The following is a 115343-nucleotide window of genomic DNA, read 5'->3' as shown; positions in this document are numbered from 1 at the left end:
CGTGTTCTGGATGCTCGATCCAGCGACGGATCAACTGCTTTACGTCAGTCCTGCTTATCATCGTTTGTGGGGAGACCCGGCGACCTTGCCGCAGCCGGGACCGGCGCACTGGGCAGGCAGGATTCACCCGGAGGACGAAGCCATGGTCGAGGCGGCGTACCGTGAGCTCGTCAGCGGCACGCCGTACGAGATCGAATACCGGATAGTGCGCCCCAACGGCACGATGCGCTGGGTTGCCGAGCGTGCCTTTCCAGTGCGCGATTCGCGTGATTCGATCTATCGGCTAGCCGGCGTGGTCAACGATATCTCCGAGCGCAAGGCCAACGAAATGGTGTTGCGCGACGCGGATCGCCGCAAGGATGAGTTTCTCGCCATGCTTGCGCATGAGCTGCGCAATCCGCTTGCGCCGATCCGCAATGCGATCGAGTTGCTCGATCCGAGCCGAGCGCCCACCACGCAGAATTTCGAAACGATGCGCGAAGTGATCGGACGCCAGGTGAGGCACCTGAGCCGGCTCGTCGACGACCTGCTCGATGTGGCGCGTATCACGCAGGGCAAAATCACGCTGCGTCAGGAGAACGTCAGTCTCGCCGCAGCGATCGAGGCAGCCGTCGAAACCGTCGCACCCGCACTCGCCAAAAAGGCGCACACGGTGAAGACCGAGATGCCGGACGACTCGCTCTACATCGTCGGCGATGGCGTGCGGATTGCGCAGGTGCTCGGCAACATCCTCTCGAACGCGGTGAAATATACGCCGCAGGAAGGCGAAATTCTGATCGACGTGCGCGAGTCGGATGAAGACGTGCAAATCACCGTTCGCGACAACGGGGTTGGCATGAGCGCCGAGACGATTCCGCATATCTTCGACCTGTTCGTGCAATCGCAGAACTCGCTGGAGCGCTCTGAGGGTGGCCTCGGTATCGGGCTGCCGTTGGCGCGCACGCTGGTTGAATTGCATGGCGGCCAGATCCAGGCATTCTCGGCCGGCGCCGGGCAGGGCAGCGAGTTCGTGGTGCGCTTGCCGCTCACGCGCCGCGTGCAGCCGGGGCAGCCGGCGCTGCCGGCCGAGTCCGTCGCTGCACCGCCTGTAGCGCCGAGCGCAGGACCGGCTTTGCGCCTGCTGCTGGTGGACGACAGCGTGGACGCCGCGACTTTACTGTCGATGGTCCTGGAAGCGGACGGCTACGACGTGCGCATTGCACACGAGGCGACCCAGGCGCTGGAAATCGCGGCGCAGTTCAAGCCCGAGATCGTATTGCTGGATCTGGGCCTGCCAGGTATGGACGGCTTTCAGCTTGCCCAGGAGATGCGCAAGCTGGATAGCACCGCGGGTGCGCTGCTAGTCGCCGTCACCGGTTACGGCCAGGCGGGCGACCGTCAGCGATCCCACGACGCGGGTTTCGACTATCACCTGGTCAAACCGGTGGCGGTGGAGGAGATCCACCGGGTGATCGAGACTCGCTTCCCTAAGGCCTCGAGTCTGTCCGGAAGCGGAGTGCCGGAGGCCTAAGCGTTCGTTTTGTGTAGACGCTACTGGATCTTCGCGGGACGTCGCGCTGCGGCCGGCCGGTTATTGATCTGGGTCGGCTCGCGCCAGTTGGGCTCGAGTCCCATGAACTTGTCGAAGAACGCGATGGCAAGGCCCGGCTCTTCGATCATGTTCTCGCGAAACGATTGCCATACCGCCGGGTGAGAGATCGCGTCGGACGGTTGCACTTCCACCGCGCACTGTTCACGCAGGGTGGCTTTGAGCGTGCCGATGCAAAAGTGGGTCAGCACGTAACCGGCCGGCCACCAGTCGGCGATGTTTCCCGGCGACGGACGTAACTGCGTCGAGGCGTCTTTCTTCAGGTGAATCGCTTTCTCGCGCAGCAAGTCGCGCAGCAGCACGCCGAACACAAACTGGAAGTAGTCCTGCTCGTTCTGACGCCGATAGTCTGCACTGCGCTCGACGACGTCGATCCACGCAAAGAATGCCGTGGTGAAATTGCGGTCGTCGATTTCGACCGGCAACGCGTGCCGTTCCCGGTACTCGTCGCAGCACCGTTGCAAAAGCTGGCGGCATAGCGTGAGCTTTTGCACACGCTTCCACGTCGCTATTTCCTGTCCTTCGATGCTACAGATCGGTTGGCTCATTCGCACAACTCCTCGCAGACGTGCAGCGCCGGCCTCAGCAAAGATGGGCGATCGCGTACTCGATTTCGTGACTCAGCGCATGCAGCGGTTCGGGGCCCTTGAGTGCCTGCTTGAACGCTGTTTCGCGTGCACCCACCACGTCGGAGAAAAAGCGCACGGCAGCGTCCGGCTCGGTGGGAATGCCTGAAGTACAGGTGTCCTTCGCGAGCGACACCAACGACAGCATCAGGAACACGTAGGCGTTCGGTTCCGTGACGAGCCACCACGGTGCGTTCACATCCGGTAGGACTTCGAAACGGGTACTGCGGATCGGTTGCGTCTCGAGCAGCGACAACACGAGTTGCGCGCATGCGAGGCATAGCGCGCTGCGCGAGGACATCGCGCGGGCCGCTTGCGGCGCCGATAACGCCGCACCCATGCGTTCGAGGGTCGTGCAGATGCGGTGCTCGAAGATCAGCACGTCGGCTGCGCCGCTTTGCATGATCATCCGTTTCGCCGCCGCGTAATAAGACATCGAAAACTTGCGCAGCGTCTTTGCGGGCCCGGTGGCCATCTCGAGGTAAGTGGTGAGCGGTTCCAGCAGAACCGGTGATTTCCAGTGGTCCTGCAAGGTTGGTACAGCGTGACCCGCAAATGACTCGGCTGTTTCGATCAGATCGTCCGCCAGATGGGCGACCGATTCGAGCGACAGATAGGAGGGCGCCTTGAGCGGTGTTGCGGAAGACGCGAGCGGCGCCACGGGCCGGTCGCTTCTGAGCGGTCCGGGCACATTGCGTGCCGCGTAACGCAGTTGACGCGCACAATCGCGCAGCGCGAGCCCGAGCTGGTTGATGTCGCGGCTGAGATGCTGCGGCAAGGGCGATTTTGACTCCATGGGTGTCTCAATGTTGCAACATTTGAAGTTAAGATAGCACAAGTGTTCAGTGCATAGATTGCCTTTTTTCATCTTAGGAGCCGAGGTTGCAGAAAGCGAGTGTTGCCCCGGAAAGCGTCGAGAACGACGAACAGAATCCCGCGCGGCGTCTGCGTTTGCGGGCCGCGTGGATGTATTTCGTCGAGGAAATGACCCAGAACGAAATCGCCCTGAAGCTGGGCGTCGGGCGTGTGACCGTCGTGCGGTTGCTGGCCGCTGCGCGCGAGCGCAACGAAGTGAAGATCAGCATCGGCGATCGTCTGGCGGAGTGTGTCGAGGCAGAGCGTCTGCTCGAAAGCCGCTTCGGCATCGACGAGGCGATCGTCGTGCCGCTATCGGCGCGCGGCGCCGACGCAACCGGTCCGATCGCGGCGGCGACCGGCGCCTATGTATCGTCGCTGGTGCGTGCCGACATGCGCATTGGCGTGGCCTGGGGCCGGACCCTGGTCAGCTCGCTCGCCTTCATGAGCGAGCGCACGGTGGAGAACGTGTCGGTGGTGTCGCTGCTCGGCGGCATCATGAAAGCGCGCAAGTTCAACCCGGCTGAATTCGCCTGGCGTTTTGCATCGTTGTTTCAGGCGGATTGTTATCTGATGACCGCACCGCTGGTAGTGGATAGCGCGGCCACGCGTCAAACCCTGATCGAACGCTGTGGCCTTAGCGATATTTTCGAACTCGCCAAGTCGCTCGACGCAGTTGTGCTCGGTGCCGCAGGCATGGGCGCGGATGCGACGGCGCATGTGTCGAAATTCATCTCCAATGCCGACCGCGCGTCGTTGTTGAAGGCCGGCGCAGTGGGCGACGTGCTGTTCAATTTCTTCGATTCCAGCGGCAAGCTGGTCGATCATCCGATCAACGAACGCGTGATGTCGGTGCCGCTCGATATCGTCAAGAAGGTACCCGTACGCGTGATGGCCGCGGGCGGTGCCAGCAAGGTGCCGGCACTGGCTGCCGCGCTGAAGATAATCAGGCCGACTGTTCTCATCACGGACGAGTACACCGCGAAAGACGTCCTCAAGCTTGCCGGTCCTGGCTGAGCGGCACGCATCTTAAGGCCGGCGGGCTGGCGTGCGCTGATCCGCCTGCCTGTCGTGCCACCTGACGGGCATCCGCCCCATTTTCTCCGCCCTCCGCATCAAGCAGCGTTCGCCTGCGCATTCGTGCGCTCGTTCGTTCTCCTCTGAACTTCCACGCTCCAGATAAACCCTGGAAACGGCCATCGCCGCGTCGCATGCGCGCGTCCGCGTACGGGTAAATCCCAAGCCTGAAAACGCTGTCTGGACAAAACTCGACCTTGTCCCTGGCGTGAACAAAGTGCTATTGTGAAATACATAAGTTCTATTCTATCTCGGGGCGCACAGGCGCCTGCCGATACGTCTTCGTGCGCTCGTGCGCTGAATTTCAGGAGCTATGCCCATGCACAACATCACTCCCAGCGGCCTCGCGGCCGACCTCGAAAAGCGTGCCGCCTCCGGCCGTCCGATCCGCATTGGTCTGATTGGCAGCGGCGAGATGGGCACGGATATCGTGACGCAGGTGCGGCAGATGCACGGCCTGGAAATTGGCGCGATCGCCGATCTGCGGCCCGAGGCGGCGCGCGCCGCCGTGCGAGTCGCCAACGGTGCGGACACCGGGTACCGGATGGTGGATACGCGCAGCGCGCTCGAACAGGCAATCGAAGCCGGCGAGATTGCGATTACGCAGGACGTCGACGCGGTCTGCACGAGCGACCTGATCGACGTGGTGATCGATGCGACCGGCAAGCCCGCGGTCGGCGCCCAGATCGGCCTGCTTGCCATGGAGCACGGCAAGCACCTGGTCATGATGAATGTGGAAGCGGACGTGACCATCGGCGCTTATCTGCGCCGCGAGGCGGAGCGGCTTGGCGTGGTGTATTCGCTGGGCGCGGGCGACGAACCGAGCTCGACCATCGAGCTGATCCAGTTCGTTAGCGCGCTCGGCTATCCGATCGTCGCGGCGGGCAAGGGCAAGAACAACCCGCTCAATATCGACGCGACCCCCGACGTCTATATGGACGAGGCCAAACGCCGCAATATGAATCCTCGCATGCTGGTGGAGTTCGTCGACGGTTCGAAGACAGCTGTCGAGATGGCGGCAATCGGCAACGCCACCGGCCTCACGCCGGACGTGCCCGGCATGCACGGGCCGTCGGCGACGCTCGAGGAGCTGCACAAGGTGCTGTGCCCGGTGGCGAACGGCGGCATCCTGTCGCGCAAGGGCGTGGTCGATTACACCATTGGCAAGGGCGTAGCGCCCGGCGTGTTCGTGGTCGCGGAACTGGCGCATCCACGCCTGCGCGAACGCATGGAGGACCTGAAGCTCGGCGCGGGGCCGTACTACACGTTCTACCGCCCGTATCACCTGACCAGCCTCGAAGTGCCGCTCACCTGCGCGCGCTCGGTGCTGTACCGCCGCGCCGATATGGAGCCGTTGCCGGTGCCGGTCGTCGAGGTCTGCGCCGTCGCCAAGAAAGACCTGCAACCGGGCGAGCGGCTCGACGCGATCGGCGAATACAACTATCGCGCCTGGGCCATGACCGTGGGCGATGCGCGCACGCAGCATGCCGTGCCGTGCGGGCTGATCGAAAACGGTCGCGTCACGCAACCGATTCGTCGCGGCGAACTGCTGACCTATCGCAACTGCGCCGTGGACAGCGATTCGCAGATCGTCGCGCTGCGCCGTCTGCAGGACGAAATGGTCTACGGCAAGCCGCTCGCGGTCGCGTAACGAACGGGTGCACCGCCCCGTCAAGGAGGATGGACATGCAGGAGATTGTAGAGGCATTGCCCACCAGGCCGGCTACGGCACTGCGCGGGGTATTGTTCCGGCACGATGCCGCGGCGCTGCGCGAAGCCTTGCGCAAAATGATTCTCGTGCGGCGTTTCGAAGAGAGCGCCGAGCAGGCATACATGCGTGGTCTGATCCACGGCACCATGCATCTTTCCATCGGCCAGGAGGCGAGCGCGATTGGCGCCACGCTGCCGCTCACGGACAAGGACTACATTACCTCCACGCACCGCGGCCACGGCCATTGCATCGGCAAGGGCGCGGACCCGAAGCGCATGTTCGCGGAGTTCTTCGGCAAGGAGACCGGCTATTGCCGCGGCCGCGGCGGCTCGATGCATATCGCCGATGTGAGCCAGGGCAACCTGGGGGCGAACGGCATCGTGGGCGGCGGGATGCCGATTGCGGTGGGCGCAGCGCTGTCCATCAAACGGCAGCGCAAGGACAGCGTGGTGATGTGTTTCTTCGGCGATGGCGCCAATAACGAGGGCGCCTTCCACGAGTCGCTGAACTTCGCTTCGATCTGGAAGCTGCCGGTGATTTTCGTGTGCGAGAACAACCGCTACGGGATGTCGATGTCGGTGGAGCGTTCCACGGCGGTCACACACATCGCACAGCGCGCGCTCGCTTACGACATGCCGGGCGTGACCGTCGACGGCAACAGCTTTGTCGAGGTGCTGAACGCCAGCGAAGAAGCTGTTGCTCATGCGCGCAAGGGCAACGGCCCCACGCTGCTCGAATGCGAAACCTACCGCTTGCGCGGTCACTCGAAGAGCGACCGCAACCGCTACCGCACGCGCGAGGAAATCGACGCGTGGAGTGCGCGCGATCCGATCGTGCGATTCGAGAGCGAATTGTTGCAGTGCGGCTTGCTCGATGCCGCAAGTATCGCCACGCTGCGGGAAGAAGTCGAAGCGCAGATCGAGGCTGGCCTCGAGTTTGCACAGAACAGTCCTTCGCCGGCGCGGGCCGACCTGACCCGTTACGTGTATGCGTCGACCAGTGGGAGCGAGCAATGACAGCGGACGTGCTTGAACACACGCATGCGGTGCAAGAGACGGAGACGCACGACGCAGTGCGCGAACTGACCTACGCCCAGGCGATTCAGGAGGCGATGGCCATTGCGATGGAGCGAGACGAGCGCGTGTTCCTGATGGGCGAGGACATCGGCGTCTATGGCGGCGCATTTCAGGTCACGGGCGACCTCTATCAGCGCTTCGGCGCGGAACGGGTGATGGACACGCCCATTTCGGAACTGGGCGGCGCGGGCGTCGCGGTGGGCGCGGCCATGACAGGCTCGCGGCCGATCTACGAATTCCAGTTCTCCGATTTCGCCACGCTTGCGATGGAGCAGATCGTCAATCAGGCGGCCAAGATGCGCTTCATGCTCGGCGGCGAGGCTTCCGTGCCGCTAGTGATGCGCTTTCCAGCGGGCTCGGGAACCGGTGCGGCCGCGCAGCACAGCCAGAGTCTCGAAGCCTGGTTTGCTCACGTGCCTGGTCTCAAGGTGATACAGCCAAGCACACCGCACGATGCGAAGGGCCTGTTGCTGGCCGCGCTGGAAGACCCGGACCCGGTGATGATCTTCGAGCACAAGCTGCTGTACAAGAGCAAGGGGCCGGTGCCGGAGGGCTACTACACCGTGCCGATCGGCAAGGCGGCCGTGCGTCGCGCGGGACGCGACGTCACGATCGTGGCGACCTCGATCATGGCGATCCGCTCGCTGGAAGCCGCGGCGCAACTCGAGCAGGAAGGTCTGGATGCCGAAGTGATCGATCTGCGTAGTATCCGGCCGATCGACCGCGAGGCGATCATTGCCAGCATCCGCAAGACCTCGCGGCTGATCTGCGTGTACGAGGGTGTGCAGCAGCTTGGTATAGGTGCGGAGATCGCTGCAATCGCCTGCGAAAGCGAGGCCTTCGATTACCTGGACGCGCCCGTGATCCGGCTGGGTGGCGCCGATTGTCCGCTTCCGTACAACCCCGAGCTGGAAAAAGCCGCCGTTCCGCAGGTCGACGACATTGTCGCGGCGGCGCGGCGCATCGTCGGCGGGAGAGGGTGAGATGCCGACCGAAGTCATCTTGCCGCGCGTCGACATGGACATGACCGAGGGCATGATCGCCGCCTGGCATGTCAAGGAAGGCGACGAGGTACGCGAAGGAATGCTGATCTTCGAGATCGAGACCAGCAAGGCGACCATGGAGATCGATGCGCCGGCAAGCGGCATCATCCGTCAGATCAATACGCCGGTTGGCGAGTCGGTGGCGGTGGGTACGGCTGTAGCGTGGATCTATGCGGCGGGTGAGGCGTTAGTCGAGCACGGTGAGCATGGCGGTAGGGCCGCGGAGGACGACGTCGCTGCCGCTGGCACGCAAGCACCTTTGCGGGCAACCCCGGCGGCGCGGCGCCTTGCTCGCGAACGCGGGTTGCAGCTTGTGGGGATTGCGGGGTCCGGGCCACATGGACGTGTGGCTGCGCAAGATGTGCTGCGTGCGGCCATGCTAGAGGAGATGCCAGAGCCGGCAGTCACAGGAGCACCGCACACGCACCTTCTGCACAGCATCGCGTTACGCAAGGGAAGCGGCGATCCACTGGTGCTGTTGCACGGCTTCGCTGCGGAATCCAACAGCTGGCGACCGTTCTCGCAGGCGGTGGCGCGCCTGGGCGCGACGGAGGCCGGCATACTGGCGGTGGACTTGCCCGCGCACGGCAAATCGCCGGCAGAGGCGGCGGGGTCGCTGGAAGAGATGATTGCGGCGCTCGAGCACACCTTGCTCGACGCAGGCATCGAGCGTTGTCACCTGGTCAGCCATTCTTTCGGTGGCGCTTTGGCCCTGGCCACCTCGGCACAGGCTTCACGGCTTGAGGTGCGCTCACTGGCTCTGCTTGCTCCAGCGGGTCTGGGACCCGAGAGCAACGGTTCGTTCCTGCGCGGCCTCACTGACGCGACGCGGCGCGCAAGTCTCGTCCCATGGCTCAAGCAGTTATTTGCAGACCCGGCGCGGCTGGACGAAGGCTTTGTCGCCACTGCGTGGCAGCAACTGGAGAGCCCAGAGGTTCGTGAGCGGCTCGCGGTGGTGGCGGATGCGTTCTTTCCCGACGGCACCCAAATGCTGGATCTGCGGCATCTGCTCAACGATCTGACGATGCCCGTACGCGTGCTTTGGGGACAGCAGGACCGGATACTGCCGGTTAGGCATGCAGACGGCTTGCCCGGCCATATCGCGGTGCACCGGTTCGCGGGTGTGGGTCATTTACCGCACGTCGAAGCCGAGGCGCAGGTGGCCCGTATAGTCGTGCAAAACATGGCATCTGCAACGGCGGCGAACACGAGCGCGCGTGTCGCGATACGATAGCGCACCATGCGACTTGTGCAACCGTTCGGCAAAGCGCGTGATGAGAGAGTGAGAGGGGAATGGATGGCGTTTTCCCCAATGATATTCCAGATGAACAATTGTATTATCCAAAGTACAAGATGTTCACAGATAACTATGTTGCATGGGACATAGGAGACGACGATGGACTTTGTGCGCGGTGCCTTACTCGCCCTGGCGGTGTTCTGGGCGTTGCAGCTGGTCGGTTCATGGTTTCAGATGCGCCGCTATGGCGACGCGATCCGTGACTCTGCAAAGCGCTGGCAGAGCGGCTTTCTCGGCGTCGGCGCCTGCAAGGTCAAACTCGGACGCGGCGCGGTCGCTATCGTCGTGCTGTCCCCCGATCTGCGCGTCTGCCAGTTCCTCAGCATGTCCGGTCTCACGGTCTTCACGCGTTTCCGTCCTCATGAAGGGTTTGCCGGCCTGTCGACGAGCGAGTTCAACGCCCGTCTGAAGACTTCGAAGTTGCGCCGCAGCATTGCGCAGGCTGCCACCGATGCCCTCGAGCGCGCCCAACGCGCGGCGCAAGCGCCCACCTGATTTCCTGGTTAGATAGTTCAGCAAACTGTTGTTTCCGGTTCCGCCGGGTCACGCTGAATCACGCCTTGCGGAGCTTTTCGCGATCGTTTCGGTTTATCTGGGAGATTCGCCATGTTCATCCTCGATTGGCTCACGCATGTCGCAGAAGGGTTCATCGGCATCTTCAATGCCGGCGGTAAAACGTTTGTGGGCTTCGTAGTGGGCATCCTGCCCACGCTGATCGTGCTGTTGACCGCGGTGTACACGCTGATCGCCCTGATCGGCGAGCAGCGGGTGCAAGGCCTCGCGCGCTTCTTTTCGAAGAATGTCGTGACGCGTTATACGCTGTTGCCGCTGCTTGCGATGTTCTTCCTGACCAATCCGATGGCCTATACGTTTGGGGTTTTTCTCGAAGAGAAGCATAAGCCCGCGTTTTACGATTCCGCTGTTTCGCTGTGCCATCCGATTACCGGTCTCTTTCCACACTGCAATCCAGGCGAGCTGTTTGTCTGGCTCGGCGTGGCGGCTGGTCTCACCAAGCTGGCGGAAAGCCATGCATTGGCGTTTTCCATTCCTAAACTCGCGCTGTTCTACCTGATCGTCGGTCTCGTTGTGAATCTGCTGAAAGGCATCCTGACTGAAGCGTTGACCCGGATTCTGGCTCACCGGGAAAACATCGAACTGTGATGCACTGCCGTCGCCGGCAATCCAACATCGAGACTGAGGAGACCTGAAATGGACACGAGAGCATACAGAACGGTGAAGGTCGAGCGTGGACCCAACGGCTGGGGTGGCCCGCTCCTGATTCATCCCACCGCAGAACGCAACAAGATCGTCGCCGTGACTGGCGGCAGCATTCCTGAACTGGCGAGGGTTCTTGCCGAAATGACGGGCGGTGTGCTGGTCGATGGCTTCCGTACGCCGCCGCCCGAATCGGAGATGGCCGCGGTGGTGATCGATTGCGGCGGTACCGCACGCTGCGGTGTCTATCCGCGCAAGAAGATTCCGACCATCAATCTGACCTCAGTGGGTCAATCCGGCCCGCTGGCGCAATTCATTACCGAGGATACCTATGTATCGGGCGTCACGCCGGAAAACCTGACGGCGGTGGAAGACGATGCGCCAGGCGATGCGCGCGCGAGTGCCGCACGTAGCGCGAGTCACTCCACCTCGCCGTTTGCCGCGCCTGCTGGTGGCGGTGTCGTCGGTGCTGCCACGCGCGAAGCCGAAAGCTCGCGCGGCCTGATCGGCTTCATCACGCGGATCGGGCGCGGCATGGGCGGTGTCGTCAACGTGCTGTTCAATAGCGGGCGCAAGGCGATCGATACGGTGATCCGCAACGTGCTGCCGTTCATGGCCTTTGTGACGATGCTGATCGGTATCATCAACTCCACCGGGATCGGTACGGGCCTCGCCCATCTGCTGTCACCGCTCGCCGGCAACATCGTCGGCCTGATCGTGCTGTCCGCGATTTGCGGCTTGCCGTTCCTTTCTCCGATACTTGGACCAGGAGCGGTGATCGCTCAGGTGATCGGCGCGGCCATCATTGGGCCGGCCATCGGCAACGGCACGATTCCGCCGCAGATGGCGCTGCCGGCCCTGTTCGCTTACGACACCCAGGTGGGCTGCGACTTCGTGCCGGTCGGCATGGCGCTTGGCGAAGCCAAGCCGGAGACGATCCGGATCGGCGTGCCGGCGGTCCTGATCAGCCGGCAGATTATGGGCCCCATTTCGGTTCTGATCGCGTGGGCGGCGAGCTTCGCACTTTAACGGATGAGATGGAATGACTATGCATTACTACAAGACGGTGATCTCGGAGGTCGGTCCCGAAGTGCGGGACCTGCTGGAAGGCGGCGTGATGATTCTCTACGCGCATGGCGCGCCGCCTGAACTCGCCGAGGTGTCCGTGCTGCATCGGGCCGAACAGCTGCATCCGGAGGCGCCGCGTGCGGGGTCGCAGTTGCGCATTGGCGAAGTCAGTGCGTTTGTCACCGCAGTGGGGCCGACGGCATGGAATAAGGTGAACGAGATGGGTCACGTGGTGATCAATTTCAACGGTTCGAGCACCGCTGAGCGTCCCGGCGAAATCTGCGCGCAACCGGTCGACACGGATGCATTGCTCGCCTGGATCCGGAGCGGCACCGTGATCGAGATTGTCGATGTTTGATGTTGCAGGCGGTCATGCCGGAATGGCGCGGTCATGAGGCAGAGTGGTGCAATCGGCTGGATGTGTTCCGTGAATAAGAAGGTCCTGTCATGCTAGAAACCGCAATCGTCGTCAAGGTAAACGAAGGACTGCATGCGCGTCCCGCCACGCAGTTCGCCAAACTCGCGAAAGAGTTTTCCTGCTCGCTGCAGGTCTTTCGCGGCTCGACGTGCGCCGATGCAAAAAGCGCGGTGAAGCTCATGCTGCTTGGCGTCAAACAGGACGATCAGATTCTGCTGCGAGCCGATGGCTCTGACGAAAGCGATGCGGTGCGCCGGCTGCTGCAGTTTCTCTCGGAGCCTACCGCGGGGGTGGCGCTTGCGCGGCATGACGGGAATGGCGGCCTGGAGGAACCGGCTGGGGCAACCGGGCCTGGAGCGGCTGCGGGTCTGGCGGAAGCCGCTCAGACGCAGCAGCAGGAGCAGGAGCAGGAGCAGGAGCAGGAGCAGGAGCAGGAGCAGGAGCAGGAGCAGGAGCAGGAGCAGGAGCAGGAGCAGGAGCAGGAGCAGGAGCAGGAGCAGGAGCAGAAGCAGGCGCTGGTAGCGGAGGGGACCATCGTCAGCGAGCCGCCAGTGCGTGGCGTGGCGGCGAGCGAAGGTCTGGCATACGGCGAAGCATTCGTCTATTTGCCTGAAGAGTTGCGTGCGGCGCGGCAGTTTATCGAGCCGGATGAAGTGGAGGGGGAGCTGGCCCGCTTCGGCGTAGCGTTCCGCGAAGCGATCGCCGCACTTGATACGCAGTTCGAAACGATGAGCCAGCATGGCGATATCGTCGAGGCATTGACGGACGTCGCTCAAAGCGACGAGTTTTCCGGCGCCGTCAAGGATCGCATCACGTCAGGCTGGGATGCGGCTGCGGCGACGCTGCAGGTGGGCGAAGAACTCTCCGCCGCTTTCCTCGCGATGGACGATGAATATGTGCGCAGCCGTGCCGACGATATCCGCGGCATTGCGCGTCAGGTGGCGTTGCGACTGCTCGGTCGCGATGACGTGAGCCTTGCTTCATTGACCCAGCCCTGTATCGTGCTGGCCTCCGATCTGAGCGCCCTCGATTTCGCGCGCGCTTGTGTCGCTAACATCAAAGGTCTCGTGTGCATCAAGGGGAGCGCGACTTCGCATCTTGCCATCATGGCGCGTGCGCATGGCATCCCGGCAGTGTTGGGTTTACCGGTGTCGGAGGAGCGCCTGCGCGAAGCGGCATTCGTCGCGCTCGACGGCTCGCAGGGGCACGTATGGTTCGATCCGTCGTCCGGGCTGCAGGCGGACTTTGCCGAGCGTATTTCGCAGGACCGTAACCGGCGCGCCGCATTGAGCGTGTATCGCGACGTCGCTCCGGTGACGCGTGACGGCCGGCACATCGAGATTGCCGCGAACCTCGGTTCACTGACGGAGATCGACGCGGCACTCGAAGCCGGCGCGATGGGCGTGGGCCTGTTCCGCACGGAACTGCTGTTTATGGATCGCCGCAGCTTGCCCGACGAGGACGAGCAGTACGGTGTCTATAGCCGGCTTGCGCAGGCTTTTCATCCACGTCCGGTGGTGATCCGTACGCTCGATGTCGGCGGCGACAAGCCGGTGCCCGGCATCGTCTTTCCGCAGGAGGACAATCCGTTCCTCGGTTGGCGTGGCGTGCGCATGTGCCTCGATCGTCCTGATGTGTTCAAACCGCAATTGCGCGCGTTGCTGCGTGCAGCAGCGGTGGGCAATGTGCGCGTGATGTTGCCGATGATCGACGACCTCGATGAAATTCGCGCAGTGAAGACGCTGCTTGCAACCTGCGCACAGGAGCTGTCCCAGGAAGGTGCGACCTACGCGCAGCCAGAACTGGGCATTATGGTCGAGACGCCGGCCGCTGCGCTTACAGCCGACCTGCTGGCGCCCGAGGTGGACTTCTTCTCAATCGGCACGAACGACCTGACGCAGTATGTGATGGCCGTCGATCGCGTCAATCCGAATCTGGTGGCGTTGTACCGGACCGATCATCCGGCGGTGCTGCGTGCGATTGGCATGGTCTGCGAGGCGGCGAAGAAGGCGAACATCAGCGTGGCCGTGTGCGGTGAGGCGGCGGCGCGTCCGGAGATGATTCCGGTTCTGATCGGCCTGGGAGTCAATGAGCTCAGTATGAGTCCGTCGTCGGTGTTGAGGGCAAAGAAGATCGTGAGCGAACTGTAGGGCGCGTGAGCAAGGAAAGTCCATCGCATGTGACGGCGTAAAAATCCAATCGCTCTTTCGAGAGCCGTCAATGTCCAGGCCTGCTGTAAGGTGCCGTTCGTGCAGCCCCGCGAGCGCGGCGCAATTTGCCTGATGCACCTCCAGCTTCCATTACCGAGCGAATATTTTTTTCCGGTAGATGTCGATCCTGCCGTTGGTCGATCGTCGTTGCCTTGAAACCAACGTAACCCGGGAGAAAATACTGTGGACAAAGCCGACAATCCGATCCTGCAGGTTCTTGACGACTACAAAGCTGCGGTATTCGCGAAGAGCGTCGATTCGCTCGTTGCGCTGTACGACCAGGACGTGTCGGTCTTCGACATGTGGGGCGTATGGTCGTACACCGGCATTGCGTCCTGGCGGGAAATGGTGGTGACCTGGTTCGACTCGCTGGGTACGGAACGCGTTATCGTGGATTTCAGCGACACACAAACGACCGTCGTCCAGGACCTCGGCGTTGTCCACACCTTCGTGACATACCAAGCGGTTAATGCCGACGGCGTAGATTTGCGCTCGCTGGACAATCGGATGAGCTTGACGCTCAGGCGGAAGGGCGACGCGTGGAAAATCATCCACGAACACACATCCTCTCCGATCGACTTCGATACGACGAAGGCTATTTTCAAGCGCTGACAGCGCATGTTCGAGGGGCGGCGCCAGGTCGCGCGGGCGCTTCCTGCTCAAGCGTCTGACTTGACTCATGCATAACGGCCAGGAGAGGCATCATGAAATTTCTTCTCACGTCCGCTGGCATCAAAAACCCGAGCATCCACAACGCACTGGTCGGAGGCGGGGATTCCCTGTATCTGTCTTACTGCATGCAGCAGTCCGAACTAGCGGACTTGTTGCCGTCGCTGCACGACCTGGTCTACGTCGGATTGAGCGCCGGGAGCATGGGGATGGCCTCCAACATCGGCGAGGAATTCCCCCACTGGACTCCACCGTCCGGGGGCGATAGCACGCTCGGAGTGGTGGATTTTTAGCTCGTCTAGGGCGTCGTGACACAGCAAAGCGGCCCACGACAGGCACTCACGCATTCGGTTCTTCGACCCGTTGCGTCAAAGGTCGAGGTGGTGAGGGTCGTCGTCGGCACGCCGAGCGTCCGATTGAAGACATCGGATACGCTTTCCTGTGGCGTTGGCTTGTCGCCGTACACAAAGATCGCGTTCGGATGCAGACGCGCGAACTCGATGCGTCGCTGCAAGGCCTGCTCGGCGGCGATTTGATCGGCCTGCGCTTGCGCGCGTTGCGCCTGATCGCGCGCCGTAGCGGGATCGAGCAACTGGTGTTCGGGCGCAATGGGCCGCGACGGCGTATTGCAACTGAGTACTACCGAGGAACATCCCGGCTCGGCGGTAACTTCGGAGGCAGCAATCGGAGAGGCCACTTCGGGAGAGGCAACTTCGGGAGAGGCAACTTCGGGAGCGGCAACGTCGACACTTGCGGGCGCGGTATCCGGGGTATCGGCAGTATCGGAAGCCTGACCAAAACACGCGCAGCTCGCGCTGAGCAGCATCGCGACGGCTAGCTGTGCCACCGCAGCAGGAGCTTTAATTTGCCTTACAGAGAGCGCCATCCATTTATCCTGTAACGGGTCTATGCAATTCCGACAAGCGCGAGCCTCGACAGTTCGCGGATCGACGCACCGCGAGTGCACAAAAGACAGGAAATCGACTAGCGCAGCGTTGCCTGGAAAAACTGCACCACGTCGGCGTTGAACTGTTCATGGAACGCCGCTCGGTCGAAGCCCGGCAGGCTTTCGCAGATTTCCGGCCTCTTCTGCGACAGACGCGCATCGCACGGTGGCAGGAAGTCATAGTGGCCCGCGTCGGCGACCACGTGATATTCGGGCGGCCGGGGCAGGTCGGCGCGTACGGCTTCCTCGTAGTAAGGATGCGGCTGATGACGATCGTCGGCGGCTCGCCAGAGCTGGACGGGGATGTGCACGCTGCTTAACCCGGCGCGTCCGAAGGCAAAACCGAACGCGGGCGCGGCGATGACGGCGGCCTTGATCCGTGGATCGTGAACCCATGCGCCGGCCGGAATATCTGCCTGGAGACGAGGATCGACGCCGGCCCGCTTCAGCGTCGCGCAGAGGTCATGCTCGGGGTGGGCGTCGCAATACGGGGCGATCTGGGCAAGGTCCGGGGTCCCGCCTGCGGCCACGAGCACGGTGAAGCCGCCGTTGGAAAAGCCGAACGCGCCGACACGGGCCGCATTCAGCCGTCCATGCCCATGCCACTCGTCAAGCATGTAGTCGACCAGCAGGTGAAGCTGGGCGGGACGGCGCCACAATTGCAACACCCGGCTCTGGTCATTGAACGTGTCGCCGGCGTGACTGACCGAGGCCACCACGAAGCCCGCGTGAGCGAGAGCAAGTGCCGTATCGTAATGGCCGTCGTACCATCCGCCTCCGCCGTGCGACATCACCACCAGCGGCAGGCGATGACCCGCGATCGGAGCGCCCGGCGCCACAGTCTGGGTGACGTTGCCCAGGGCGTGCGGTGTCGCCGGGGTGCTGGTCGGATACCAGATCCCGGCCGTTAGCGGCGGCTCCGCGCCGTTCGCTATCTTGACCTCCTCGAAGCCGACATCGGCGGCGAAGGCAGGCGCGGCAGCCAGGGCAAAAAGAGCGGTGATCACGGCCATTAATCTCACGGCGGTCTCCTTTGTTGGCGTCGACGTCACCCCGACATGCAAAAGACCGCCGCCGGCCAAAGCGCCAGCAACCGTCGGCATTCAGGAAAGCGCCAACAGCGCGGATTGTACGTCGACCGGCAACGCTGTAGACTCGTTGAGCGCCGATCGCTTCGCTTTTCAGGAATCTGCTACTCATAGCCGACGAGCAAACTCTCCGACCCGAGCCGGCGCGGTTCCGGGCCATGCGGAACAACCACGCGCGAGGCGCGTATGCCTTCATGGCGGCCACTCCGGCGAGGTGCTGCTAGATGAAACTCCGGCAGTTGCGTTATTTCGTGACAATCGTCGATGCCGGCAGTTTCTCGCGCGCGGCACAGGTCGCCCATGTCGCCCAGCCTGCCTTGAGCCAGCAGATCGCCGACCTCGAAGATCAGCTCGGCGTATCGCTGCTGCAGCGCAGCGCTCGCGGCGTGAACGCGACGGCCGCAGGCGAGCGGCTTTACGTGGAGGCGAGTGCGATCCTGCGGCGCGTCGAGCGCTTGCCTGAGGTCGTACGTGGACACGGCGAAGAAGTGGAGGGGTGCGTTTCCATCGGCATGGCTTTTCCTCTCGCCGCGCAGTTGGCGGGGCCGATCATGGCGGCATGCCGCATCGCGTTACCCAAAGTGCGACTGAAGCTTTCGTCCGCCGGCAGCATTCAGTTGGCTACGAGCATTCGCGAACACGCCATCGACCTCGCTGTGCTCTTCGAAGGTGAGCCGTATGCGGGTTGTGTCCGTGTGCCGCTATTCGATCGACGGCTCTTTCTTCTGCGCCGGGCAAACGGTTCGGTCAGGCCTGGATCGATTACATTTCGCGAACTCGCGGATCTTCCACTCGTATTGCCGCATCAGCCGAACATCGTGCGGCTCGTACTCGATCGGCTGTTCGCAGAGGCAGGAATCGAACCGCATGTCGCGGCCGAAGCCGACGTGAGTGCCGATATGCTCGCCGCCGTACAAGCCGGTGTCGGCGATACCATCTTGCCGCTTGGCGGCACGGACGAACTGCCCGCCAATATTTCCGCGCAAGCCATCGAACCCGCAGTTTCGCTGACGGCCAGCATCGTTTCTTCTGCGGAGACGCCGCTCGCAGCCGCTGGGGAAGCGGTGCGCGATTTCATTGCTGGCTTTGTGAAACAGCACCTGTCTGAGCACCCGGTGCCGGGCGTCGAACCGGCCGGGGAATGATCCGTCGCGAGCTATCGTGGCCGCTTATACCCGCATCGCAAGACAGTATTTTTCCCGCTTTGAAAAAACGCTCAGACTCGAGCCTTGGCATCCTGGAGACGACATGAGGTCGTCCGATGCATGGCGTGAGGTTTGGTGTGGCGAAATTAATCTATCGGGTGGTCGCCACATGCGGCGCATTGGGCGCCGGATTCCCGCGGGAATCGCTGCAAAAGGCGCTGGCTGGTGGGCGTATGGACGCCGTGATCGCCGATGCCGGTTCGATGGACGCGAGCCCGTACTACCTTGCCGGCGGTGGCCAATACTTCGAGCGTGATGCGGTCAAAAACAACTTTCGCAAGATGGTCGAAGCCGCAGAACGTATCGCGGCCCCGGTGATTCTCGGTAGCTGCGGGATGGCTGGTGGCGATTGCAATCTCGACTGGATGCTCGGGGTCGCCAAAGAGGTATTCGAAGAACTCGACGTGCGTGGTGCGAAAGTGGCCGTCATCCGGTCTGAACTGGATCCGGCCATCGTGATCGACGAAGCGCGCGCCGGCGCATTGCGCCCGCTCGGCGCGGGTCCCGCGCCCGATGAAGCGTCGCTGCGCGAAAGTACGATTGTCGGCCAGATGGGTATCCATCCGCTACTTGCAGCGCTGCATGGCGGCGCGAAATATGTTTTCGCGGGCCGTTCGTGTGGCGCGGCGCTCTTCGCAGCCGATATGCTCCGCCACGGCATTGCGCCGGGGCTTGCGTATCACGTCGGGCACGTGCTCCAGTCCGGCGCGCTCGCTTGCGATCCCGGCTCGTCATCGGACTGTCTTGTAGCGGAGATTTACGACGACGGCAGCGCGGTCTTTATCGCACCCGACGAGAACCGTTCCTGTACGCCGTATTCGCTCGCCGCGCATTCGCTCCATGGGCAGGCTCATCCGCAGTTGCAGTTCTATCCTGAGGGCGTGCTCGCGATGGTTAGGACGGAGTTCTTCGCTGTCGGTGCGCGTAGCGCGGGCATTCGCAAGAGCCGCTTTTATCGCACCGGCAAGCCGTGGCCGTTGAGCATCAAGCTCGAGGGCGCGCGTCGCGTGGGTTTGAGAAAGGGGGCGCTGCGCGAGCTCGATGCGACCGATCCGCCCGATGCATATGAATGGACGCTTTATCACCTTCTTCAAAACGAGGACGTCATTCGCAACCGCATGTTTCCCGTTCACTACTACAGCGCAAACGGCCGCGAATGGAGCAGGACAGGGGAGGCTAGAGCAGCGTACTTCGACGTGGGCGAACCGGCCGGCACGCAAAATCTCGACGACAGGACTCTCTGCGCGATCGAGGACGTGCCGCCATTAGCGATGCCGTCCGGAAGCCGGCGTCTGCTCGACATCGCCCGTGTGATCCGGAGCAGGAACGCAGGGATCAACCGGATGACATTTGACTTGCTGTTCGTATCGAAGGACGCGTACGAGGCGGCGTTGCGCTCGAACTTCTTCTGCGCGCGCAAAGTGGCGGACGAACTCGGCGTCGAGCTGACCTCAATCGTGGGCACTTATTTCGTCGACAACTGCAACGCGATCAAGATTACCGTGGAGCGGCCGATTATTTCGGTCTCGCTCGGGCCCGGTGAACGCGACGAATTCGGCACTCGACAGCAATCCATGCTGGAGCGGCTGATCATTCCAACCTTTGCAGACAGCTAGCAGATCGCTTCACAACAGCGCAAGACTATTCGGCAATATCGTCGTTGCGCAGACTCAAGAAAATCAGCACCAGCGCAAATGTCGCGAAGAACCGGAACGCGCTTTCTTCGCCATTCCACGTGGTGGACATCCACATTCCGAACCGATGGACATGAACGCGACCTGCCACGTCAGGAACCCGAGCGTGAGTCCGGCAATCGCCCATCGCTTCGAGCGGTTGAATGTGCTGTGGTCCGCGCGGCGCGCACGCCACATGGTGAACGTGCCGATCCAGCAGCACACAGCAGTCACGGTCTCGAGCGCAATGATCAGCACATAACCAGCATTCTGGATGATGGGCGACGTTATCGCGCGATAACCGATCGCACTGCCAGGAAAGATTGTGTCCATGCGGAAGACGTGCTGCACGAACGCGAGGTTGCTGCCGTAATCGGTGAGATTGCCGAAGCTCACAAGCGACGCGAGCAGCGCCATCGACATCACGAGCAGCAGTTTGGAAACACGGATAGTCACGATGACCTCGCTTTGGCGAAAACGTCCTGTTGAGCCATAGCTTATAACGGCTGATGAACGCTCATAGACCTGCCGCAAGCCACGCGGCGGCATGCTGCATTTTTCACGTCGACACTTAGCGGCGAATTATCGGCACCCGGCCCCAGTCGTTCTAATTCCCACCTCATATTCGCGGCCTAGATTGTCTGCGTGATCAGACCGTCGAGCGACGGCTTGGTCAAGAACGCGTAGACGTGGCCGGGAAAATGCCGCCGTCGTCGGAGCGGCCGCCCCCATTTTCATTTGATTTTTTGCCAGGAGCTCACCATGCAGAGCCTTAACTGCGAACTTACCTACCAAAGCCGGTCACGAGCCGCGAGAAAAATATATCGCCGCGCTTCGCCGACGGAGATGGTCTACATGCAGACGCACACTAATGTGGTGAGCCGGAGCACGATCACCGGCGCGATCAACCGGGAGCAATTTGACGCTGCCGTAGCGTGTCTGGAAGCTCGCTACGGCATTCTCCGTGCGGTCGTCGAGGATGGGCAATTCGTGGAGCGGACGGACAACTGGCAGGCAGTCGAATCGTGGTTGTCTGCCGACAGGTGTTCCGCCGACGTCCTGTATGAGAAGTTACTGAATGCCGAGTTGGATACGCGAAAAAAAGTTTACTCTATCCACGCCATTGCCGGCGACGATACGCTCGACGTCTTCATGCTGAGCACCCATGCGGTGACAGACGCGACTTCGCTGGTCGAACTGCATGCCTGTCTTGCTTATATGTGCGATTGCATCGTGCGCGGCATAGCTCCGGCGTTTGAGACACAGCCCTTTCCGAGCCCACTCGACGCGGCCGTGAGTCAAAGCCTGGCCGCGCTTCCTGCAGACCGTATGTGCGACCCCATTGCGTATTCGGGGCGATTTGCGAAGATCCCGCCGCGGGCACGGGTGCGGCAAGATGGAGAGCCTCCGAGGCGACGCCTCGAGCGGACGGTGATCCAGTTCGACGCCATGCAAAGAATTCACGCCGCAGCCCATGCACACGGTTCCTCGGTGCACTCGCTTCTGCTCGCGGCGTTTGCCCTCGCGATTCGTGACGTGGCGGGGGAGCAGCCACGGCAGATGCTGCTGCGATCGAGCGTGGATATGCGCCGCAGGCTTGAACCGCACGCTTCACCGGAGCTCGTGTTTACGGCTATTACTGGACTCATCACACGGATCCCTGATCTGGATCGCCCATTTTTCGACATCGCGAAACTCGTATTTAACGATATCCACGAGGGTGCGGCCAACGGTTCAGTGTTTCATACTTACCTGAATTACCCGAAATTGTTTTGCGGAGTGCAACAACCGCCGGTTGCGCTCAATGTCTCCGATATGCAGGCGATCCGATTTCGTTGGCCAACGCAGCAGCTGAAAGTGACTGGCTTTGATTATGCGTGTGGCCTGAAGAATTTCCCCAATGTTTCGGTGGCGATTTTCGACGGATTGCTGGTCGCAAGTACCGTGTACTCGGACGAGTTCATCGACCCCGCGGTCATGCGGGCGATCTCGGAAAATGTCGTGAGGCGACTGGAATCCGCTTGCCAGTAGCGGCAGCCCGCGCTCCGCGGGCTGGAAATCGCCATGGGCAGTGCGAGCTATATGCGCTGCTTATATTGGCATCAGCAGTCGGTATTTTCGCCATTCCCCAAAATCCTGCACACTGCGCCCCGTAGTATCAAGACGACCACTTGTCGTGATTCGATCCAGGGCAAAACCAGGCGCGGGGATGCGCAAGACTCTTCACAAACGTGAATTCAAGGTGATTTAAGCCCAACACAATACGTTATGCGAATCAACAGGGGGATTTCCAGTTTCAATAGCGCGCGACCCAAATGGAGCGAACGCTATTCAGAACGGTGGGACATCATGCGAGTTTTACTGGTTGAAGAGGATATTCAGATTGGCGAAAGCCTGCTTCGCGCATTGAAGGATGCGGATTGCAGTGTCGACTGGGTTCGCGACGGCAAGGCCGGCAGCGTGGCCATCAATACGGCCTATTACGCCGTCGTATTGCTCGATCTCGACCTGTCGGGCGCAGGCAGTCTCGATCTGCTACGTTCGTTGCGTGCGGCGGGCAACGACGTCCCTGTGGTGATTCTCACCGCACTGGACGATCTGGAGACGCGTGTGCGCAGTCTTGATGTCGGTGCCGACGATTGTGTACTGAAGCTGATCGAAGTCCGCGAGCTTCTTGCGCGAATCCGGGCGGTATTGCGTCGCAAGGCCGGCTATGCGACCTCGCGGATCGGCGGCGAGTCGCTCAACCTCGATCTCAACAAACGCCTGTTGTGCTGCAACGGCGTAGCGTCGTCGCTCTCTGCGCGCGAATTCGCATTGATGCACGCATTTCTGGAGCGGCCGGGCATGGTCCTGTCGCGCGGCCAGCTCGAAGACCGGCTATACGGATGGGGCAAAGAGGTGGAAAGCAATGCCATCGACGTGCTGATCCACGCGATGCGCAAGAAGTTCGGCCAGTCCCTGATCCGCAACGTGCGCGGGATGGGTTGGACAGTAGTCCATTGAGATTCTTCGGACTGCGACCCATAGCGCGTTAATTCCGGGCTAATTCAGCGGCTTTAAAGTTTGTATCGGGCAATCAGCCGTATCCGGCAACGCCACGAGAAATGCCCATTCAACCCATATATGGAGTGTCCAATGAAATCCGCAAAAATCCTCTCAGTCGTGATCTGTTTAGCCATCCCTCTCGCAGCCAGTGCGCAAGAGTCCAAAGTGAGCCCGGCGAAAATGACCTGTGCGGACTTTACCGCCGTCGACGAGGCATACCGGCCCGCATTGATCTACTGGGTCGCCGGCGTCGACAAGCTCGGCGTCAGGGAAACCGACACCATGGTGATCGATACGGCGCATCCGGTGGGAGAGGCGGTACTCGAGGAGTGCACGAAGGACCCGCAGGCTCCGTTTATGTCGAAAGTCAGGTCCATGATCAAGGCCAAAAAGATTTCGCTGTTCGCGCATCGGTAAGTCGAGTGCCTTTGATCCCGAGCATCACCGCGGCCAACACCACAATCCCGATGACAATTCCCGATAGCCGCATGAGCGCGGGTATCGGATCGGACGACCAGTGGTGATCCTGGACAAACACCATGATGAACGCAATGGTGAATTGACGGCCTACATAGCTTGCTCCTTCGCGTCCCGTCTGCACGTGGCATCCGACCCACACGCCGATGGACAGCGCGAGCATGCACAACACCGCTTGCCCGTGCATCAGAGGGAGCAGCGCCACACCCAGCACACCGGCCAGCAGGCAGCCGGCTACACGTTGCACCATCTTTTCCATGACCGGCTGCTGTGTTCTGTCTGCCGCCAGACCCGGCGGCACGATCAGGACCGCGATCGCCGTGACCATGGCTTGCGCGAAACCCGGGAGGTGCAGAACATAAGTCAGGGACGCAAGGATGGTGATGGACACTGCAGCCTGCACGCTCAGCAGCATGCGGGCTGGGTGTGTCGATGCTAAAGGGGGTGTTGAAGCTGAAGCTGAAGCGGGAGCTTCGCCCGACGTGGACTCGGCCGCGGCACGCGCGGTTGACGTCTCCACTGGTTTCCTGTTCGTCCGGTACCACCTCGGCCCGAAATGGAACACGCTTGCTACCAGCAGGCAAGCCAGCGTCCCAACCGCGACCTCGGCGACGCGCAATGCCGCAAACAACGCGGTCGCCTGGAAGGACTCGAATTTGTGTGCTTCATACGTCACCATCAGGGCAGTCACTCCGCCCAGAATCCATGCGTAGGCCGCTTTGGACCCGTTGGCCCCATACACCGCGACACCGCCCATCAGTCCTAACGCGGGCACAAACAGCCACGGACGGTCCCCAATCCACGGTCCCATCAGGGTTCCAAGCGCAGCGCCGATCACCGTGCCCATGATGCGGTGGGCGGCACGTTGCACGGAACCGGCAAAGCTCGTTTGCATGACCGCGAAGCCGCTGATTGCGGCCCACCACGTGTCGGACAGACCCAACGCGTTGGCCAGCGCGACAGAAAGCGCGACGGACAGCACGGCTTCGGCCGCGAACGTCGCGCGCGCTCTGGAAGGCTTCCAGGCCGCCAGTTCACGCCCGAGCGCGAAGGCAGCCGTGCGGCAGAGTTGGACAAGGGTGCCGATGAGCCTCATCATCTTCCAATGAACAAGGGGTCACGTCAGGCGAAACGCCTCATTATCCTCCACCGGTTCTTGCACGGTATGAAGCGGAGCTACCTGGAACGGGACGCGGCCCGATCGCAGGTCGTCCTGCAGGATCATCCCGATTGCGGTGCGGTCTGCTTTGCCCTGTTCAGTCAGCGGCACGCGATCGGTTACAACGATACGAATCCGGTTTGCGACCAAAGCACCGAACTCGGTTTTGAGCCGATGCAGGCATCGCGCGACGTCGAGCTGCCCGGCAGCCCACGGTACGACCAGCGTGTTCCAGACGTATTTGCCGCCAGCGTTGCTTGCCGTCAGCGCTACGGCATAGCGAATGTCAGGGCAGCGGCATAGGACATCCTCGATGTGGGTTGGGGCAATCGTCAGTCCATCGATTTCCGCGACGTCGGCCGCGCGGCCGAGGACGTGCAGATTACCAGCCTCGTCGATAAATCCGACGTCGCCGGTCAGGCACCAGCCACCCTGAAACTTTTGTGCTTCCTCGACGGGTTGATGGTAGTAACCATCCGCCATACCGGCCGACCGGACTTCCATGGTGCCGCACTGTCCCGCACGCGCTAACGTTCCATCGCCGCGACGCAAACGCACCTCGACGCCAGGCCGGATACGCCCCGCGCAATCCAGCAGGTCCGGATTCTTTTCGTACGCGGACGGCGGCAGAATGCTGACGAGCCCGGTCTCGCTCGCCCCGTACATATGGGTGAGCACCGGACCGAGCCGCGCAATCGCACGTTGCCGCAATACCGCAGGCGCCGACCCGCCGATGTGCGCAATGGAGCGCAGCGACGACAGATCGCGCCGGGAGACGTCCGGGTGGTCCATTGTTTCGAACAGTTGAGGCTCGACCAGAAGCACATCGGTGATGCGCTCCGATTCGATCGTCGCGAGCGTCTCTGCGGGATCGTACCGAGGCTTCAGCACGACCGTACCGCCGCCGATGAGCGTGGTATCGACGAGCACTTGCGACAGGTAGGCGAGCGGGCCATTGACCAGTTGTCGCCGGTCTTTGTCGTTGGCCGTGCCGACCATCTTCGAATACGTGGCGAAGGACCGCCGGCTGCATTTGGGGACCCCCGTCGTGCCGCCCGAAGAGACGACTACCGCGAGGTCATCCGGCCTCGGTTGTCTGCGCAGCGGCAGATCTGATTGCACTCGCGCGAGTCGGTCCAGCGATGAAGACGCAAAGCCCACGCCGACGAAGACCACGTGGCCATCGACCGCATCGGGAATGAGGTGAGCGGTTTCCGGGAAGAGAACGAGGAGCGTGGGTCGTACGCGGGCTAGCATCGCTGTGCGCTTGCCGGCATTCACCGACGCCGGCAGGAACATCGTAGCCGCGCCCAGGAGGTTTGCTGCGTAGCGAATCGCCAGCGCGTCCGGGCAATTGGGTGCGAGCATTGCAATCAGGGCGCCGCGGTCGACGCCCAGCGCCGCGAGCGCCCGCGCATAGCGAAAGATGGCGCTTCGCAGCGTTCCGCCCGTGACGTCGTGATCGAGATAGCGCAACACCGCTCGATCAGATTGTTTTTCCAGTTGATCGAGCAAGACGTCAACATAGGAGAGAAAGGATAAATTCCGGCCGCTTTCCATGATCGCTCCGCTGGGTGAGGTGTGATTCGATACGCGAATCAGTCTGTGGAGTGACGCATTGTGGGTTCGGAAAATGAGAGGGGAATTAGCTCATGGGCGGCGGGATCGGTTGCAGCGCAGCTCGAGCTGTCGCAGACCGCCGTTTTGCGACCAGCGTTTCGAGCAGACGCGTTAGCGTGATGAAGCGCTCGTTTCGGCCCGCGGGCAACAACTGATTCGCCGTTGGCCCGCGTCCGTTATATTTTCTGATCAGGAGACCGCGCCGGAGCCGTACTTGCCCACCAGTAGCGCGCCGCTGGCGAAGCGGTCGAGAGCGTAGGGTGCGAGAGAGACGTCGGTGGGCTGACCGAGCGCATGCTGGGCGAGAATTTTGCCGATGCCTGGCGAGAGCTTGAAGCCGTGCCCGGAGAAGCCGAAGCCGACCACCAGCCCCTCGATATCGGCGACCTTGCCCAACACCGGATTCCAGTCGGGCGTCACGTCGTAGACGCCAGTCCACGACGAAGCGAGCCCCGCCGCTTCATAAGCGGGAAAGCGCTCGGCGACCTGAGCGCCGACTTCAGCGACATAGTCGAGCGAGATCTGCCCTTGTTCCGTCTCCGGCGAGTTTAGTGTTTCGCCGACCACCCCTTCGGACACGAGCATCTGGCTGCCGCCATAGCTGCGGTAATAGAGCATGCCGGTCGAGCCCAGGTCCTTGAACGCCGGCATCGTGAACGAGTATGCGGCACCCTCGCATTCGAGGGCGAGCACCGTGTGGCGCTCCGGCTTGACCGGTAACGGCATGCCGATCCAGGCGGCAAGCTCCGGTGTCCAGATGTTCTGCGTGCTGATGAGCGTGCCGCAACTGAAACTGCCTGCACTTGTCTCGACACCGGTGATCCGGCGTCCTTCGCGGACGAGCCCTGTCACCATGACGCCTTCCATGATCTTGACGCCGCGCCGGCGCGCCGAACGGGCAAAGCCGGTGGCGACCAGATAGGCGTCGGCAAAGCCCGCTTCCGGTTCGAAGCCGATCAGCGCGGCGTCGTCGAAGCTCGCAATCGGCAGGCGCTCGTGCGCCTCGCCCTTGTCGAGTAGCTGCACTTCGATGTCCATGTCCTGCTGCGCGGCGAGCGAGGCGCGCAACGGGTCGAGCTTGTCGCCCTCGGGCGCGCAGATCAGATAGCCGCATTTGACGAGGCCGCAGGACGCCTCGTCGTCGCCGACGTATTCGGCGAAATTGTTGAATGCCCACCACGACGAACGCGCAAGTTCCACGTTCTGGCGTACCGAATAGTGCGTGCGCAGCAGCCCGGACGACTGGGAGGTGGTGCCCGCGCCGATCGTGCCCCGCTCGATGACGAGCACGCTCTGCGCCCCGAGTGCCGCAAGATGATGGGCAACCGACGCGCCAATGACGCCAGCGCCGATCACGATGAAATCGTAGTGGCTCATGTGGATATCTGAATGGGCAATAAGGCGAATTCTAGGAAAACGCTGGCCGCGCCAATTTTGTATCAGGCAAACTTATGATGAGCTAATGCAATTGCTCATCCTGTCCTGAACAGCGGCCTGCGAAGATCGGCACCATGTTCTCGTGCCGTGCAGGGCCATCGTCAGTCACCCATGCGAGCGGAACAGGCCATGACACGAACCCCGCCCCCGATCGATCTGCGCGCGCTGCAGGCCTTTGTCGCCGTGTGCGAGAGCGGCTCCATGACGGGCGCCGCGAAGCAGCTCGGTGTGAGCCAGAGCGCCGTCAGCCAGGCGATTGCCGCGTTGGAGCGCGACCAGGGCCTGACGCTGTTCGACCGCGAGAGCCGGCCGCCGCGGCCGAACGTGGCGGGGCGCGCGCTGCTCGAACTGGCGGATCCCTTGCTCGAACATGCGAAGATGGTCGCCGCCCGCATCGGCGATGCGTCGCACACGGGAAAGATGCCGGTGCGGCTCGGATGTGTCGATTCGTTCGCGGCGACCGTCGGCCCGGAGTTGATCCGCGCGGTGTCGAATTCGGAGCGGCAGATTTCGATGTGGTCCGGCTTGACGCCGGGCCTCAGCAAGCAGTTGCACGACCGCGAACTGGATATCACGATCTGCACGCAGACCATGCTGAGCGATGCACGGATCGTCGAAGTGCCGCTGTTTTCCGAGGCGTTCGTGGTGGTGGTGGCGCGCAGCTATCTGAGCGCACACCGTAATATCGACTGGCGCACGCTGGCGCAGGAAATGCCGTTGATCCGCTACACGGCGCGCTCGGTGATCGGCCAGCAGATCGAGCGTTTCGCCCGGCACCTGGGTATCAACAGTCCACGACGTTACGAGTTCGACGCCACCGATCCGCTGCTGAGTCTGGTGGCGGCACGCGTGGGTTTCGCGATTTCGACACCCTTGTGTTTGTGGCAGGCCCGTCACTACCTGGACGATATCTCGGTGATGCCGTTGCCGGCTGGCCGCCTCGGTCGGCGCGATTTCTTTTTGCTGCACCGCCAGGGCGAGTGGGATCAGTTCGCGGGCGAAATCGTGATGCTGACCCGCGGCGTGCTGGATAACGCGATCCAGCCTTCATTGGCGCGTGCGCTGCCCGATCTTCCCGAGGACGCGTTGCGCTGAAGCCGGGGGCAATGCGAAGGCGGAGGCAAAACCCCGCTTTGTATAAGCATTGCTTTTGCTGCAGCTTAACCGCATACCTCGTTCTTGTGCAAAGTCGCACCAGCCGCAATAAAGCCGTGCACCGCAGACGAGCCAGCGAGTGTTTCGGCCTGAACGCCGACAAGGTCTAACTGCGCCCGAGGCGTTTATTCAAGGGAACTTTTGATTCACCCAGATAAACATGGCACAAACGTTGCATTGGTTTGCGCATCGGTCATGGCCGAACGCAGCGCGAGATCAGTCGGCGCTCGATTGCGGGTACACGAAGATGGACAGGAATTGGATAGGCGTCTTGATCAGACGCTCAGGACCGTGGGGTATTTCGCCCTGAAAAGTCAGGGTGTCACCGGGATGAAGGATGTAGGTTTGCTGGCCGTGGCGGTATTCGATCACGCCCTTGAGCATGTGGATGAATTCGGTGCCCGGATGTTCGAATACCGGAAAGCGCTCGGCTTCATCCTCCATCGTGATCAGGAAAGGTTCGAAGAGTTTGCGCGGCCCCTGGTCGTAAGCGAGCAGGTGATAGGTGTGACCGCGTTTGGTGCCTTTGCGGACCACCTCCATGCCGGCGCCTTTTTTGACGAGCTGCGCACCGCCTTGCGGCACGTCGAAATTGCGGAACAACATGGAGAGCGAAACACCGAGTGCCTGGGCGATGCGGTTGAGCACCTCGAGGCCGGCAGAGGTCTGTGCGTTCTCGATCTTCGAGAGCATGCCGCGGCTGATACCGGCCTGCGCGGAGACCTGGGCGATCGTCAGGCCGTGGCGCTGGCGTAGCTCGCGAATGGTGATACCGAGGTAGCGCTCAAGCGGCGTTTTGTTCTCTTCACCGGTTTGCATGTGGGCCTCATGAAAAGGGAAAGGGTAGCAGATTGCAGCGCCTGGCCGTGCGCGGAGAGTTTCACTACGGGAATCATAGTTGCTCACCAATAAAGTTGCTGTTTGCCTGAAGACAGGTTTGAAGCGCGTCGCAACCGGCGTTCGAAAGCGCGTCGCATAGCCTGGTCACATGCGTGGCGTGTGGCTTTTCCAATCGACGAACAATGTTGTTGCAAGGAGTGGCGATGAACCTGAACGATGCGACCACGCTGCCGGTCAACGAACTCGGATGCGTGCCCCGGTTCGGCTCGGCGGACGAGGCGCAAGCTTATTTGACGCAGCAGGGCGTGAAGTACGTGCTGGCGCAGTTTGTCGATATTCACGGCGTGGCCAAGGCGAAGTCGGTGCCGGTCAGTCATCTGAAGAGCGTGTTGACCGCGGGCGCCGGGTTCGCGGGGTTTGCGATCTGGGGCGTCGGCATCGAGCCGAACGGTCCCGACTACATGGCCGTCGGCGATCTCGCGACGCTCACGCCGGTGCCGTGGCAGCCGGGTCTGGCACGGATCGTCTGCGACGGTCACGTGAATGGTGACGCGTGGCAATACGATTCGCGCGTGACGCTGAAGAAGGCGGTTGCGCGGATGACCGAGCGCAACTGGACGCTCTTCACCGGTCTGGAGCCGGAATTTTCGCTGCTGCGCCGTTCGGCATCCGGCACGCTGGAGCCGTGCGATCCGAGCGATACGCTCGCCAAGCCGTGCTACGACTACAAAGGTCTCTCGCGCACGCGGGTCTTCCTGGAAAAGCTCACCGAATCGATGCGCGCAGTAGGCATCGACGTCTATCAGATCGATCACGAAGACGCCAACGGGCAGTTCGAAATCAACTACACGTACACCGATTGCCTGACGTCCTGCGATCACTACGTGTTCTTCAAGATGGCGGCCTCCGAGATCGCCAATGAACTCGGCATGATCTGCTCGTTCATGCCGAAGCCATTCGCGAACCTTCCGGGCAACGGCATGCATATGCATATGTCGATCGGCGACGGCGAGCGCAACCTGTTCGCCGATCCGGCGGACAAGCTCGGCATGGGACTTTCGTCGCTCGGCTACCAGTTCACCGCGGGCCTGCTCGCGCACGCACCGGCGCTGACCGCGCTGTGCAATCCAACGGTGAACTCGTACAAGCGCCTCGTGGTGGGCCGCTCGTTGACGGGCGCCACGTGGGCGCCGGCCTATATCAGCTACGGAAACAACAATCGCTCGACGATGGTGCGCATGCCTGGCGAGCGTATCGAACTGCGGCTGCCCGACGGCTCGTGCAATCCCTATCTCGCGACCACGGCGGTCATCGCGGCAGGGCTCGACGGCATCGACCGCGGCATGTCGGCGGGAGAGCCGGCTAACGAGAACCTCTACGGGTGGTCGCCCGCGCAGCTCTCGGAACACGGCATCGGCGTACTGCCGCAAAACCTCGAGCAGGCGCTCGACGCACTGGAATCCGACCGCGTGATCTGCGATGCGCTCGGCCCCGTCGCCGACGAATTTCTCAAGCTCAAAAGAATGGAGTGGCTCGAATACATGCGCCACGTGTCGGACTGGGAACTGAAGACCTACCTCGAATTCTTTTAAGGAGAACCAGGATGTGCGGAATTGTAGGCTTGCTGGTGAAGACGCCTGCACTGCGCGAGCGGCTGGGCGAACTGATGGTGCCGATGCTGATCGGTATGACCGAGCGCGGACCGGACTCGGCGGGCCTTGCAGTGTTCGGCAAGCCGGTCGACGCGAGCCAGCGCAAGCTGAGCCTCTACGCGGGCTTTACGAAAGAGGGCTCGGACTTCGCGTGGCAGCCGCTGGTGGAAGCGCTGAATGCGGCGATGGACGTTACGGCGCGCGTCGACTCGAAAGGCAATCACGCCGTGCTGACGGTGCAAGGCGATATCGAGGGCGTGAAGATCTGGCTGCGCGAACAGTATCCGAAGCTCTACCTGCTCTCGAGCGGCCGTTCGATCGATCTGTACAAGGATATCGGCTCGCCGTCGCAAGTGGCAGGGCGTTATGACTTTGCCAACCTGAAGGGCACGCATCTGGTCGGCCACACACGCATGGCGACCGAATCCGCCGTAACGCCCGACCGCGCCCATCCGTTTACGGCTGGCGACGACTTCTGTCTGGTTCACAACGGTTCGCTGTCGAACGCGCATGGCGTGCGCCGCAAGCTCGAACCGCAAGGCATTCACTTCGATACCGACAACGACACCGAAGCCGCCTGCCGCTTTCTCGAATGGCGGCTGCGCGAAGGCGACACGTTGCCGGCCGCGCTGCAGAAGGGCTTCGAAGAACTCGACGGCTTCTACACATTCCTGATGGGCACCTCGACCGAACTCGCACTGATTCGCGATCCGTTTGCGTGCAAGCCGGCGGTGGTCGCGGAAAACGACGACTACGTCGCGATCGCCTCCGAGTTCCGTTCGCTCGCGCATCTGCCGGATATCAGGAACGCGAGGGTCTTCGAACCTGCACCCGAGGAGATGTACGTATGGAAAGCCTGACTTTCGATCTGGAGCGCACGACGGTTCGTGAGTTGAACCAGTTCCTGCACAAACCGGCGAGCGAACTGGAAGGCCAGGCGGTGACCGTCGTCGCGCCGAACGGCGCGCATAACCTCGCGGTCGGGGTGGATGCGCCAGTGCGCGTGACCATCGCCGGTCACGCCGGCTATTACGCGGGCGGCATGAACAAACACGCGACGATCGAGATCGACGGCAGCGCAGGCACCGGCGTCGCCGAAAACATGATGAGCGGCAAGGTGCATGTGAAGGGTTTCGCGTCGAACGGCGCAGGTGCTTCGGCGCATGGCGGGCTGCTGGTGATCGACGGCGATGCAGGCCTGCGCTGCGGCATTTCGCTCAAGGGCGGTGACATCGTGGTGGGCGGATCGGTCGGCAGCTTTTCTGCATTCATGGCTCAGGCCGGGCGCATGGTGATCTGCGGCGATGCGGGCGACGCGCTCGGCGACTCGCTTTACGAAGCGGTGCTGTATGTGCGCGGCGAAGTGAAATCGCTCGGCGCGGACGCGCAATACGAACCGATGACGCAAGCCGATCTCGACGCCGTCCGCGCATTGCTTGCCGCCGCCGGCATGGACCACGACCCGGCCTCGTTCAAACGGATCGCCTCCGCTCGCACGCTTTATCACTGGAACGCCGACGCGAACCAGGAATATTGAACACACGTTCTCGACGAAGGTCCCCATGGAAGCCAAACCTGTTCACTTTGCCCGCTTGCAGCAAGAAGAGTCGCAAGGCTACGACCGCAAGACGATCGACTATATCCACTCCGCGGCGCAGCGCGGCCTCTATGAAATTCGCGGTCTGGGCGCGAAACGCCACGTGCCGCATTTCGACGATCTGCTGTTTCTCGGTGCGTCCCTGTCGCGCTATCCGCTCGAAGGGTATCGCGAGAAGTGTGCGACGCAGACCGTGCTCGGTACGCGCTTCGCCAAAAAGCCGGTGATCCTCGATATTCCGATCACGATTGCCGGCATGAGCTTTGGCGCGCTTTCCGCGAACGTGAAAGAAGCGCTCGGCCAGGCCGCGACCGCGATGGGCACCTCGACCACCACTGGCGACGGCGGCATGACGCAGGAAGAGCGCCGCTCGTCGAAGACGCTTGTCTATCAATGCCTGCCGTCGCGTTATGGCTTCAACCCGGACGACGTGCGCCGTGCCGACGCGATCGAAATCGTCATCGGTCAGGGCGCGAAACCGGGCGGCGGCGGCATGCTGCTCGGGCAGAAGGTGAACCCGCGCGTCGCTTCGATGCGTACGTTGCCGGCCGGTGTCGATCAACGTTCGGCGAGCCGTCATCCGGACTGGACCGGCCCGGACGATCTGACGATCAAGATTCAGGAACTGCGTGAAATCACCGATTGGGAAAAGCCGATCTACGTGAAGGTCGGCGCAACCCGCACGTTCAACGACGTCAAGCTCGCGGTGCATGCGGGCGCGGACGTAGTCGTGATCGACGGGATGCAGGGCGGCACGGCGGCGACGCAGACGTGTTTCATCGAGAACGTCGGCATTCCGACGCTGGCGGCGGTTCGCCAGGCGGTGGATGCGCTCGAAGATCTGAATATGAAAGGCCAGGTGCAACTGATCGTCTCGGGCGGCATCCGCACCGGCGCCGACGTGGCAAAGGCGCTCGCGCTCGGCGCGGACGCGGTGGCAATCGGGCAGGGCATGCTGATGGCGCTCGGTTGCAACAGCGACACGTACTTTCAGAACGGCGCGTTGCATTCGGCAGCGGCGGACTATGCGGCGTTGAACACGTCGCCGGGGTTCTGCCATCACTGCCACACGGGCAAGTGTCCGGTCGGCGTGACCACGCAGGATGCGGTGCTCGAACAGCGTGTGCAGCCGGAGGAAGGCTCGCGCCGGGTGCGTAACTATCTGAAGACGCTGAACATGGAACTGACGACGATCGCGCGTGCATGCGGCAAGCAGAACGTGCATCATCTGGAACCCGAGGATCTCGTCGCCCTGACCGTCGAAGCTGCGGCAATGGCGCGCATTCCGCTCGCGGGGACGTCGTGGATTCCCGGCTGGAACAAATGAATTGAGTTGTTTCGAGATTTTTGACTGTGCAAAAGTTGTAGCGCATTCAGCTTTGATTTACCCATCCATCAGGAGCACTACATGAGCACTCCGCAAAGCACTACGCAAGCAGCACCAGCACCTTCCGGAGGTCTCCGCGCGGGCACGTTGGGTTTTCCCGAGGTCATCGGCCAATCCATCGCAAATCTTTCTCCAACTTTCACGCCGTCGATCAATGTGACCGCAATCGCGGCGCTGGCCGGCGCGGGAACGTGGCTGATTTACGGTCTGTCGACGATCGGGCTGCTGCTGGTGAGCATGAGCATCATCGCACTCTCGAGCCGGATCGCGTCGGCTGGTTCGTTCTTCATCTATATTTCGCGTGCGCTTGGGCCGATGGCGGGTGGCATTGCCGGCTGGGGGTTGATCGCGGCTTACGTGGGTACTGCGATGGGGGTGGGTGCGGCAGGCGTGGTGTTCGTGCAGAACGCTTTTTCGGCCTGGAACATCGCTGTCCCGTCGTGGGCGATCTACACGATCTTTATCGGGCTGGCCTGGTTCTTCTCGGCGCGTGACGTGAAGCTTTCGTCGCGCCTGTCGCTGGCGATCGAAGGCGCTTCGGTAGTGATTGTGGGCGGTGTGCTGATCTATGTGCTCGCACTGCACCCCGACCATATCGTCGACCATGCGCAACTCGGGCTGCAGGGTGTAAGCGGTAAGGGCATGGCACAGGGTATGGTGCTCGGCATCTTCTCGTACGTGGGTTTCGAGAGCGCCGCTTCGCTCGGCCAGGAAACCAGGAACCCACTGCGCGTCATTCCGCGTGCGGTGATCTGGTGCGTGATCCTATCGGGCCTGTTCTTCATGTTCGTGGCCTATTCGATGACGATCGCCTACCACGACGACGTCGCCAAGCTCGGTGGCGATTCGGCCGTGCTCAGCACCTTGCTCACGAGCGTCGGCGCTTCGCCGCTCGGCCCGGTGTTCTATCTGATTGCCTCGATCAGCGCGTTCTCATGCGTGCTTGCGTGCATCAACTCGTCGAGCCGCCTGCTGTATTCGATGGGCCGTTATCAGTTCGTGCACCGCTCGATGGGCATGGTGCACCGCACGCACCAGACCCCGTACCTGGCGGTTGCATTTTCTTCGATCGTGACCCTGGTGGTATGCATCGCGATGCTCGGCACGGGTCCGCTCAACACGTTCGGCTATACGAGCACGTTTGCGACCTTCGGTTTCCTAGTCGTGTATTTCCTCGTCGCAATCTCGGCACCGGTTTATCTGAAGAAACAGGGTGAGCTCAAGTCGATCAACGTGCTGTGGGGCGTGCTCGGCGCACTGGCGATGATCGGCGCGGTGATTGGCAGCGTGTATCCGGTGCCCGATTATCCGTATAACATCCTTCCTTATCTGTTCGTTGCGTATATGCTGGTTGGCGCAGTCTGGTTGATGATGCTCAAGAAGCGCTCGCCGCAAGTGCTGGCGAAGATCGAGCACGATCTGGAAGTAAGCGACGTGATGACCCATGGCAAAAAGTAAATGAATGTACCCTTCTCCACGGATAGTTTGCCCGCGCCGAGCACGGGCCGGTTGACAGACGATCCGGAGGGAAGGCCTGCCAGCCGTCGCGGCATGGACGGCCAGGAAATCGACATTCAGTTGCGGCCGGAGCGCGGCGAGTGCGCCGCCATCGAAATCGGCTGTGTTTCTTGCCCTGCCCGCGGACGCGGGCAGGATCACATCAACGAGGATTACGTCGGCGTGATGCTCGGCGATCTGGCGGCGCGCGCGGCGCGTGGCAGCGTGATCGCCCTGGCCGACGGCGTGAGCGGCAGCAAGGGTGGCCGGGTGGCGGCCGAACTCTCGGTGCGGACCTTTATCGACGCCTACTACGGGCTCCCCGACACATTGCAGCCTGGCGTAGCTGCTGCGCGTGCGCTCGAGGCAATCCACGGCTGGCTGCATCAGATCGGCCGCGTCGATCCCGAACTGAAGCAGATGTCCGCTTCCTTTGCCGCGCTGATCGTGCGTCGCGCTACCGCGTATCTGGTGGCGGCCGGCGACGTGCGGCTTTATCTGCTGCGCGATGGTCAACTGACCCAGCTTGGCGACGATGACGTGGTGCCGGTCGCCTTCGGTTCCTATGTGATGCATGCGGTCGGCATGCTGCCGGCGCTGGTCACGCGCGTTGAAACCCTTGAGCTGCGCGAAGGCGACCGCCTGCTGATGTGCTCCGACGGGCTCTATCGCCGCGTGCCGATGCGCGAGTTGCAGACGGTGCTGGCGGCGCGCGGCGGTGCACTCGACACTGCACGCCGGCTTGGCGCCTTGGCGGTGACGCGAGGCTCGCATGACGACGTGACGAGCGCGGTGCTCGATGTGGGGGGCCTGCCTACGCTCGATGTCGGTTACCTTGAGCGTGTGCTTGGCGCTTTGCCGATTCCGGCCGTGCCGGATGCGGGCGAGGTGGTCGATGGATATCTGCTCACGAGCGTGTTGAACGATGGCTTCTACTCGAGGATTTTCGCCGGCTACGATCTGGCCGATCCGAACACGCCGCTGGCGCTGAAGTTTCCCAAGCCGCGCGTTGGGGAGGACGAGAACGTGCGCCAGTCGATCGTGCGCGAGCGCTGGCTGGCGGGCAAGATTGACGACGACGGTGTGCTCGCGCCGATGCCGGTGGACGCCGACCGGCAAACGCGGCTCTATGTGGTGATGCCGCTTGGCGCAGGCATCACGCTCGAAAAAATGCTGGCGGCACCTCAGCCCATGGCGCTGACGCGTGCGCTTGGGATCGCACACAAGCTGGGCCATTCAATCGATGCGCTGAACCGCCGCAATATTTTCCATCGCGATATCAAGCCCGAGAACGTGCTGGTGATGCGGGGCGATAGCACGCGCCTGCTCGATCTTGGCTTCGGTTATATGCCGGGCATGCAACTGCCGGGCCCCGACACCGCTCCGGGCTCGCCTGCCTACATGGCGCCCGAGTTGATGAAGGGCGCGCAGGGCGATGCACGCTCCGAAGTGTTCGCGTATGGCGTGACGCTGTACCGGCTATTCAGCGGCGGCAAGCTGCCGTATGGGTTCAATGGCCGGGTGCCGCTCTATCAGTACCGGGTCGACGCGCCGCAGTGGCTCGACCTGGTGCTCGAGAAAGCGCTACAGCCCGATCCGGCCCGAAGGTATCAGGACGTGCTCGAAGTCTGCGCCGATCTCGAACGTTTTTCGAGCGGTCGGGACGCCTTGGCGCCGGTTCGGCGCAAGCCTTTGCTCGAGAGCGATCCGGTGCTGTTCTGGCAGGTGGTCGTGGTGGTGCTGATGGCGCTGCTATTGTGGTCGTTGATGCGGCATTGAGGGCGGGCACGGTAGGGGCGGTTGCGTGGACACGTACCTCGTGCGACGGTGGCGTATCAGAGCAGGGTTTCATGAACCTGTAGCTGTGTGGCAACATCACGGTGATCTCTCAATCACGTCAGGCCTCGCGCGGGCCCACACACGCCAGGAGAACTCATGTTCGATCACGTCAAATTCGGAGTCAGCGATTATGCAGCGAGCAAATCGTTCTTCCTCAAGGCGCTCGAACCGCTCGGCGTAGCGGTTATCTCAGAGGGAGAGCCGACGTACGGTGTCGAGCTTAGCCCGCCGGGTAAAGCTTCATTGTGCCTGTACCAGACCACGGAGAAGCCGGCGCATCTTCACCTTGCGTTTACGGCCGAAAATCGCCAGCAAGTCGACGCCTTTTATCGTGCGGCTCTGGAGGCGGGCGGCAAAGACAATGGTGCGCCCGGCCTGCGCCCGCGCTACCACGCCAACTACTATGCGGCTTTTGTCATTGCTCCGGACGGGCACAATGTCGAAGTGGTTTGTCATCGCTGATCGAACAGACGCCCGTCAGCGATTTTTTCGATGCCACGTGTCCATCAGCATGCGGCCCGCGCGTCATTGTAGTGGCGGCCCGATGTAATTCAGCCGCCTCAACCCCATGACGGAGGCTCATATGCAATACCTGTTGATGATTTACGCAGAAGAAAGCGGTTGGAACGAGATGACCGACAGCGAGCGGCAGCAAGGCGTCGCCGCGTATCAGGCGTACACCGAGTCGTTGAAAAAGGCGGGGGCGCTGGTGGGCGCCAACCGGCTGCAACACACGAACGTGGCGACCACGGTGCGGCTCGTCGACGGCAAGCCGCAGGTGCTCGACGGTCCGTACTCCGATTCGAAGGAGCAGCTCGGCGGCTACTACCTGATCGACGTGCCCAACCTGGATGCGGCGATCACGTGGGCGTCACGCTGCCCAGCCGCGGCGTACGGCGTCATGGAAGTGCGCCCGGTCTGGACTGCACCCTACGACGCGCGATCGGCTGCATGAGTCCGTCCGGCCGCGGCCGTGACGCTGGCGGGGCCGCGCGTTCGATTGCCGAGGCGGTCGCCCGCCGCAGTTACGGCAAACTTGTCGCGCTGCTGGCGATGCGCACGCGCGACGTCGCCGCAGCCGAGGACGCGCTGGCCGACGCGTTTGCGGCCGCGCTCGCCGAGTGGCCGGAACGCGGCTGCCCTGCGAATCCCGAAGCGTGGCTGATGACGGTCGCACGCCGCCGGGCGATCGACGGCGCGCGTCATCGCCGCGTCGGCGACGAAGTGACAAACCAGCTCACCATCCTCGCCGACGAGATCGACGAGCGTGACGCAGGCGCGTTGCCCGACCGGCGACTGGCGCTGCTGTTCGCGTGCACGCACCCTGCGCTCGAGGCCGCGATTCACACGCCGCTGATGCTGCAGGTGGTGCTGGGACTCGAAGCGAAAACCATCGCGTCCGCGTTCCTGATGTCGCCCGCCGCGATGAGCAAGCGCCTCGTGCGGGCGAAGAACAAGATCCGCGAAGCGGGCATTCCGTTCAGCGTGCCCGAGCGCGAGGAGTTGCCCGAGCGGCTTGCTGCGGTGCTGGAGGCGGTCTATGCGGTGTATGCGGAAGGTTGGACCGACCCGGCCGGCGGCGATATAGGGAGGCGCGATCTCACCGGTGAGGCGCTGTTCCTTGCGCAACTGCTCGTCGAACTGCTGCCCGAGGAGCCAGAGACGATGGGGCTGCTCGCGCTGATGCTGTATGCGCAGGCGCGTTGTGACGCGCGACGCGATGCAGCCGGCGAGTATGTGCCGCTGTCGGCTCAGGATCCGGCGACATGGAACGAGCCGATGATCGACGCAGCAAACGCACTGCTACGGCGCGCGAGTGCTCTCAACGCAATCGGACGCTTTCAGCTGGAGGCTGCATTGCAGTCGGCGCACGTGTACCGCTGCCGCACGAATCTCCCGAACTGGGATGAGATCGTGCAACTCTATGATGCGCTGCTCGCGATTGCAGGCTCGCCGGTGGTCGCGGTGAACCACGCGATCGCGCTGGCGGAACGGGACGGCCCGCAGGCGGCGCTGGACGCGCTCGAGCCGTATGCGGACGATCCGCGATTGTCCGCCTACCAGCCGTACTGGGCCGCGCGTGCCGATCTGCTTGCGCGTGCCGGCGCGAGGGCTGAAGCGCTCGATGCGTACGATCTCGCGATCGGACTCGAACGCGATCCGGCCGTGCGCCGGTTCCTGCAGCGCAAGCGCATCGAGCTGTCATCGGCGAGAAGTTAGGTTGGCGGGCCGTGTTTGCCACGGGAGCTCTACGATCCCCTTGGGCGGCAGCTACCAGCGGGACGGAGTCGCAGCTGTGTCACGAATTCAGCGAGATCTTCCGCGACCTTCGGCGTTCAAGGCCGTTGCGCAATTGGCCGGCGACAAACGCGCTGACGATCAGAGACAAATAGAAGGTCACGAGATCGTGACGCCAGACATCCAGGGTGAGCCGATGCGCAATCAGTATCGGATCGGGGGCCGCGAGTACGACGCTCTTCGCCTCGACAGCCCGCATCATCCGGATAAAGCCTGCCGCGGACAGCAACGGCAATAGGGCGACCAAAGCCAACAGTGCGGGCTTCATGCGGCGCGCCCACGGAAGGTGACGCAACCGGAACCATAGTCCGAGACATCCGTGTATCCATCCAGGCGCGAGCAGTGCAAGCTGCAAACCCTGCGTACCACTCGTTAGCAGGAGGATCACGACGCGCTCATAGTCAGGCTCGAAGCCATAGAGCGAGGACGCGAGCCGGGTCGTCACTGCGTGGCGGATAAGCAGCAGCGGCAGGCTGAGTCCGGCCCACAGGCGGACCCACTCAGCGATCGGCAGCGTCCAGTGACGGCGCCCGTATATCGTGCGCACAGCCAGCGCAAAATGGAGCGTAGCTGCACCATACAACGCAATCGTTCCAGGTGTGCTGCGCCAGAGCCGTAGCGCTAAAACAAGGCCGCGTCCAGCAAGTTCGAGTGACCAGATCCCGAGCGCGTGATTGATCAGATGGAGAAAGAGATAGATCAGCAACACCACGCCAGACCCGAGTTGCAACCGACGCAGGACGGTTTGCATCTGCCCCGTCATGGCAGCATCCGGCGAACGTTGTGCGACGCGCGACGAGCAAGCGCCGCCCGGCCGCCAGATTTTCGCGCACCTCCAATAAAGCTGCGGCGTAGCCGTCCAGACAGATCGGCCGCCGGCGACTGCAGCGGCGCAGATTCGCAGTGGCTCGCTGCGTCCTGACGTACCGCTTCGGCGAATCGCTGTAATGCGGATACCGAACCGCATACGCTCTGGTATTCCTCGCGGCCGATTCTGCCGTCGAGGATGACGGTAAATCCCGATGCATGGGCCATGTCGACGACGTTCATTTGATCACCCGTTGTGAGTCTGTCTTACCTGCAAGACCGTGAGGATGCGTCGGTTATTCCCTGATTCGAGCGGATGCATGTGAGCGAAGTCGAACGCGCGTGATGCCGGTGGGTCGCGGCGGGGAAGGGACAGTCGACTCTGTGTCCCGAATTTTTGACGATGCGCCCAAGGGATTCACCTATCGCAGGAGTGCACGAAGTGCTTGTCTATATTTTCGTGGACCGGTCGGTGTCCGGCGTTACGGCAGACGCCACGGGGGTGAATCTGCCGGCAAGGGTCGCGCCTTGGGCTTCATTTAAGTCCGTGGAACTGAACCGGGACAAACGGAACCTGGGTGTTGGCCCGGGAGAGTGTCTGGACGACATCGAGAAGCATGGGTTCCACATCACCGATGCTCACGTTCGGATTGCGGACCAGGTAGTTTGATGCCGTCTTGCGCATATGGACTCTCTGGATGGGATACCCAGCAGACTGAAAGAACGCGTTCACTCTGGGACAATATTGATGGGCCGTAAGGGCCGAACTGGGCTGGTCGTCATTGGACTTGGTTCGACCATTTTCAGTCACTCGACTCTAGTCCCGGAATCGCTAACAATCGGCTGCACCGGGTTCAGATTCCATCCGCACCGCAATTGGCCCGGCCGGTAGCTGCTTCTACAAGGGAAAATATATGGCTAGAAGAGATGGTGTATCGCAGGCAGCTCGTTTGCTACCGGTCATAGTGGGTTTCGTGGTGATATGCGCAGCGATCGTGGCGATCCGCGGCGACGGATTCGAAAGAGTTTGTGGCACGGCAGTGGCGATAGGCTCCGCCCTTATGCTCAGCGGTTACCTGATGTCCCGCTTCGGAAGTGACAACCGTGGGCGAGACTGAAATTCGCCGCAGCGACAATACTCGATAAGCTGGAGCCCATTCAGGGCCGGTGCACACAGGTCGTCGTCCGGCTGGGTGCGGCCAAGAAGAAACCTTTGACCTTGCCATGCAGATCGTTGCCAATCGGTGGCGGAGGGAATGTGAGGCTGACAGCCACATGCCCGAGAGACTTAAGCAGTTACAGCATTCGATAGAAAAACACAAACAGGCAGATCGCCAGAGCAGTCCAGAACACAGCCGACGCATATAGTCCGAATGTGCTTGTACAGAACGTACGCTTCCACCAGGAATTCAACACCTCGAGCGCTCCGCCCCACAACAGGAATGCGACCAGTGTTGCGGCCAACGTGTAGACATTTATCTTGCCGGAATCATGATACTGAAGCGCCATGAATATCAACGCAGCGGGAATTGACCACATTAATGTGCGCTTTAAGAATACAGCAGGCATTAAATCTTCCTTCTATTGTGGAATCGGGTCAGATTGTAAGGACCTAAACCCGATGGTCAAATAGGTCAGGCTACTAGAAAGCTAAAGGTGGCAGCATCTGATTCAATCGAGCACGGCAACGCGGCTCGCTCAGAAGTCCTTGGAGAGATGGGCCACGAGCCAGGATTTTGAACGATGGGTACGTTTTCGTAAAGGCTCGGTCGCGCAGATCCTATTGTTGGTCCCGACGAAATCAGAGTGTAGCTCTGTCGCGTGCGTCGGCCCATGTGGTGTATAGCGTATAGGCCAGAGGTAGTACGGCAAGAAACTCGAAAATCCAAAGCACATCCCAGTGAGGGAATTTGATAACCCCGGCGGTACAGGCAATCAACGCCGCACTTTGAGTGACGGCCGACAATTTTTGGCGAATATTCATCTGGCCTCCAGAGGCATGAGCTGAAACCACTCACGTGCACACATTAATGATGCGGATCAGATTAGCACACCAATTTCGCACGCAATCACGTCGCGGGCGTGTGTGAATGATTTGCGTGCTGTCGTCCACCAGCATCCGAGATGTGAAGCAGATATCTGATTCGCATCGAACCACGACAGTCGGCCAACAGCGCCAGGTCGAGATAGACTCCAGTTTTTCAGTCGAATCGAGCAAAGAATGGATGCTTCTTCAATGGAATCCACAGTTACCTTGCGTCAAGCCTACATGGTCATGTTCGAGTTTCTGCGACGAGAGTGGCGACGGCGCGATAAGCCGGATGCATTGGGTGCACTCCTCGGCAATCTTGCTCTATGGGACGACTCAAATGGGAACGGAACGCCGATCGACGCGGCTGTATTTCCGGCATGGCTGGAATGCGCAAACAACGTCTTGGAGCACGAACGCGGGGCCCGGGCTATGCAGGGACCGACATAAGACTGACATAGCTCTTACCTCGAACGTCTCCTATCGAGAAAGCTGAAGGGCTCTGGTGGGTGGGTGCATGCCTCTCGCATACGTGTTGAGATCAGCCATCGGTCGAGGTCTGCGTCGGACCGGCTGCGGCCAGTCAGGGCCATTCGACATAAGCACCTAGATCGTTGACACCCACGTCGGGGTTACCCGTCACAACTACCGTGACAGTGGTAATAAAAAATTCTCAAGGGAACACTTTTTCATGAAGGTCAATAGGCTGGCCTTGGCAGCTTTGACTCTGTTGATTGCCAAATCTGCGTATCCACAGTTGCGTGAGGACTTCCCGCTTCCACCGTCGCCCTGCGATTCCGACTACTTGGAGGCAGCTAAAAATAAATACATCAAGCTGCTCGATGTAACCGATGAAGTCGTGCCGACGGTTTCTCCTGCTCAGATCGCCGAGTTTGAAGAGACGCGAAACCAGATCAATCAATACTGTCATCTAGCTCCGATGGGCTTGCCACTTGAAATAGGTTGCGATACGCACGAACACTTTGTGCAGTATCAACCACTGTGGCAAAAGCTGACCGACGATACGGGATATATGGCGTGGACAATCCACAAGGAGGTCGCATTCCAGCGTAGCGTTCCTGCAACGTTCGACAGGTTCACTCACACGGACAATATCGACGCGCTCTTCAACTACATCGAGGGCGATATATGGCTTCTCGATCAGCTCGGGGGATACTACGGCACCCTGAAGAGGTTGCAGGTAGGACAGCCGAAGCTTGCAGAGACGTTCTTGGCCGATATGAAACACGTCTCTGCAGCTCAGGACGCAAGACAAAGCCTGTTTGACGTCTTGAAGTGCACTGCGCTCAAGAATCACATGTCCTCAAAAAATAGTGGCTGACAGAGTGTAGCCACCGCCGCCCAGCACGCTGGAACGACGGCGACGCCTGATGGCGTCGGAGCATGGTCGCGTCTGTGGTCCTTTACCCACTGCGAGTAGAAAGCTCAAGCTTGCAGGGATACTCGAGAGATGAACGGCCGCCTTGGGGTAGCTTGAACGGCCGAAGTGGGTCGCGTGCTGCCGATCGCCACCGTGCGAGATTCGGGCGGGCTATGCGGTTTGCATGAGACGGTGATCGGCCAATAGCCGTCATTCAATCAAACTGTCTCCTAGTCATTCGAGTGGCGGCTTCGCGTTAGAATCTGAATTTTTGGCATGGGGGCTGGATGACGTGCATCTATTCGTTGGGAGCAACGGTTTCAATGCGTTATCCGAACAAGTTTAGGTACCTCTTGACCGCTGATCGGGGCCTTCACGAAACGTTTCGATCGCACTCACTATCCTTTGCGACCTGCAGTGTTCATATTGCTATGTTGCAGCAAACTATTTTCACGAGGCAACATGGGCCAGAAAATCTTGTTTGTATCGTCTAATCCGACGGACACGCAGCCGCTTCGACTAGATAAAGAGGTCCGCGAAATCGAAGAAGGTTTGAGAAGGTCGAACAAGCGCGACCAGTTCAACCTAATTAAGGTCTTTGCTGCGAGAATCGAAGACCTACGGCGAAGCCTACTTGACCATTCTCCCCAGATTGTCCATTTCTCCGGCCACGGAGACGGGGCAGACGGCATTGTTCTGGAGAACTCTGACGGACAGGCCCGACAAATACCGAATGATGCGCTTGCAGACCTATTTAGGCTTTGTTCCGATCACCTCGAATGTGTAATTCTGAATGCCTGTTACTCCGACATGCAGGCGACCCAGATCTGCGAGTACATCCCGTATGTTGTGGGTATGTCGGCGAGCGTCTCAGATGACGCAGCAACTGAATTTGCTGTCGCCTTCTATGACGCGCTGGGAGCTGGTAAGTCAATTGAGGTCGCGTATCAGTTTGGACGCAACGCCATCGCGTTGAAAGGTATTCCTGAGCATTTGACGCCGGTACTAAAGATCAAGGAGTTGAGTGTCGCTGACAAACTGCGCTTAAAACTCGGCCGTGGCCCAGCGGATAACATTGTTTCAGATGTATCAATTCTCGAAAGCGATTTCAGCTCTTGGCACCGAGGCGATGACACGGTCGTACGATATTCTGCCAGAAAAGAGGACGATGGAATCAGAATGTCATACCGATTGAGCTACCTCGACTTGTTTCATGCGGGAGGGCCCATTGCGCAACTGAGTTATCTTTCCCCGACGTTTTGCCCATTCCAGTGGGACTTCCCCACGCTGGATTTCAAGGTTCTCAACAATAGCCCGAAGACGCTCTTTCTGACCGAGGTCATTTTCGATATTGTAGAAAGTCGTCCTGATTATCAGCCATTATTCACGGTAAAGCGGGATGTCCAGCAGCGCTATGCCGGAGAGCTGCTTTTAGTCAACGAAGGCTGGTGCGATCTTGTTGATCTTACGATTTCATTCAACCTTCTACCCGGTGAAATCTCTGAATCTATTGTGCCTGATTCGCCTTACAGGCATTCAATTTTTTTACCTCAACTTTCAGATCAAGCGCAAATTGACATCACTCAGGCTTTCGAACAGGAGGGTGTTAACATTGCGGGCTTGATCTCGCTCTCTAACGGGCAGTGGGAGGACAAGGAAACGTTTGTAATCCAGAGCACTGACGGATCAAGCGAGAAAATAAGTTCGACAGCGCTTGAAGCGCGAGAAAAGCAATATCTGGATAGATTCAGTGACAACGTTGGGACATTGGGTGGAGAAATCAGCTTTGCTTCGGCGAGTGCTCCTCGCGAGTTTCGTAGCGTTAAATTTCTGCTGTTGTTTATTTAGAAAATGCGAATCGTGTGGGTATTCCCAGGCCACCTACGGCCACGTACAGTACCATTTTTGAAACTAAGGCAGACTCGTACCAGAGGAGAGTACAAATCGCCCATGAACTCCAGCCTGGAGAGACGGACCGATTTACCGTCAAGGTTGCTGTGAGACAGTCTTCGTTCCACAGTTTCCGCGCAAAAATCCTCGACATTACCGGGCAAAAACTACAGCTTCCGCTGGTCCAGTTGGGTTGTTTCGTACCCCGGTCCCGTGGAAAATCAATCGAGTCACGATTGAACGCTCCTTCGCAATAATCAGGTACCAGCGTATTGAAGGGGGCCAATAGACCTATGAATTTCAAGTCGATGACTCGTAGCGCACCCGTGGTCTCAAAAGATAGAAGAATCTGATAAGCGCCTTCAATGCCAGTTGCTGTCGTGACGATATGATCGAGTCTTCTCCGAGAGCCCGTTTGGATGACCGAAGCACTCTCTTTACCGCCGTTGAACGCCTATCAGCGCGGCTGGCCGCTCCGGGTCGGCCTATGCCTTTCGCATATTCGCTACACTCAACGATTGATCGAGGTCGGCATGGGACCGGGGTCGGCCTCAAGACGACATACACTGGTACCGCAAGTCAGTCACTTAAACGGCGGTTTCAACCCAGGAAGCGGCCCGACGGCTTACAAGTGGCCTCGCCTCCAGATGCTTCACTTACGTTTCCTACCGCACAGACACCTCGCTGTTATGATCAGACGCTAGATGCGGCGAAGGTTTTAATCGGCAGTGGTTTGTTATTTTGACTACCATGAAACTTGCGATCGAACGCGGATTTCTACAAACATAGAGTAACCCTGCCATTCGATCACCGGATCCACGCGCAGCCCAGAGCAAAACCGCCCGAGAAGGTCAAGTTCGAAGTCACCACAGATCTGAAAATTTCACGGATTAAGAGCCATGGCCAAAGAATATAAGCAAGAGGCGCTTAGCAATTTTCAAAGAATGGCCCGCGAGCGTGAGTGGTGGAGGGACATGCTCTGGAAAAGCCGCGGTTGGGATTCGAGTGATTTCATGATTTCAGAGCGACTTCGTGTTTTATACTCAATTAGCCGCAACGAATATCAATGGCAGTTGCTCATAGTTAGTGCCGCCTACGTCTCACTACGGCAGCCTCAAGTCATAAAAATAAGGCCTGGATCAGACTTGTACGTCATTGCGAGTACACTAGCGTCTGCATCTCGATATGATTGGCTTCCGGAATTCAAAGAAATGGCATCGACTGTTTCTAATTTGCCGCTCAGCGCTCTTGTCAAGCATGCGGCGCGTTTGGCCAATAATTTGCGGGACAATAAGTCGATTTCCGCAGAGGCCGTAGATTGCATTGGCTTATGCGCATACCTCCACCCTGAAAACGGCCCCGATTTTATACAGTGCGTCCGCGAATGTTAATCATGTTAAAACTTATTTTCGATCGAAATGGAAAAGCACGCGCGCTCCCAATTTTCGGGATTGTGCTTTTAGTCGCTATATGTTCTGCGATGCGAACCAAATTTGGCTTTTTGACTTATTCTGACAAAGACGCACTGGCGGTCGTGGTGCCAATTGCAGGGACCATTGTCGCCCTCGCGCTGCCTGCGGCGCAGTTGGCGCAGTCGGTAACAACGGATATTCTCGCAAATGCACAAGGCCTAATCAAAACGAATCGGCCGCTTAAGGATGTCCGTGGCTTTCTTGAATATCGAGCGAATATGCGGCGTGCAGATTTGGAGGCAATGAAATACGTCATCTATTATAGTCTAGCTTCTTTGCTTTCTGGGCTTGCAGGTCTGTTCGGCACTTTTTCGCAGTCTATGATTTTATTCGGAAATTTGCCAGTGCCAGATTTTTTCACCTGCTTTTCCGCTACATGCCTCATAACTTCTGTTCTGTGGTTTTTGCCAGTAATTCAATCGAGCTTCAATCTGGAAGCGATCAACAAAGTAATTGATCTCATAAAAAAATCAGAAACACCAGCGTCGCCGCCGGTTACCCCTGAATCTACAACGCCAGCGCCATCCGCAAAACATTCAGACGCTTGAAGTGTGAATTCCCAGAGTCGAACGTGAATGCGATCCCTACGGTGACGGATGCGGTCGCTAATTCGCGCAACGGGTTCAGTGCGTCCCATTTCGCGGACGACGCGCAGAAATGGCCAGCGATGCTCGCCAACGACAATCGAGGCGCTTGTTGCTGCACTTTATCCAACACGCTCGTCGTCAACAAATGCAAATCAACGTTCAAAAAGGGATCTGGATGAACGGATAGTGCAGGCGTAATTCGATAATTCGACGGCCGCTTTACTCCGAAAGCAGTCGCACTGGCTACGTCGGCTTGAAGGTCAGAAACGGGTCGATATGGTGCGGTCGCTGTCGGCCCGGGTTCGGCCAACAACGGTCATCGCGCTGATCAACGGCTTCGTCATTCTGACGCCTCTTCTTGCCTGGAAGCAGCACGCTTATTTTGACAACCCATGCGGCGCCCCCGCCGCTCCATAGCTTCACAAAGCACATCATTCGACTCTCGGGCGAGCCGTTTATCGGATCGCCGGTCGATGCTCCCGAAACGCGGCTGCAAGCGTACGCAAGGCCTCGCGCGACTTCGTATCCGAGAGACTGGAATGCAGCACAATTTCCGACGGAGGAAGCGCAGGCAGGCCCAGTAGCGCGCCGATTTCGATGAGACCGAGCGGCGCGACCCGATGCGCGAACGCTCCAACGGCCAGGCCGGCCGATACGGCAGCAGTAACGGCCGTTGTACCCCCACCGATGAACACGTCGGCCCAGGCAATCCCCGCTGCGTCCAACCTGCGCGTCGCTACGTTACGTATTCCACATGATGCCGAGAGCGACGCGAGCCGCAGCGGCCCCCCTTCCCGATGCACGAAGCCGGGCGATGCAAACCAGCCCAGCGGCTCCAGCGCGAGCATTTCCCCGTTGCGGCGGTCGTCCTCGCGACGCAGGATCGCAGCGTCGAGCTTGCCGAGTTCGAACGCGTCGAGCAGTTCGCGGGACGATTCGATCTGTACTTCGATCAGCAAGGTGGGATCGTAGGCGTGTAGCCGCGTGAGCAGGACCGGCAGGTCAGGACCCGCAATATGGTCGCTAATACCGAGCGCAAGGCGCCGCGTGGTACCGGATAGTTCCGCGAGTGCGCGCTCATGGGCCGCGACGAACTCGCGCGCAGCATCCAGAAACGAGGCCCCGCGCGCGGACAGCCGCACCAGCCGCGGCGTACGTTCGATGAGCTTGTGCCCGAGCCGGTCCTCCAGCCGCTTCAGCTTCATGCTGATCGCAGCCTGTGTCGTGTCCATTGCCTCTGCTGCGCGCGTGAAGCTCTGGAAGTCCGCGACGAGCGTGAAGGCACGCACCGCGTCGACATCGAGTGTTGTCATGTTTGCCATCTCTAAACGTTATCACTGATATATTCACTCATATCGTTGAGTTATGTCCAGTGGTGTCGCATAGTGCTCTTCACCGACCGCGGACCAGGCCAATCCTCGCGCCCGATCTCCATTCGACGAACGGTGACACCCATGAGCACACTCGACAAAGCGCGCGCGCATTCGTCGCACGACATGAACACAGTTGACCCACGGCGCTGGCTCGCGCTGCCTGTTCTGTTAACGGGGGCGTTCCTGCCGATCCTTGACTTCAACGTTGTCAACCTGGCACTTCCTTCAATCAGGCAGAGTCTCGGCGCCACGTCTGGCGAGATCGAATTCATCATCTCGGCGTATGCGGCAACCTACGCAGTTTTCCTCATCACCGGCGGGCGGCTCGGAGATCTGTTTGGCCGCAAGCGCATGTTCGTGACTGGCGTTGCCGGCTTCACACTCGCGTCGGCATTGTGCGGACTCGCGCCGTCCGCTGCCGCACTCGTCGCGGCGCGCATCCTGCAGGGCCTGACCGCGACCGTCATGGCGCCTCAGGTGCTCGCCTCCATCCGCGTATTGTTTCCCCCCGCGGAACAGGGGCGCGCGCTCGCACTCTATGGCGCCACGTTCGGCCTCGGGAACATCTGCGGCCAGGTGCTGGGCGGCGCGCTCGTATCGTTGCACCCCTTGGGATTCACCTGGCAGGCGATCTTCCTGATCAACGTGCCTATCGGTCTCGTGGCGTTTGTAGGCGGTCTGGCATTTCTGCGTGACTCGCGGGCGGAGCACGCGCAACGTCTCGACATTGGCGGCGTAGTGCTGCTCTCGGTTGCCCTGGGTCTGCTGGTCTACCCGCTCGTAGAAGGACGGGAAACCGGCTGGCCGATGTGGATCATCGCGATGCTCGTCGCAGCGCCGTTTGCTTTCGCGCTTTTCGTACGCTTCGAAACGCGCCTGGCTGCGAAGGGCGGTTCGCCCCTTGTCGAATTCGCGCTCTTCCGCGAAGCGGGCTTCGCGGTCGGCGTCGCCATGGCATTTGCGTTGTATACGCTCTCGTCGTTCTACCTGACCTTCTCCGTGTACCTGCAAGGAGGGCTGCATCTCTCGCCGCTGCAAGCAGGGTTGGCGACGTTGCCGTACGCCGTTGCCTATTTCCTCGCGTCCCTGGCCTCCGCTCAGGTCGTGGCGCGGCTCGGCAAGTTCGCACTGACGGTCGGTTTCGCCCTGCAGGTGGTCGGCTTCAGTGTTGCGCTCCTTGCGGTGGCGGGAACGCTGGCGGGCGGCCTTGCTATCGGCCTCGCGATTGCCGGGCTGGGGTTTGGCACCGTCATGCCGTCGGTCATCAAGGCGGTGATCGGCGGAGTCGCGCCGACGCATGCAGGCCTTGCTTCTGGAATTGTCATCTCGACATTTCAGATCGCCTCGGCGCTTGGTGTCGCGGTCATGGGCGGCGTGTTTTATGCCCAACTGGGTGCTGGCCGCGGAGCAGTTGCGTTCGGTCACGCATTTGCCGTCGCGCTCGGCTGCAACGTGGTGTTGCTGGCAGTCGGCGGAGTGCTTTCGTTATTCCTGCCCGATCAGCGGCACGCGCTCGCAAAAACGACTTCTACCGGAGCAAGCCGCGGCTAAGTTCGGCCGTTTTGGTTTTATCGGCTACGAACCCTCACCACGTTTTCCACATACCTACCATTTCCAAACAAAGATGAACGACCGCTGTATTTTGAAAGCGGTCTTGTTGCCGAGCTCGATTAAACGGCCGCTCAGGGTCATGTGCTGGCGAACCGCCAATTCACACTTCTGAATACCATGATCGGGAACCCCTAAAAACACCGTGAACGGCCATTACGGTTGACAACGCGATGCCAGTTTGTATCGGTTGTTCAACATGTTGTCTCACCTTGGGAATGAAGGTGACCTCATCAGGCGAAATCTGTGGCGCATAGATGAGTTCTCGTCCGTATCTTCTCATTTGACGCATGTTGCGAATGTGTCCTTTCGGACAATGCTAAGGTTTCCTGAGGGTCGATTACAGGCGTCGCCGCTCGGCCCAGAAGTAGCACAGCCACGATGACGCACGAAGCCGTGAATGTGTTTGTGGAGAAGATGGGGACCGCCACCCACTCTGAGAAGCCGGTATATTGCGATGCGAGACATCCCTCTCAGAGATAGATAAAGGCTTATATGCTCGACGGCGTATCCCTCGACCAGCTCAGAACATTCATCGCCGCGGTGGACGAAGGAAGCTTCTCCGCGGCGGCTCGACGCTTGAACCGCGTGCAGTCCGCAGTCAGCGGCTGGGTGAGTGCTTTGGAGGAGCAGATCGGCATCACACTATTCGACAGGTCAGGGCGTTTCCCAAAACTAACGCCTGAAGGCGTGCTCCTTCTTGCGGATGCGCGGGCCATCGTGTCGGGTGTTGACACCTTCAAAGCTCGGGCAAAGCTCATGGCCTCGGGGGTCGAGGCCGAGCTCTCCGTAGTGTTCGATGTCTTCTTTCCCACTGCCGTCATCAGCGAGGCAGCCAGAGCGTTCGCCAGACGCTTCCCGCTGACGCCGTTACGGATCTTCGTGGAGGGTTTGGGCGCTGGGTATCAGCCGGTACTGGAGGGGCGCTGCACGTTGGGAATCCTCGCTTCACTCCCAATGGACTTCCCGTCGCTGGCTGTCGACCGCCTCGGCACCGTCCCGTTGGTGATGGTTGCTGCGCGTGGCCACCCGCTTGCAAACTTCGAGGGCCATATCCCCAGGACGGAACTCTCCAGGCACGTGCAACTGGTCTTGACCGATCGTTCACAGCTGCTCGCTGGCCGCGACTACGGGGTCCTATCGTCTACGACCTGGCGCCTGGCCGATCTGTCCACGAAATATGCATTGCTCAAGGACTGTGTCGGCTGGGGAGGGATGCCTCTTCACATGGTGGAGAAAGACATTGCCTCCGGTGACCTGGTCGCCCTTGACGTCGATGGTGTCCCGCGCGCTGGAGCCATGCTGACCATTTCTGCCGTCTACCCAGCCGCGGCGCCTCCTGGTCCCGCCGGCCGCTGGCTCGTTGAGCATCTGAAAGACTGGTCGAGCGGAAAAGAGTCGCCTGAACCCGCAAAACTCTAGCGCCAGGCAGCGGCCTTAACCGAAAGTCATTCGACCTGGCGAGCCAGAAGGTAGACCACAAAGCCCGTCTTGCCGGGACTCGTTAGGGCTTCACAAACCTGTAGGCGAAGCGATCGGTCTCACCCTTGATCGCGGGGTCGAACACCTTGCTCGAGTGAGGATCGTCCTTGTTGGCGAGAACGGTGCTTTCCGCGTCCAGTATGAAGCCCGCCGCTTCGACCTCCTCGCGCACGGACGCAGGGTCAATCCGATGCAGCGACTGGGCGTTGCTCGTGCCCACCCCGGCGGCGGTGGCGTGATCGACGATGACATAGTACCCACCGGACTTCAGTCGCTCGTAGACGGCTCGGTTGAACTCCGCCGCCGTCGCGCCTTTGGCTTGCATAAGTGCAGTGTGGAGGTCGTGGTAGAACAGGTGCAGCCACAGGACATCAGCCGGTCGAGTGGCCTGCGGCATCGCCACGAGGTCCGTCGAAACGACCTCGACGTTCTCTCGGTCCGGCTCTTTCGCAAGCGTCCGCATGAGGCCGACCGGATCGTTCTTGAAGTGGGCAACTTCGGCCGGCACGAAGCTGTAGACCCGTCCTTCGGGTCCCACGACGTCTGAAAAGAGACGGGTCCAGTCGCCGTCGCCCGGGTAAACGTCGATGACGGTGGCGCCCGCATCGACGCGTGAGAAACGGATCAACTCCGCCAGCGTGGATTGGTCGTACATGGGATCTCCTTTACGGTAGAGTTCGACGAGCGTATGACGTGCAAGGCATCGGTCCACGGCTCATTCGCCATAGACCGCGAAGAATGCCGCCAAGGCCGGCGCCTGCGCGTCAATGTACTCCGGGATGTTCTTCCCGGCGCAGTCCAGCCACAGGACCGCGTCGGGTCAGCCCTGCGCCATGCCCCCATCGACGGGAAGATCGATACCGGTGATGTAAGAACTTTCATCAGAGGCGAGGAACGTGACTGCTGCAGCGATTTCCTCGGGCATGCCCCTGCGGCCCATTGGGATCTGCGTGGTGAACTGTGCGACTGCTTGCTCGGCCTGTTCAGCGGTAAGGCCCGTCGTAGTCGCCAGGGCCGGAGTGTCGATTGCTCCGGGGCTCATACAATTCACGCGGATCTTGCGGTCTTTCAATTCCAGGGCCCAGCCGCGCGCGAAGTTGCGCACAGCCGCCTTACTCGCGGCGTAAGCAGTAAATCCTGGAAGCCCGAGCACGTTCGAGACCGAAGAGTTCAGGATAATCGAACCGCCGTCTTTGAAGAGGGGAAGGGCCTTCTGCACCGTAAAGAACATTCCCTTCACGTTCACGTCGAAGGTCTGGTCAAAATGGGCCTCGCTAGCTACCGCGAGCGGTGCGATTGTCCCCGCGCCCGCGTTCGCAAAGAGAATGTCGATGTGACCATGCTTCTCTTTCACGACAGCAAAGAGGCGATCCAGATCTTCCAGGCGCGACACATCGCCCACGACCGTCGTAACGTTTTTCTTAATGAGCGTGGCGGCCTCTTTCAGCTCTTTCTCTCGACGCCCAGTGATTACGACATGCGCACCTTCATCCACGAAGCGCTTGGCTGTGGCCAAGCCAATCCCACTGCTTCCGCCCGTGACGACTGCAATCTTGCCTTCCAGGTTTTTCATGATCTTTTATCCTTTCGTAATTGAAAAGCGGGGTTCCGCGACTGGCGGAGCCGAAGTCCAGTAACGGGACGACGACCCAAGCTCCCCGCTAGAAGCGCGAGAGCTTGCAGATCGGCCCGCTGGCCGAACACGAATGGTAGGAGCGCACCGGCCTCGTGAGAAGACGACATATTGAGATGCAATCCATCTCTTCCGGAGATGGACGCCACTTACGGGCCCGATAAACTTCATGCGCTGACTGTGACGGCGGCTCTGCGGACGGGACCGCAACGAACGGCAAATGATCTCTCTCGCGTTGTCGACGGCAAGGATAGTTTGTTGGGAATAGTCCCATGGCCGTCTGCTTCAAGGACGTCCAACTGACCGGTTTGGTCCGCGGGCTGCCGATCGCAGTCAGGCAGTAGCCGGCCAGAGACGGAACTTTGCAACGGCCTCGGAAATGGCTTATAAGCGGGCGATTCCATTCATATGAGATCGATTGATCTGGTTAGCGATTGCGAGTAGTGTCGACAGAATCGGAGAACGCAAAGCCGGAGCCGGAATGCGGGAATGAGCGTCATCTAGGCGCTCGACTCAGTTTCAGGCCACGCGGCGTATTTGTGTTGGAAGGGTGGGCGCTATGACACAAGAGCGAAAGAACTGCACCGGTCCGCAGCTAGGAACGTGGAAGCTACAATCCTTCACGACTGAAGACCTGGACACAGGCGAGAAGACCGATTTGTTCGGCGCTCACCCAAGCGGTTATCTCAGCTATGGTCCCGACGGCCGGATGTACGCAATTCTGGTCAAGGAAGGGCGAAAGGCGCCAGCCGATTTGGTTCCGACCGACGCCGAGCGCGTCGATCTCTACGGCGGGTTTAGCTCATACGCGGGGACCTACAGTATAGAGGGCGACAGGATTAGTCATCATGTTGATGCATCATGGAATCAGTTCTGGACAGGGACGACCCAGGTGCGTCAGTTCAGCATCGACGGCAAGTACTTGTACATCAAAACGCTGCCCGCCAGGAATCCAGTAACTGGCAAGGGAAGCATTTCCGTGTTGGTATGGGTCAAGGTCGACTAGAGTTGATCTGCGGCGTGCGTTCTAAACGCACGCTCAACGCAGACGAGGGCAACTCCGAATCTGCTTTACTGTTCGCCTGCCTGAATGCTCGATACCCATCAGGGGGATGAGCAGGTGTACATGAATAGCAGATGCCGGTGTATCGGACTTGCGATTGGACGGGCGCAAGGCGGAAATCCTCGCGCCCGTATGGACATCAGTTGTGCGGAATACCCATCTTCTCCATCGTCAGGGTTTCGTCGGCGCGTCCCCAACCACCGTCGGCGACCTCGTCCACGAGAACCATCGAGTAAGGACGGACGCCCTCACCGAAGTATTCGACGAACATGGCCGTCGTGCGGTGGATGATTTCCTCTTTTTTCGCGGCATCGAGCGTGCCCTCGGGAAACTTGTAATTGGCAAATGGCATGAAAGACTCCTTTATTGAGGACTGAAAACGAGGTGCCGGCTTTCGGCACCTGGACATTGCGAAGGCGATTCGCAAAACTGGTGTTACCGGGCGCGACGCAGGGGCGCCCGGCTCTAGAGCAGCGGCTCGTCGCTGCGCCGAATCCGCCTGACGCGCCGGTGATAAGGATAACTGACGACATGCGACGCCTACCTCAGGAAAAGGTGGTGGGACGGCCTTCGCGCGGGGCTCAGGCGAATCCGCCATTGGCGCGCAGGACCTGACCGTTGATCCAGCCGCCCTCGGAGCCGACGAGATACGACACGGCGTATGCGATGTCTTCGGGCTGTCCGAGGCGTTCGAGCGGCGCCTGATTGGCGATCTGGGCGATCAACGCTTCAGACTTGCCGGCAAGGAAGAGCTCGGTGGCAACCGGGCCGGGCGCGACAGCGTTCACGGTGATGCCGCGTCCGCGCAACTCGTTGGCGAAGACGCGCACGAGGCCCTCGACGGCGGCCTTGCTGGCGATATACGGGCCGTAGCCGGGAAAATTCTTCGCAATGACACTCGACGACAGCGCGACGAAGCGGCCGCCATCGGGAAGCACTTGCGCGGCCTGGGACATCATAAGGAACGTGCCACGCAGATTCACGGCGATCATGGCGTCGAAGGCGGGCAAGTTGCCATCCGCGATCGTGCCGAGCGACATCACACCGGCACTGTTGACCACCACGTCGATGCGCCCGAACGCGTGTCGGGCGTCGGCAAAGATTCGCTCGACGTCCTGCGGGGTGCCGACGTCCCCGCGCGACGCGATGGCCGTGCCGCCGGCAGCGCGGATGATCTCCACCGCGTCCAGTGCGGCGGCTTCATTGCCGGCGTAATTGACGACGACGGCCAGGCCATCCTGTGCAAGGCGCAAGGCGATCGCGCGCCCGATACCGCGTGACCCGCCGGTCACGATGGCCACGCGTGAAGAACCAGTTTCCATTTTTGCTCCTTTGCAGAGTGACTCTCAGGTGGTCGACTGCCTTGAGAGCGATTATTCCCGCACAGAGTGCCTGGATAAATGGTGGTAAATTGCCATGACTATTCAATGGGAATAACTAATCGAGATCGGCGGATATGGATCGCTTTGACACGCTGCAGTTGTTCGTCCGGATTGTCGAGCAGGGCAGTTTCACTAAAGGCGCGAGCATGGTGGACATCCCGCGCGCGACCGCGACGTATGCCATCAAGGCACTCGAGGCGCGACTCGGGACGCGGTTACTCGAACGAACGACGCGGCACGTGCGGCCGACACTCGACGGCCAGGCTTTTTATGAGCGCTGCGTGCGCATCCTGAGCGAGGTCGACGATGCGGAGTCGTCGTTCTCGCATCAGACCAGCAACCCGCGTGGCGTGTTGAGGCTGGACCTGCATGGCACGCACGCCACACGCATCGTGTTGCCGCGCATCGACGAGTTTCGTGCGCGCTATCCGGGTATCGAACTGGTGGTGAGTAGCGGCGATCGCCTCGTCGATCTCGTGCGCGAAGGTGTCGATTGCGTGGTCCGTGGGGGGCGCCCGCGCGACTCGTCGCTGATCGCGCGGCCTGTGGCCGTCGTACCGCAGGTCATTTGCGCGAGCCCTGCCTATCTGGCGCGATTGGGTGCGCCCTCGACACCGGCTGACCTGGCCTCGCACGAAGCTGTTGGCTTCTTTTCCCAGACGAGTGAGTCCTCCTATGCGATCGAACTGCGCATCGAGCGGAAGATCACTGAATTCAAGCTGGGTAATTGGATCTCGGTGTGCGACGCTGAGAATTATGTTGTCTGTGCGTTGCGCGGAGCGGGTCTGATTCAGTTGCCCCGCTTCCACGTGGAGGACGAGCTTGCCGATGGCCGCCTCGTCGAGGTCCTGACGGAGTGGGAGAGTCCGGGCCTACCCATCAATATTCTCTATCCCCAGCACCGGCAGCTCGCTCCGAGGGTCCGTGCTTTCGTGGATTGGGCGAGTCAGGTGTACGCGGCGAAATTCGGCGGTGAGAGCGGGTTGGATGCAAGAGTGCTATAGACCTTCACGAAAGAGTGTGAATGGCCGCGAAGGCCGAGGATCGATGCGACCGGCATGACTGCCGCGAAACTTGCGGCCAAGCGTCCCCGCAAACCCCTTACGGAATCTAATGCTACTGCGGACAGCGTAAGAAACGCTGCTAGAGATTCCACTTTCGACTTAGCAACTGAGAGGCAAATCCGGTGGAAATTTCACGAATCCAGAACACTCCACATGCAGTCAAGACATACCTGCGTTAAGGCGGTGAAAGGGCCGAGTAAACGTGAATCCATGGTTTTGCCATACATTGGACGACCGTCTATTTCCAGAGTCCTTCATGGCTTTCGAAGCACCATTTACGCGTCGCCGGTTCCTGTCGGCGACGCTCGTCGTTGGCACCGCGTTGCCGTTGCAGAAGGCAGCATGGGGCGCGCAAACCGATCCCGCGCTATGCAAGCTGAGTCCCGAACAGGAGGTCGGACCGTACTATCTCGACGACGAGCTCCTGCGTAGCGACATCACGGAAGGCCGGCCCGGTGTCCCGCTGATTCTTGATATCGAGGTGATGGACGCGCGCCGCTGCGTGCCGCTGGTGGACGCGATCATCGACGTTTGGCAATGCGACGCGTTGGGCGTCTATTCGGGTTTCACGAAGAACGCCCCTCCGCCGGAACCGCCGCCGGGCACATGGCAGGGCGGCCCGGGAGGGCTCGGCGGTCCCGGTGGGCAGAGGCCCGACGGACCGCCGCCGGGCGGCCAACCGCCGGACCAGCCGCCCAGAGGACGGGGCCATCCGCCGGGGCCGCCGCCGAAAATGGAGCCGAGCGACCATCTGACCTTCCTGCGCGGCATCCAGCGCACCAGTCGCGATGGCCTCGTGACCTTCCAGACAATCGTGCCCGGTGTGTACGAAGGGCGCACGAACCACATTCATTTCAAGGTTCGCGGCACGGGCTCGACACATGCGGCCAGCCACGTGTCGCACGTTGGGCAAATCTTCTTTCCCGAGAAGTTGATGGTACAACTAATGGATCTTGCACCGTACCGCGATCACCGCACTCTCCGCACGACGCAGAACGACGATCCCGTGTTCTCGAGGCAGCAGGGCCTGACGTCGATTGCGCGCGTCGCGCCGCTATATGGCAATGACCCCGCGAAGGGACTGCGCGCACGGATCGTCGCAGCGGTCGATCCTGATGCCACGCCCGTGCCCGTCGACAACAAAGTCGACTTCAAGACGATGCCTGCCGGGTCGGTCCGCGAGTGATCGAATGTGGACCAAACGATGCCGAGTTGAGGCGCACGCTTTTCCGTGCCCGCTAGCACGCCGCCATATTCACAGCGCCGCAACGCAATCAATTTCGATGTCGAAATGTCCGGGCCACGCCGGCACGTTAACGAAAATCCGTGCCGGCGGCTGCGCGCCGAAGAACTGCGCATAGATTTCGTTGACGACCGGAAACATCGCCACGGAAGTGCAGTAGACGTTGCACTTCAGCACCTGATCGAGCGACGATCCCGCCGTCTCTACACACAGCTTCAGTTGCTCCAGCACGCGCCGGGTTTGCTCCTCGATTGGTGCGTCCAGCACTTCGCCGGTTTGCGGATCGAACGGCGGGAAACCGGACACGTAGATCGTGTCGCCGTGCCGCGTGACGGCCGATGTCGGTGCCTTCCAGCGCTCGAGCCAACTGGACAGCGGTTCCACGCGGACGATTTCGCGGGCCATGATGTTCTCCTTGAAAAATGGATTGATGTTGAGCGAATCTCAAGCACCGTCGCGAAACTGCGCGTTGAGCTGCGCGCCTGACGCGGCATCGGTGAATCCGTCGAAGCGTCCGTTCGCGAGCGACTGCGCGGCGCGCATGAAGCCGCCCCACGCAGCCCGCGCCAGCGCGCCGCCGACGCTGACGCGCCGCACGCCGAGTGCGCCCAGCTCCTGCAACGTAAATGCGGATTGCGAGCCAATCAGCACATTCACCGGCTTGGGCGCCACCGCGGCAACGACGGCTTCGATCTGTTCACGCGTCTGGATGCCGGGCGCGTACAGACAATCAGCGCCGGCTGCCGCGTAGGCCTTGAGCCGTGTCAGCGTATCGTCCATATCCGGCACACCGACGAAGAAATTTTCCGCGCGGCCGATCAGCAACGTGTCGCCGCCGTTCTCGTCGATTGCCTGGCGTGCCGCTTTGAGCCGCGCAACTGCGATATCGACCGGAAACAGCGGGCTTGCGGCATCGCCGGTGGAGTCTTCGATCGACAGACCCGCGACCCCTGTTTCAACCGCCAGCTTGACACTTTCAGCGACGTCGGCTGGATCTGCACCGAAGCCGTTTTCGAAGTCGGCATTCACGGGCAGGTCTGTTGCTGCGACCATCTCGCGCAGATGCGCGAGGATGATCTCGCGTGTTACGTGATTGTCCGCGCGACCGGTCGACCACGCGAAGCCGGAGCTGGTGGTCGCGATGGCCTGGAAACCCAGGCTAGCGAGGTAGCGGGCGCTCCCTGCATCCCAGGGATTCGGCAGCATGAAGCAGCCGGATTCGTGTAGCGTGCGGAACGCGGCGCGCTTTTCGGTGACGGTGCGTGACATAACGGACTCCTGAAAAGGAAGGGAACCCGTGCGGGCTCCCGAACGCTCTCGGCTTTAGCCAATTTCCGTTTCGACGACCGGAAAATCGATTTCGGTGTCGAACGCGTTGTTGACGAAGTTCGTCAACAGGAACTGTGCGCTGAGTGCGATGATTTCGACGATATTGGCATCGGTGAAGCCCGCCGCGCGTACCGCCTGCAGATCATCTTCGCTGACTTTGCCGTGCGTTTCCATCAGCTTCTTCGCGAACGTCACGGCCGCCGCCGTCTTCGGCGTGCTGGATTGGCCGGCGCGATTGAGCCGGATTTCGTCGTCGTCGATGTTCGCCAGGGTACTCGCCACGTGGGAGTGCGCCGACAGACAGTATTGGCAACCGTTCACCTGCGAAACCGCGAGCGCGATACCGTCGCGCAGCTTCGTGTCGAGCGTCTTCGCGAGCGCGCCTTGCAGTCCGGCCCATCCGTTCAGCGCGTTCGGGCTCAGCGCCATGATGCGGAAGAGATTGGGTGTCATCTTCAGTTGCTTCGTTATGGCGTCGACAACGGGGCGCGACGCGGCGGGAATCTGTTCGTCGGTGGGAAGCGCAATGCGGGTCATGATGGTTCTCCTGATGATCGAAAGAGGGAAGCGGGTCTGCGTCCAACGCGTCTGTGTTGGCGTTTGCATTGATAGAAAGTCTAGAGGCACATGCCGTGCAAAAAGTCCGGCAAACCACCTCGAAAGTCCGCTTGTGCGGATCGATGCGGAGCGTGGTCGCAGCGCCGCAAAAAAAACCGGCGCCAGGCATCAGCGCTTGCGCGCTGACACGTGACGCCGGTCGAGAGGTGGGTGACCTGCGTGTCGTCTTCAGACGGTTTTTCGTGCTGCCCGATCTTCCGTGTCAAGCAGTAGGGCTTTGGTTGGAAGGCCACCAGCGAAGCCGGTCAGACTCCCCGACGAGCCGATCACACGATGGCACGGCGTAATGATCGAAAGCGGATTGCGCCCGATCGCCGCGCCCACAGCCCGCACAGCTTGACGGTTGCCGATTCGCGTCGCGATGTCTCGGTAGGTGCGCCGCTCGCCAAACGGAATGTCGAGCAGCGCGTCCCACACGCGCTTCTGGAACGGCGTGCCTTCCATCGCAATGTCGAGATCGAATCGAGTGCGCTCGCCAGCGAAGTACTCGCGAAGTTGCCGGGCGGCGTCCAGCAGCACCGGATTGTCGTCCGCCGGTTGCATCTCGCCCAGCTTCACGCGGTTCTTGCGCTCGTTTTCCCACAGGATGGCGACCAGCTTCATGTCGCGCGCGACGAGTTTGAGCTTGCCGACTGGCGAGTCGACGATCATGTATTCGGGAGCCATTTTGAACCTCCAGTCCATGGGTTGACATGAGTCAGTATGGACGGGAGGGCGCTGCACGGGGTCCGCCAGATAGTGCAAATCGTCCGGCAGTTCAGGCGTGTTCGGCGTCTGACCGATACCCGGCCGGGCCGGTGCCGAATACTTCGCGAAATGCGCGGACGAAGGTGCCGCGGCTCGCATAGCCGACATTGCGCGCGACCTGATCCAGCGACAGATCACCGGTGCGCAACTGGGCGGCGGCTTGTCGCATGCGGATGTCACGCAGGACCTGCATTGGCGAGTGGCCGAGGGCCGCTGAAAAGCGGGCCATGAAGGCGGACCGGCTCAGGAATGCCGCATCTGCGAGGCTCGCCACGCTGTGCGGCGCGGCGGGGCGGGCCACCATGTCCGCGAAGACCCGCGCGATCTGCGGATCGCCGAGCAGCGCGAAGCGTTCGAGCCAGAGCGCGTTCGTTTTCAGCGAGCGGCGCACGAGCGCGACGATCACCTGTTTCAGCAACGCCCCCGACATGGCGCCCGCGCCGATCTCCTGGGCGACGAGTTCATCGAAGGCGGTGCGCAGGTAGACGTCGAGCCGGTCGGACGCGTCGAATTGCTCGACGATCGGTGTGGACAGCGTTTCGAAGAGATTGATGGATGCGCCAAATGCTGCATTGAAATAGCCGCAGATCATCACGGTCATCGGCTCGGAGGTGCCGGCGCGAAACCGGTTGATCGAATCGACGACCTGCTTGTGCTCGCGCCCAGGCACGACGATCGGCGCGATGCCGGCCTTGGCCGCGGGAACCTCAAGCTTCAGCGGGTGACGGGGCGGCACGATCAGCAGCGTATGCGGTGCAAGCGGTACCGTCTCTGCGCCGTCGATATGCAGCAGTCCTTCGCCGGACAGGATGTAGTGGATGCCGGGCGCGTCGTTGCCGTCCAGTTCGAGCACGAAGCCCTGGCTGACGAGACACTCGGACAATCCCAGCACCCGGATCTCGAGCAGCGTGATCAGTTCGTTCAGATCGACGGGGGAGACACGAGGCGAGGGGATCGGCGTTGCGGCTGGCATTCGTATGGGGTGGCGGAACGGAAAAGTTGAAAAACTGATTGGATTCCGCCCTCACTATGTCAGCATATGGGCGAGTTTGTCTATTTTCGATTGGCCTGCAAACTGGCGAGCGCCGCATCGGCCAGGTGTCGCTAGTTCAAAGACCGGGTTTCCTTCACGAACTGTCTTGCCCGCTGTATGAACGAGTCGATGTCCATATCCGAGTAGCCCAGGGCGTCATGGTTATGCCATATCCAACTTGCAATATCCGCCCCGTTTAAACCGGGCTGCACCTGGTCCGGGGCAGAGAACTGCAATGCGATCTCGTTGGTCCGCGGAATGATGTGGAAGTGGATCGCTTCAATCGACTCGCCGAATCGCAACACGTATACCCGCTCGGGTGCCAACAGTGTGTGCAATAAAGTATCCGCCAAACGTATGCAAGCGCCAAGGTCAGCGTCCGCCTGTAACGGAAGGTCGGAGAACCGGGAAACGGGCGTGTTGGAACTCAGGATGAGGTAACCAGGCAAGCGAAATCCATGTGCCTGACTCAGGGTGTAGAAGCCGGATTGATAGATCTCGGATGATTCCATGGCGTGGGTCGTCAAGGTCGGGTTGTCCATTCTAGCCAACTGCCACATTTGCCCACTTGCCCGATTGCAACGAGGGGAAATCGTTGCCTGATTGGTGTCGATAATGGTGGGCAGACTACCGGCGTTGCGCACGGGAACGCCTCTACTTGATATCGCAAACTGAAGCCAGGTAATACGGGAACAGAACACTGAAGAATTCATCCGTCCAGGCGTCGGCTTTGCCCCGTAACTGGTCATCCGATTGTCAAACACGAACGCTCGTTCATCGGCCGAAGCCGCCTTAAGCGGACCTTCGACTCGACGCGAGCGCTATGGCAGCTTCCAGGCGGGAGCTGCCAGGGGCTTACTCAGGCGACGACTTTCTGCTCCCCGGCGGCCTGCTCGCGCATGCGACGGGCTTCGTCGCGCAGGAACTGCTGGTAATCGTCCAGATCGCCGTCGAAGGGCTCGACGCCACCCTTGGTGACGAGCCAGAACTCGTCACATACCGCGCGCAGCAGGGAACGGTCGTGACTAACCAGCAACACTGTGCCTTCGAATTCGTTGAGTGCCATGCCCAGCGCTTCGCGTGTGGCCAGGTCCAGGTGGTTGGTAGGCTCGTCGAGCAGCAGCAGGTTGGGGCGTTGCCACACGATCATGCACAACACGAGCCGCGCTTTCTCGCCGCCGCTCATCGTGCCGACCGCCTGATGGACCATGTCGCCACTGAAGCTGAAGGTGCCGAGGAAGGTGCGAAGCGATTGTTCGGTGCCACTCTGGCCGGGGGCACGCATGTGCGCCGGCGTATCCTTGGCAAGGCGGATCATGTGTTCCATCGGGGTGTCGAGAGGGCGCAGCACGTCGAGTTCCTGCTGGGCGAAGTAGCCGATGTTCAGGCCTTTGCCTTCGCTGATTTCGCCGGCAATCGGCGCCAGCTCGTGCGCCACCGTCTTCACCAGAGTGGACTTGCCCTGGCCATTGGCACCGAGAATGCCGATGCGCTGCCCGGCCAGCACAGATCGGTTGATGCCCCGCACGATGACCGTCGGCGGCGTGCCCGGCGGTGCGTCGGCCGGCGCCGGGTAACCGAAGCTCGCGTCCAGCATCGACAACAGCGGGTTAGGGACGTTGAGCGGCTCCTTGAACTCGAAGGTGAACTCTGCGTCGGCAAGCACTGGCGCGATCTTCTCCATGCGTTCGAGCGCCTTGACCCGGCTCTGCGCCTGCTTCGCCTTCGAGGCCTTGGCCTTGAAACGGTCGATGAATTTCTGCAGGTGGGCGATCTTGTCCGCCTGTCTGGCCATCGCGGCCTGCTGCAACAGCAGTTGCTCAGCGCGCATCTCTTCGAACTTGCTGTAGTTGCCGCCGTAACGCACCAGCTTGGCGTTGTCGACGTGCACCGTCACCTGCGTCACCGCGTCGAGGAATTCGCGATCGTGGCTGATCACTACCATGGTTCCCTGATAGCGCTTGAGCCACGCTTCCAGCCAGACCAGCGCGTCGAGGTCAAGGTGATTGGTCGGCTCGTCGAGCAACAGCAGGTCGGACGGGCACATGAGCGCGCGCGCCAGCTGCAGTCGCATGCGCCAGCCGCCGGAGAAACTGTTGACCGGCTGGCTGAGCTGCGCAGCACTGAAGCCAAGGCCCAGGATCAGCGCCTGGGCACGTGCGGGGGCATCGTGTGCACCGGCGTCGTGTAGGGCCATGTAGGCGTGCGCCATGCGCATGCCATCGTCGCTGGCCTCGGCGGCGGCGACTTCAGCCTGGGCGGCCAGCATGACGGTGTCACCCTCGATTACGAAGTCGGTCGCACTCTGCTCGGTCTCAGGCATCTCCTGCGCGACCTGGCCCATCTTCCATGCAGCGGGAATCGAGAACTCGCCGCCGTCTTCGTGCAGCGTGCCGTTGAGAAGGCCGAAGAAGGACGACTTGCCGGCGCCATTGCGGCCGACAAGGCCAATCTTTTCGCCGGGGGTGAAGGTGACGGATGCGTTGTCGAGTACGACATTGACGCCGCGGCGCAGCGTGACATTACGGACGGAAATCATAAGGAGCTACTTCGGAGGGGATAGGCATGATAGCCGACCGGGGTTACAGGACTGTTTTTTTCTGGTTGCACGAGGGAAGTGCCGCTTGCGCTTGGCGGCGCCCACCGCCCATAAAGCGAGGCGGGGACGGGTACAGGAATCAGTCGGTAGGCCATGGTCGGAATACCCGGAAATGATCCAGGAACCCGCGGACAGAAGATTGCGGGGAATGTTCGTCACGAACGTGTACATCGTCAGCAATCAGGAAATATCGCCCCAAATAAGCTTGAGCTATTAAAGGCGGTTTCATAAGTACCTAGCCTTAATTTTTTCGGTATTTATGAAATCTGTTCTGGTCACTATGCATTGCGTGAGAAACGATGCCCCAGTTCACGCAGCCACGTGAGAAAGGTATTGATGGCGGGATCCCCAAGGCGGGCATTGTGGACGTAGCTGCAGTAGCGCCATGCCGGCAGAGCCGGTCCGTCGAACGGAAACACGAGACGGCCCTCTTCGATATCGAGTGCTACAAGCGCGGTCGGGCCCATCGCGATACCCAGGCCATCAATAGCGGCCTGCAAGGTCAGATAAAAGTGATCCAGTTGCTGGGAATTGCGTGTAGCAAGCCGAGGGTTGCCGCACGCCGCGAGCCATTCGTCCCAAAGGCCAGGATAGGTCGCCGTGTGCAGCAGGGTGTGATGCGCCAGGTCCGAGACATGGTGTATCGGATGAGATTCCAGCACCTTGGGCGAGCACACCGGCAGCCGGACTTCCGACAGAAATTCATTGACTACGTACCCTGCCGCTTTCTGCTCGCGGCCGCGAATCGCCACGTCGCATTCGTCGCGCAGTCTTTCGATCGGTTCATCCGAGGTAGTCAGGCGGACTTCCACCGCCGGATTGCTCAACTGGAAGTGGGAAAGCTGCGGCAATAGCCATCTCAACGCGAACGTGGTCGGCGCATTGACCCTGATGATCTGCTGTCGCGTGACCCGAAGATGTTCGTCGGTCGCCAGCGCAATGCGGTCGAGTGCCGCCGATATCTCCGACAGATAGGCGCGTCCCGGCGCGGTCAGTACCACCCTTCGGCCGCGGCGTTCAAACAGGTCATGTCCAAGCCAGGCCTCCAGTTGTCCCACTTGCCGGCTCACTGCCCCGTGCGTGACGCAAAGCTCGTCGGCTGCGGCTGAAAAGCTCTCGGCCCTGGCGGCGGCTTCAAACACGCGCAGTGCGTTCAACGGTGGCAGACGACGTGGCATACGGCGAATCTCTATGTGAGTTTTGCTGACAAAGGTGATGACTTTATATCGATTTTCGTGGCTGCTGTCGACGCTTATATTGCGCTGGTTGGCAGCAGATCCGGTTTTCGATCTGTTCGATAAACTCACCAGTAAGGCTACCGTATGCGAAATGTTGTCGTGGTTGGTGCGCAGTGGGGCGATGAGGGAAAAGGCCGGATTGTGGATTGGCTTGCCGAGAAAGCGGACATCGTTGTCCGCTACAACGGTGGCCACAACGCAGGCCACACACTTGTGGTGAATGGCCAGACCTACAAACTGGCGCTGCTTCCCAGCGGTATCGTGCGCGGAAAGCTTAGTCTGATCGGCAACGGCGTCGCCCTTGATCCCGAAGCGCTGCTTGCGGAGATTGACCGCATGGCCGCGCTGGGCATCCGTATAACGCCAGAAACGATGCAGATCGCCGAGACGGCCACGCTTGTTCTACCGGTCCATCGCGCGATCGACGCCGCTCAGGAACGCTTGCGCGCCAAACCGATCGGCACCACGCTACGCGGTATCGGTCCGGCATACGAAGACAAGGTGGGGCGCCGAGGCTTGCGCGTCTGCGACCTGGCTGAACCGGCACTGCTCGCGCAAAAGCTCGATGCACTGCTTGAGCACCATAACGCGTGGTTCCGCGGCGTCGGTCTCGAACCTTTCCAGCGAGACCAGATGTTGAGCGACCTGGTTGCCATGGCACCAAGAATCCTGCCGTTCATGGGACGGGTCTGGGAACGACTCGACAACGCCCATTCATCGGGCAAGCGCACGGTATTCGAAGGCTCGCAGGCCGTGATGCTTGACGTGGATTGGGGTAGCTATCCCTATGTGACGTCGTCGACCACCGTCGCCGCTGGCGCGGCCAGTGGCACCGGCATCGCCCCGTCACGCCTCGGGCAGGTGCTCGGTGTCAGCAAGGTCTATGCAACTCGTGTCGGCGAAGGCCCTTTCACGTCCGAAGTGGACGGAACACTCGGTGACCTGCTTAGGCAACGCGGCGCCGAGTATGGAGTCAACACGGGTCGGCCGCGTCGCTGCGGTTGGCTGGACACGGTACAACTGCGTCAGAGCACCAAGGTCGCCGGCATCAGTCTGCTGGCGCTGACCAAGCTGGATGTGCTCGATGGCTTCGATTCGGTCTACTTGTGCGTAGGCTACGAGCTTGATGGGAAGCGCATCGGTTACATGCCGTCCACCAACGCCGAGCAGCAGCGCCTGCAGCCGGTTCTCCAGCGCTTTGATGGTTGGGACGGTTCCACCCGGGGCATCCGGTCTTATGGCGATCTGCCCCGCCAGGCCGCGGCGCTGATCGAAGCGATTCAGCGGGAAGTCGGCGTTCCGGTGTCAATGGTTACCACTGGTCCTGAACGTGATGATGCAATCGTCTTGCGATCTCCATTCGCGCAAACGGACGATATAGCAATCTGATTGACTCGTGCCGACAAACGATTGACGGGGGGGCGTCATCGAGAAAGCTGAGTGACCGTCGTGGGTGTACTGTTTGCGCTGCAAGATAGATGTACCGATGCTCACTGAAGACGAGTGGCAAGCCGTGCATGTGTTTGCGGACAAAGGAGCGCCGATGCATGTTTGGGACACGCGTCCAAGCCATCATCTGGCCAGGTAGAAATCCAGGGGGATAAGCTCGACGGCCCATCCGCCTTCTTCGCCCAGCGTGGCCGCCGGGTGCATGGAGGCGATGCGCAACGCTTCGTCGTGGGTATCCGCCTCGATGACGAACAGGCCGCCCACGACTTCCTTCGACTCGGTGTAGGGCCCATCGATGACGTGCGTCTTGCCACTGCGCGGGCGGAGAGTCTTCCAGGTGTCCAGATCGCCAAGCGACGCGGAAATCAGTACCTTGCCGGTCGCGCGCATCTTGTCGTCCAATGCGGGGCATTGACTGACTAGTTTCTTGACGTCGTCTGGCGTCATCGCGGCGAATTTTTCGGGGGTGAAGTAAGCCAAGCCGAGGTATTTCATGGGAGATCCTTTGGGTGGGAATACCCTGACGACGAATCTGATGATCGAAAATCGACAAACTTCTGGAGAGTTTGTAGCGGGTCTCGCCAGCCTGTTCCCTTTGCGGTCGTGCGGTGCCGACCGTAGGGCTCGTGCTGCACATGCGGATCGCATGAGGCAGTGGTCGGCCATGAGCGGTCGTTGGAACAGTGTTCATAAATCGGCGACAATCGGAGATTTACGCAGAGCCCGAGACACATCGAACCAGTTCGCCACATCATGACCACAACGAGAAGCCTGGCGCTCATTCTGGCATGCGTGTTTGCCTTTTCCCAGCACGCCCACGCGCAATGTGTCGACCTGGTCGCCAGTCTTGACGACGGTCAGTTGATGCAGTCGCGGATTGCGCTGGTCGACCGTGCCACGCCTACCGAGCAGATTCGCATCCTCGCCTACATCTTCGAAATCGATCAGACCGGCGGCCTGCTGTTGCGTCATCTGGTCGAGGCCGCGCGCAGAGGCGTGCCGGTCAAGCTGCTGATCGACGGCATCGGCCCCGAGCCGCACTTCCCGCTCGAGGACGAGTTCATTGTCGCCCTGCACGAGGTGGCTCCCGGCATCGAACTCCGAATCTTCCATCCACGATCAGATCTCGTCGAGATTTCGCATCGCATGCACGACAAGCTATTCCTGGTTGGCGACACGGCCGTGATCGGCAGTACCTCGATCTGGGATGCGAGCTTCCGCAACTGGCTCAGCGAGCGCGATCTGATGGTGTCGGGCGACGCCGGCCAGGATGCTTCCTCCCTGCACGCCATGTCCCAGCATTTCGCCTTGTTCTGGAATAGCCCGGAAGTGGTTCGCCCCGAGCCGGAAAAATTCCTCAAAGTCGCAAGTCCTTATCGCGTCTCACAGGGTTATGCGACGCTGGACCCGGCGCGCATCCATTATTGGCGCGAATGGCTGCTGGCTCCGCTCGACGCTGCAGCCCCGGCGACGGACCTGGCCGCGAGCGATACACCACCTGTCTCCGATGCGCCGAATGATTCCGCCGCTCCGCTCGCTCCCGGTGCGCATTTCGATCCCGCCTGGACGCCGATCGCCTGCGAACGCCTGCGCTATGTCCACGACTGGCCCGACAAACGCTCGCCAGGGACGTTGCAGGACATGTTACAAGCGTTCGATACGGCGCAGCACGAGATCGTGATCATCAACCCCTACCTGATCCTGGTGCCGGAACTGCGCGAGGCGCTTGAGCGCAAGCGGCGCGAAGGTGTCCATGTGGTCCTGGTAAGCGCCTCGCTGGCGAGCCTGACGCAGGAATTCCCCGCCGTCGCGCGCGCCTACGCCGACGATCTGCCCGACCTGGTGAATGCCGGGATCGAGGTGCGCGAATATTCCGACGACGAGAACCGCATGATGCACGCCAAGCTGGTCCTCATCGACGGCCATCGATATTATCTCGGCAGTTTCAATTTCGATTCGTTGTCGGCCCACCTGAATACCGAAAACGGCCTGTGGATAGATATCCCGGAGAACGGGCTCGATCCCTTGCAAGACAGCGTGGCGTACTTCCTGCGCAACTCAAGTTCGGTGAGCGACGCCAATGGCCGCCTTCTGGCGGATCCCGATGCGCGCTGCCGGGCCGCCGGCTGCGGCGGTGCCTGGCAGTGGGTGACGATACTGATCAGGAACTTCCTCTGAGCGCGGCGTGCCCTGTCGCTAAACGACGTCGTCAGTTCGGGGCGCCGTCTGCACGGTGTCGCGCAGTAGTCGGCCATGAACGGCCGTTCGACCCGTCACATAGGTCGTCAACAATCACTTCCTGCAGCTAGCGAACGTGCGTATCACGACAGCCGCAGGCGCCTCACGTCTTGCTGCGGAGGCGCGCCGAACAGACGGCTGTACTCGCGACTGAACTGCGAGGCGCTCTCGTAGCCGACCTGGATCGCGGCACTGCCCGCGTCAATGCCAAGGTTGAGCATTAGCTGCCGCGCTTCCTGCAGGCGCAACTGCTTCTGGTATTGCAAAGGACTTGTTCCGGTGATGTTGCGGAAATGCTGACGGAAGGTCGAAGGACTCATGTGCGCGTGCGCGGCCAGGTCATCCACCTGGAGTCCCTTCGAGAAATTCTGCTTGAGCCATCTCACGGCCCTGGCGATTTGCTGGCTCGGCGATCCGTTGGCCGCAAGGTGCTGTAACTGCGGGCTGTGGGGGCCAGCGAGAAGCCGCACGATGATTTCCTGCTGAAAGAGCGGCGCCAATTGCGGAGCCAATGCCGGTTGGTCCAGCAATTCGATCAGCCGAATCAGGACGCCGATCAGGGCATCGTCAAGAGTTTCGATCGTGATGGCCGTGAAAGCTGGCGTTCGAGGCGGAGCCGGCAACTGCATCTCCGCAGCTGTCTTCACGATGTCACGACTGTCTAGTGTCAGCATCAGGCCCAGCATCGGTTCCTCAATACTCGCGCGCGTGACGTGCGAGATCACAGGCAGGTCGATGCTTGCCAGCATCGACTGGCCGGGGCCGTAGTTCACCACCTCTTTTCCTACCAACGCCTGCTTATGGCCCTGGGCAACGACGCCGAGCCCGAGGCTAAAGATGCAGTGCAACGGCTCGGTTGGCCCCTTCCGGCGGTGAACGGAAAGGGATGGTATGGCTGTGGTGTAGTCGCCGTCGGACTGGGCAAAGCGGGCGATGGCTCGCGCGAGGCCATGCGTGCTTGCAGTAGTCGTACTCATTGGCTCGGAAACCCGCTGTTTCATGTGAAATCTCTAACGCCGACTCGGTGGAAATACTTTACTCCGGTAGAAGGCCATTCGCGTGGCTTTAAGCACGCTTCGTCAGTTTAGGCAAAAAGTTCGGCGCTTTCGGCAACCTCCCCGGTGTCAATCGCGCGACACTGAAGCCGGTTAATTCATATCCGATGCCTGAATTTTGGGGCATCAAGAACACAGAGGACTCGCGTATGAATAGCAAGAAAGTGTGGCTGATTACCGGCGCCGGCCGTGGCATGGGCGTAGATATCGCCAAGGCAGCATTAGCGGCCGGTCACGACGTTGTGGCGACCGGGCGCAATCCTGAAAAGGTCAGGAACGCCATCGGCGATCACGATAATCTTCTGGTCGCCCAGCTGGACGTGACCAGCCCCGCGGATGCCGAGGCCGCCGTCGAAACTACCGTCCAGAGGTTTGGCCGCATTGACGTGCTGGTCAACAACGCCGGCAACTTCTATGGGGGTTTCTTCGAGGAGCTTAGCCCCGTCCAGGTGCGAAGCCAGCTCGAAACGCTTCTGTTCGGTCCGATGAATGTTGCCCGGGCCGTATTGCCGGTGATGCGCAGGCAGCGCTCTGGCCTGTTAGTCACAATCTCATCGACAGCTGGCATTACTGCTGGCGTCTTTTGCAGTGCATATGCCGCTGCAAAGTTTGGCGTCGAAGGTTGGATGGAGGCGCTTGCCCAGGAAATTGCTCCCTTTGGCATTCGCACCATGCTGGTAGAACCGGGTTTTTTCCGAACAGATCTCCTCAGCGCAGACTCAACTACCTACGCTGAATTCTCCATTGATGACTATGCATCCCGCACTCAGGAGACCGTGACTGCGTGGAAAGGCATGAACGGCAAGCAGGGCGGCGATCCGGCCAAACTTGCCGCCGCTCTAGTGGAATTGACGGCACAGGAAGAGCCGCCCGCTCGCTTCGCTGCCGGCGCAGATGCAGTTGAAGCTTTTGAATCCAAGGCGAACACCTTGCTCGCTCAGGCGAATGCCCACCGCGAGTTGTCTTCATCCCTTTCACACGCCCCAGAATAAAGACGGGCGCCGTCGGACAAGGGTTCGTCACCCTGGCCTTTGATGCATCCGGCCAGGGGGCCGGCGGGATGCCTCGACAGAAAGTGCATGCGGCAGACGCGACCAACTTGCGCTCAGACCGGCACCGCACCGATTTGCTGCAAGAGGGCCAACAGGTCAGGTTGCCCGCGTTCTTCGACAATTTTCCCGCTGGAAATGCAATAGAAGCACGGTCTGAATAAAAGTGGGACGCGGTGCGGCCAATTTCGGCCGGTGGACCCCATGCTCCAGTTCGTCGACAATTGCAGTCCAGACAATCCATCGAACCACAAAGCCAGATGCCGAATATTACGCTACGCCCGGCCACTGCGTCCGACTGGAGCTTCTTGTGTACCGTTCAGGAATCGTGCATGAGGGAGTATGCCGAACGTACCTGGGGTAGTTGGATACCCGAACCGCTTGATAATTTCCGGCCAGAGATTCACCAGATTATTCAATGCGATGGAGACGAGATCGGTTGCATCGCAGTGGTCGATGAACCAGAGGCTTTGATGCTGGAGAAGCTCTATATTCTTCCCGGTTATCAAGGGCGTGGTATCGGCACGTTGCTGCTTGGACGTCTTATTGAGCGTGCTAACGCTGTTGGAAAATCCATCCGGTTGCGAGTTCTTCGCGTCAACCGGGCCAGGCAACTTTACGAAAGAAACGGATTCGAGGTCGAGCACTCAACCAACGAACGGCATTTCATGTCCTATGCAGTAGCGCCGAGGGGAGGGAAGCCTTACGAAGCCAATGCAACCCGGTTGATTCCGAGGCTTGAAGGAACGGTTGATCGACAAGCTCTCTTCGAACTCTACAAACTCTCGCTGCACGAATACATCGATCAGACATTCGGCTGGGATGAGAATTTTCAACGGGAGCGCTTCGAAAAGTCTTACCCCGATTCTGAATGCACTTTGATCACCATAGGATCGGCGACGGCCGGATATTTTGCACTTAGGAATGAAATCGAGGCAGTCCATTTATCGCTGTTGCTTCTGCGGCCGGAATTCCGAAATCGAGGGATCGGTCGGGAGGTGATGCAAACGCTGATGTCGCGCGTGGCCGAGTCGGACCAGCCATTGACCTTGTCATGCTTTCTCTGCAATGAAGCAGCGATGAGCTTCTATCAAAAGCTCGGCTTCTCTGTCGTGACGAAGGACGAGCACTTTGTAACGTATCGCTCTCCGGCCCTTGGTTGATGTGGTGGGAGCGTCCGGCTCTGAGAAAGATTGCGGACCGAAGCGGGTCGCATTCCCGCTGCATATTTTTCTTTCACTGACATTTACTTCCGATTGAATCCCATGCGCGAACGTCCTTCGGCCAGACTACTGATTACCACTCCAAAGCGGCGCGTGCTGCTGTTCCGGTTCGTTCACAAAACTGGTGTGCTAGCAGGCAAGGTCTACTGGGCAACGCCGGGTGGTGGCGTCGAGCATGGCGAGACGTACGCGGACGCTGCAAGGCGAGAGCTCCGTGAAGAAACAGGCATTCGAGAGGCGCACGTATCCATGCCGGTCGGGCGGCGCGAAGTGCCCTTGCAGTTGCCAGATGGCGAGCGCGTGCTTGCGGTCGAACAGTATTTCGTCGTTAGCACAGACACGGAAGCCATTTCACGTGACGGCTGGACCGCGGAAGAGAGGGAGGTGATGGCGGATCACCGATGGTGGAGCCGGGAGGAATTGTCTACCACCGGCGAGACTATCTATCCGGAAGGGCTAGTCGAGATGCTAGACGAGGCAGGAGTTTTCGGCGGCTGAGCGGCCGGTGCAGTTCGAGATCACCGAGCAGACCCGCGAAAGCGCGGACGTTTGGATCAAGTCAGCGGGGCTCTTGCCTTCAGACTTCCTGTTTCCGGGCCGAATTGAGACGTTCGCCGTATCCCGCCAGATCGTTGACGATCTACGAGGCCTCCCTATCGAAGTGAGGCGTCACCACCACCAGTTGTAGACTGTGGCCCAGGACTTCGCCCAATCTCCTTGAAGGACCCGAATCATGTGCGCCACGCCTCGAGCGGAAAACTACGCTGTAGCAGCACAGGAAATCGTATCGGCGTTCCTCCACGACGATCTTTTTACCGGTGTAGTTCTGGTCGCCAAAGCGGGAGAAATAATCTTTCGTCAGGGTTTCGGTTTCGCCAATCGGCAGTGGGCTATCCCGAACACACCAGAAACAAGATTTCGCATCGGCTCAATTACGAAACAGTTCACGGCGGCTGCGATTCTCCGCCTCACGGAGCGCGGCAAGCTGGGCGTTCATGACCGGTTAGGTCAACACCTACCCGACGCGCCAGAAAGTTGGCATAACGTCACGATTCATCAATTACTGACTCATACATCGGGTGTCCCTTCCTACACCGACCTGCCGGACTTTTTAACTCGGATTTCGCTCGAGGAGCGAACCCCGAAGGCGATCATGGAGCTGACCAGCGGCCAGGCACTGGAGTTTCCGCCCGGTGACCGGTTTCGCTACAGCAATACCGGGTACATATTACTTGGCAGCGTGGTGGAAGCCATCAGCGGCCAACGTTACTCCGACTTCCTGGAAAACGAGTTCTTCCAGCCCCTTGGCATGGCCGATAGCGGCTATGACCATACTTGGAAGATTGTCGAGCGGCGAGCGGACGGCTATACCTGCATCGGCGGCAAGTGGAGACATGCGCGGTTCATTGCCATGTCTTTACCCCATGCTGCCGGCGGCCTTTATTCCACTGCGGACGACTTGTATCGCTGGTCGCAGGCCCTCATGAGAGGCGATGTGATCGGACCGGCGGCTCTACAGCACATGTTGCGAGATCATGGACAGGGGTACGGCTATGGCTGGTTTGTTGGGTCCGCCGATGGGCGCCGCTTCGTCAGGCATGGCGGCGCCATAAATGGGTTCCTGAGCGCATTGGACCTGCATCCCGACGACGACCTTACCGTCATCGCTCTCGCCAATCTGCAGGCCTCGGGAGTTTTGAAGATCACCGAACGTCTTGCGCACGCAAGTCTCGGTCTATATCAGACGCCTCACGAAATCACGCTGGATGCGTCGAAACTTGACGAATATGTGGGTGTTTTTCGACTTGGCCAGCGGTGCTTTATGGAAATCTCCCTGGATAAAAGCGGGATGCTCTGTGCAAACCTGACTGGTCTTCAGCGGCTAACACTGGCTTGTTCGGAATCCGATGCATTTTTTTCGCGAACTCGCGACATTGAGATTGCGTTCAGCCGCGAGGCAGAAGGAAAGGCTTCTGTAGTGACTCTTCGCGAGCATGGCGTATCGTTCGCAGGACGAAGGATAGACGACGTGGTCTACCGCAAGGTAGACGAAAGGCAGCCGGAAAATGGCAAGGACATCTCGGCAGATTCAACGGAACTCTCGCAGTATGTTGGACGCTATCGACACCCGCTGATGCATTTTGAAGTGACGCTTTGCGGCGAGCAGTTATCGGTGCAAGCGACTGGGCAGCAGAAGTCGAACGCTGTCTTTGAGAGTGGTCGCTGTTTTGTCCTCGATGACACACAAGCCAAGGTTACTTTCGAGTACACCGACAGAGACGGAGTTTGGGGATTGACTCTACATCACGCTGGAACACAGCTACGCGCTTTCAGGCTGTTCGATGTAATTCCCATGACGGCTTGAGTCATAATTGCTGACTGTCTGTTTTGTCGAGCATCAATGCCGGAATTTCTGAACATCGTCCTACGCGTCGCACTGAGCCGACCGGGTCGTGCAGAGCGCGGCCATGAACCGACGTTCGACGGTGACGTTCAGATTGTCGACAGTTGCCAATGAGTGAGGAGAAAACCCTGATGACAAATCCGTTTGTGGTGTTGCTCGGATTAGGAATGGCGTTGGCAACCTCCGTCGCCGACGCGCAAGGTGCCGTTGAGAAGCGCTGTGGCTGGCTCAAAAATCCAACTCCCGCCAACTTTTCGTTAGTGGACCGAAGTGGCGAATGGACAATTTCGGAACAAGGTGGCTATCAGGCCCCTGGGATCGACAACATGCCGGACATGACGACGAAAGGATGGGTCGTGACCAACGCTGGAGAGCACGGGTACGGCTGCGCCTGCCTCGATGTACAGGTCGACGAAAAGTCACGCCTTGTGACACGACTGGTATCCGCTCAGCCGCTACCGCTCAGACGATGCAAACTCGATCCGAAATTGCCACCGCCTTGACTCGCCATCGTGCAACCGCCAGTGCTGAATTCCCGCGTGTGGCCGGGAGACGTGGTCGGCGGTTCCTCGCCTCCCGAAGAATGTTCACCGGGGTAGCCCCGCCGGTTAGATGGATCGCTAGCGGTGCCAGCCGTGTCGCTACTGGATCGGGGCGGTGGCGCCGATCTTTTGCGCCAGTAACCGCTCATAAGTGCCGAAGCTCAAATCCACCTCATCCTGAGAGACGGCCTTTACCGTCAACACGACCTGTTCGGGGGTGAGACCGAAGATCGTGGCAAGGGCAGCTTCGATCGACGCCGCGCACGTGCGGTCTTCTGCGATGGTCGTGCCAATGGAGATGTCATACACGCCATCCTGATCGCGAAACACCACTTCCACGAGGCGCGCCCGCGCGCTCATGTTACTTTCAATGGCCAACCGCGCGACCTCGGCCACGATGCGCAGCCGTTCGGCCGGAAAGCCGCGGGTCGCATGCAGTCGGACACGGTGTTTGCCAAGCGTCACCCAGTCAGTATCGAACTCCATATTGCCTCCTTCCAGAACAATCCGCGCGGTGCAAATAAGGGCTCCCGCTGGGTGTTTCAATATATCCGGCGGAATATATTGAGGTGAATTCAATATTCGATCTGCTGATATTGAAAGTCTCGGGCAAGCGCCTATTTTTGGGTCGCAAAGGCCGCTGCGCGCCGCCCATACAGTGTCTCCAGGAAGTGCGACCGCGTGCGCTTCGTCGGGGCGCGGCAGCAGGTGGACGCCTTTGATCATTTCGCATCACGGGAGATTGAATCATGAGTGACTTCTACTTTAGCAACGACCTGTTTGGGGAACTCGATCGTCTGCAACGGCAGATGTCTGCGCTGTTCGGCAACCTTCCATCGAGCATCCGCTCGAGCCGCACGGACGCATTCCCGCCTCTCAATATCGGCACTACCGACGAGTCCATCAACATCGTTGCATTCGCACCAGGCATCGACCCAGGCACGTTCGAAGTGACCGTCGACAAGGGCACTTTGACCATTGCCGGCGAGCGCAAAGCGCCCGAGTTGGCGGCGGGGAGCGAAACCCGCGCCTACGCCAAGGAGCGCTTTTTCGGCACGTTCCGGCGCGTGATCGAGCTGCCGCAGAACGCTGATCCGGACAAGGTCGAAGCTGGCTATTCGAACGGTTGCCTGACCATCCAGATCGGCAAACGCGAGGCCTCGAAGCCGCGCGCCATCACCATCCAGTAAGCGAGGAGGAAGCCATGAACGACACGACTCAAATCGCACAGCGAGATACCAGCGGTGTGGCTCGTAGTAACCAGGACAGCGCTCGCCGTTTAACGCTTACGCCGGCCGTCGACATCATCGAGGACAGCCACGGCATCACCCTGTGGGCTGACCTGCCGGGCGTATCGCGCGACAAGCTTGACGTGAAGGTTCACGATGGGCGGCTGTACATCGAAGCGGAGGCGGTGGTGCCCACGCCAGGCGACCTGCGGCTGCACCATGCAGAGATTCGTGCGCCGCATTTCGCGCGGGCTTTCACCTTGAGCGAGGACTTCGATACGTCCAAGGTCGACGCCAATCTGCAGGGCGGCGTGCTGAAACTCAGCATCCCGCGTCGAGAAGAAGCCCGTCCGCGCCGCATTGATGTACATGTGGAATAACGGAGTAAAAGGCCGCGGCCGACACGGGTACGAGCGCAGCTGTCCGGTGGATGGCTGCGCAAACATTTCCGCGCAGGCACGCACGCGAGTCGGCGCTCCAAACTGTTCTCGCGGAGGTGAACTCGCTTCTGGCATCAACTCCAGGCATTCTCGCTGATCCACGTTCGGTCGGTCGACGGCGAGCCGCGGATCGTCGACAATCGTGTCCAGTCGCTACGCGGAGACGCCGCGATCCAGTGGCAATGCGTTGACGATGTGGTTATCCATCAACATGGAGGAGCCTGATGCTGCGTACCTACCTTGGAGGTTGCCATTGCCAACTAGTGCGGTTTGAAGCCCGGGTTGATTTAAGCAATGGTACGTTGAAATGCAATTGCAGTTTCTGTAGCAGGCTACGATTCTGGCATGTCAAGGTTCGTCGAGAGGAGTTTCGTCTCCTTTCCGACGAAACTGCACTTACGGAGTACCAGGGTAAAAATCCGGTAGCTCACCACCCGTTTTGCAAACGGTGCGGTGTCCACGTGTTTGATCGCGTTGATACACCAAACGCAACAGGGTACCCGTATATCAACGTCAACATCATGTGCATCGAAGAACTTGACATCAATGAAGCGCTAAATGCGCCGGTGACCTACGTGAATGGTTTGCAGGACGATTGGAGCAATCCCCCTTCAGAAAGCCGGCATCTTTGATTTTGTTGATCAGGGCGCTCTTCTCAAATGTTGGGGAATCTCCGGTTGGTGGACGTCCAACTGATGGCGTTCAGACATGAATTGGGCGAATTCGGCGTTGAACCGCGACGGATCATCGAGTGTTCCGGCATAAATGGTGACGATTTCCGGTGCGTGATGCGGCGTTCCAAATAGCAAGCTGCCACAATGAGGGCAGAAATTGCGCGTTGTTGGCATGCCGCTGCCACCGGTCTTCGTATAAGACTTGATTTCGCCTTTGAATGCAAAATCTGTGGTTCTCACTACGATCACAGGCAACCCAGCCGAGCCGGAAGCGCGCTGACAATCCCTGCAATGACAGATGAGTTGCGCGAGTGGATCGCCCCGAGATTCATATTGCATCGCGCCGCAAAGGCAGCGCCCGGTCCAGGGATTTGACATGAATCGTCTCCAGTTGAAATGAACCTGCGATTTGTTTGGCGTGAAGTCGCGACGCCATTCCCGTACATCGCGAGAGCGCTTGCTTCGATGATGCGACATTCGGCAGGGACGCGCCGATCGTCAACAATCAAAGCTTCGGTACAGCGCGGATCGGCTCATCACCACCGTTTGTTCGTTCATGCTACGATCCCCAATGCGTGACTGACGTGAAGAAATCAGGCTTTGTCTCGCCCCGTAGTTAATCGCAAAAGATTTCGTTCGAACAATGTACGCAGCTGCCTGGCCTCCCTCGAAAACGCACTGAAAGCCTGTGTCGATGCAGTGATTGCATCCACTTTGGCATTCGTCCCGGACCTGTTGTGATAGGCAGTCCGGCGATGTCGCTCGAATCGACTTTTTATATCCAGATTCGTGCGACTGCGTTTTCATGAGACCACAACATGCGTATTCTCAATACAATGGCGGCTCGCGCCATCCCGCTCGTTCCCCGTTCGCTAATCCGTAAGATCTCCCGCCGCTATATCGCTGGCGAAACGCTCTGCGATGCTCGCACGCGCATCCACGCGCTCCACGCGGCAGGCTTCCGTACAACCATCGATGTGCTGGGCGAGACTGCGTCGTCGTCCGAGCAGGCGGAGTCGATGGCTCGCGAGTATCTCAATCTCGTCCGGGCGCTAGGTGCAGAAAATCAACCCACCGAGCTATCGATAAAATTGACCGCCCTCGGACTGCATCTCGACGAAGACGCGTGCATGGCACGAGTCTCTATGGTTTTGCGAGCGGCGGCATCGCACGGAATCGGCGCGTGCATCGACATGGAAGACGTCAGTTGCACCCAGAAAACGCTCGACATGTTCCGGGAACTCGAAGCCGACGGTTATCCAGTCGGGATCGCGCTGCAAGCGTATTTGACGCGCACGAACGGCGACATCGTTCCCCTGCAGGCGCGCAAGAGCCGCATGCGCATTTGCAAGGGGATTTATGCAGAGTCGACCGAGCATCTCGTCGACGGTGCATCGAGGGATCGGGCCGCGATCAATGCGCACTTCGTTCGGCACGTATCGACCGCGATACGGGCGGGATCGTTCGTGGGCATTGCAACGCACGACGCACAATTGATCGATGCGTTGACCGGTTGGCTGCAACGCGAGCAAGTTGACCGCTCGCGATTCGAGTTTCAGATGTTGCTAGGCGTGTGCGAACCGCAGCGTGACGCTTTGCTTGCGGAAGGATTTCACGTCCGGGTTTATGTGCCATATGGTCATGACTGGTATGGCTACAGCACTCGGCGAATTAAGGAGAATCCGCGAATTGCCGGATATATCCTAGCTGCGATGATACGTAGCGCCCGAGCTCGCTAGCGGTTACAGCAAGACCGGTGGATCGAGACCGACCAGATCGTTGGTCCCGGTTCGAACGGCTACTTTCGAGAAATCCGGCCGGCTGCTGTGGGTCGAGCCTGTCCGATGATCGGCTTGGCTCGCCGCGCCACGCTGACGCGCGGCGCGTGGGGATTTCGATTCACGCAGGCGTGTAGATCGCGAGTTTCAACGCGGGGTCGTCATTTGCCTGAAAGGTCGCGTAGTCATAGCGTTGCGCACCGCGCTCCGGATGGATCAGCACCTTCTGCCCGGACGCGCCGCCACGAATATCGTGCGCGTTCCACCATTTTGCGAATTCGGCGCTGTGCGCGCGCAGCCGTTCGACCAGTTCGACGAAGGCCGGATCGTCGGCATACAGATCATGCGTTGCGCGAAACAATGCGATCATGCGACGCGCCTCGCTGGTCCAGTTCGCGCCGAAAAGCCGTCGCGAATCCGGTTCGATGAACATGAACACCAGAATGTTGCGATCCGCCTCGGCAAGACGCTCGAAGCCGAGAAGATCGGCCGCCGCTGCATTCCAGGCCAGCAGATCCCAACGCCTGCCCGTGACATACGCGGGAAGCTCGAGAGTCGCAATCAGATTCGCGATGGGTCCCGGCACGCTCTCGCGAGTGAAGGTTTGCCGATCGCCGCTGCGTGCCAGTGCGCGCAGATGCGCCGCCTCGACTTTGCCGAGCCGCAGCGCGCGAGCCAGCGCTTCGAGCGTGGTATCGGACGGACTCACCGTGCGGCCCTGCTCGAGCCGCACATACCAGTCCACGCCAATGCCCGCGAGTTCGGCAACTTCCTCGCGACGCAAACCGGGCGTGCGACGCCGCCGCCCGTTATTGAGCCCCACCGATTCAGGGCTTAGCTTCTCGCGCCGTGAGCGCAGAAAATCGCCGAATTCGCTTCGGCTCGCGGTTGTCATGACCGTCCGTCCTCCTCAAGCAGGTACGCGGGAATCCCAGGATAGTACCAGGCCTTGTTATCAATGCTACCCCTGTCAGAATGGCCTCGTCCAATGACCATCAATGGGGAACGCAGATGAAAGCAGCGATTTTGAAGACACTCGGCAAGCCGCTTGCGATCGAAGACGCAGCAGATCCTTCGTTGGGCACCGGCGAAGTGATCGTCGACGTCGTTGCCGCGCCGGTGCTGTCATATGCGCAAGAAGTGTTCAGCGGCGAGCGCCGCTACCAGATCGAATTGCCGATCGTGCCTGGCTGCGGGGCAATCGGTCGCGTGCGTGCGTTCGGCCCCGACGCCACGCATCTGAAAACAGGCGACTGGGTTTTCTGCGACCCGACCGTGCGTTCACGCGACGACGCGCTCACGCCCGACATTACATTGCAGGGCTGGAGTGCACGCGGCGACGGCGGCCTGCGGCTCGCGCGCCATTTCCACGACGGCCCATTCGCCGCACAAATGCGCGTGCCGACCGAGAACGCCATTCGCATCGGTGAAATCGATCCCGCCGATGCCGCGAAATGGTGCGCGCTCAACACCATGCTGGTTCCGTACGGCGGGCTGCTTGCGTCGAATCTGCAGGCTGGCGAGACATTGCTTGTGAGCGGCGCGACCGGCAACTTTGGCAGCGCGTGCGTTGCCGTCGCCCTCGCGATGGGTGTGCGCTGCGTGGTCGCGCCGGGACGCAATGAAAGCGTGCTCGCCGATCTGCAAAGACGCTTCGGCGAACGTATCCGTACCGTGAAGCTCACAGGCAACGAGGACGACGATCGCGAACGGATGCGCGCGGCTGCCGGAGCACCCATCGACTGCGTGATGGATCTGCTGCCGCCGTCCGCGACCACGAGGACCGTGCGCGCCGCGGTGATGGCCGTGCGGCCTTACGGACGTGTCGTGTTGATGGGCGGTGTTGGCATGCTCGGCGGCGATGGTCTCGATCTGCCGTACCCGTGGATCATGCGCAACGACATCACCGTGCGCGGCAAATGGATGTATCCGCCGGAAGCGGTCACGCGAATGACAGGTCTGATTCGCGGCGGTCTGCTCGATCTCGGACACTTCGACGTGACGTCCTTCAAACTCGACGACGTGAACGAGGCCGTCAGTCATGCTGCGGCGAATGGCGGCCCATTCAGGATGACGGTAGTCCATCCATGAACGCGGTTTCTCCCGCACTTCGGTCAGGCGATGCCAGCGCGCTGGCGTTTCTTTCAAACAATGCCACGCCGGATCGCGCCTAGCAGATTACGACTGGAACAGGGTGTACGAGACCTTGTCGCACGGAATTTTTGACCGCGATATGACAGGCGCTCTTTATATTCAGGATGCCGGAGCATGCCGTCATTCGGATATTGCTGACGGGTGCGTATTCATACGCTGCGCTCAGCGACAGGTTCCATATCGTGGAAGGCAAGATCGGTCCTGGCACTTTGCGTAAGTCCGGTTACAGGTGCGGTCCGGCGGTGCATCATGTGACTGGCGTCGGCTCAGCGGGCTCGACTGCGTCTCGCTCGACGACGGCCGCTTTCGGGAAAGTCGACTGACCGCTCCGGGGCGCGTGCTGTCGATCCCCGGCCGTAAGTTTCAGGCAACGTATGCTGATTGCAGCGGACGGGCTGCGGCCAGCTACGGCCATTCGCCCATGCCATTGAGCGGACATTTGAACGTCGGCTTTACCGTTGACTGCGGCCCTTCATTGGACGATGCCATCCGGCGCATCTCGGCCAGCACGGTGTCAATTGCTACCTCACCTTGAGGGGCAGTTCCCCAGAGGACCATCGGCAAATCTGGGAGCGTTTCTTGCTGATTTCGACGAGTCCGCCTGCGCCCGGATCGAGCCGGCTCGATTCATTGGCGCGCGCACCTGGCGGTATCCCGTAAGCGAATAGCGCAAGCGTGATCCCAACAAAGCTTGCAACGCCGCTTGCACCGGAAATCATGTCTCGTCGCGGCTCGTCGAGACACGGATGGGCGTCACCGCCGGCTGCCGCCCAAGGAGACATGAGCCATGGACAACGAGAACAAGGTAAGCCACCCTTACGACCGTCGCAGGTTTCTCGCTGGAGTCGCCGCCGTTGCGGGCAGCGTCGCGCTGACGGGTTGTGGGGGCGCAGGCAGCTCTAGCAACCCGAACGGCGACGCGCCCGCGCCGTCGATTGCCGATGTTCCCTCACCGGACGGCGGCGACCGTTACAGCCTCGCGCGTCCGGCGTTACCGGCGCCGTCCACGTCCGGCATTGATTTCATCGTGCTCGTGACGATGGAGAATCGCTCCTTCGACCATTTCCTGAGCTGGGTGCCCGGCGCCGAGGGGATGCCCGCGAACCAGCAGTTCAAGGACGCGTTCGGCGCGGTGCAGACGCCGTTCCTGCTCTCGGCGAACTCGTCGTATGGTTACCAGGCGTGCGCTTATCAGGATCCCAATCATAGTTATCAGGGCGCTCGGACCCAACTGGCTGGCGGCGCCATGAACGGATGGCTACTGACGCCCGATACGAGCGAGGTGCGCGGCGATCTGCTGCCTATCGGCTATTACGCATCCGCGGATCTCGGCTTCTTCAACGCGCTTGCCGGAAGCTACACGATCGGTGACTTTTACTTCAGTGGCGTGCTGACCAGCACGTATCCAAATCGGATCTACCTGCATAGCGGGGCGACTGATCGACTCGACGACACGGTCGATACGTCGACGCTGCGGACGATCTGGGACAACCTGAGCGCGGCGAATGTCGGCTGCAACTACTACTATCACGACGTGCCATTCACGGCGCTGTACGGCACCCGCTATCTTGGCATTTCACATCTGTTTTCGGACTTTCTCTCCGACGCCGCAGCGGGCACATTGCCGCCGTTTTGCATGGTCGACCCGATGTTCGCTGGCGAAGAGCAGGGCGTTTCCGCCGACGATCATCCGCACGCGGACATCCGCAACGGCGAAGCATTTCTCGCGCAGGTCTACAACGCGCTCAGCACGAGCCCGAACTGGAGCCGCACACTGATGATCGTCGTCTACGACGAATGGGGCGGCTTTCTCGAACATGTGGTGCCGCCGATACGGCCGATCAGCAACAATGAGCTCGCGCTGGGCAACGATGGAAGGCTAGGATTCCGCGTGCCGCTCGCACTCCTCGGTCCACGCGTTCGCGCAGGCTCCGTGACGCGCTATCCCTTCGATCCGAGTTCGATTCACGCGCTCCTGCAATGGCGCTTTGGGCTGGCGCCGCTCGGCGTGCGTGGCAGCGATTCCGCGACGTTCAATCTCGCTTACGCGCTCGACTTCACCGACGCGCCGCGCACTGATGTGCCGGCAATCACAGTTGCTCAGGGTCCATTCGGCGGCCTGTGCTCGGGTGCGGCGGCGCCCGCATCATCGAGTTCGGTATCCTCCGTCGATAATTCTCAACTCACCGTCAACCCGACGGCGGACCGCTTTGCCGATCTGCGCGCCAAGGCGGCCTCGTTGGGATTCAAGACGGGACCGTAAGGTGTAGCGATAGCTGGACGCTTCGGGGGATTCCGATAGATCATTACTTTGCGTGTCGTAGGGAACAGTCGCTTTTGCAGCGGGCAGCGGGCAGCAGGCAGCAGGCGGCCATGAGCAGCCAGTGGACGTGCACGTCCAGATCGTCGACAATCAAGTTCGACCGTTGCAAACTAGGTGTCGTACGACATATGGATTTCACCTTCCTGCCGCGATGGAAAGAAGAGCTTGTCTGCTTGAGTTCACTTGGGGAATTGATTCTCGAGATGCCGATGGGAGTTCCTGCCATCTATCTGCCAACAGAAGCAGTCTGGCAAGACTCAGCACCTGAATGGGCGCGCCCGTACTGGAAATCGATTCACCTGCAACTAAAAGCGTGGTGCGCTCTCCATGACTTTCCTCTCTTTGTGGACGATACGGCAAGCGTGTTCACCCAGTAGAGCCACACAGCTGAATTCGCGAGAGCAGCTCGCCAGTTGACCAACGCCGACGAATACTCGTCTTCCGACTCGCTGCTCGATTCGGTACGAGTTCGCGCCCCGGTCAGGTTCTTGCGCCAGTGGCGTAAAGATGGTCGACGCAGTATGCGCTACCGTTCAACTGATTCTTCTCGCAGCCATTCCACATGCATTTTGCCGCCGCATTCTCCCCGCGCAACTGAGCGAGATACTCCTTTCGCAGAGCCTCGTCTGAAGCATTCCAGCCTTTCGTAGCGTTGACCTTTACCGCAAACTGAATCTGATACTTGTCCCATTCATCAACAGCCCATAGTTGTCCGCAGGTCTGGCATCGTAGGAGCGCTGTCCAGTCCGCAGCATCAACGCGCTGGAAGCCGGGAAACAGTGCCGCCAAAGTCCCGTCAATTCTGCGTATTGCTGGCTGATCGTCGCAATCACATTTCATAGGCTTCCCGCAGCCGCTCAACGCTGAAGGAAGGTAACAGCGATAGCACGGATCAGGTCGTCAACCCTCGCCCGCTTCGCTTCGGAAATCTCTGTCCGGCAGTCGGCTCGTAATGCTCGTAGCGCTTCGTGCAGATCACCCCAATCGTCCGTCAGCCCGCTTGCCAGCGGCCACGCGCGAAGCAAGTGGCGTAAGGGACGTGCGGCGCGACGTTCGCACCAAATGTCGAAAAGTTCGGAACATCCAGCGTTGATGTCGTCAGGAAACATTGATAGGGTTTCGTCGGGTATCGTCAAGGAAGGTATCAATGATGCACCATTTCGAGTGACCGTTATGGAGCATATCGATCGTCCCTACCGGGTCGACAAGGGAAATTCATGCCGCAGCTGCGAAGGCGGTCGACGGAGAGTAGTTGAACGTCCGGGGGCAAGGAGGCGTCAGTCGGTGAGTCTGTCGTAGGTGCCGGTACGGCTGCCTCGCTCTATAGACGACCGGTCGAGCATCAGTAATGTGCGCGGTTCCATCGCCTGAGGCGGTCGCCAACCACCAGGACTCCGGCAACGAAAGGCTACCGCACGTTGTAGTTCGTCCGAAAGTGCGCGGTAGCAAGATCCACGATCAATTGACTACTCCCGAGAGCTTGCCGAACCGTCGACGTTGAACGGATACTGCCAGACTACCCGTCACCGGGAGCTTAGGCGACCCTCCGATCGGCGTCCGTTCCAGCTCTCGAGGGTGGGAAAGTCTCGGACGATGGAGGAACGCTACCGGGGTGTAGCTGCCTAGATCAACCCGCTGCAATTGCGGCCGGGAGCTCAAAATAGAAACGCGCGCCTCCATGCGCCGAATCGTTGTCCGCTTCGATGCGACCACCGTGAGCTTCGATGATCGAGCGGCAGATAGGCAGACCCATGCCCATGCCGTCAGGCTTCGTCGTGAAAAAACTTTCGAAGAGTCGGTTGAGGTCCTCTGAGACAATCCCCGGACCGCTGTCCTCGATGGAGCAACGCAGCGTCGTGAAATCCGGCATGAACGTGCGGATCGTGATTCTGCGATGGGGGCTGCGCGCCTGGTCCATCGCCTGCATGGCATTGACCGCAAGGTTGACGATCACCTGCTGCAATTGCACGCGATCAGCGAGCACCCGTGACGCTGCGAGAGCTCGCTCATGCGATACCGTGACGCCGCGCGTCTGTGCTTCGTGACGCAAGAACACCAATACTCCTTCGATGATTTCGTCGAGCCGAACCAGCCTGTGCTCGGGAGTTTGCCGGGTCGCCATGCCGCGAATACGGCTCACAATATCCGCTGCCCGGTGCGCGTCGGCAACCATGCTGGAGTTGGAGTTGCGCGCTTCTGCGATTTCAGGAACCGGCCGCCCGAGCCAGCGCTGCACCGCGTTGCCATTTGTTACGATGGCGGCAAGTGGCTGCTTCAATTCGTGAGCAATCGAAGCCGTCAGCTCGCCGAGCATGGATATACGCGCGGCGTGCGCAAAATCCGCCTGCAGGCGCTCCAGCATTTCTTGGGCGCGAAGGCGCTCGGTCAGGTCAACCAGACTGATCAACGCGATGCCCAGATCGTTAGTCACGCGGGGGCGCGCAACAGTGAACTGCACATCGATGATCCTTCCGTCGAGCGTTGGCATGCGCGTCGTCTCCTCGAAGTGCTCCTCGCCCCGATATCGGCTCTCTACAATCCGCCGGAAAGTTCCGGGACTAACGCGCCAGACCCATGACACATTGCCGAGTAACTCGCCGCGATCGCGCGCGCCGAACATCTTCACTGCGTAATTGTTTACCTCTTCTACAATCAGCAATTCCTGCGCGCGGCCGAGCCATTCCGGATGTTCATCGATGTAGGCCGACAGGTTCTCGACGCCTTGCGCCCGCAGTTCCATCATCATCGAAATCAGAGGCTGTGCTTCCGTCTGCCACAGGCCGACCGGCATGTTCCGAAAGAGGCTGCGGTAGCGATGCTCACTGCGTTCCAGCGCTGCGTGAGCCTGCTTGCGTACGGTGACATCCATTAGCGCACCCACCACTCGCAACGCTTCCGGTTCATCCAGCACAACGTGCGCCACGGCGTGCAGGTGTTTGACCGTCAGGTCCGGCATTAGCAACCGGTATTCGATATCAAAGCCCTGTCTCTCGTGCACGGCCCGAGCGATCGCCTTTTCGACCAGGGCGGTGTCCTCCGGATGAACCCGGGCGAGCAGCAACTCGACCGTGGGCCGGATGCCCGAATCGTATCCGAGGATTCGGAAGCTCTCCTCGGACCAGGAGATCTCCTCACTCGCGACGTGCCAGTCAAAGCTGCCCGTGTGGCTGAGCTGTTGTGCGTCCGCCAGAAGCCCCTCCGCGTGTTGGAGGTCGGCGTAGAGGCGCGCGTTCTCGAGAGAAATTGCCGCCTGTGAAGCTAGCAATCTAAGCACTGCAATTCGGGCTGGCGTGAAGACCTGAGCGGCTAGGCAGTTCTCGAGGTATAGGACACCGATGAGTGTTGTCTGCTTGATGAGAGGCAGGCACAGAACCGACTGACAACGGCGACGCCCAATGTACTCATCGCCGGAGAACGGGCTTGGGTCGGCAGCGTCGTCGAGCAGTACGCTGTCGCGGGTCCGGATGACGTAGCGCAAAACGGACTCGGGGAGGGCGCCGGGCATCAGACGAGTGCGCGGAAGGCGGACCTCGACAGCTTCCCGCACCGTGGTCGCTTCGGCCTCGATGCGCCAGCCGTCACCCCAAGGCAGAATTAGCAACCCCCTGTCGGCACCAGCATGCTCGAGAGCCAGAACCATTAGGGTGTGTAGCAGTTCATTCAGGTTTACACCACTGAATATCGCCTGCGATACCTTGACGACAGTGGTGAGATCCAGTTGCTCTGCGGAGGTCGCAACGGTGCTGTCTGGACGTGAGGATTCCCGGCGCAGTTGCGGGTTGGTCTGTTCGAGTTGACGGACCTTGCCATCCGCGCCCCAGCGGGCATAACACGACTGAGCGCTGCGCAGATAGGTTTCAGCGATCGCATCGAAGCCGCGCGCAGAGTAGAAGCGTGCGGCCAATTCATGTGCCAGGCCCTGATTCTGGATGAAGCCATGTTCTCGGGACGAACGTATGGCATCCTCATAAAAGTGCATTGCATCGAGGTCCCTGCCTTCGATGCGTGCGATCTCTGCGCATATTAACGCGTAGCGGTTACGATAGTTCTCGGGGCAGCTTTCGGCCCACCGTTCGTACTTCTTGACTGTGATCTGGAGACCAAGCGCATGGTCTTGTTGCTGTGCCGAGGAAGCGGTCGGATAGAGCGCTGCCAAAGTAAGCGCATGGAAAAAGTAATACGTCGCCTCGATTGGCATACCCATTGCGGGACCGAGCACGGCCTCTGCCCGGACAGCGCTGTCGAGCGCCTCGGCGCACCGGCCATCAAGGAAGGCGAGCACCAGCTTCATGATGTGATAGAAGACGATGCCGCAGCCGAAGCCCGCTTTGGTGATAACGTCGAAACACGCTACTTCGTCGAACGTGTCGTCGTCCAGGGTCAGCGTGGTCGTCACCCGGCCCTGAAGGCTGGCGACAAATTGCTGCTCGAGTCGCACCGTTTCGCAGACTGCCAGGTTCCGACTTTGCCGCGCGAACGCGGCGTACTTTGCCGACATTTCCTGTACATCCTGAAGCATCTCCCCCTTCTCAATCAACTGCCATAGCGTCTCGAATGCCAGATAACCGGTGAACACGAGGTCACCGACTTCGAGGCAGGCGTGGATAGCACGCTCCAGGATCGGTAGGTCAGTCGCAATGTGGCTGCGCCAGAAGTTGATATGGTCGCCGTGCAGGTGAAGCAGTTTCCCGCGCAAGCGCGAGTTGTTGAACTTCTCGTTCAGTAGCAGGGACATTTCGGAGAACTGGACTCCGCCGGTGATGTCGCCCACTAGGGAGACCAACATGACGGCATAGTTGCCGTACACATAGCTCGACTGGTCCGTATTGCCTTCTTGCAGCGAGAGGTTGACGGCCTTGAGTGTGATCAGCGGAAACAGCGCTGGCCACCCTATGTAGGCGCAGGGCATGGCTTCGACAAACAGATCGATAACTGCCCGCGTGGCCGGGTCTTGCGCCACCGGTGCATCGAGAAGTTCGGCAACTGCGCGCCCCGCAAGATTGATCGGAACGTCGCGGAACTCGGCCTCCACCGTCGCGCGAATCGCTTCGTCCGTTTCAGGAATGGTTACGCCGAAATCGCGAAGCGCATCGAGCGCAACGGCAAAGCTGTCATCATATTTTCCGGCTACCTGGTATAGCTTCATGCGTAGGCTGTAAACCTTGGCACGGTCGAGATTGGAGTAGGCTCTTCCCAGTATCCTGTCGAACAGCGCGTCCGCCGCTGCAAAATTGCCCACCAGATATTCACACTCGGAGAACGCGAGATAGAGATCGAGAGTCTCCGCATAGTGCCGTGTCCAGGCATCGGACGACAACAGCCCCGCCGCTTGCGCGAGATAGTTACGCGCGGAGCCGTATGCCGTCGAACTCATGGCCCGCTTTCCCGCGCGGAGATTCAGCGTGACGACCCGCTCTCTCTCCTCTTGCATCGTAATAAGCGTCGCACCGCGATTGAGATGGTTCACTATGTCGAAGATCGTCTCTTCGATTTCTTCAGGCGCCATTCTCGACGCGAGCAAGCGGCCAATCTGAAGATGCACGGTGGCGCGCTCGCCTTCAGGTATGAGGGCATAGGCGGCCTCCTGGATTCGATCGTGGACGAATGCGTAGGCATTCTCTATCCGAAAAACGAGGCCCGCCCGAACGGCTTCCCATAATTTCCCGTGAATTGCCTCCGCGAGTTCACCACTGACCAGTTTCAGTGTGGCGACCTCGGCGACGTTTCCCAGGCAGGCAAGCTGCCCCAGGGCAATCCGCGTTGTGTTGGCTAACCGGCTCAATTTTGCGGCCATGAGGTCAGCGACGTTTTCGGTGAATCCTTTCGCTCGGATACGTTGAAGATCCCAGACCCACGTCAGGGCATGATGGTCGAATGCGAGCAGCGCTTCCTCGGCCAGTGCCGTGAGGAACTGGATTGAGAAGAAGGGATTGCCGCCGGTCTTGTCATGTACGAGTTGCGCGAGCGGTTGGGCGCTCGCACGGCTGCAGTGAAGCGAATCGGCGACCAACTGTGCGAGATGTTCAGGCATGAGCGGTTCGAGCGACGCTTCCTGTACCTTTCCCCCGGCGTCGCGAATCAGCTTCAACGTTCGTGTGAGCGGGTGCGATGGACTGACCTCATTGTCCCGATACGCGCCGACTACAAGAAGATGCCGGACGTCTGGGTGCGTGACCAGGTGTTCGACGAGATCGAGCGTTGCCGTGTCCAGCCATTGCAGGTCGTCGACGAACAGTGCGAGCGGATGGTCTGGGCAGGCGAACACGCTGATGAATCTGCGGAATACGATCTGGAAGCGATTCTGTGCGTCCTGCGGCGGTAGCGTGGGAACGGCCGGCTGCTCGCCGATAATTAACGCCAGCTCTGGAATCAGGTTCACCATCAACTGGCCGTTCGGGCCCATCGCGTCCAACAAGGCTCGCCGCCACGACGCAACCTCGGCGTCGCTCTTACTCAGCAGATTGTGCACAAGCGACTGGAAAGCCTGTGCAAGCGTTACGTAAGGAATATCGCGCTTGTACTGATCGAACTTGCCCGCAGCAAACAGGCCTCGGGGAGGCACCAGCACCTTGTGCAGTTCATTTACGACCGAAGACTTGCCGATACCGGCATACCCGGAGATGAGCACCATTTCGGTTGTGCCGCTAGCGACCACGCGATCAAATGCGGCGACCAGTGCCTCTATCTGGGGCTCGCGTCCGTACAGCGTTTCCGGGATCATCAGTCGGTCGGATGCGTCTTGCGCCGCGAGCAGGAATGGGGCGACCCGTTGATGGGCCTGCCATGCTGCGAGACACGCGCGAAGATCCGCTTCGACGCCTGCGGCAGTCTGGTAACGACTTTCAGCGGTCTTGGCCAGGAGCTTCAGCACAATGCCCTCGACGGGCCGCGGAATTGCGCTGACGCGTTCGCTGGGCGGCGCTGGCTTTCGGGCAATGTGACAATGTATCCATTCCATCGCGTCCGTTGCGGTGAATGGAAGGGCCCCTGTAAGCATCTCGTACAACGTGACACCGAGTGAATAGAGATCGCTACGGGTGTCGATCGATCTGTTCATGCGCCCGGTCTGCTCGGGTGGCATATAGGCGAATGTGCCCGCCACAACTTCGGGGGGCGTGGGCTGCTGGCGTTCGTTGGGCAGCAGGGTCGCGATACCAAAGCCGGTCAGGCGGACGTTATCGTTACCGTCTACGAGAACATTCGCTGGCTTGATGTCTTTGTGTATCAGGCCGCGCCGATGCGCATGACCAATTGCGACCGCAAGGTTCGTGGCAAGACGTAAAAACCGCGCCATCTCAAGTGGCCGGCCAAGGTCGCGCGCCAGAGGCGTGCCGCCCCTGTCGTCTAGGACGAGCATGGGAGCCGCTTTGTGGCGATTGAGCGCCAGTGGCTGCGCCGCCCAACTGGGGTCAAGCAGCGCCGCTAGCGCATATTCGTGCTCGAGGCGGCCGATACACCGCGAGCTCGAGTTCGCCGCGACTAGCGCGAGCACGGAAACCGAACTGCCGGGCTGCCGTGCGCGATAGAGCGAAAAATCTCTGTCTTCGCGTAGCGGCTCGAATTCCCATGCAGTGATATCCATATTCAAGACCGTTTTTGCCGTGGCATAGCTCGCTCAGCGGCGATTTTGCCCGCTTTTGAGTTCGTTGGCTATTGCCTGGCCGCCGTTCGATAAGCGGGCTCGCGTAGGACGAAGTGCTGTCTTGCGAAATACCCCGATGGACTCGAAAGGCCATTCGAGCCAGCAGACAATCCTACTGACGATTCGAACTTTCGTATGAGTTGTGCAAACCGTCGCGCTATTGGCTCAACCGTTTGTAGAACTAGTTATACGCCGCTGGTTCGGATAACTTTGGATGACGGTGGCACCGTGCCTTTACCCGCCGGGATCGAGCGAGATTACCTCGACGACGCGCTACAGATGATCGAGAAAGCCACTCTTGATGAGGAGTCGGAAGATGCAGTTGAGTTCGAACTCGGCCGATGCATGGAAACAAACAATCGGCTTACTGTCGCTGATCGCGCCCCAATCTCCGACGCCAATTCACCGTCTTCCTTTGCCGCGAAACCTGGCAAGAATCGCTCCAATAAGGTGGCAAGAGGAGCGCATCGGGCGTCGGTAAAACTGCTCGACCGTCCCGACGCTTCAACCGCGACGATTGCCTGGCGGGACTCGACACATTGTTGTTACGGTGATCAGGTTTGGCGAGCGTCTCGTTCTCGCGTCAAAGGTGTTTGTGCGATGAGTGGCCGGGCGATTTTTCCCAACGACGAGGTGTTCAAGCCGCGTCGAGGCCGGGCCTCGCCTCTTAACGCACACGCTATGATTCTGGCCGTAGTGCTCGACGAGACCGGGTGAAGTCGAACCAATTCCGTTCAGAGGTTCGCATTTCAGATGAGGTCGGCTTCTCTTGCAAACATTTCCATTCGTCGCAAGATCCAGTCAAGCAGTTCTTGAGCGGCAGCGACGAGAGGCCGGCCGGACTTCACCAGCACCTTGGCCTTGATCCCACGGAAGACGGGATGATCTATACGTACGATGGCCAGATTCTCGGATACGATATCTCTACACGCGGCGAACTCGCCAATGAACGTCACGAAGTTTCCAGACGCTGCGAAACGTTTCAGACCAGTAAGAGAATTGGTAATCAAGGACGGCTGGATCTCAATGTTCTCGGTAAACGCCAGCATCTTTGTGAACTGTCCGATCCCGTACGTTGCAGGCATCAACGCAATCGGATAGGCCAGTACGTCGTCGATACTGGCGGGTGTTCCCCGCAGCGCTAGTGGATGAGTTTTCCGGACGAGCAAAACGACCGGTTGTGCGGAACTCGCGCGACACTCGACGCGCGGATGGGGCGGTGGGTTATAGGCTAGTCCTATATGCGCGCGACCTTCCGCAACTTCCTCCACGACGTCATCGACGGGAAGCATGGCAATGCTGATACGCAGCTTCGGATACTGCACACAGAACTGCGCGAGTACCTCTTCAATCAGTATGTCTACATAACCCTCACTTAGGGCCAGTTGAATACGGCCCTCCTGTAGTCCCTTTAAAGCCTGGAGCCGGTCTTCGAGCTGCTCCTGGTATGACCGGTAACCTCGCCAGAACTCCAGCAGGTGGTCGGCCGCTTCGGTTGGCTTGACGCCACGGGCTTCGCGGACGAATAGTGTCGAGCCAAGCTCGTCCTCGAGTAGCTTGATTTGCCGGGTGATCACCGAAGGAGAAGTATTGAGGCTCTCAGCTGCGCCGCGGATTGTCCCGTGTATCAGTACCGCGTGAAAGTAGCGCAAGCGCTGCTGATTGATCTCTCGCATGTCGCGTGTCTCATTGCCGGTGGGAAAGTGCGTTCAAGCCCTGACACGCTCGCGTGGCGCGAGCGCGTGTATCTGTTGGACTAGTGACCGGATTCACGCATGATCAGATTGTTTTTGACACTGCTTACACCGGCCACGCCGGCCGCAGCGTCGTTCGCTATCTGGATCTCGTCGTTGTCTGGCACGGTACCGTCGAGCGCCACCACGCCCCCTTTCGCAAGAACGGTGATGCCCGCGGAGTCGAGATCTTTCGTGTGCGTCAATGCGCGACGGACGGTCTTTTCAAGCTGGAAGTTTCGCGCTCGCAGTGCTTTCTTTGATGGTTGGATTGCGTTGTCGGCCGACCCGGCGCTGGTCTGGGCATTCACACACGTAGTGCCGACCAGGGCAGCCGCCGCTGCTAAGGCGATTGCAATTTCTTTTATCATTGTCATCGTAAACTCCATGAGGAAATAGAATCCGCTAGATCAGCCTGATCGCAACATTGATATTGCCGCGCGTAGCCTTGGAATACGGGCAGTTCTGATGTGCTGAGTCCACCAGGACCTGAGCGATATTGCGCTCCAGGCCGGGAAGGCTGACATTCATCCGGACCTGAAGGAAGAATGCGCCGTCCGTTGTGCCCAGATCTACTTCGGCGTCGACCGCAACGTCGGCAGGCAGCGCGAGTTTCATTTTCGCGGCCGCAAGTCCCATCGCACCGATAAAGCAGGCTGACCAGCCGGCGCCGAAGAGTTGCTCTGGATTGGTACCGCTGCGCGTACTTCCGGGCAACGAGAGCGCAATGTCGAGTCGGCCGTCGGAGCTGCGTGCTGCGCCATCTCGACCACCGGTCGTATGGGTTTTGCCTGTGTACAGGATTTTCTCGAGCTGGGTCATGATGGCTTCCATGTTGAAGACGCTGTGTCCTGCGACGCAGCTTGCTAACGAGAATATGCTGAGCATCGCATCAACTGCAACATATCTTCGCGTTGAGTCGGTATACAGGCGTATAAGAAATAATTGGCATTGCGAAATAGAATGCAGATTGAGGTAGTTTTTATACGCACGTATTAGGCGCTCACGCATAAGCAGTGGCCGCAGCACCGGTATGTATCATTTAAATTCCATCCTCCTGCACGTATTCTGATCTCGTCGCCAGCGCTTAGCTGTTGGCCATCAAACCTCTACAGGAGAGATATCAATGTCGGATCAGATCGACCCTAGCCGTCGCGGCTTTCTGGGCACCGCGGCGATGGCGCTGGCTGCCGCCCAGCTTGGCATGATGGGCTCTGCACATGCACAATCCGGTGCCAGCAAGCTCGCCAACCTGTCTGTTATAAAGCCGGGAACGAACACCTCGTTCTCCTCCTTGAAGCAGGTCAATGCTGGTGTGCTGAACGTCGGCTATGCCGAGGCCGGCCCTGCCGATGGACCGGTGGTGATACTTCTGCACGGCTGGCCGTACGATATCCACAGCTATGTCGACGTGGCCCCAATGCTCTCCTCGGCCGGTTATCGGGTCATCGTTCCGTATCTACGTGGCCATGGAACGACGCGGTTCCTGTCGGACGCGACGATGCGCAACGGACAGCAAGCGGCCGTTGCCGTCGACATCATCGCGATGATGGATGCGCTCAAGATCGATAAGGCGACCGTCGCAGGGTACGACTGGGGCGCGCGGACCGCCTGCATTCTGGCGGCGCTGTGGCCGGAGCGCTGCACAGGGCTGGTCTCTGTGAGTGGTTATCTGATCACCAATCTTGAAGTCACAGCGCAACCACTGCCGCCTAAGGCCGAGTATGCGTGGTGGTATCAGTACTACTTTGCTACTGAGCACGGGGAACTGGGCTACGCAAAATACAAGGACGACTTTGCCAAACTCATTTGGCAAATCGCTTCGCCGAAATGGGCTTTCGACGACGCCACGTTTGACCGCACCGCGAGCGCTTTCGACAACCCGGACTATGTCGCGATCGTGATTCACAACTACCGCTGGCGGCAGAGCCTCGCGCGGGGCGAGGCGAAGTACGACGATTTGGAAAAGAGGCTATTTGCCGGCCCTCTTATCAGCGTACCGACGATCACCATGGAAGGCGATGTCAACGGAGCGCCGCATCCCGATCCGGCATCGTATGCGAAGAAGTTCTCGGGGAAATACTCGCACCAGCTTGTCAAGGGTGCGGGCCACAATCTTCCCCAAGAGGCACCTCAGGCCTTTGCAGAAGCCGTTATTGAGGTGGCTGGCTAGTCCCGCCATTGATCCCAATCGTTTATATCCAGCGGAGCAACTTATGAGCCACCACGACGTCTACGCCAGGCTGAAAGAACTCAATATCGAATTGCCGGTCGCGGGTGCACCCGCCGCCGCGTATGTAATGAGTGCGCAAAGCGGCAATACGGTTTATCTGTCCGGTCATCTTGCCAGGAAGGACGGCAAGGTGTGGGCGGGCAAACTGGGGGAGGCGCTGACGACCGGAGAGGGGCAGCTCGCCGCGCGTGCCGCCGCCATCGATCTGTTCGCGACATTGCACGCCCACATTGGCGATCTTAATCGGGTAACCCGGATTGTGAAGGTGCTGAGCCTTGTCAATTCCACCAACGACTTCGTTGAGCAACATCTGGTAACGAACGGCGCATCGGAGCTGATCGCCGACGTATTCGGTAAGGCCGGCAAGCACGCGCGTTCGGCATTTGGCGTTGCGCAGATACCATTGGGCGCGTGTGTCGAGATCGAGATGGTGGTCGAGGTGAAGTGATATTTCCAGCCTTCTTTGAGTAGCGCGCGATGCCAGCCGGCTGTTCTGACGGCTGGCATTGTCGACATCGAGTATGGGAAACTTCGGACCTGCGGTGATCGTGGAGGACCGCTTCGAATGAAGCACTACCGAATTTTGACGTTACCCCGCACGCTCTTCATGCGCCTGACCCTGGTGATGATCGCAGGTGTCATAGCGGCGCAAGGCCTGGCGCTCTGGCTGACGATCGACTTGCCCGCCCCGCACGAGAGTGCGCTGGTTGGCCGGCTGCCTCTTGTTCTGTTGGCGCAACTCACGCTTCTCGCCGGATGTTGCTGGATTGCGGTCCGGGTCGCGACGCGCCCTCTGAACGAGCTGGCGAACGCAGCGAACACCCTGGGCCCCGACCTTAGCTTGCAACGCCTTCCCGAAGATGGCCCGGTTGAAATAGCCGGAGCAGCGCGAGCCTTCAATGCCATGCAGGAGCGCATCGGCGCCTGCTTGAAAGAGCGGATACAGATTCTGGCCGCCATTTCTCACGACCTGCAAACGCCGATCACCCGCATGCGCATCCGTGCAGACATGATGGACAACACGTCCGAGCGGGAGAAAATGCAGGATGACCTCAAGCAAATGGAATCTTTGGTGCGGGAGGGGGTTGCTTATGCTCGTACGTTACACGGAACCGCGGAGACGGCGATGCGCATCGACCCCGACGCGTTTCTGGAAAGTCTTGTCGGCGAGTATATCGACGCAGGTGGAGCGGTACGGCTGGTGGGGAGGATCGGAACGCCGATTCTTGCGCGGCCGCATGCGTTGCGCCGGGTGCTCGCAAACCTGGTCGACAATGCAATCAAGTTTTCGGGCTCGGCTGAGGTTAGGGTAGATTCGATGACGGGACAGCAAGTTTCCATCACAGTGCTTGATCGAGGCCCGGGAATTCCCGCTCATCAACTGGACGCGGTGTTCCAGCCTTTCTATCGCGTCGAATCGTCGCGCAATCGGCAAACAGGAGGTACCGGGTTGGGGCTAGCTATTGCGAAGCAATTGGCGGAATCCATGAACGCAAGCTTGGTGCTGCGAAATCGTGACGGTGGAGGCATTGAAGCGCGTCTCGCGCTCAAAGGCGCTGTCTGACCGCAAAGAAGGTATTGCACGCGACGACTAATGTCCGACCTTTGAACACGCTCTGCGGATTGCCAGATATGAATGGATTTCCGCCACGACCGCTGCACCGTCACCCACAGCTGCTGCAACACGCTTGGCCGACGATGAACGCACGTCGCCAATAGCAAACACGCCCGGTACTCTCGTCTGCAGAGTCGAAGGGGGGCCGTCCGCATGCACGCTTGCGTCCATGCGGGTTTTCACAAAGCCCTTCTCGTCGACTTCGACGCGACACGTACTCAGCCAACCGGTGTTGGGATCTGCTCCGGTAAACAAGAACAGATGCCGCAATTCCAATGTTTTGCGGCCGCTGGCTGTCTGGCATACGATTCTCGCCAAACCGTCCTCATTGCCCTCAACGGAGGCGACGGTCGTCATCGTATGCACCTCGACGTTGGAAAGCGATGTGACGCGTTCGACAAGGTAGCTAGACATGCTTTTATGAAGGTCGTTGCCGCGAATCAGAACATGGACGCGGCTCGCATACGACGAAAGGAACACGATCGCTTGTCCGGCCGAATTTCCACCACCCACGAGCGCAACCTCGTCCCCCGCGCAAAGTTTGGCCTCGATCGACGAAGCCCAATAATAGACGCCGCAACCGTTGATCCGATCAAGCCCTGCTATGGCAGGACGACGATATGCAGCGCCTGTCGCAATCACAACGGTATGTGACGAGACGCGCTGACCGTTGGTCAGTTCGAGTTCAAATGGTGTACGTTTGCAATCCAGAGCCTGGATACTGACGGGTATCGCAATTTTGGCCTCAAACTTTACAGCCTGGACAAACGCGCGTGCGGCCAATTCATGGCCCGTAATGCCGGCGGGAAAACCAAGGTAATTCTCGATCCGCGCACTTACCCCGGCCTGACCTCCGGGGCCGTGCTCATCGAAAACAATCACCGAAAGCCCTTCGGACGCAGCATAGACGGCAGTGGCGAGTCCCGCTGGACCGGCCCCCACGACAGCGATATCGTAGGTATGGGCAGTGCTGAATTCGGGTACGAGGCCCAGTTTCGCCGCTAACTGGCGTTCGTTGGGGCTGCGCATCACGGTACCGTCTGAGAGGATAACGATGGGCAAATCTTCTTTCCGCGTATCGAGCGCCTCGAGGAAGGCGCGGGCGTTCGGGTCACTTACTGCATCTACGACGGAGTGGGGATGATTGATTCGCTGCAAGAGCCCCTGCAGTGCGACGAGCCTCAGATTTTGCGCGGGGCCGATCAATACTGGACCACTGCCATTCTGAATCAGTCTGACACGGCGTAAGATGAACGACTGGATAATTTCCTCGCCTAGTTGGGCCTCCGCCACGAGCAACGCGCGGATGCCCTCGGGCGGAATTAAAAGCGCCTCGATGTCGGTCACCGCGTGGCCATCAGCTAAAGCAGGTGTGCCGGTCAATTGAGCCGTTTCTCCCAGAAATTGTCCCTCGCTCACTTCTACCAGAAGCTGTGAGCGGCCCAGACCATCGCGCTTTGTGAGTCTGGCCGTGCCCTTGATCAGAACCCGCATTCCTGATCCGGATTGGCCAGCCCTGAACATCACGTCGCCTGCTTTCCAATACTCGGTCGTTCCGAAGCGGCGAATTTTGTCCAATTGCGCAGCGGTAAACCGTGGATACATCTGATGGCCTTCGGACTCTTGATCTTTCGACATCTAGATAACCTGATGACAAGTCGGAGAGAGCAAAAGCCAACCACTTTAAGGCAGAGATGGGCAAACCGATCCGCGCAAGATAAGCTGGCTTGTAATAGTGATTCGTAGGTTAAGGCGGCGCGCGCCTCGTCACAACCCCACAAGCGGCTGTTATCGTCACACTCGAGAATAACCAGGTTATATGTTCGTATGAGCGCCATTCGGGCGGAGCAGAAATCAATGCGGTGGTATGTGGCTTTTGCTACGGTGAAGCGGTCCTAGAGGGTAACGCGCCGAGCAGTTGGCCATACGATCAACAAGAATGCGGCAGCCTTTGCTGCGCACTCTACGGCAGAAAGACAGAATCCCACGACAAAGAACCGATGCTCTGTCAGCAACCCAGAAGCGATAGAAAGTACGCTGACGCTGCAGCAAAAGGCAAAGATAGCTCTCGCCGCGCGACTACCGTGCAAGGTCCAAATCGATAAGGCTATCCAGATCAGCTTTGCGGCAATGCACGCTGCGCTTTCGAGGCCCGTCTGGCTGCTCAGCAGTTCAAGGGGCAATTCGCAGAGCGACCAGATCGCTGTGAGAAGCACGACCGATTGCGTCCATGTGCCCAACTCCGATGTGACCGCGAAAGCTGAATCGTGACCTTCGTAAATGCCGAGGCGAGGATTCCACGTAATGCGAGGAAAACGCTCCGAACGATGGTCAGTGATGCCAATGTCATCGCTGACCATCGCTGACCTCTCCGGCTCGCCCGATATAACGCTGTACGCGTCCGTTCCCTGAGGGGTCGATCTCGCAGCGCGGCCGGCGCGCGGTAACTGAAAGGGGTCACGCCAAAACATGGTGAACCTCGCCGATAAGATGCCGGGTGAGTCAACTTAGCGACACGCATCCCTGTTTCGGGGCGCGCGTCTCGCAGGCACTACTGCATGCAGATAGAACCGTAGTCCACGGTACGACGGATGATGTAGTGCCGGCGTAGTGGTTCGAGCCAAGGGTCCGTGCAGACAATCTCTAGGTAGCCGTTGGCCAGCAGTGTGATTGAAGTCGACATACGTTTCACCCTGAATCATTCGTTACTACGTTGCCCGGGTCTGTTTGAACACATCGCTAATCGGTCGTTTTGAGAGGTGTCTTATCAGACTATGTGCGTACGCTGTCATGTGGGTGCTGTGTCGTGTTCAGCATTTCGAGGGAACAACGGCTGCGTATCGCGTTGTATTGAAGGTACTTCCAAAGGCCGACATAAACAATGCTACGAGCGGATGCTGGAGCGCCATCTTGGTCTGAGCAATACATACCTTGGTGTGACCGGTCCCTATCGGCCAGGCGTGGCTAGCATGGCGCCGTGCCGGCAATCTCCGCAACGCGAGCCAAGAACCGGGCGTCGTCCAGCGGTTTCGTAAAAATTTCGATCGCACCGGCCATACTTGATCGCTCGCCCATGTTCGGGGTTGCATAGGCGGTAACAAAGATTGCCGGGACATCAGGTCTTCGCTCGACAAGCTTTTTGAGTAGCGCGAATCCGTCCATACCAGGCATCTGAACGTCGGCGATGACTAGACCGATGGCGTCCTCGTCGATCTTTGACAACAGGTCAGCACCGCAGGCATAAGTGCGTACAGTCCAGCCGCACGATCTCAGTAGACTGGCGGTCGCCAGCCGGACCGACTCATCGTCGTCGACCACAGCGATAACAGCGGGAAGCGAATGTGGTTTCATCGTGTAGGAAAGACCCACGCCGAAGAGGAATTTCGGCGACTACTTTGGCCCCGACCTAAACGTAGGTGCGCTTGGAGTCTGGAGCAATAATACGTTCGAGTTAGTTATGCAATGTGCGCTCGCGAGCGGGAGCTCGCTGAAAACTCGTTTTTCGGTGCTCATGAGACGTACGGGAATCTTCTGCAGCGGTAGTCTTGAGAGACGTGTCATGGCGACTTCGGTGGACGGTGATTGCGCAGGACAACGCGTTGAAGTTTCCTGACCAGGTCGGGCACCGACCGCGCCTCCATCTTTCTCATGGCTTGGGAGCGGTGAATCTTGACTGTTTCTTCGCTCACCCCCATGCGGCCTGCGATCTGCTTGTTCATCAAACCTTCGGCAACAAAGACGACGACCTCTTTCTCGCGAGGCGTCAGCGCGTCATATTTGCCTTGAATGTCCGCAACCATTCGCTCCTGGATTCGCAATTCGTGATCCATTGTGAGCGCAGCCGACACGGTATCTAGCATGTCCTGATCGTGAAATGGCTTGGTTAGGAAGTCGAATGCACCGGCCTTCATCGCTTTAACCGACATAGGAATGTCGCCGTGGGCTGTCAGAAAAATGATCGGGAGACGAATGCCTTCGCGAAGCGCCTCCTGTTGCAGGGTCAAGCCATTGGCACCCCGTAGGCGGATGTCCAGGATCAGGCAACTCGGCACATCTGCCATCTCAATGTTCAGAAAGCCTTCGGGAGAGCCGAATGTAAATACCTGGACCCCCTCCGAGCGCAGCAGACTCGAGAGACCGCTACAGATCGAAGGATCGTCGTCGACAACATATACAACCGCCTCAGATAGCAATATTTTGTTTGTTTTCATGTTGACCTCAACGAGTATTGGAAGCCGTAAAGACGCCTGATTGCGCGCTTTCGTCGGGGATATCCCTGATGTTCTTACCCGCTGAATTCCTCGCTGTGAAGAGTATCCCCCGCCATCCTTTATCTCAACATCTAAGAGGGGTAGAGAGGTAGTTCGTCTGGGTAGGCAGCCTACCTGTTCGTATGGTGGCGCGAAGATGAGTTGCCGTAGGGCAACCCGGCGAGAGAGTGGGAGCGGGGAGCGCCTGCAAACGTTGCTTTGTAGGCAACCATCCGTGAACTTAGTTGCTCTTGCTCTGTCTGGCCTGCTCGGAGAACATAGCCGGGCACGCCAGTCGGTGAGCATCACCACAGGTAATCCCGGTTACCGCGCGAGACTCTCGTGAGGTATTCAAACGCGATTCTCTAGACCGCTCTGACCCGTGAGAGGTGACATCGACTTCGGTCGAGATTTCCCCGCTATCAGACACGATATGTGCGCGACCTTAGTTTGCGGCGCGAAGGAGTACTGCGGATTGCTGCCACGGTTATCGATTTAAAGGAGACCGGATGGTAAGACATCGTCGTCCCCAGTACGATTGGCCAACGACGTGGCTGGCCTGGATGTTCGCGACACGATCCATGACGTTGTTGGGGAGTACATGCTGAGTACGTATTCAGAAGAAATCACGAGCTTAGCAGAGGCAAAGCTCACGCTCCTGCGCGGCAGCTCAGTACGGCTTTATCGGGCGGAAAAGTCGGGGGTGTCGGTACTCGCCGCAGTGCCTGCTTCCAGAGAGACGAGCGGTGCGTTGACCCAATTGCGATACGAATACGACATCAGAGCCGAGTTAAAGCTTGGCTTCGCGCTGCGGCCGGTTCGGTTCATTACCCACGACGATAGTCCGGCGATGCTGTTGCAAGACCCGTGCGGCGAGATGTTAAGCAATCTCCTTGATGTGACAATGCCTGTCCACCAGGTTCTGAATCTGGCTGTCGGGATCTCACTCGCACTGGCTTCAGCACATGCCCGAAATCTGGTCCACGGCGGTTTGACGCCGGGCAGCATCATGATTCACCCTGGACGTCGCCGTGCTTGGCTGACGGGATTTCGCTCGCTCACCATCGATGCGCGCAACGTATCAGCAGTGGACGGTTCCGTGTCGCACCTCGAGCCTGATCTCTTGCATTACATAGCACCGGAGGCGACGGGCCGGGTCAATCGACCGGTCGACTGCCGCACCGATCTGTACTCGCTGGGCTGCATCCTTTATCTGCTGCTGACAGGACGGGTACCATTTCCGGGCCTGGCGCCCGCCGAAGAGATCCATGCGCATATCGCTCGATGGCCCCCAGAGCATGTGGAACCGTCTGGAGCCGTTGCGCAGAGACTGGTGGCGATACTCTTCCGGCTGATGGCCAAGGAGCCCGAAGAGCGGTATCAATTGGCCGCGGACGTGGTGGCCGACCTCCTCACATGCGATGCAAAAGGAGGAAGCAACGGGTCTTCGACAAGAATACTTCACGCGAAATCGTTGCTTGGAACATCCGATGTGCTGCTAGGTCGTGACGGCGAACTCGAATCGCTTCGTAAAGCGGTGCACGAAGCTTCGATTGGCGAGTCGGCCCGAATGATTCCGCTCGAGGGGCCGGCAGGTATTGGGAAGACGGCCCTGATTCAACATCTGCGCAAGCAACTGCGCGAAGTTCCGCACGAGTTTGCAATGGGCAAGTGCGAACAAGCCGAGGGCGCCACGCCCTACGCAAGTCTGACTCGTGCGCTTCGCTACTGGCAACGAGGAATTCTCGGTTGTCCACCGCATGAATTCAAACTGATCCAGACGCGGATCAAGGATGCGCTAGCAGACGATGCATCGATTATCTCCGCGGTGTTTCCATCGTTCACGCCGCTTCTTGGTGTGTTTGAGCATTGCCGCGCAGTCTCAATTCACGCGGAGAGGCCGCGTTTTCTCAAGGCTATGGTCAAGCTGTTCGGGGCGCTTGCGACCCGCGGGCGCCCCCTGATCATGGTTCTGGACGATCTGCAGTGGGTCGACGAGGGTACACTCGAAGTGCTTGCATACGCCATGCGGCATTCGTCAAACAGATGTGTTCTATTTCTTGGCGCGATACGGTCAGGTGAAATGCAATTGGGGAACGCATGGGGACTTGCGTTTCCGAATGACGACTGTCTGCGTCGACTCTCGCTGACCTCCCTGCCGCAGGACGATGTCAAAAGGCTGCTAAAAAGCCTGCTGGCTGGCGATATTGCCGGAATTGACGATCTCGCCGCTTCTGTGCACGCGCGAACGGGAGGAAATCCGCTGTTTGTCATACAGCTATTACGCTCTCTTATCGACGAGAACGTCGTTGACTACGATGACGCTGCACGTGAATGGCGTGCGAACCTGACTGAGGTAGCGGATAAGAGAAGTGCCTCAAGCGTGGTCAAACTCCTCGAGGGCAAGCTTCATTCGTTTATGCCCGATGCTATCGACGTCCTTAGGTGTCTGGCCGTGCTCGCTGGACCTGCGTCTGCAAAAGCGTTGGCTGACGCAATGCAATTGTCGGAAACCAATATAAGAATCCGTCTGTGCGACGCTATGGATTCGCAGTTCGTCTGGACAGAGGATGGGCGATTCACCTTTTCGCACGATCGGTTTCGGGAAGCGGTTCTCAACGGCATGACCTATCGGGAACGTCTCGAAGGACACCTGCGCGTTGGTAGAAACTTGTTGGAAAGCAGCGCAAACGATGAATTGTCAGTGGGCGCGTTCGCTATCGTTCAACAATTGAACATGGCGATGCCCGTTGTGGACGGTCCAGATGAGCGTCGACGGATTGCGCTGCTCAACCTTGAGGCCGCACGGCTGGCCAAAGAGGCCACTGCTTATGCCTCGGCGAGATCGTATCTTTCGTGTGCACGGATGTTTGCGCAGGACGCGGACCAGCGTGAAACCATAGGCGCATTGATTGAACTTCGCCTTGGCGAATGTGAATTCCTGACGATGGAGATGAGCCGTGCAGAGAATCGCCTGAGTCGGTTGCGTGTTGACCTGCTGAACCATAAGAACAAGGCGGAACTGGCACGTCTGCGCGTCGCCCTGCACGTAGCGCTCGACCAACCGAAACTCGCACTCCAGGTCGGACTGCGCTATCTCGCCGAGGAAACAGGCATCGTTCTACCGTTGTCTCCAACCGATGAGGAAGTCGACGCGGAATACCTGGAATTCAGAACACTTTATTCGGACCGAAGCATCAATGATCTGGTGGCGGCGCCACTGAATCAGGACGAGAACGTGAGGTACGCGATGGACGTACTCGCTGACCTCAAACCGGCGGCTCTGTTCACCGATCTGAATCTCAAGGATACGGTCGTCTTGCGAATGAGTTCACTTAGTCTGAAATTTGGTAATTGTGATGCATCCTGCTATGCCTATGTCTGCCTCAGTCTTGTCGTAGGCGCCAGGTATGGCGACTACCGCACTGCATCCCAATTTGGCGAGCTCGCTATGCGTTTGTCGCCCGAGAGGGGGCTGTCCCGTTTCCAGGGGCGTGTTCAGATGTGTTACGGAACACTGAACCTGCCATGGACCGGTCCAGCAACAGTTGCGCGACAGCACATCCGTGAGTCGATCCGACTCACGACGCAACAAGGCGACTTGACCTTCGCGATCTACTCGAGGCGACATCTGGCGACAAATCTGCTCTTCTGCGGAGCGCCACTTTCCGACGCACAGTCAACGGTAGAGGAGGGCCTCGTCCTCGCGCGGCAGGCAAACTTTGCGATCGTAATCGACGCGTTTGTCGCGCAGGCGTGGTTTATTAATGCCATGCGCGGTGCTCCTGTTGACTTGGGAATTTCCGAGGACTGCCCTGACTACGCGGCGCTCTTGGAAAATAGTCTTGGTGGAAAGTTCTATCGCGACATCGCAGCCTTCGCATTCTGGACCTATCAACTACAGGTTGCCTATAATTTCCGGGATTTTGAAACCGCACTTCGTGCTGAGGAAAACGCAAATCGAATTGCGTGGTCGTCCCGCTCGTTTCTTGAGATTGCGGAATTCAATTTCTACAGCGCGCTCCTCAGATTGGCGATGGCTCGCCATTCGACTGTGGAGGAAAAGGAGGTGCATCTCCGTATCGCGAATGACCGCTTGTCGATCGTCACGAAGTGGTCGAGCAACTGCCCCAGCAATTTTTTATCTCGAGAGAAGCTGATTCAAGGCGAACTTGCCTATGTGGAAAACCGGATTCTTGATGCGCAAAGTCTCTACGAGGCGGCCATTCAATTGTCTACCGAGTCGGACGCTTTGCATCTTCAGGGGCTGTCGTGCGAGCTTGCTGCGCACTTTTGCGCGGCCCAGCGTTGGCATACCGCCGAGCAAGGTTACATGAAGCGGGCCTGGAATGCCTACGCGTGTTGGGGGGCCGATTCGATGCTTCGACGCATCGAACAGAAGTTCGCGTACCTTAAGCCAACGGCCGAAACGGCGGTAACGCCTGAACATCTGGTGCGAGGGTACCAGTTCGACGCGCGCGCGATGCTTCGCGCAGCACAGGCGTTGTCGAGTGAGATTTCTCTGGCCAGGCTGATTCACGTACTTCTTGAGAACGTGCAGCAATACGCAGGAGCCGACCGGGCGGTGTTGTGCCTTCTCATGGATGGGATCCTGACCGTCGCGGCACAGGCAACGTATTCCAGGAGCACGGCCGACGTCAGAATGGAGAGAGGCGTGGCGTCGCCCGAGATCTTGCCCACGGCGATCGCCTACTTCACGCTCAGGACGCAAGAATCGCTCGTGCTTCGAGACGCGAGAGAGGACCCTCATTATGGGGTTGACGTCTACATCATAGAGCGTCAGCCACGCTCGATCCTTTGCGTGCCGCTCGTCAAGCAAGGCAAGCTACTGGGGCTGCTCTACATGGAGAACAGTCTGATCGCAGGCATCTTCACCGTGGACAATGTACAGATGCTGGAGGTGCTCGCTTCACAGGCAGCAATTTCATTGGAGAATGTGCGGCTCTATGAAGACCTCCAAACGGAAAACCTTATGCGGGCTGCGACAGAAAGCAATCTTCGCGAGACGCAGGAAAGACTCGACAAAGTCGCCAAATTGACGGCGATGGGCGAACTGGTCGCTTCAATCGTTCACGAGGTTAGCCAGCCATTGAGTGCTATCGGTACCTGCTCTAGAGCCGCGCTGCGATGGCTTAATCGAGAGACACCGGATATTGGAGAGGTGCGCGGCATGCTGGACCAGATATCGGCCGATAGTATGCGGGCAGCCAATATTGTGACAAGCCTGCGCGCCATGACCAAACGGACGGCACCTCGGCTCGACACACTCGACGTGAACGAGGCGATACGGGAGGTGCTCGGACTGGTCCGCGGACAGCTGCGCAACGGAGGCATAGTCGTTCGTGGGAATTTTGATTCTGGAAGCCTGAACGTGCGAGGGGACCGGATCCTGCTGCAACAGGTGCTCATGAATCTGGTCGTCAACGCTTGCGAGGCAATGAGCGATACAGGGCAAAGGGAAAAGGTCATTGAAATCAAAACCCGGATGGACGAAGAGAATACGCTGTGGGTTGCAGTGTCAGATACCGGTCACGGCATCGCGGCCGAGTCGGCGCCGGCGCTCTTCGACTCGTTCTTCACAACGAAAGACTCAGGGATGGGCATGGGCTTGTCCATTTGCAAATCTATTGTCGAGGCTCACGGCGGTAGCATTGAGGCAGTTTCTGATGTTCTAGGCGGTGCCTGCTTTCAATTCTCTGTTCCCCAGTCTGCGGGGAATTAGTGGCCGACGTCACCCCGAAAAGCGTTGCCTTGATTTCCGATCTGCCCTTCACTGACGCGCGCTATTGGTCAATCTTCGGAGAAATAGGGCACTGTAGATAGGCCAATGGACCGCTTTTTTGCGACCTATAATCCTCACATTGGTTTGCTTGAATGGTAGCTCTTCACTGAACGGTCGAGCAGACCAAACATCTCGATGTCGGTTACAAACATCAGACAATAAATTCCGGCGTCTGGACGCTAGACGGACCGGAATTTTCTGCTGAAATTCGTTTGCACTACCGAGCTTGGCAACGCCATAATTGCGGGTATCGACGCCGGTGACTAATGGCTCCACGCGTCAAGGGTCGCGATTGTGAGGCCGACGTTGTCGCACAGCATTAACTGATCAAAGGGGTACGAGATGATTTCGGGAGCGCTTTCGACGCCGCTTCAAGGCAGCAATGCGAACATGTCTCCGGTGGTTTACATTTTGGATGACGATGAGTCTATGCGGAACGCGCTCGGTGCGCTTTTACGCTCCGTCGATTTACGTGCAGAGACATTTGCGTCGCCGAAGGAATTTCTAGCCTTTCCAAAATATGCTGGCCCGAGCTGTCTGATTCTCGATGTCAGGCTCCGCGGCGAGAGTGGCCTCACATTTCATCAGGAAATCGCAAAGAGCGGCTTGCAAATTCCTGTGCTATTCATTACAGGACATGGCGATATCGAAATGTCTGTCAGGGCGATGAAAGCAGGTGCGCGCGATTTTTTCCCGAAGCCATTTCGCGATCAGGACATGTTGGACGCTGTCGCCGAAGCGTTGAAATATGATGTCGAACGCATCTCAGCAGAACAATCTCTTGCTGCTGTGCGCAGCGCGTATGAATCCCTGACGCCCCGTGAACGGGATGTACTAGGTTATGTGTTAGCTGGCCTGATGAACAAGCAAATCGCCTCGGAAATGGAATTAAGCGAGATAACAGTAAAAATTCATCGTGGACAAATGATGAAGAAAATGGAGTCGCGCTCAGTAGCCGAACTGGTTAGAAAAGCCGAAGCTATCCACATCGCGCCAAGCCATCCTAAAGCCCATTAAGGCTGTTACCTCGGCGTAGGGTTCCTACGTCGCTGCCTGCTGGGGTAGCAGCCAACCGCAATGCACGTTCGCTCCGGCGCACTTGCCTCCTTGCCGAATATACCGAAGTATGAGTGATGCAAACTATGGTTTGGTCGCGGCACCCACTCGTAGCATGGCGTGGTGGAATTCTTCGGGATATTGTTGGTTAAACATTGCGCGCTTCCAACCAGCTTTACGCGCACAGTAACAAGTACGGGGAGCCACCTTCTGTTTTTCATTCCGCCCTGTATTCGCACAACTTCACACGAAGAGCGAGGTCCGTGGCGTGCGTATCGCTCAGATTATTTCCATCGTGGACGACGATGAAGCCGTCTGCGTAGCAACCTCCGCCCTGGTGCGCTCGCTAGGTTGGCAAGCAAACATATTCCCGTCGGCGCAGGCCTTTTTGCAGTCTGGAAAAATTGTCGACACTGCGTGCCTTATCTCCGATGTGAGAATGCCAAACATGTCTGGCGTCGAGATGCACCAAGATTTGGTGCGACTCGGCCATACTATACCCACCATTTTTGTCACCGCCTTTCCGACTGAGACTCTTCGCGCCACAGTCATTAACAATGGCGCGTTAGCGCTTCTCGAGAAGCCGGTCGATGCGGCCGTCCTCGAACACTATCTTAGTGCGGCCCTTGGTAAGCCGTAGTGCTTGAGTCTTCGCAAAGCTAGTCGTCTTCGTGCAGGTGTAGCGGACTAAACGGTATGGTTTGATCTCCGCTGGGTAGATCCGAGGAAGTCCACCCACCGCCCAATGCGCCTACCAGTGCAACCGCCGTTTGCAAGCGCCGGGTTTCCACCTGGACTTCGGCTATCTGCGCGGTCAATGTGGCTATCTGCGCGACTGTCACGTTCAGGTAGTTGTCGAGGCCGCCTGTATAGAGGTTCAGTGCGATGTCTTGTACCTTCGCCGCGGCCTGTAATGCCTGCCTCTGTTGTTCGGCCTCAGTGCTTAGCTTGTCGGTCAGAACCAGTTGGTCTTCCACCTGCCGGAAAGCATCAAGTACAACCGAGCGGTAGTGATCCGCGGTCTGGACATATATCGATCTGCTTTGCTGCAATTCAGCTCTGCGCAGTCCGCCCTCAAAGATCGGTAGCATTGCGGACGCGCCGACTGCCCAGAGGCTGTTGGGTAGCGATGCCAGTGCAAAGCCGGTATCTTCAAAACCCACCGAAGCGCTAAGACGAATGTTGGGATAGAACGCGGCGCGGGCCACGCCAATGGCGGCGTTGGCCGCTGCCATGGCACGCTCGGCCTGGGCTACATCGGGCCTCCGTTGAAGCAGGTCGGACGGTACCCCCACGGGTACCGTCGGGACCGCGGCCGACGCGTTCGTCAAAGCCGGCAGCGTGAAGGTCGACGGATTCACCCCCGCCAGCACAGCAACGGCATGCACCAGCACAGCGCGCTGCGCCTGGACGTCGGTGTCCGCAGCCTGAGCCGAAGCGAGCTGGTTCTGGGCACGTGCAACATCGAGGCCAGAAGAAATCTTGCCGGCGAGACGGAGCTGCACGATTCCCACTGCGTTCTGATAAAGCCGGATCGTTTGAACATAGACAGCGTGCTCGGTATCGAGACCGTGGATTGCCATGTAGTCATTTGCCAATTCCAGTTCGAGACTTAAGCGTGCGGATGCAACGTCTGCCGCCACGCCTTCTGCGTTCGCCTTCGCCTGTTTGACGCTGTTGTGGATCTGGTCCCAGAAGTCGGGTTCCCAGACTGCCGCCGCGCCATATCCATTCGAAGCCTGCTGCTCGGCGTTGCTACCGCTGTGGAACAACGCGTGAGCGGACTCCCTGTTACCAGACACGAAGGCTTGGGTAGTCAATTGTGGGAAGAGCCCCGAACGGGCTTCCGCTACAACATCGCGTGCCTGCGTATAAGATTGTTCGGCGGCCTGTAAATCAGGGTTCGACGCATCGAGCTGCGTCTCAAGCTGATCCAGTTGCGTGTCGCCGAACATCTGCCACCAGGGGCCGTGCGAGAGCTGATCCTGCGGGCTCGCAGTGACGAATGGACTCGTGCCCTGGTATCGTTCCGGTAGGAGTGTCTGCGGGGGTGTATAGACCGGCGCGAGATCGCAGCCGCCAAGCAGCGTTAGCGCTGCCCAGCAGGTGATCCGGAAAGAAGATCGAGCGCGCCCCATCATTGATCCCCGTTGTCGGTTGCGGCCTGAACCTTTGCGTGCTGCGTATCACTCATGGTGGCAGCGTCTGCCCCGGGGGGGCGGAACTTTGCATCAGGCGCAATGCCCGGCACACCAGCGGCGATGCGCACCTGTTCCCCTTCTAGCGTGCCAGCAGATGGATTGAGAATCAGCCGGTCTGAACGTTTCAGACCGCCTACGATCTCGACCGTCTGACCTAGATTGCGGCCAAGTTTGACACCTTGCAGATGTACTTTATTGCTGGCGTCGAGCAGTGCGACCTGCATCCCTTGCGCGCGAAACAGCAACGCCTGCTCGGGGACGATCAGCACACCATGATCGGATGGTGCGACGAAATGCACGTCTGCGTAGGTGCCCGGCCAAATCAGGTGATCTGGGTTAGGGATGAGCAATTCTGTCACCACAGTGCGCGTCTGCGGATTGAATGCGTTCGCTGTCGTGTCGAAAGATGCCTTGAACACCCGATCAGGATACTGCGGCAACGTAAGCGTGGCTGTGAGGCCGGGTTCGAGCATTCCGGAGTAATCCTGTGGCACGGAAACAAAGACTCGCATCTCGTGAATGTCCGCCACGCTGAACAATTCGTCATCCGAACCGCGTGCGCCGACGTCGCCACCGGCTCCGTTGACGTAGTTGCCCACGTCGGTATTCCGAGACGTGACTACACCGTCGAAAGGAGCAACGATCTTCTTGAAAGCCTCCAGTACCTTGAAGCGCGCGACCTTGTGCTCGGCTGCGTGGACTTGCGCCATCTGCACGGCAGCATCAGCGACCTTCACGTCTACTTCCTGTTGCGAAACCGCCTGGGTGCCGGCGAGCGAGCTCCAACGAGCCGCGGTGACCTTCGCGAGCTGGTAGTTCGTTTGCGCGACCTCGAGGTCTGCGAGGGCGCTTTCGTATTGCTCGTCCACAGCAGGTGCGTCGACGGTTGCAAGCAGTTCGCCGGCCTTCGCCGGAGCCCCGTAATCCTTGAACCACTTGGTCACATAGCCCGAGACTTGCGCATAGATCGGCGCATAAGACCACGCCTTGATCGTGCCAGGTAGCGTAATTGAGCGCGTTGCGGGCCCAGGCGCTGGTGAGATGATCTGTACTTGAGGGATCGATTCCTCAGAGGCGACATTCCGCAGGTCCGCCACATTGCTATAGCGTCGGGTGATGCCGAGGATGATGAATCCGGCTGCCAGCAGGGCAGCCAATGCTGCCAGCAGCCAGGCCGGCATACGGCGCGAGAGTGAAACTTCCTGATTCGCGTTCATGCGTGCGACTCCATGTTAGTGCTTCTGTCACGGTGCAAGAGTGCAAAAACACACGGCACAAACAGTAGCGTGGCGAAGGTCGCGCACAGCAGACCACCGATGACGGCGCGTCCTAGCGGTGCGTTCTGGGTATTGCTGAAGGACATTGGCAGCATGCCGATGATCATTGCGAGCGCGGTCATCAAAACCGGCCTGATCCGTGCAAATCCTGCCTCGATCGCCGCCTCTACAGCATTGCCGTGGGCGGCGAGACGCTCACGGGCGAACGAGACCACCAGAATCGAATTCGCAGTCGCAGTCCCCATGCACATGATGGCTCCGGTCAGCGCCGGCACGGATAGGGTGGTGTTGGTCAGAAAGAGACTCCAGACAATTCCGGCCAGCGCGGCGGGCAACGCGGTGATGATGATGAACGGGTCCAGCCATGACTGAAAGTTCACGACGATGACGAGATAGACGAGCAGGATCGACAGCGCCAGCCCGGCGAGCAATTGGGCATACGCGCTGCGCATGGTCTGGCCTTGACCGAGCAGGCGTACGCTGGCGCCGCGCGGGATTTCGTGCTTCATACCCGCGACGACGTGATCCACTGCATCCTGTACCGCACCGAGGTCGCGTTGCTGATTGCTGACGAAAATGTCGATCACCGGCAGGATGCTGTAGTGCGACGCAAGCAAGGGCGTACCGGTCTGGCTGATGCGGCTCAGTGCACCTAGAAGCTGCGGGCCATTACCACTTGTGCCATCGTTCGTCCCATCGATAGGAATGGTCTCGAGATCGTTAACCGAGCTCAACTCATCCTGTGGAGTTTGAAGGTTCACGAGGTGCGACACACCAGCTGAGGTATCGAGCCAGTAGGTCGGTGCGGTCTGGCCGCTACCGGACAGCGTAGCGAGCGCGTTGTTGGCAATGTCAGCCTCAGTCAGATTAATACCGGAAGCGAACGACCTCGACGCGGCGATCTTCAAGGTAGGCTGGTTGAGCGTTTGCTGGATATTGACGTCGGCGCTACCAGGAATGCGACGCAGATTTGCGGCCAAGGCTTGCGCATAGGCGAAATTGGCGTCTTGTGAGCTACCGGCTATCTGTACGTCAATTGGTGCTGGGAGTCCAAAGTTGAGAATCTTTGCCGTGATGTCGCCCGGCAGGAACGTGAAGGCCGTTCCTGGGAACAGTCTGGGAAGTTCGCGCCGCAGCTTGAAACGGTAGTCGTCGACGGGTGAGCGGTTGCTCTTCAGACTGATTGTGATATCGCAGTCTTGCGGGCCGATCGTGCCGGTCGAGTTATACGCCTCGTTAATGCCGCTTACGGGGAGGCCGCAATTGTCCAGAACGTTGGTGACCTCGCCAGGCAGGATTTTGCGGATCGATGCGTTGACGAGGACCGCAATCTCGGATGCGTCTTCAAGACGCGTACCGACCGGCGCCCTCATATGCATATCGATCTCTCCGGACTTGATACCCGGGAAGAAGTCACGTCCGAGAAAGCCAAGCAGGGCAAGTGACGCGAACGCTCCGATGGAGAATAGCGTCACAAAGCGCCGTCGCTGCATGACGACGCGCGTCAGCGTGCTGCGATACGCCACGCGAAACTGCGTGAAGCGATGCTCGAAACCGCGCTGAAAGCGCGTGAATATGCCCGAATGCTCCACCGGTCCCCGCTTGCGCTGCTCAACCTGGCCGCGTAACAGGTAGGCCGCCATGGTCGGCACCAATGTGCGCGAGAGAATGAATGACGCGATCATCGCGAAAATGATGGCTTCGGCGAGTGGCACGAACAAATAACCCGCGACGCCGCCGAGTTGGAATAGAGGCAGCCATACGATACAAATGCACAACGTGGCAACAAAAGTCGGAACAACGATCTGGTTCGCGGCGGTGATGATGCCCGGCTCAAGCTCAGCACCGGCTTCTAGGTGAGCGTCGATGTTTTCGATCATCACGGTTGCGTCGTCGACGAGAATGCCGACTGCAAGCGCAAGTCCACCAAGGGTCATGATATTGATAGTCTGTCCGCACCACGAGAGCGCCAGCACGGAGCAGAGGATGGCCAGCGGAATCGACGTAGCAACGATGAGGGTCGCACGCCAACTCCCGAGAAAAAGCAATACCGTGAGGCCGGTCAGGATGGCAGCGGTGATCATCTCCTGGACCACTTCTTTCACCGAGTCGCGCACGAAGCCAGATGCGTCGTTCAAAGTAGTGATCTGCACACCTGGTGGCAGGGTGCGGATGATGCCTGGCAGCACTTTCTTGATCCCGCTTACGACTTGCAGCGTCGAGGCATTGCCGCTCTTGAGGATCTGGATAAGCACCGCTTGCTTGCCTTTCACCAGAACCGCATTAGTCTGCGGTGGTGAGCCGCTGTGGACATAGGCCACATCGCGCAGATACACCGTCACGCCGTTGACGGTCTTGACCGGCAGGTTGTTGAATGTCGCCACTTCCACCGGACTGGCGTTCGTTTCGACCAGAAAATCCAGCGCACCAATTTTCTGGTCGCCGGCGGGAAGCACGACATTCTGTGACTTCAACGCATTGCCGACGTCTACGGCGGAAAGTCCGTGAGCCATCAGCTTGGTTTGGTCAAGATCGATTTCTACGTTGAGGGCCGCGCCACCGTATGGCGCAGGAATGGCGGCGCCTGGCACGGCAACCAGTTGCGGGCGGATCAGGTTCGACGCCA

Annotated in this window: 99 protein-coding genes and 3 pseudogenes (2 of these 102 only partly in view); 59 read left to right on the top strand and 43 right to left on the bottom strand. The window is 59.7% G+C overall.

Annotation, left to right across the window (positions count from 1 at the left end):
- Positions 1–1510, top strand: the 3' portion of a protein-coding gene (locus BUS06_RS33945; RefSeq protein WP_074268638.1) for a hybrid sensor histidine kinase/response regulator. Its footprint begins 449 nt before the window's first position; only the last 1510 of its 1959 coding nucleotides appear in the window; its start codon lies beyond the left edge, outside the window; its stop codon occupies positions 1508–1510.
- Between the two features lie 20 nt (positions 1511–1530).
- On the opposite strand, the gene BUS06_RS33940 is transcribed toward BUS06_RS33945, so the two are convergent.
- Both BUS06_RS33940 and BUS06_RS33935 read right to left on the bottom strand, forming a co-directional pair.
- Positions 1531–2136, bottom strand: a complete 606-nt coding sequence (locus BUS06_RS33940; RefSeq protein ID WP_074268637.1) for a hypothetical protein — start codon at positions 2134–2136, stop codon at positions 1531–1533.
- 34 nt (positions 2137–2170) lie between these two features.
- Positions 2171–3010, bottom strand: a complete 840-nt coding sequence (locus BUS06_RS33935; RefSeq protein WP_074268636.1) for a hypothetical protein — start codon at positions 3008–3010, stop codon at positions 2171–2173.
- An 86-nt stretch (positions 3011–3096) separates the two neighbouring features.
- Here BUS06_RS33935 and BUS06_RS33930 point away from each other — a divergent pair, with 86 nt between their 5' ends.
- From BUS06_RS33930 to BUS06_RS33875, 12 genes are all read left to right on the top strand, one after another.
- Positions 3097–4086 carry a sugar-binding transcriptional regulator gene (locus BUS06_RS33930; RefSeq protein ID WP_074268635.1) on the top strand — a complete coding sequence of 330 codons (990 nt, stop codon included), beginning with the start codon at positions 3097–3099 and terminating at the stop codon, positions 4084–4086.
- 379 nt (positions 4087–4465) lie between these two features.
- Positions 4466–5797 (top strand): NAD(P)H-dependent oxidoreductase, encoded by a 1332-nt coding sequence (locus BUS06_RS33925; RefSeq protein WP_217272845.1) that lies wholly within the window; start codon positions 4466–4468, stop codon positions 5795–5797.
- A 35-nt stretch (positions 5798–5832) separates the two neighbouring features.
- On the top strand, positions 5833–6873 hold the full coding sequence (locus BUS06_RS33920) for a thiamine pyrophosphate-dependent dehydrogenase E1 component subunit alpha (protein WP_074268633.1): 1041 nt from the start codon (positions 5833–5835) through the stop codon (positions 6871–6873).
- The gene (locus BUS06_RS33915) at positions 6870–7916 is read left to right on the top strand and encodes an alpha-ketoacid dehydrogenase subunit beta (protein ID WP_074268632.1); all 1047 of its coding nucleotides are present in this window, start codon (positions 6870–6872) and stop codon (positions 7914–7916) included. The genes BUS06_RS33920 and BUS06_RS33915 overlap by 4 nt, the downstream gene beginning before the upstream one ends.
- 1 nt (position 7917) lies before the next feature.
- Positions 7918–9210, top strand: a complete 1293-nt coding sequence (locus tag BUS06_RS33910; protein ID WP_074268631.1) for an acetoin dehydrogenase dihydrolipoyllysine-residue acetyltransferase subunit — start codon at positions 7918–7920, stop codon at positions 9208–9210.
- Positions 9211–9372: 162 nt separating this feature from the next.
- Positions 9373–9768, top strand: a complete 396-nt coding sequence (locus tag BUS06_RS33905; protein WP_074268630.1) for a transcriptional regulator GutM — start codon at positions 9373–9375, stop codon at positions 9766–9768.
- 111 nt (positions 9769–9879) lie between these two features.
- Positions 9880–10434, top strand: a complete 555-nt coding sequence (gene srlA / locus BUS06_RS33900) for a PTS glucitol/sorbitol transporter subunit IIC (RefSeq protein WP_074268629.1) — start codon at positions 9880–9882, stop codon at positions 10432–10434.
- A gap of 48 nt (positions 10435–10482) precedes the next feature.
- A complete protein-coding gene (gene srlE / locus BUS06_RS33895; RefSeq protein WP_074268628.1) occupies positions 10483–11517 on the top strand; it encodes a PTS glucitol/sorbitol transporter subunit IIB in 1035 nt (344 codons plus the stop codon).
- A gap of 13 nt (positions 11518–11530) precedes the next feature.
- Positions 11531–11914 (top strand): PTS glucitol/sorbitol transporter subunit IIA, encoded by a 384-nt coding sequence (locus BUS06_RS33890; RefSeq protein WP_074268627.1) that lies wholly within the window; start codon positions 11531–11533, stop codon positions 11912–11914.
- Positions 11915–12003: 89 nt separating this feature from the next.
- Positions 12004–14124 (top strand): phosphoenolpyruvate--protein phosphotransferase, encoded by a 2121-nt coding sequence (gene ptsP, locus BUS06_RS33885; protein WP_074268626.1) that lies wholly within the window; start codon positions 12004–12006, stop codon positions 14122–14124.
- 243 nt (positions 14125–14367) lie between these two features.
- Entirely contained in the window at positions 14368–14796 is a 429-nt protein-coding gene (locus tag BUS06_RS33880) for a YybH family protein (RefSeq protein ID WP_074268625.1), read from the top strand.
- A 92-nt stretch (positions 14797–14888) separates the two neighbouring features.
- Positions 14889–15146, top strand: coding sequence for a type 1 glutamine amidotransferase family protein (locus BUS06_RS33875; RefSeq protein WP_074268624.1), 258 nt, complete (start codon positions 14889–14891; stop codon positions 15144–15146).
- 5 nt (positions 15147–15151) lie between these two features.
- Here BUS06_RS33875 and BUS06_RS33870 read toward each other — a convergent pair whose 3' ends face one another.
- Positions 15152–15739 (bottom strand): hypothetical protein, encoded by a 588-nt coding sequence (locus tag BUS06_RS33870; RefSeq protein ID WP_074268623.1) that lies wholly within the window; start codon positions 15737–15739, stop codon positions 15152–15154.
- Positions 15740–15837: 98 nt separating this feature from the next.
- Positions 15838–16902 (bottom strand): alpha/beta hydrolase family protein, encoded by a 1065-nt coding sequence (locus BUS06_RS33865; protein WP_254369042.1) that lies wholly within the window; start codon positions 16900–16902, stop codon positions 15838–15840.
- Between the two features lie 209 nt (positions 16903–17111).
- Here BUS06_RS33865 and BUS06_RS33860 point away from each other — a divergent pair, with 209 nt between their 5' ends.
- Both BUS06_RS33860 and BUS06_RS33855 read left to right on the top strand, forming a co-directional pair.
- The gene (locus BUS06_RS33860) at positions 17112–18032 is read left to right on the top strand and encodes a LysR substrate-binding domain-containing protein (protein ID WP_074268621.1); all 921 of its coding nucleotides are present in this window, start codon (positions 17112–17114) and stop codon (positions 18030–18032) included.
- A gap of 137 nt (positions 18033–18169) precedes the next feature.
- Positions 18170–19708 carry a DUF4387 family protein gene (locus tag BUS06_RS33855; protein WP_074269474.1) on the top strand — a complete coding sequence of 513 codons (1539 nt, stop codon included), beginning with the start codon at positions 18170–18172 and terminating at the stop codon, positions 19706–19708.
- Positions 19709–19733: 25 nt separating this feature from the next.
- On the opposite strand, the pseudogene BUS06_RS33850 reads toward BUS06_RS33855, so the two are convergent.
- A pseudogene (locus BUS06_RS33850) lies at positions 19734–20221 on the bottom strand (DUF2165 family protein).
- A gap of 306 nt (positions 20222–20527) precedes the next feature.
- Here BUS06_RS33850 and BUS06_RS33845 point away from each other — a divergent pair.
- The 3 genes from BUS06_RS33845 to BUS06_RS33835 all read left to right on the top strand — a co-directional run bounded on the left by BUS06_RS33845 (position 20528) and on the right by BUS06_RS33835 (position 23230).
- Complete coding sequence (locus BUS06_RS33845; RefSeq protein ID WP_074268620.1) at positions 20528–21796, top strand: phthiocerol/phthiodiolone dimycocerosyl transferase family protein; 1269 nt, start codon at positions 20528–20530, stop codon at positions 21794–21796.
- A 318-nt stretch (positions 21797–22114) separates the two neighbouring features.
- Positions 22115–22771, top strand: coding sequence for a response regulator transcription factor (locus BUS06_RS33840; protein WP_074268619.1), 657 nt, complete (start codon positions 22115–22117; stop codon positions 22769–22771).
- Positions 22772–22903: 132 nt separating this feature from the next.
- Positions 22904–23230, top strand: coding sequence for an HdeA/HdeB family chaperone (locus BUS06_RS33835; protein ID WP_074268618.1), 327 nt, complete (start codon positions 22904–22906; stop codon positions 23228–23230).
- Here the strand turns inward: BUS06_RS33835 and BUS06_RS33830 are convergent.
- From BUS06_RS33830 to BUS06_RS33820, 3 genes are all read right to left on the bottom strand, one after another.
- Entirely contained in the window at positions 23193–24386 is a 1194-nt protein-coding gene (locus BUS06_RS33830; RefSeq protein WP_074268617.1) for an FUSC family protein, read from the bottom strand. The two genes, BUS06_RS33835 and BUS06_RS33830, sit on opposite strands and share 38 nt — an antisense overlap.
- 21 nt (positions 24387–24407) lie before the next feature.
- A complete protein-coding gene (locus tag BUS06_RS33825; RefSeq protein ID WP_074268616.1) occupies positions 24408–26009 on the bottom strand; it encodes a class I adenylate-forming enzyme family protein in 1602 nt (533 codons plus the stop codon).
- A gap of 249 nt (positions 26010–26258) precedes the next feature.
- Entirely contained in the window at positions 26259–27446 is a 1188-nt protein-coding gene (locus BUS06_RS33820) for an NAD(P)/FAD-dependent oxidoreductase (protein WP_074268615.1), read from the bottom strand.
- A 189-nt stretch (positions 27447–27635) separates the two neighbouring features.
- Between BUS06_RS33820 and BUS06_RS33815 the strand changes: the two genes are divergently transcribed.
- Positions 27636–28601: a LysR family transcriptional regulator gene (locus tag BUS06_RS33815; RefSeq protein ID WP_074268614.1), complete on the top strand. Its 966-nt coding sequence runs from the start codon at positions 27636–27638 to the stop codon at positions 28599–28601.
- Between the two features lie 276 nt (positions 28602–28877).
- Here BUS06_RS33815 and BUS06_RS33810 read toward each other — a convergent pair whose 3' ends face one another.
- A complete protein-coding gene (locus BUS06_RS33810; RefSeq protein WP_074268613.1) occupies positions 28878–29480 on the bottom strand; it encodes a helix-turn-helix domain-containing protein in 603 nt (200 codons plus the stop codon).
- Between the two features lie 224 nt (positions 29481–29704).
- Between BUS06_RS33810 and glnT the strand changes: the two genes are divergently transcribed.
- The 9 genes from glnT to BUS06_RS33765 all read left to right on the top strand — a co-directional run bounded on the left by glnT (position 29705) and on the right by BUS06_RS33765 (position 39693).
- Positions 29705–31093, top strand: a complete 1389-nt coding sequence (glnT, locus tag BUS06_RS33805) for a type III glutamate--ammonia ligase (protein WP_174567554.1) — start codon at positions 29705–29707, stop codon at positions 31091–31093.
- A gap of 11 nt (positions 31094–31104) precedes the next feature.
- The gene (locus tag BUS06_RS33800; protein WP_074268612.1) at positions 31105–32013 is read left to right on the top strand and encodes a class II glutamine amidotransferase; all 909 of its coding nucleotides are present in this window, start codon (positions 31105–31107) and stop codon (positions 32011–32013) included.
- The gene (locus BUS06_RS33795) at positions 32001–32690 is read left to right on the top strand and encodes a GltB/FmdC/FwdC-like GXGXG domain-containing protein (RefSeq protein ID WP_074268611.1); all 690 of its coding nucleotides are present in this window, start codon (positions 32001–32003) and stop codon (positions 32688–32690) included. Before BUS06_RS33800 ends, BUS06_RS33795 begins: the two co-directional genes overlap by 13 nt.
- A 25-nt stretch (positions 32691–32715) precedes the next feature.
- Positions 32716–34077, top strand: a complete 1362-nt coding sequence (locus tag BUS06_RS33790) for an FMN-binding glutamate synthase family protein (protein WP_074268610.1) — start codon at positions 32716–32718, stop codon at positions 34075–34077.
- A gap of 81 nt (positions 34078–34158) precedes the next feature.
- Positions 34159–35595 carry an APC family permease gene (locus BUS06_RS33785; protein ID WP_074268609.1) on the top strand — a complete coding sequence of 479 codons (1437 nt, stop codon included), beginning with the start codon at positions 34159–34161 and terminating at the stop codon, positions 35593–35595.
- Positions 35596–37413: a bifunctional protein-serine/threonine kinase/phosphatase gene (locus BUS06_RS33780; RefSeq protein WP_083611720.1), complete on the top strand. Its 1818-nt coding sequence runs from the start codon at positions 35596–35598 to the stop codon at positions 37411–37413.
- 156 nt (positions 37414–37569) lie between these two features.
- On the top strand, positions 37570–37935 hold the full coding sequence (locus tag BUS06_RS33775; protein WP_074268608.1) for a VOC family protein: 366 nt from the start codon (positions 37570–37572) through the stop codon (positions 37933–37935).
- 121 nt (positions 37936–38056) lie between these two features.
- Positions 38057–38428, top strand: coding sequence for a YciI family protein (locus tag BUS06_RS33770; RefSeq protein ID WP_074268607.1), 372 nt, complete (start codon positions 38057–38059; stop codon positions 38426–38428).
- Entirely contained in the window at positions 38425–39693 is a 1269-nt protein-coding gene (locus tag BUS06_RS33765; RefSeq protein WP_074268606.1) for an RNA polymerase sigma factor, read from the top strand. Before BUS06_RS33770 ends, BUS06_RS33765 begins: the two co-directional genes overlap by 4 nt.
- A 79-nt stretch (positions 39694–39772) precedes the next feature.
- Here BUS06_RS33765 and BUS06_RS33760 read toward each other — a convergent pair whose 3' ends face one another.
- The 4 genes from BUS06_RS33760 to BUS06_RS33740 all read right to left on the bottom strand — a co-directional run bounded on the left by BUS06_RS33760 (position 39773) and on the right by BUS06_RS33740 (position 42562).
- Entirely contained in the window at positions 39773–40534 is a 762-nt protein-coding gene (locus tag BUS06_RS33760) for a hypothetical protein (protein WP_074268605.1), read from the bottom strand.
- The gene (locus tag BUS06_RS33755) at positions 40531–40821 is read right to left on the bottom strand and encodes a hypothetical protein (protein WP_074268604.1); all 291 of its coding nucleotides are present in this window, start codon (positions 40819–40821) and stop codon (positions 40531–40533) included. The genes BUS06_RS33760 and BUS06_RS33755 overlap by 4 nt, the downstream gene beginning before the upstream one ends.
- Before the next feature lie 1053 nt (positions 40822–41874).
- Positions 41875–42147 (bottom strand): hypothetical protein, encoded by a 273-nt coding sequence (locus tag BUS06_RS33745; protein ID WP_074268602.1) that lies wholly within the window; start codon positions 42145–42147, stop codon positions 41875–41877.
- 232 nt (positions 42148–42379) lie between these two features.
- On the bottom strand, positions 42380–42562 hold the full coding sequence (locus BUS06_RS33740) for a hypothetical protein (protein WP_074268601.1): 183 nt from the start codon (positions 42560–42562) through the stop codon (positions 42380–42382).
- A 736-nt stretch (positions 42563–43298) separates the two neighbouring features.
- Between BUS06_RS33740 and BUS06_RS33730 the strand changes: the two genes are divergently transcribed.
- The 4 genes from BUS06_RS33730 to BUS06_RS37655 all read left to right on the top strand — a co-directional run bounded on the left by BUS06_RS33730 (position 43299) and on the right by BUS06_RS37655 (position 47898).
- On the top strand, positions 43299–43949 hold the full coding sequence (locus BUS06_RS33730; protein WP_074268599.1) for a hypothetical protein: 651 nt from the start codon (positions 43299–43301) through the stop codon (positions 43947–43949).
- Positions 43950–44450: 501 nt separating this feature from the next.
- On the top strand, positions 44451–45836 hold the full coding sequence (locus BUS06_RS33725; RefSeq protein WP_074268598.1) for a CHAT domain-containing protein: 1386 nt from the start codon (positions 44451–44453) through the stop codon (positions 45834–45836).
- Between the two features lie 941 nt (positions 45837–46777).
- Positions 46778–47269, top strand: a complete 492-nt coding sequence (locus BUS06_RS33720; RefSeq protein ID WP_074268597.1) for a hypothetical protein — start codon at positions 46778–46780, stop codon at positions 47267–47269.
- Positions 47270–47271: 2 nt separating this feature from the next.
- A complete protein-coding gene (locus BUS06_RS37655) occupies positions 47272–47898 on the top strand; it encodes a hypothetical protein (protein ID WP_143787698.1) in 627 nt (208 codons plus the stop codon).
- 494 nt (positions 47899–48392) lie between these two features.
- Here BUS06_RS37655 and BUS06_RS33705 read toward each other — a convergent pair whose 3' ends face one another.
- Entirely contained in the window at positions 48393–49250 is an 858-nt protein-coding gene (locus tag BUS06_RS33705) for a LysR family transcriptional regulator (RefSeq protein WP_143787697.1), read from the bottom strand.
- A 141-nt stretch (positions 49251–49391) separates the two neighbouring features.
- Between BUS06_RS33705 and BUS06_RS33700 the strand changes: the two genes are divergently transcribed.
- On the top strand, positions 49392–50861 hold the full coding sequence (locus tag BUS06_RS33700) for an MFS transporter (protein ID WP_074268593.1): 1470 nt from the start codon (positions 49392–49394) through the stop codon (positions 50859–50861).
- Positions 50862–51413: 552 nt separating this feature from the next.
- The gene (locus tag BUS06_RS33695; RefSeq protein WP_074268592.1) at positions 51414–52340 is read left to right on the top strand and encodes a LysR family transcriptional regulator; all 927 of its coding nucleotides are present in this window, start codon (positions 51414–51416) and stop codon (positions 52338–52340) included.
- 82 nt (positions 52341–52422) lie between these two features.
- Here the strand turns inward: BUS06_RS33695 and BUS06_RS33690 are convergent, their stop codons facing one another.
- Both BUS06_RS33690 and BUS06_RS33685 read right to left on the bottom strand, forming a co-directional pair.
- Positions 52423–53055 carry a class I SAM-dependent methyltransferase gene (locus BUS06_RS33690; protein ID WP_074268591.1) on the bottom strand — a complete coding sequence of 211 codons (633 nt, stop codon included), beginning with the start codon at positions 53053–53055 and terminating at the stop codon, positions 52423–52425.
- 165 nt (positions 53056–53220) lie between these two features.
- The gene (locus BUS06_RS33685) at positions 53221–53973 is read right to left on the bottom strand and encodes an SDR family NAD(P)-dependent oxidoreductase (protein WP_074268590.1); all 753 of its coding nucleotides are present in this window, start codon (positions 53971–53973) and stop codon (positions 53221–53223) included.
- 619 nt (positions 53974–54592) lie between these two features.
- Between BUS06_RS33685 and BUS06_RS33680 the strand changes: the two genes are divergently transcribed.
- The gene (locus BUS06_RS33680; protein WP_074268589.1) at positions 54593–55039 is read left to right on the top strand and encodes a lipocalin-like domain-containing protein; all 447 of its coding nucleotides are present in this window, start codon (positions 54593–54595) and stop codon (positions 55037–55039) included.
- Positions 55040–55235: 196 nt separating this feature from the next.
- Here BUS06_RS33680 and BUS06_RS33675 read toward each other — a convergent pair whose 3' ends face one another.
- Together BUS06_RS33675 and BUS06_RS33670 are read right to left on the bottom strand one after the other, a co-directional pair.
- The gene (locus BUS06_RS33675) at positions 55236–55448 is read right to left on the bottom strand and encodes a tautomerase family protein (RefSeq protein WP_074268588.1); all 213 of its coding nucleotides are present in this window, start codon (positions 55446–55448) and stop codon (positions 55236–55238) included.
- A 229-nt stretch (positions 55449–55677) separates the two neighbouring features.
- Positions 55678–56418 (bottom strand): SDR family oxidoreductase, encoded by a 741-nt coding sequence (locus BUS06_RS33670; protein WP_074268587.1) that lies wholly within the window; start codon positions 56416–56418, stop codon positions 55678–55680.
- 134 nt (positions 56419–56552) lie between these two features.
- Here BUS06_RS33670 and BUS06_RS33665 point away from each other — a divergent pair, with 134 nt between their 5' ends.
- Both BUS06_RS33665 and BUS06_RS33660 read left to right on the top strand, forming a co-directional pair.
- The gene (locus BUS06_RS33665) at positions 56553–57482 is read left to right on the top strand and encodes a LysR family transcriptional regulator (protein ID WP_074268586.1); all 930 of its coding nucleotides are present in this window, start codon (positions 56553–56555) and stop codon (positions 57480–57482) included.
- 316 nt (positions 57483–57798) lie between these two features.
- Positions 57799–58728 (top strand): intradiol ring-cleavage dioxygenase, encoded by a 930-nt coding sequence (locus BUS06_RS33660; protein WP_074268585.1) that lies wholly within the window; start codon positions 57799–57801, stop codon positions 58726–58728.
- A gap of 69 nt (positions 58729–58797) precedes the next feature.
- Here BUS06_RS33660 and BUS06_RS33655 read toward each other — a convergent pair whose 3' ends face one another.
- The 8 genes from BUS06_RS33655 to gcvA form a co-directional block, all read right to left on the bottom strand.
- Positions 58798–59190: a RidA family protein gene (locus BUS06_RS33655; RefSeq protein ID WP_074268584.1), complete on the bottom strand. Its 393-nt coding sequence runs from the start codon at positions 59188–59190 to the stop codon at positions 58798–58800.
- Between the two features lie 39 nt (positions 59191–59229).
- Positions 59230–60054 carry an isocitrate lyase/PEP mutase family protein gene (locus BUS06_RS33650; RefSeq protein WP_074268583.1) on the bottom strand — a complete coding sequence of 275 codons (825 nt, stop codon included), beginning with the start codon at positions 60052–60054 and terminating at the stop codon, positions 59230–59232.
- Positions 60055–60108: 54 nt separating this feature from the next.
- A complete protein-coding gene (locus tag BUS06_RS33645; protein ID WP_074268582.1) occupies positions 60109–60651 on the bottom strand; it encodes a carboxymuconolactone decarboxylase family protein in 543 nt (180 codons plus the stop codon).
- Positions 60652–60900: 249 nt separating this feature from the next.
- A complete protein-coding gene (locus BUS06_RS33640; protein ID WP_074268581.1) occupies positions 60901–61398 on the bottom strand; it encodes a methylated-DNA--[protein]-cysteine S-methyltransferase in 498 nt (165 codons plus the stop codon).
- A gap of 91 nt (positions 61399–61489) precedes the next feature.
- Positions 61490–62452 carry an AraC family transcriptional regulator gene (locus tag BUS06_RS33635; protein ID WP_074268580.1) on the bottom strand — a complete coding sequence of 321 codons (963 nt, stop codon included), beginning with the start codon at positions 62450–62452 and terminating at the stop codon, positions 61490–61492.
- A 131-nt stretch (positions 62453–62583) separates the two neighbouring features.
- Positions 62584–63054 (bottom strand): hypothetical protein, encoded by a 471-nt coding sequence (locus BUS06_RS33630; protein WP_143787696.1) that lies wholly within the window; start codon positions 63052–63054, stop codon positions 62584–62586.
- A gap of 317 nt (positions 63055–63371) precedes the next feature.
- Positions 63372–65051 carry an ABC-F family ATP-binding cassette domain-containing protein gene (locus BUS06_RS33625; RefSeq protein WP_074268578.1) on the bottom strand — a complete coding sequence of 560 codons (1680 nt, stop codon included), beginning with the start codon at positions 65049–65051 and terminating at the stop codon, positions 63372–63374.
- A 338-nt stretch (positions 65052–65389) separates the two neighbouring features.
- Complete coding sequence (gene gcvA / locus BUS06_RS33620) at positions 65390–66289, bottom strand: transcriptional regulator GcvA (protein ID WP_074268577.1); 900 nt, start codon at positions 66287–66289, stop codon at positions 65390–65392.
- A gap of 144 nt (positions 66290–66433) precedes the next feature.
- On the opposite strand from gcvA, the gene BUS06_RS33615 reads away from it, so the two are divergent.
- Positions 66434–67738 (top strand): adenylosuccinate synthase, encoded by a 1305-nt coding sequence (locus BUS06_RS33615; RefSeq protein WP_074268576.1) that lies wholly within the window; start codon positions 66434–66436, stop codon positions 67736–67738.
- Positions 67739–67921: 183 nt separating this feature from the next.
- Here BUS06_RS33615 and BUS06_RS33610 read toward each other — a convergent pair whose 3' ends face one another.
- Positions 67922–68293 (bottom strand): YciI family protein, encoded by a 372-nt coding sequence (locus tag BUS06_RS33610; protein ID WP_074268575.1) that lies wholly within the window; start codon positions 68291–68293, stop codon positions 67922–67924.
- A gap of 258 nt (positions 68294–68551) precedes the next feature.
- Here BUS06_RS33610 and BUS06_RS33605 point away from each other — a divergent pair, with 258 nt between their 5' ends.
- Positions 68552–69976 carry a phospholipase D-like domain-containing protein gene (locus BUS06_RS33605; RefSeq protein ID WP_254369040.1) on the top strand — a complete coding sequence of 475 codons (1425 nt, stop codon included), beginning with the start codon at positions 68552–68554 and terminating at the stop codon, positions 69974–69976.
- Between the two features lie 143 nt (positions 69977–70119).
- Here BUS06_RS33605 and BUS06_RS33600 read toward each other — a convergent pair whose 3' ends face one another.
- Complete coding sequence (locus BUS06_RS33600) at positions 70120–71013, bottom strand: AraC family transcriptional regulator (protein WP_254369039.1); 894 nt, start codon at positions 71011–71013, stop codon at positions 70120–70122.
- 227 nt (positions 71014–71240) lie between these two features.
- Between BUS06_RS33600 and BUS06_RS33595 the strand changes: the two genes are divergently transcribed.
- The 6 genes and pseudogenes from BUS06_RS33595 (at position 71241) to BUS06_RS33565 (ending at position 76270) form a co-directional block, all read left to right on the top strand.
- Positions 71241–72083 carry an SDR family oxidoreductase gene (locus BUS06_RS33595; RefSeq protein ID WP_074269471.1) on the top strand — a complete coding sequence of 281 codons (843 nt, stop codon included), beginning with the start codon at positions 71241–71243 and terminating at the stop codon, positions 72081–72083.
- A gap of 389 nt (positions 72084–72472) precedes the next feature.
- Positions 72473–73303 (top strand): GNAT family N-acetyltransferase, encoded by an 831-nt coding sequence (locus BUS06_RS37250; RefSeq protein ID WP_167379455.1) that lies wholly within the window; start codon positions 72473–72475, stop codon positions 73301–73303.
- A gap of 30 nt (positions 73304–73333) precedes the next feature.
- Positions 73334–73861 (top strand): NUDIX hydrolase, encoded by a 528-nt coding sequence (locus tag BUS06_RS33580; protein ID WP_254369038.1) that lies wholly within the window; start codon positions 73334–73336, stop codon positions 73859–73861.
- Positions 73860–73973, top strand: a pseudogene (locus BUS06_RS38435) (integrase); the annotation flags it as partial. The gene BUS06_RS33580 and the pseudogene BUS06_RS38435, both read left to right, overlap by 2 nt.
- Before the next feature lie 123 nt (positions 73974–74096).
- Complete coding sequence (locus BUS06_RS33570) at positions 74097–75728, top strand: serine hydrolase (protein ID WP_074268570.1); 1632 nt, start codon at positions 74097–74099, stop codon at positions 75726–75728.
- Positions 75729–75877: 149 nt separating this feature from the next.
- Complete coding sequence (locus BUS06_RS33565) at positions 75878–76270, top strand: DUF4087 domain-containing protein (protein WP_217272844.1); 393 nt, start codon at positions 75878–75880, stop codon at positions 76268–76270.
- 138 nt (positions 76271–76408) lie between these two features.
- Here the strand turns inward: BUS06_RS33565 and BUS06_RS38835 are convergent, their stop codons facing one another.
- Complete coding sequence (locus BUS06_RS38835; RefSeq protein WP_438803561.1) at positions 76409–77035, bottom strand: hypothetical protein; 627 nt, start codon at positions 77033–77035, stop codon at positions 76409–76411.
- Between the two features lie 23 nt (positions 77036–77058).
- On the opposite strand from BUS06_RS38835, the gene BUS06_RS33555 reads away from it, so the two are divergent.
- The 3 genes from BUS06_RS33555 to BUS06_RS33545 all read left to right on the top strand — a co-directional run bounded on the left by BUS06_RS33555 (position 77059) and on the right by BUS06_RS33545 (position 78610).
- The gene (locus tag BUS06_RS33555) at positions 77059–77499 is read left to right on the top strand and encodes an Hsp20/alpha crystallin family protein (RefSeq protein WP_074268568.1); all 441 of its coding nucleotides are present in this window, start codon (positions 77059–77061) and stop codon (positions 77497–77499) included.
- A 14-nt stretch (positions 77500–77513) separates the two neighbouring features.
- The gene (locus tag BUS06_RS33550; RefSeq protein ID WP_074268567.1) at positions 77514–77918 is read left to right on the top strand and encodes an Hsp20/alpha crystallin family protein; all 405 of its coding nucleotides are present in this window, start codon (positions 77514–77516) and stop codon (positions 77916–77918) included.
- A gap of 284 nt (positions 77919–78202) precedes the next feature.
- Entirely contained in the window at positions 78203–78610 is a 408-nt protein-coding gene (locus BUS06_RS33545) for a GFA family protein (protein ID WP_074268566.1), read from the top strand.
- 9 nt (positions 78611–78619) lie between these two features.
- Here BUS06_RS33545 and BUS06_RS33540 read toward each other — a convergent pair whose 3' ends face one another.
- The gene (locus BUS06_RS33540) at positions 78620–79030 is read right to left on the bottom strand and encodes a GFA family protein (protein WP_074268565.1); all 411 of its coding nucleotides are present in this window, start codon (positions 79028–79030) and stop codon (positions 78620–78622) included.
- 440 nt (positions 79031–79470) lie between these two features.
- Between BUS06_RS33540 and BUS06_RS33535 the strand changes: the two genes are divergently transcribed.
- Complete coding sequence (locus BUS06_RS33535; RefSeq protein ID WP_074268564.1) at positions 79471–80391, top strand: proline dehydrogenase family protein; 921 nt, start codon at positions 79471–79473, stop codon at positions 80389–80391.
- A 160-nt stretch (positions 80392–80551) separates the two neighbouring features.
- Here the strand turns inward: BUS06_RS33535 and BUS06_RS33530 are convergent, their stop codons facing one another.
- Positions 80552–81325: a helix-turn-helix transcriptional regulator gene (locus BUS06_RS33530; RefSeq protein ID WP_074268563.1), complete on the bottom strand. Its 774-nt coding sequence runs from the start codon at positions 81323–81325 to the stop codon at positions 80552–80554.
- Positions 81326–81441: 116 nt separating this feature from the next.
- Here BUS06_RS33530 and BUS06_RS33525 point away from each other — a divergent pair, with 116 nt between their 5' ends.
- From BUS06_RS33525 to BUS06_RS33510, 3 genes are all read left to right on the top strand, one after another.
- On the top strand, positions 81442–82521 hold the full coding sequence (locus tag BUS06_RS33525; protein ID WP_074268562.1) for a zinc-binding dehydrogenase: 1080 nt from the start codon (positions 81442–81444) through the stop codon (positions 82519–82521).
- An 850-nt stretch (positions 82522–83371) separates the two neighbouring features.
- Positions 83372–84847 (top strand): alkaline phosphatase family protein, encoded by a 1476-nt coding sequence (locus BUS06_RS33515; protein ID WP_074268560.1) that lies wholly within the window; start codon positions 83372–83374, stop codon positions 84845–84847.
- 188 nt (positions 84848–85035) lie between these two features.
- Positions 85036–85284, top strand: coding sequence for a hypothetical protein (locus BUS06_RS33510; protein ID WP_074269468.1), 249 nt, complete (start codon positions 85036–85038; stop codon positions 85282–85284).
- 1250 nt (positions 85285–86534) lie between these two features.
- Here BUS06_RS33510 and BUS06_RS33500 read toward each other — a convergent pair.
- A complete protein-coding gene (locus BUS06_RS33500) occupies positions 86535–92489 on the bottom strand; it encodes a trifunctional serine/threonine-protein kinase/ATP-binding protein/sensor histidine kinase (protein WP_074268558.1) in 5955 nt (1984 codons plus the stop codon).
- Between the two features lie 339 nt (positions 92490–92828).
- On the opposite strand from BUS06_RS33500, the gene BUS06_RS33495 reads away from it, so the two are divergent.
- Positions 92829–93266, top strand: a complete 438-nt coding sequence (locus BUS06_RS33495; protein WP_254369037.1) for a DUF3331 domain-containing protein — start codon at positions 92829–92831, stop codon at positions 93264–93266.
- Positions 93267–93298: 32 nt separating this feature from the next.
- Here the strand turns inward: BUS06_RS33495 and BUS06_RS33490 are convergent, their stop codons facing one another.
- From BUS06_RS33490 to BUS06_RS33480, 3 genes are all read right to left on the bottom strand, one after another.
- A complete protein-coding gene (locus BUS06_RS33490; protein ID WP_074268557.1) occupies positions 93299–94225 on the bottom strand; it encodes a LysR family transcriptional regulator in 927 nt (308 codons plus the stop codon).
- An 80-nt stretch (positions 94226–94305) separates the two neighbouring features.
- On the bottom strand, positions 94306–94671 hold the full coding sequence (locus BUS06_RS33485; protein WP_254369036.1) for a BON domain-containing protein: 366 nt from the start codon (positions 94669–94671) through the stop codon (positions 94306–94308).
- A gap of 16 nt (positions 94672–94687) precedes the next feature.
- The gene (locus BUS06_RS33480) at positions 94688–95104 is read right to left on the bottom strand and encodes an organic hydroperoxide resistance protein (protein WP_074268555.1); all 417 of its coding nucleotides are present in this window, start codon (positions 95102–95104) and stop codon (positions 94688–94690) included.
- Between the two features lie 304 nt (positions 95105–95408).
- Between BUS06_RS33480 and BUS06_RS33475 the strand changes: the two genes are divergently transcribed.
- From BUS06_RS33475 to BUS06_RS33465, 3 genes and pseudogenes are all read left to right on the top strand, one after another.
- Entirely contained in the window at positions 95409–96455 is a 1047-nt protein-coding gene (locus BUS06_RS33475; RefSeq protein ID WP_074268554.1) for an alpha/beta fold hydrolase, read from the top strand.
- A gap of 43 nt (positions 96456–96498) precedes the next feature.
- Positions 96499–96963, top strand: coding sequence for a RidA family protein (locus BUS06_RS33470; protein WP_074268553.1), 465 nt, complete (start codon positions 96499–96501; stop codon positions 96961–96963).
- 219 nt (positions 96964–97182) lie between these two features.
- Positions 97183–98079, top strand: a pseudogene (locus tag BUS06_RS33465) (ATP-binding protein); the annotation flags it as partial.
- Positions 98080–98106: 27 nt separating this feature from the next.
- Here the strand turns inward: BUS06_RS33465 and BUS06_RS33460 are convergent.
- From BUS06_RS33460 to BUS06_RS33445, 5 genes are all read right to left on the bottom strand, one after another.
- Complete coding sequence (locus BUS06_RS33460; RefSeq protein WP_074268551.1) at positions 98107–99768, bottom strand: FAD-dependent oxidoreductase; 1662 nt, start codon at positions 99766–99768, stop codon at positions 98107–98109.
- Between the two features lie 257 nt (positions 99769–100025).
- Entirely contained in the window at positions 100026–100490 is a 465-nt protein-coding gene (locus BUS06_RS33455) for a hypothetical protein (RefSeq protein ID WP_074268550.1), read from the bottom strand.
- Between the two features lie 191 nt (positions 100491–100681).
- A complete protein-coding gene (locus BUS06_RS38620) occupies positions 100682–100813 on the bottom strand; it encodes a hypothetical protein (RefSeq protein ID WP_302050878.1) in 132 nt (43 codons plus the stop codon).
- A gap of 281 nt (positions 100814–101094) precedes the next feature.
- Entirely contained in the window at positions 101095–101481 is a 387-nt protein-coding gene (locus BUS06_RS33450; protein WP_074268549.1) for a response regulator transcription factor, read from the bottom strand.
- Between the two features lie 206 nt (positions 101482–101687).
- Positions 101688–102341: a response regulator transcription factor gene (locus BUS06_RS33445; RefSeq protein WP_074268548.1), complete on the bottom strand. Its 654-nt coding sequence runs from the start codon at positions 102339–102341 to the stop codon at positions 101688–101690.
- Between the two features lie 577 nt (positions 102342–102918).
- Here BUS06_RS33445 and BUS06_RS33440 point away from each other — a divergent pair.
- The 3 genes from BUS06_RS33440 (at position 102919) to BUS06_RS33430 (ending at position 109879) form a co-directional block, all read left to right on the top strand.
- Positions 102919–108123 (top strand): trifunctional serine/threonine-protein kinase/ATP-binding protein/sensor histidine kinase, encoded by a 5205-nt coding sequence (locus BUS06_RS33440; protein ID WP_074268547.1) that lies wholly within the window; start codon positions 102919–102921, stop codon positions 108121–108123.
- A gap of 402 nt (positions 108124–108525) precedes the next feature.
- On the top strand, positions 108526–109200 hold the full coding sequence (locus BUS06_RS33435; RefSeq protein WP_074268546.1) for a response regulator transcription factor: 675 nt from the start codon (positions 108526–108528) through the stop codon (positions 109198–109200).
- Positions 109201–109507: 307 nt separating this feature from the next.
- The gene (locus tag BUS06_RS33430) at positions 109508–109879 is read left to right on the top strand and encodes a response regulator transcription factor (protein ID WP_074268545.1); all 372 of its coding nucleotides are present in this window, start codon (positions 109508–109510) and stop codon (positions 109877–109879) included.
- A 19-nt stretch (positions 109880–109898) separates the two neighbouring features.
- Here the strand turns inward: BUS06_RS33430 and BUS06_RS33425 are convergent, their stop codons facing one another.
- The 3 genes in view from BUS06_RS33425 to BUS06_RS33415 are tightly spaced (each overlapping or abutting the next) and all read right to left on the bottom strand, a layout consistent with a single transcriptional unit that may run on beyond the window.
- The gene (locus tag BUS06_RS33425) at positions 109899–111380 is read right to left on the bottom strand and encodes an efflux transporter outer membrane subunit (RefSeq protein WP_083611717.1); all 1482 of its coding nucleotides are present in this window, start codon (positions 111378–111380) and stop codon (positions 109899–109901) included.
- Positions 111377–112657 (bottom strand): efflux RND transporter periplasmic adaptor subunit, encoded by a 1281-nt coding sequence (locus BUS06_RS33420; protein ID WP_217272843.1) that lies wholly within the window; start codon positions 112655–112657, stop codon positions 111377–111379. The genes BUS06_RS33425 and BUS06_RS33420 overlap by 4 nt, the downstream gene beginning before the upstream one ends.
- On the bottom strand, positions 112654–115343 hold the 3' portion of the coding sequence (locus BUS06_RS33415) for an efflux RND transporter permease subunit (RefSeq protein ID WP_074268544.1). Its footprint extends 472 nt past the window's final position; the window shows 2690 of its 3162 coding nt (coding positions 473–3162); its start codon lies beyond the right edge, outside the window; the stop codon is at positions 112654–112656. The genes BUS06_RS33420 and BUS06_RS33415 overlap by 4 nt, the downstream gene beginning before the upstream one ends.

Source organism: Paraburkholderia phenazinium (genome assembly GCF_900141745.1).
GTDB classification, from domain to species: Bacteria; Pseudomonadota; Gammaproteobacteria; order Burkholderiales; family Burkholderiaceae; genus Paraburkholderia; species Paraburkholderia phenazinium_B.
The sequence above is the reverse complement of the archived record's forward strand: the minus strand, read 5'-3'. Positions and strand labels throughout refer to the sequence as shown.

Excerpts from the sequence above, each read along its gene's own strand:
- BUS06_RS33925 (WP_217272845.1), top strand. The coding sequence starts at position 4,466 with ATGCACAACATCACTCCCAGCGGCCTCGCGGCCGACCTCGAAAAGCGT.
- BUS06_RS33675 (WP_074268588.1), bottom strand. The coding sequence starts at position 55,448 with ATGCCATTTGCCAATTACAAGTTTCCCGAGGGCACGCTCGATGCCGCG.
- BUS06_RS37655 (WP_143787698.1), top strand. The coding sequence starts at position 47,272 with ATGTTAAAACTTATTTTCGATCGAAATGGAAAAGCACGCGCGCTCCCA.
- BUS06_RS33910 (WP_074268631.1), top strand. The coding sequence starts at position 7,918 with ATGCCGACCGAAGTCATCTTGCCGCGCGTCGACATGGACATGACCGAG.
- BUS06_RS33905 (WP_074268630.1), top strand. The coding sequence starts at position 9,373 with ATGGACTTTGTGCGCGGTGCCTTACTCGCCCTGGCGGTGTTCTGGGCG.
- BUS06_RS33705 (WP_143787697.1), bottom strand. The coding sequence starts at position 49,250 with ATGACAACACTCGATGTCGACGCGGTGCGTGCCTTCACGCTCGTCGCG.
- BUS06_RS33500 (WP_074268558.1), bottom strand. The coding sequence starts at position 92,489 with ATGGATATCACTGCATGGGAATTCGAGCCGCTACGCGAAGACAGAGAT.
- BUS06_RS38835 (WP_438803561.1), bottom strand. The coding sequence starts at position 77,035 with ATGATCAAAGGCGTCCACCTGCTGCCGCGCCCCGACGAAGCGCACGCG.
- glnT (WP_174567554.1), top strand. The coding sequence starts at position 29,705 with ATGAACCTGAACGATGCGACCACGCTGCCGGTCAACGAACTCGGATGC.
- BUS06_RS33615 (WP_074268576.1), top strand. The coding sequence starts at position 66,434 with ATGCGAAATGTTGTCGTGGTTGGTGCGCAGTGGGGCGATGAGGGAAAA.
- gcvA (WP_074268577.1), bottom strand. The coding sequence starts at position 66,289 with ATGCCACGTCGTCTGCCACCGTTGAACGCACTGCGCGTGTTTGAAGCC.
- BUS06_RS33820 (WP_074268615.1), bottom strand. The coding sequence starts at position 27,446 with ATGAGCCACTACGATTTCATCGTGATCGGCGCTGGCGTCATTGGCGCG.
- BUS06_RS33530 (WP_074268563.1), bottom strand. The coding sequence starts at position 81,325 with ATGACAACCGCGAGCCGAAGCGAATTCGGCGATTTTCTGCGCTCACGG.
- BUS06_RS33845 (WP_074268620.1), top strand. The coding sequence starts at position 20,528 with ATGCAGAGCCTTAACTGCGAACTTACCTACCAAAGCCGGTCACGAGCC.
- BUS06_RS33600 (WP_254369039.1), bottom strand. The coding sequence starts at position 71,013 with ATGAGTACGACTACTGCAAGCACGCATGGCCTCGCGCGAGCCATCGCC.
- BUS06_RS33730 (WP_074268599.1), top strand. The coding sequence starts at position 43,299 with ATGAAGGTCAATAGGCTGGCCTTGGCAGCTTTGACTCTGTTGATTGCC.
- BUS06_RS33745 (WP_074268602.1), bottom strand. The coding sequence starts at position 42,147 with ATGCCTGCTGTATTCTTAAAGCGCACATTAATGTGGTCAATTCCCGCT.
- BUS06_RS33445 (WP_074268548.1), bottom strand. The coding sequence starts at position 102,341 with ATGAAAACAAACAAAATATTGCTATCTGAGGCGGTTGTATATGTTGTC.
- BUS06_RS33740 (WP_074268601.1), bottom strand. The coding sequence starts at position 42,562 with ATGAATATTCGCCAAAAATTGTCGGCCGTCACTCAAAGTGCGGCGTTG.
- BUS06_RS33815 (WP_074268614.1), top strand. The coding sequence starts at position 27,636 with ATGACACGAACCCCGCCCCCGATCGATCTGCGCGCGCTGCAGGCCTTT.
- BUS06_RS33780 (WP_083611720.1), top strand. The coding sequence starts at position 35,596 with ATGAATGTACCCTTCTCCACGGATAGTTTGCCCGCGCCGAGCACGGGC.
- BUS06_RS33680 (WP_074268589.1), top strand. The coding sequence starts at position 54,593 with ATGACACAAGAGCGAAAGAACTGCACCGGTCCGCAGCTAGGAACGTGG.
- BUS06_RS33825 (WP_074268616.1), bottom strand. The coding sequence starts at position 26,009 with ATGGAAAGCGGCCGGAATTTATCCTTTCTCTCCTATGTTGACGTCTTG.
- BUS06_RS33470 (WP_074268553.1), top strand. The coding sequence starts at position 96,499 with ATGAGCCACCACGACGTCTACGCCAGGCTGAAAGAACTCAATATCGAA.
- BUS06_RS33935 (WP_074268636.1), bottom strand. The coding sequence starts at position 3,010 with ATGGAGTCAAAATCGCCCTTGCCGCAGCATCTCAGCCGCGACATCAAC.
- BUS06_RS33940 (WP_074268637.1), bottom strand. The coding sequence starts at position 2,136 with ATGAGCCAACCGATCTGTAGCATCGAAGGACAGGAAATAGCGACGTGG.
- BUS06_RS33635 (WP_074268580.1), bottom strand. The coding sequence starts at position 62,452 with ATGCCAGCCGCAACGCCGATCCCCTCGCCTCGTGTCTCCCCCGTCGAT.
- BUS06_RS33670 (WP_074268587.1), bottom strand. The coding sequence starts at position 56,418 with ATGGAAACTGGTTCTTCACGCGTGGCCATCGTGACCGGCGGGTCACGC.
- BUS06_RS33920 (WP_074268633.1), top strand. The coding sequence starts at position 5,833 with ATGCAGGAGATTGTAGAGGCATTGCCCACCAGGCCGGCTACGGCACTG.
- BUS06_RS33420 (WP_217272843.1), bottom strand. The coding sequence starts at position 112,657 with ATGAACGCGAATCAGGAAGTTTCACTCTCGCGCCGTATGCCGGCCTGG.
- BUS06_RS33475 (WP_074268554.1), top strand. The coding sequence starts at position 95,409 with ATGTCGGATCAGATCGACCCTAGCCGTCGCGGCTTTCTGGGCACCGCG.
- BUS06_RS33685 (WP_074268590.1), bottom strand. The coding sequence starts at position 53,973 with ATGAAAAACCTGGAAGGCAAGATTGCAGTCGTCACGGGCGGAAGCAGT.
- BUS06_RS33890 (WP_074268627.1), top strand. The coding sequence starts at position 11,531 with ATGACTATGCATTACTACAAGACGGTGATCTCGGAGGTCGGTCCCGAA.
- BUS06_RS33830 (WP_074268617.1), bottom strand. The coding sequence starts at position 24,386 with ATGAGGCTCATCGGCACCCTTGTCCAACTCTGCCGCACGGCTGCCTTC.
- BUS06_RS33760 (WP_074268605.1), bottom strand. The coding sequence starts at position 40,534 with ATGACGGGGCAGATGCAAACCGTCCTGCGTCGGTTGCAACTCGGGTCT.
- BUS06_RS33665 (WP_074268586.1), top strand. The coding sequence starts at position 56,553 with ATGGATCGCTTTGACACGCTGCAGTTGTTCGTCCGGATTGTCGAGCAG.
- BUS06_RS33525 (WP_074268562.1), top strand. The coding sequence starts at position 81,442 with ATGAAAGCAGCGATTTTGAAGACACTCGGCAAGCCGCTTGCGATCGAA.
- BUS06_RS33515 (WP_074268560.1), top strand. The coding sequence starts at position 83,372 with ATGGACAACGAGAACAAGGTAAGCCACCCTTACGACCGTCGCAGGTTT.
- BUS06_RS33450 (WP_074268549.1), bottom strand. The coding sequence starts at position 101,481 with ATGAAACCACATTCGCTTCCCGCTGTTATCGCTGTGGTCGACGACGAT.
- BUS06_RS33655 (WP_074268584.1), bottom strand. The coding sequence starts at position 59,190 with ATGGCCCGCGAAATCGTCCGCGTGGAACCGCTGTCCAGTTGGCTCGAG.
- BUS06_RS33535 (WP_074268564.1), top strand. The coding sequence starts at position 79,471 with ATGCGTATTCTCAATACAATGGCGGCTCGCGCCATCCCGCTCGTTCCC.
- BUS06_RS33785 (WP_074268609.1), top strand. The coding sequence starts at position 34,159 with ATGAGCACTCCGCAAAGCACTACGCAAGCAGCACCAGCACCTTCCGGA.
- BUS06_RS33800 (WP_074268612.1), top strand. The coding sequence starts at position 31,105 with ATGTGCGGAATTGTAGGCTTGCTGGTGAAGACGCCTGCACTGCGCGAG.
- BUS06_RS33495 (WP_254369037.1), top strand. The coding sequence starts at position 92,829 with ATGATCGAGAAAGCCACTCTTGATGAGGAGTCGGAAGATGCAGTTGAG.
- BUS06_RS33795 (WP_074268611.1), top strand. The coding sequence starts at position 32,001 with ATGGAAAGCCTGACTTTCGATCTGGAGCGCACGACGGTTCGTGAGTTG.
- ptsP (WP_074268626.1), top strand. The coding sequence starts at position 12,004 with ATGCTAGAAACCGCAATCGTCGTCAAGGTAAACGAAGGACTGCATGCG.
- BUS06_RS38620 (WP_302050878.1), bottom strand. The coding sequence starts at position 100,813 with ATGTCGACTTCAATCACACTGCTGGCCAACGGCTACCTAGAGATTGTC.
- BUS06_RS33610 (WP_074268575.1), bottom strand. The coding sequence starts at position 68,293 with ATGAAATACCTCGGCTTGGCTTACTTCACCCCCGAAAAATTCGCCGCG.
- BUS06_RS33765 (WP_074268606.1), top strand. The coding sequence starts at position 38,425 with ATGAGTCCGTCCGGCCGCGGCCGTGACGCTGGCGGGGCCGCGCGTTCG.
- BUS06_RS33510 (WP_074269468.1), top strand. The coding sequence starts at position 85,036 with ATGGATTTCACCTTCCTGCCGCGATGGAAAGAAGAGCTTGTCTGCTTG.
- BUS06_RS33595 (WP_074269471.1), top strand. The coding sequence starts at position 71,241 with ATGAATAGCAAGAAAGTGTGGCTGATTACCGGCGCCGGCCGTGGCATG.
- BUS06_RS33565 (WP_217272844.1), top strand. The coding sequence starts at position 75,878 with ATGAGTGAGGAGAAAACCCTGATGACAAATCCGTTTGTGGTGTTGCTC.
- BUS06_RS33875 (WP_074268624.1), top strand. The coding sequence starts at position 14,889 with ATGAAATTTCTTCTCACGTCCGCTGGCATCAAAAACCCGAGCATCCAC.
- BUS06_RS33840 (WP_074268619.1), top strand. The coding sequence starts at position 22,115 with ATGCGAGTTTTACTGGTTGAAGAGGATATTCAGATTGGCGAAAGCCTG.
- BUS06_RS33645 (WP_074268582.1), bottom strand. The coding sequence starts at position 60,651 with ATGACCCGCATTGCGCTTCCCACCGACGAACAGATTCCCGCCGCGTCG.
- BUS06_RS33540 (WP_074268565.1), bottom strand. The coding sequence starts at position 79,030 with ATGTCAAATCCCTGGACCGGGCGCTGCCTTTGCGGCGCGATGCAATAT.
- BUS06_RS33570 (WP_074268570.1), top strand. The coding sequence starts at position 74,097 with ATGTGCGCCACGCCTCGAGCGGAAAACTACGCTGTAGCAGCACAGGAA.
- BUS06_RS33770 (WP_074268607.1), top strand. The coding sequence starts at position 38,057 with ATGCAATACCTGTTGATGATTTACGCAGAAGAAAGCGGTTGGAACGAG.
- BUS06_RS33545 (WP_074268566.1), top strand. The coding sequence starts at position 78,203 with ATGCTGCGTACCTACCTTGGAGGTTGCCATTGCCAACTAGTGCGGTTT.
- BUS06_RS33700 (WP_074268593.1), top strand. The coding sequence starts at position 49,392 with ATGAGCACACTCGACAAAGCGCGCGCGCATTCGTCGCACGACATGAAC.
- BUS06_RS33775 (WP_074268608.1), top strand. The coding sequence starts at position 37,570 with ATGTTCGATCACGTCAAATTCGGAGTCAGCGATTATGCAGCGAGCAAA.
- BUS06_RS33455 (WP_074268550.1), bottom strand. The coding sequence starts at position 100,490 with ATGGTCAGCGATGACATTGGCATCACTGACCATCGTTCGGAGCGTTTT.
- BUS06_RS33550 (WP_074268567.1), top strand. The coding sequence starts at position 77,514 with ATGAACGACACGACTCAAATCGCACAGCGAGATACCAGCGGTGTGGCT.
- BUS06_RS33435 (WP_074268546.1), top strand. The coding sequence starts at position 108,526 with ATGATTTCGGGAGCGCTTTCGACGCCGCTTCAAGGCAGCAATGCGAAC.
- BUS06_RS33460 (WP_074268551.1), bottom strand. The coding sequence starts at position 99,768 with ATGTCGAAAGATCAAGAGTCCGAAGGCCATCAGATGTATCCACGGTTT.
- BUS06_RS33865 (WP_254369042.1), bottom strand. The coding sequence starts at position 16,902 with ATGCCGACGGTTGCTGGCGCTTTGGCCGGCGGCGGTCTTTTGCATGTC.
- BUS06_RS33790 (WP_074268610.1), top strand. The coding sequence starts at position 32,716 with ATGGAAGCCAAACCTGTTCACTTTGCCCGCTTGCAGCAAGAAGAGTCG.
- BUS06_RS33870 (WP_074268623.1), bottom strand. The coding sequence starts at position 15,739 with ATGGCGCTCTCTGTAAGGCAAATTAAAGCTCCTGCTGCGGTGGCACAG.
- BUS06_RS33810 (WP_074268613.1), bottom strand. The coding sequence starts at position 29,480 with ATGCAAACCGGTGAAGAGAACAAAACGCCGCTTGAGCGCTACCTCGGT.
- BUS06_RS33425 (WP_083611717.1), bottom strand. The coding sequence starts at position 111,380 with ATGATGGGGCGCGCTCGATCTTCTTTCCGGATCACCTGCTGGGCAGCG.
- BUS06_RS33490 (WP_074268557.1), bottom strand. The coding sequence starts at position 94,225 with ATGCGAGAGATCAATCAGCAGCGCTTGCGCTACTTTCACGCGGTACTG.
- BUS06_RS33625 (WP_074268578.1), bottom strand. The coding sequence starts at position 65,051 with ATGATTTCCGTCCGTAATGTCACGCTGCGCCGCGGCGTCAATGTCGTA.
- srlE (WP_074268628.1), top strand. The coding sequence starts at position 10,483 with ATGGACACGAGAGCATACAGAACGGTGAAGGTCGAGCGTGGACCCAAC.
- BUS06_RS33835 (WP_074268618.1), top strand. The coding sequence starts at position 22,904 with ATGAAATCCGCAAAAATCCTCTCAGTCGTGATCTGTTTAGCCATCCCT.
- BUS06_RS33630 (WP_143787696.1), bottom strand. The coding sequence starts at position 63,054 with ATGGACAACCCGACCTTGACGACCCACGCCATGGAATCATCCGAGATC.
- BUS06_RS33480 (WP_074268555.1), bottom strand. The coding sequence starts at position 95,104 with ATGACCCAGCTCGAGAAAATCCTGTACACAGGCAAAACCCATACGACC.
- BUS06_RS37250 (WP_167379455.1), top strand. The coding sequence starts at position 72,473 with ATGAGGGAGTATGCCGAACGTACCTGGGGTAGTTGGATACCCGAACCG.
- BUS06_RS33640 (WP_074268581.1), bottom strand. The coding sequence starts at position 61,398 with ATGGCTCCCGAATACATGATCGTCGACTCGCCAGTCGGCAAGCTCAAA.
- BUS06_RS33485 (WP_254369036.1), bottom strand. The coding sequence starts at position 94,671 with ATGGAGTTTACGATGACAATGATAAAAGAAATTGCAATCGCCTTAGCA.
- BUS06_RS33725 (WP_074268598.1), top strand. The coding sequence starts at position 44,451 with ATGGGCCAGAAAATCTTGTTTGTATCGTCTAATCCGACGGACACGCAG.
- BUS06_RS33755 (WP_074268604.1), bottom strand. The coding sequence starts at position 40,821 with ATGAACGTCGTCGACATGGCCCATGCATCGGGATTTACCGTCATCCTC.
- BUS06_RS33860 (WP_074268621.1), top strand. The coding sequence starts at position 17,112 with ATGAAACTCCGGCAGTTGCGTTATTTCGTGACAATCGTCGATGCCGGC.
- BUS06_RS33650 (WP_074268583.1), bottom strand. The coding sequence starts at position 60,054 with ATGTCACGCACCGTCACCGAAAAGCGCGCCGCGTTCCGCACGCTACAC.
- BUS06_RS33915 (WP_074268632.1), top strand. The coding sequence starts at position 6,870 with ATGACAGCGGACGTGCTTGAACACACGCATGCGGTGCAAGAGACGGAG.
- BUS06_RS33555 (WP_074268568.1), top strand. The coding sequence starts at position 77,059 with ATGAGTGACTTCTACTTTAGCAACGACCTGTTTGGGGAACTCGATCGT.
- BUS06_RS33720 (WP_074268597.1), top strand. The coding sequence starts at position 46,778 with ATGGCCAAAGAATATAAGCAAGAGGCGCTTAGCAATTTTCAAAGAATG.
- BUS06_RS33660 (WP_074268585.1), top strand. The coding sequence starts at position 57,799 with ATGGCTTTCGAAGCACCATTTACGCGTCGCCGGTTCCTGTCGGCGACG.
- BUS06_RS33690 (WP_074268591.1), bottom strand. The coding sequence starts at position 53,055 with ATGTACGACCAATCCACGCTGGCGGAGTTGATCCGTTTCTCACGCGTC.
- BUS06_RS33605 (WP_254369040.1), top strand. The coding sequence starts at position 68,552 with ATGACCACAACGAGAAGCCTGGCGCTCATTCTGGCATGCGTGTTTGCC.
- BUS06_RS33695 (WP_074268592.1), top strand. The coding sequence starts at position 51,414 with ATGCTCGACGGCGTATCCCTCGACCAGCTCAGAACATTCATCGCCGCG.
- srlA (WP_074268629.1), top strand. The coding sequence starts at position 9,880 with ATGTTCATCCTCGATTGGCTCACGCATGTCGCAGAAGGGTTCATCGGC.